We start from the raw sequence: 95,919 nt of genomic DNA, 5'->3' as shown, positions 1-95,919 counted from the left end.
GAACTGATAAGCGCTGAAAGCATCTAAGCGCGAAGCAGGCCTCGAGATGAGTTCTCACTAGACTTTTAAAGTCTCTGAAGGGCCGTTGAAGACTACAACGTTGATAGGCAGGATGTGGAAGTGGTGCGAGCCATTAAGCTAACCTGTACTAATTACCCGTGAGGCTTAACCATACAACGCCAAACGCGTTTTATGACAGCGTAACAGACAGAAGTTAAGTTACTAAAGTAGATTTTACTTGATATCAGAATTCCAGATTTATGTAGGGTGAACCGCAACGCTTAACGCGAAATCAGTTCACCTTGCGCAAAGGACTCGTAAGCGCTACGCGCTTTGTCGAGAATCCTTTCCACGCCTTTTGCTTGGTGACAATAGCGTTTTGGACCCACCTGACCCCATGCCGAACTCAGTAGTGAAACGAAACAGCGCCGATGATAGTGTAGCAGCTGCTATGTGAAAGTAGGTCATCGCCAGGCTCCAAATTAAAGAAAGCCCGATTCGAAAGAGTCGGGCTTTTTTGCGTTTTAGCTGTCAGCTGTCAGCCGTCAGTTGAACTGTGGGGTTGTTTAGTGCAGATACTCCCTCAGCAACAAACCCCGTAGGAGGCACTTCAGTGCCGAATTTAGACCAGAACAAACACATTCATGGCTAAAGCCATTCCTACGTGATGAGAAGGTTAGACGTTAGATATTAGATGTCAGTTGATCTACCGGGTTGTTAGGTAACTGAGTCACCCTCAGCAACAAACCCTGTAGGAGGTACTTCAGTGCCGAATTCAGACCTTTACAAACACATTCATGGCTAAAGCCATTCCAACAAGTACACTTTGCCTAGAACTTAGAACCTAGAACCTAGAACCTAGAACCTAGAACCTAGAACCTAGAACCTAGAACCTCCACCTATCGGCTGATCGCTGACGGCTGAAAGCTGATAGCTCTGGCGTAGGTTGGGTTTCGCTTCGCTCTAGCCAACCTACGCCAGACCTCAAAACTTTACTCTTTCAACTTTCCCCTCGCTAACTCGCAACTCACGTTTATAACACTCATTCCCCTTGTCTTTGCTCTGCTTTGGCAAGCTGAATGTATTTTGTTTCGACTAGTTGTGAGAGGGGAACAAGTTCGAAGCCTTGTTGTTGTAGTTCAGGGAGGGCTTGTTGTAGAAAAGCAACGGTTTCTGGGTAGGGGTGGGCAATGGCGATTGCGTAGTTGAAGTGTTCAGCTTTGCTTTTTAGCTCTTCTAGTTGATGTTGTAGCTGACTTTGGGTGACATTGTTATCAAGAAAAACATGACGAGATACATTAGCCACACCATAGAGGTTAGCAACGTTTTGTGCTTCACTTCGACTCGTTGTACGGCTATCTAAGAAGTATAAACCGCGTTTCTTTAATATTTCCATCGTCCATTTCATTGGCTCTGTAAGTTGTGTTAACTCAGAGCCCATGTGGTTATTGACCCCTTTTACTTGTGGTAGAGAGGCTAATGCATGGCCAAGGGTTGTTTGTAACTCTGACTTACTCATAGTATCAGTGAGTGCACCCGGACCAAGTGCTTTAGTTTTATCAAGCGCTTGCATTGGTACATGTAAAAGTAGTTCTTTATGAGTTCTACTGGCGCGTTCAGCAAATATTTGCGAATAGGGTGTATGGGGCAAGATTGAGAAGGTCACTTGCCCTGGTAAGTTTAATATTTCAAGATCTCGCTGATGATTGCCTATATCATCAATTACTATGGCTATTTGCTTTGCTTGGCAGAATAGCGGTAGGCAACATACGGCGAGTAATAAGCCTGTTTTTAAGTTCACTTTTTGTAATTATTATATCCATTGTGAGCATTTACTTACTGCATAATAACGAGCTGCTTTGCTGTAAGTTGCTTTTTGTCTTGTCTATCTAGAAGTGAGCTAAAAAGCGCCAATTCTTGGATGTTTTTTATTATAACGCCTTGGTCAATTTCTGAAAGCATTGTTTGATTAATACTCACATCTGGGGTGATCCCTTTACCATCGATAGATTGACCCGCAGGTGTGTAATAACGTGCTGTAGTCAGTTTTAATGCGGTATTACCGTTACCTAAAGGTATCAGCGATTGCACTGAGCCCTTACCAAAAGAATTTTCGCCAATTAGCACTGCTCGTTGATTATCTCTTAATGCTGCTGCAAGTATTTCAGCCGCAGAGGCTGAGTTTTCGTTAATCAGTACAGCAATGGGAGCGCCACTGAGTATGTCGCCTTTATGGGCTTTATACTTCTGATTAGCTTCATTAAAGCGGCCTTTGGTTGACACTATGGTGCCGTTATCTAAAAACAGATCTGCAACTTCAATGGCCCCTTGTAATGTACCGCCTGGGTTATCGCGTAAATCAATAATTAAACCTGAAAGAGGGAAGCTATTGGTGACCTGCATTTTTGCAAGCTCCCGAGCAACATCGTGTAATGTGTGGTTATTGAATGAGTTGATACTGATAAGCGCAACGCCTGTATCTGCTAAATGGCCATGAACGCTTTGTAAGTTGATTTGTTGGCGCTTAATCGAGAAGTTTAGCTCAGTATCTTTCTCTCTTTTAACAGCGACATCGACAGCACTTTGACCGCTTTGGCGAATTAATTTAGCCACTTCTTCGATGCTTTTGTCTAAAATAGGTTGTTGATTAATCGCTATAACTTCATCATTTACCTGAAGACCCGCAAGCGCCGCAGGTGAGTTATTAATAGTGTTAACAATATAAACCCGACCATCTTCAACTTTTACTTCTATACCGAGTCCTGTGTATCTACCATTAGTGCTACTGAAGATAGCATCGAGCTCAGTTTCGTCGAGATATTTTGAATATGGATCAAGGCGTTCGAATAACGCTTCGACTTGTAAGTTATCAGGCTGGGTTACAAATGTGTTTTGTAGTTTCAGATCATCAACATAATATGTATGGATATTAAATAGGATTTCGTTTAGTTGCTGATGCTGTAGTGACTGTAACGAGGGTTTTGCAACAGCCTGAAACGATTGCAGTATCAGGCATAGCAAGCTGACAAGTAATAAAAAAGACAGCTGAGTAAAAAGCTTAGCTGGGGAAAAATGAGCTTTGTAAGAGTAAGTTGTGTTTAGCATCAGCTGCTCCTCATAGAGTGCAGCTATTTAATCAATTAAATGCGTCTGCACCATTTTACAGGATTTACTGCGCGTCCTTTGTGGCGTATTTCAAAGTATAGACCAGGATCCGGTTGTCCGCCGCTTTGACCGACTAATGCAATTGTTTCGCCTTCTCTAACAAGGTCGCCAACATCGCGAAGTAGAGTTTGAGCGTGACCATATAAGCTCATAAAGCCATCGCCATGATCAATAGCGATAACCCAGCCAAAGCCATTTAGCCAGTCTGCGTAAACAACTTGGCCGTTCTGTACGCTTTTAACATTACTGCCTTCTTTAGCGCTGATAAGTACGCCTTTCCAATCTATGTTGCCGTGCTTGCGTTGCCCAAAGCGGTGGCGTAATGCCCCTTTAGTTGGCCAGTCGAGTTTGCCCTTACTACTTTGTAAGCCTAGTAATTCAACCTTTTCACTTCGCTCTTGTTCAAGCTCTTCAATGGCGGTGATCAGGGTTTGCTCATTTTCTTTTAAGTAATCAATAGAGCTTTTCGTTTCTTTTAACGCTGACTGGAGTTTATTGAGGTTAGTTTTACGCTCTTGTTGTGCATTGACTAGAGCTTGCTGGCGTCTTTTTTGCTCATCATATAAGGCAACTAGACGTTGTTTGGTTTTTTCAAGCTGAGCTTGGTTGTCTGCAATTTCTTGCTGTAGTGCTTTGAGCTCTTCAATTTGCTCAATACGTGCTTTATTTAAATAATTATAATAACTTAGTGTGCGCTCAATTTTGGCTGTGTCTTGTTGGTTAAGCAACATTTTTGAGTAGTCATGGCTACCCGCCATGTAGGCGCTTTTTAGTTGTGCAGCTAATAAGGTTTGGCGCTGTGCTTGCTGGGCTTTAAGTTGCTCGGCTTTAGCTTGTTGTTCTCGTTGTTGTTGCTCATTTTCTTTAACAGATTGGGCGGCAAGGTTTAATGCTTTTGCATTTTGAGCTATGTCGAGTTCATGGGCGCGTAGATCTTTGCGCATTTGGGCAATGGACTTGCGTTGACCTTTAAGCTCAGCCTCTGTTTTTTGTAAAGCTGATTGAATGTCTGATAAGTCTTTTTTGGTTTGATCTTCATTAGCAACAACCGAAGTTGCTACTAATGAAGTCAGTATTAAACCAGTTTTAAGGAAGTGGTTAATACATTTACTCATAGCTTATTTCAGCGTCATGATTGGTTTACCAGTCATTTCACTTGGCTGCTCTAAGCCGAGTAGGTGAAGCATGGTTGGAGCCACGTCACTCAATGTTTTACCATCATGTGGTGTTGCATCACGGCCAACATAGATAAATGGCACTGGCTCACTGGTGTGTGCGGTATGTGCTTGGCCCGTTGCTGGGTTAGCCATTTGTTCAGCATTACCATGATCGGCTGTAATAAGCGCTTCACCACCATGTTCTTCAAGTGCTGCAACTACACGACCAATACAATGATCAACTGCTTCACATGCTTTCACTGCTGCTTCGAATACGCCTGAGTGACCTACCATGTCTCCGTTAGGGTAGTTACAGATGATGGCATCGTATTTACCGCTAGCGATTGCTTCAACCAATTTATCGGTCAGCATTTCAGAGTTCATTTCTGGTTGCAGATCGTATGTTGCTACTTGTGGTGATGGAATTAGTTCGCGAGTCTCACCAACAAATTCATCTTCACGGCCACCGCTGAAGAAAAAGGTCACGTGTGCGTATTTTTCTGTTTCAGAAATACGTAGCTGTGTTTTACCTTGCTTCTCTAACCATTCGCCTAATACATTTGTTAAAGGCTCTGGGGCAAACGCAATTGGCGCTTTAATGTCTGCTGCGTACTCTGTCATCATCACAAAAGCGCTTAACTGTGGTGATTTTTTCTTATCAAAACCACTGAAGTCAGCATCAACAAAGGCACGAGTCATTTCACGTGCTCGGTCTGCTCTGAAGTTAGCAAAGATAACTGTGTCGCCGTCATTGATCTCAGCAGCTGCTTGGCCTTCTGGCACAACAGTTGTTGCTGCTACGAACTCGTCGTTCTCGTCACGTGCGTATGCGGCTTCTAGTGCGGTTACACCGTCAGTGTAGCTGTATTCAGCAATGCCACTAACCATGACATCATATGCAAGCTCGACACGATTCCAACGGTTATCGCGGTCCATTGCATAGTAACGACCAACAAGCGTCGCTAAACGGCCACAGCCAAGTTCTGCAAATAAGGCTTCGATGCGCTCAATTGATGCTTTTGCACTACGTGGCGGTGTGTCACGGCCGTCTAAGAAACCGTGGAAGTAAACTTCTTTTGCACCGCGCTTAGCAGCAAGTTCAATCGTTGCCACAATGTGGTCTTCATGACTATGAACACCACCTGGGCTTAAAAGCCCCATAATATGCACAGCTTTGCCTGCATTTACAGCTTTGTCGATATTATCAACTAGTGCTGGATTGCTATCGAACTCACCATCATCAATGGCTTTAGTGATGCGAGTAAAATCTTGATAAACAATACGGCCAGCACCTAAATTTACGTGACCTACTTCAGAGTTACCCATTTGTCCTGCAGGTAAACCAACATCAAGTCCCGAACCTGAAATTAATGTATGTGGGCGGGTTGCCCAAAGGTTGTCGAGTACTGGGGTATTAGCAGCAAGTATGGCGTTACTTTCTGTGTCTTCACGGTATCCCCAACCGTCTAAGATCATTAATACCAATGGTTTTTTATGCTCTGTCATTATAGCTCCTGAAGATTGGCACTTATATATCACTAGCATACCGTGTTTTATGGTTTTGATCAGCTATCAATATGTCATATTAAAATATTTCACGCCCTAGCATTTTCAATTCAAGCACGTATACTTGCGTGGCAAATTTTAATTAACCCATGGCTATGCGCTGTGGTATCTAAATTTCTTAGTGGAAAACGCATGGATCAATATATTGAATTTATCTCAAATCATCCGGTTTTGAGCATTATCTGGTTAGCATTAGTCGCTATGCTGATCAGCAGTTGGTTTAAAAGTAAATTTTCGGCTATCCGTCAAATCAACCCACAGCAACTTACCTTGCTAATTAACCGTGATGATGGTCAAGTGATTGATATACGTGCACAAAAAGAGTTTAACTCTGGCCGTATTGCAGGCGCAACTCACTTAAATCCAGAAAAAGCAAAGCAATCTGATTTTTCAAGCCTTGAAAAGTTTAAGACTAAACCCATTATACTAGTATGTACCACGGGCATGACTGCCTCAGGTATCGCAACTGCAATGCATAAAGCAGGTTTTGAGCGTGTTTATGTATTAGCGGGCGGTATGGGCGCTTGGCAATCAGCTAGCTTACCTACAACGACCGGTCGTTAATAAGGCTCACTGCCCGATAGAGGAATTATTATGAGTAATGTTGTTCTTTACACAAAAGCATACTGTCCATTCTGCCAACGTGCTTTGGCGTTATTAGACAGTAAAGGTGTAGACTACACGAATATCGATATTGGTGTTCACCCTGAGCGTCGTGATGAAATGATCGACAAAGCAAATGGTGGTTACACAGTTCCGCAAATTTTCATTAATGATGAACATATCGGCGGTTGTGACGACATGATGGCAATTGAAGCGCAAGGCCTTTTAGACGCAAAGCTTAACGCTTAATAAACTTTAAATATAAAAACGAATACAAGTTAGGAATTACAATGAACGAAGAAAATCAAAACGCAGCAGCAGAACAAGCCGGCGCTCAATTCTCAATCCAACGCATCTATACTAAAGATGTTTCATTTGAGACGCCTAACTCACCTGCTATTTTCCAAAAAGAGTGGACTCCTGAAGTTAAGCTTGACTTAGATACTCGTTCTAACAAATTAGAAGAAGGCGTGTTTGAAGTTGTTCTTGCTTTAACAGTAACAGCTTCAATCGGTGAAGAAACTGCATTCCTATGTGAAATCCAACAAGCGGGTATTTTCACAATTGGCGAAGTTGAAGAAGTTCAACTTGCACACATGTTAGGTGCTTTCTGCCCGAACGTACTTTTCCCTTACGCACGTGAAGCAGTATCAAACCTAGTTAACCGTGGTACTTTCCCACAATTAAACTTAGCGCCAGTTAACTTTGACGCACTATTTGCTCAATACATGCAACAACGTGCTGCTCAAGACCAACAGGCAACTGCAGACGCATAAGCTATGAGTACAGCACAATCAGCTGTTACAGTATTAGGGGCGGGGTCTTATGGCACCGCCCTTGCTATTTGCTTTGCCAGAAATGGCCACCCAGTGACTTTGTGGGGCCGCAATAGCGATGACGTTGCTACGCTTGCAGCTGAGCGAAAGAATCAACGTTATGTTCCGGATGTTAGCTTTCCTGACACCCTCCAACTAGAAGCAGATTTAGAAACGGCAGTTAAAGCAAGCAAGATCATTTTGGTTGTTGTGCCGAGTCATGCTTTTGCTGGCACGCTGCAAAAAATCAAACCTTGGTTGTCAGAAGGTGCTGAAGTTGCATGGGCTACCAAAGGTTTAGAGCCAAATACTGGGCGTTTACTGCAAGAAGTAGCGGTACAAGAGCTAGGCGATGATGTTCCTCTGGCTGTGCTTTCAGGACCTACTTTTGCAAAAGAAATGGCAATGGGCTTACCAACCGCTATTTCGGTGTCGTCGACCTCTAAAGACTTCGCTAAGCAATTAGCTGACCTTTTACACTGTGGCCGCTCATTTAGGGTTTATAACAATGATGACTTCATTGGTATACAGCTTGGTGGCGCAGTTAAAAATGTGATTGCGATTGGCGCAGGTATGTCTGATGGTTTTGGCTTTGGTGCCAACGCACGTACTGCCTTAATCACTCGCGGTTTAGCTGAGCTGTGCCGTTTAGGGTGTGCATTAGGTGCTCGTTCAGATACCTTTATGGGGATGGCTGGCCTCGGTGACTTAATCTTAACCTGTACAGATAACCAATCTCGTAACCGTCGTTTTGGTCTTGCTCTTGGCAAGGGTGAAGGCGTAGAAGCTGCAATTGAATCTATTGGTCAGGTTGTTGAAGGCTATAGAAATACCAAAGAAGTGTATTTACTTGCTGAGCGCACAGGTATTGAAATGCCAATAACGGAGCAAATTTACCAAGTACTTTATGAAAATAAAGATGTAAAAGAAGCTGCGATGGCACTACTTGGCCGTGAGCAAAAATCTGAATAATTTAGATTGTGCATTGTTAAATAAAAAACGCGATTTATTAATCGCGTTTTTTATTTGATGTACCGTTGCAACCACTAGCTAGATTGCTGCTTTTCTAGCGTGTCATTAATAAATTCGCTGACTTGATTGGCTTTTAATGGCTTGCAGTAATAGTAACCTTGTTGAAAATGACAACCCATAATATGCAGCATGTAGGCTTGCTCTTCAGTTTCTACTCCTTCAGCAACCACATTTATGTCCAAATACTTAGCTAGACGCACTATGGTGGCGGTGATATTACGATCTTGGTCGTTTTTATCGATATCTTTAACGAATGACTTGTCGATTTTGAGCGTATCGATTGGAAAACGCTTTAAGTAACTGAGTGATGAATGACCTGTTCCAAAGTCATCCAGCGCGATGTGCACACCAATCGATTTAATACGTTTCATTTGCTGCTCTGCAAATTCAGGATTATCCATCATGGCGCTTTCTGTGATCTCGAGTTCTAAGCAATGTGCTGGAACGTCAAATTTAGCCAAGTTGTCGATGAGTGTTTCAATAAGGCTACTTTGCTGAAAGTGTAAGGCTGAAATATTAATAGCGACATTACCAAACGAAATGTTTTGTTTTCGCCACTGGGCTAGTTGATTAAGCAGCTGCTCCATCAGTAATTGGGTGAGCGGAATAATGGCACCATTTTGTTCGGCAAGCGGAATGAACTCATCGGGGTTAATAACACTGCCATCTTCTTGAGGCCAGCGAACTAATGCTTCAAAGCCGTATAACTGATTATGCTGGGCATCAAACTTAGGCTGAAAATAAAGCTCAAACTCATTGTTGGTGATTGCTTTGAATAAAGCACTCTCTTTGGTTAATTCGGTTGGGTCGAGGGTATGACGGTCTTTATCAAAAAATTGATACGTATTACGGCCCATTTTTTTTGCATGATTCAAAGCACTATTTGCGCTGCGCATTAAGTATTCACAGTTGTAGGCGTTGTCTGGGTAGATAGCAAGACCACAACAGGCAGATAGTGAAGTCTCAAAACCATCTAACATAAATGGGGTTTTAAACTGCTGAAGCACGATGTCTGCGGTTTTTTTAGCAAAAAATACGGTTTGACCAGAATAAAGGTAGGGCGGCACGAGTACCGCAAATTCATCTGCACCGAGTCTTGCAATGGTAAAGCCTGAATTTAGAGAGTCAGTTAAACGACAGGCTACTTCTTTTAGTAGTACATCGCCAATTGTGTGACCAAGGGAGTCGTTAATCTTTTTGAAATTGTCTATGTCGATAAAGATGATTAGTAGACTAGGGTAAGTGTCGTTACAAGCATTGATTGCTTTTTCAAGGGACTCTATAAAAATGGCACGGTTTGATAAGCCTGTGACACTGTCTTTGGTAGTGAGCTTGAGCATAGTTCGCTCGTTATTCTTACGAGCTGTGACATCAGAAAACATGCCAACGTAACGTACAGAGCTTTTTGCAAAGCGTGGTGTGGTCACTTTTGTTATACATAAATCAATGGCGTAGGGTTGCCCATCTTTGCGTAAATTCCAAATTTCGCCAGACCAATAACCGTCATTTCTTAGTTCTTGTTGGATGATTTCTTCGAGTTGTGTATCACGGCCGGCTTGCGTTAATGCTTTGAATTTTTTACCAAGTACATCAGCTTTCTTATAACCCGATATTTCACTAAATGCGTTATTGATTTCTATGATCCTAAACTGTTCATCGGTGACCCAAATGCCATCTTTAGACTGTGAAAGTAGGGCATCCATCAGCGTCATCTTTTGGTTTCTTTGATAGTAAATGACTGCACCAATGAGGATGACAATCGCTAAAAGGATCAGTAGTAACAGGGGCGTTGTATTAGGGGCTTGCGAGATAGAGGGATTAGACACAGCAGCAGAAGCAGCACTATAAAAGTGCTGCATCAGCAAAATGATACTGCATACTCTGGCGAAAAAGCGCATTAAAATCCATCTTTAGGAACAAACTAACCTATTTAGGTTAGTCCATAAAAAATGGTCGTGCTAAACAATTAGTAAATATTTATTACAAGCGCTTTTTCAATGAGTTATTGACCGTTCACAAACCCCAGCTGACGCCAAGATTCATAAACAAATACAGCAACTGAGTTAGATAAGTTCATACTACGGCTATCTTTTTGCATTGGAATGCGTACACGTTGCTCTTTCGGCAACGATTGAATGAGTTCATCAGGTAAGCCACGCGTTTCAGGGCCAAACACTAAACAATCACCAGGTTGGTATTGTGCTTGATGGTGAAATTGACTGCCCTTTGTGGTGCAAGCATAGACTTTTTTCGGTTGGCATTTTTCTAGATATGCTTCAAACGAGGCATGGCGCTGTACATGGCTAAACTCATGATAATCAAGACCTGCACGTTTTACGCGTTTATCATCCCACTCAAAACCAAGGGGTTCAATTAGGTGTAACGCATAACCTGTGTTTGCGCATAAGCGAATGATATTACCCGTGTTTGGTGGAATTTCTGGTTGGTACAACACAATATCAAGCATGTGAATCTCATTTATAAGGATTTGATCTGCTGCTGAGTATACACGAACTAGAATTAAAAGATGATATACTCAACACAGTTACTCACTAAAGGTAAGTTGTTGTGCAGCATCGTAGTTATGAGTTTTGGGTTAAAACAGCCAGTATAGTCACCATTGTTATGGTGAGTTTAATGATCGCTGCAAAAAGCTGGGCTTGGCTTGCATCTGGCTCGGCGTCAATGCTGGGTTCATTGACCGATTCGTTAATGGATATCACAGCCTCACTGATGAGTTTTTTAGTGCTAGGTTATGCACTACGCCCTGCTGATGACGACCATCGCTTTGGTCACGGAAAAGCCGAAGCATTAGCCGGGCTTGCACAGGCCGCTTTTATAGCTGGCTCAGGTTGCTTTTTAGCGTTTCATGGCATTGAGCGCTTATTTAATCCGGTAACCTTAAAGCATTCAGACCTTGGTATTTGGGTTAGTATTTTCGCTATTGTTTGTACGCTCGTGGTGGTGTTTGTACAAACTAAGGTGATTAATCACACCGAATCAATCGCCATTAAAGCAGACTCAATTCACTATAAAGGCGATTTAATCTTAAACTTGGCGGTATTACTGGCAATTGTGTTAGCTAAGTACGGCGTCGCTTATGCCGATCCATTATTTGCTATTGGGGTGGCTGTTTATTTACTTTATAACAGCTGGGATATTGCTCGCGAAAGTGCTGATCACTTAATGGATAAAGAGCTCCCAGATGAAGAAAAACAACAAATACTGGCCATTGTGAATAGCCATCAAGACGTATTTGGCGCCCATGATATTCGCACCCGCCAAGGTGGTAAAATTAAGTTTATTCAGATGCATTTAGAGCTGGAAGACTCATTATCATTGATAAGAGCGCATCAAGTTGCTGATGAAGTAGAAGCGTTAATTCAAACGCATTTTGATTGTGAAATGGATATTTTGATGCACCTAGACCCACTTTCTGTGGTTAACAAAACACGTCAAAGCTCAGCACAAAATTGATAAAAATCGCTGAGTATTGTTTGTCTGATCTCGTCGCGTTCACACAATAGTTCGTGGCGAGCGCCCGCATAGCTTTTTAGTTGTGCTTGCTTTTGCCTATGGGTAAGTGCAAATTGCGCAGCGTTATCGACCACAGTATCTTGCTCGGCGCTTGCGATAAACAAAGGAATATCGACTTTTTTATCGACTAAAGAAGCAATAAAATCAAACGATGCATTGAGCCAGCCATAGGTTACGCCACCTAGTTGTAAATCACCTTCTGCTGCATAAAGCTCTCTGAACAGTTTATATCGAATTTCACTACTGGTTAGTTCATTAGCTGCAAAGTCGACGGGTAAATAATCGCTTTGGCCAAATGCGTAGCTGCGGCCAAGACCAAGTAAGGATGCAATTTTAGCAGCCAGTTTTGCTACAGGCTTTGGTGTGCCTTTGGTATAGATATCAAACATCGGCGCTGATAAGAAAGCACCCGCAAATTGATGCTGATAGCGCGATAGGTAATCATAGGCAATGGCACTGCCCATAGAGTGGCCAAGCAAAACCTGCTTTCCTTGCCAGTGTTGATGCACCACTTTTTCTATAAATACAGCAAAGTCATCTGCGTAGTCAGTAAAGCGGTTTACAAAACCCTTATGAGTGTTTTTTAAATGACGATAAGAGCGACCTTGCCCCTGGTGATCAACACTAAAAACTGCAAAGCCATTTTGATATAGCTCCCACAGCAACTCTTTGTACTTAATTAAAGACTCTATTCGGCCAGTACTGATAACGATGGCCGTTTTTGCTTGTTGGGGAATTGCATAGCCGTAATAAAGCTTGCCATGAGCGGTGCTCAGAAAGTCTTGCTGTAATTGCTCAGAAAAAAACTGATTAATATTAGGTAGGTTATTAACAAGACTTGCTTCGCTACTATAAAACATTTACTCACTCTTATAAGGTAGGCGGATGTTTACGCAAAGTCCGCCATGTTCTTGGTTTTCAAGTGTTAGTGTACCATCATGTGCTGAGATAGCATTCTTTGCAATAGCAAGACCTAAGCCCGTGCCGCCAGTGTTTCTATCACGTGCATGTTCCTGACGGAAGAAAGGTTCACACAGCCTTGCTAGGTTTGCTTCATCAACCCCTTTACCGTCATCACAAATAGTGATGTAGATAGAATCTGATTCAACTAAGCCTATTGAGATTGAATGTTCTGCGTATTTAATGGCATTGCGAAGTACATTCTCAAGCGCGCTGGCTATTAAGGTTTCATCGCATTTTAAATCGGCTGTTAGTGTACCATTTACGATAAGCTCTTTATTACTTTGCTTGGCCTCAAATTGAGCATCGTTGAGTACATGATCAACAATCACTTGTAAGGATTGTGTACTCAACGCCAGAGTCTGGCTTTTGGCTTCTAAGCGTGAAACTTGAAGTACATCGGCAATCATCTTATCGAGCTGATTGGCCTCTTTTTCAATGCGCTCTAAATAAGCGTGTTGAGCATCGTCGGCTTGCATTTGTGCAAGGCCTGTAGCCATTTTTAAGCGCGTTAATGGTGAACGTAGTTCATGAGAAATATCTGCTAGCAGTCGTTTTTGAGCGCTAATAAGCTGCTCAAGTTGTACTGCCATGGTATTAAAGTCACGACCAAGTACACCTAACTCATCTTGACGAGTAGGAGATACATCGGCACGGGCAGTTAAATCGCCATGAGCAAGCTTTTTTGCGGTTTCTTTTAAACTATTAATAGGTGCAATTAAGTTACGGCTAAAGAAGAAACTCAACATCAATGAGGCGATTAAAGCAATAAGCAGCTTGAGCCAAACTGGCATTAGCCATAGGCTGACAAAAAACGGTTTCTTGCGTTTTTCATCGATTTCATAAAGATAAAATTTACCTTCGGGTACATTCAAAGCTACCGGCCCATAAGCTTGGTATTCATCGGTAAAAATAATTTGCGGACGCATATATTTGGTAAAGTTCAGCAAGCTTAAATCAATGTCTTTGGATACAGGTTCGCTAAGCATTTCAACACCATGAACCTCACCATTTAAGTACAGTAATTTATGCTTTGATAAGCGCGGATGAGATAAAACCTCTTGAGTTGATTTTCCGTGTTTAGCAACAATGCGTTCAATACTTTTAGCAGTGTACTCAAGATTTTTCAGCATGGGTCCACGCAGGTCGTCATTGCCGACATTGCTCGTTAACTGGCTTAAAAACACCAGTATTGTGATAGTCGCTATGACAGTAACCCAAAACCAAGCAAATATTTTTAAAAACAAATAATGGCGGGGATGCTTTAGCCAGCTTGGAGTTTGCATATTATTCGCCTTGTATTAATACATAACCACTGCCACGCATGGTTTTGATCCGTTCATTACTAACATGCTCTGCAATTTTTTTACGGATGTTGCTGACATGCATATCGATTGAGCGGTCAAAAGGAGCAAGGCGTCTACCTAATACTTGCTCACTTATTTGCTCTTTGCTGATCACTTCACCGGCATGTTGCACTAGCATGGCAAGGATCTCATACTCAGTGCCGGTTAGGCTCAGTACATTATCTTTAACAGAAGCTTCTCGTGTTGCGAAATTAACATTGATGCTGTTAACACTCAATGAGCTGGTCTGTTGGCTCGATAAGCTATTGATATGTTCTATGCGACGGGTAATTGCTTTAACGCGAGCTAGCAGTTCTCTGTGGTTAAATGGCTTAGGAATATAATCATCTGCGCCTAGCTCTAAACCAAAGATACGATCAAAGTCTTCGCCTTTCGCGGTTAGCATGATCACCGGAGTAAGCTTATGTTGTCTTAACTGCTTTAGCACTTCAAAGCCATCCATAGAGGGTAGCATCACATCAAGCAATATTAGCTCATAGTTATGCTTAATAGCTTGCTTTAGGCCTTCAGCGCCATCATGAACACACTCTACTGTAAAACCTTGTGCTGATAAGTACTCGCTAAGTAATTCGCACAATCCTGTATCGTCGTCGATCATTAATAGTTTCATTCTGACACCTAGCTATTTATTTCTTTAAGGTTATTTTACTCAGTAAATTGTGTAAAAGTGAATCTTTACACAACCTTTACACTGGTTTGCGTTCCTTTGCATTGAATTAGTTATAGTTAACCCATCAGTCGGAAACGACAACAGAGCACAACCCAACAAAAGGTAATGATTATGACTATTTCAAATAAGCTTTCTAAATTCGTACTTGTTTGTGGTTTAGCAGCAGCCAGTGTAGGTGCTACTTCAGCAATGGCGAAAGGAGACTTTAACCGTGGTATGAACCCACAGGCTCGTTTTTTACTTTCTGAGCGTGGTATTGATAAATTACAACTTACTGAAGAGCAGCAAACGCAACTTAAAGCAATTTTTGCCGAGCAGAAAACACAATTTGCAGCACTGCGTGGCGATAAAGATGCAATGAAAGCCGCTCGTGCAGCACACAAAGAGAAAATGGATGCGTTATTAGCAACAAAAGCATTTGACGAAAATGCAGCATTAGAGCTGATTAAAGCGCGCCAAGAAAAAGGCCAGCAGTTTGCCATGCTAAAAATGAAATCTGACCATGCGATTTGGCAGGTTTTAAATGCAGAACAGCGCGAAAGCTATCAAGAGATTAAAAAGCACCTGCGTAAAAAAGGTCACAAAAAGGGCCACCATGGTCATCGAGGCGAACGCAAAGCTGAGAGTTCTGAAGGTTAAAAGTGATAGGTTATATTAAAAAATGCGGCAAATGCCGCATTTTTTGTATTTGACGCTTTATTCTTTAAAGAATGAATCATCGTTTTTAGCCAGCATTGCTTCGATATCTTCAATCATATCTTGGCTCAAATCATTAGCATTGCTAATTGGGCTAGAAATTTTATTGTTTTCAAACGACCACTCGCCTAAATCAATTAGCTGGCAGCGTTTTGAGCAAAATGGACGATGCGGGCTTTGCTCTGACCATTCAACTTTGGCTTTGCATGTTGGGCAGTTTACAACTGTTGGCATGGAATAACTCTCAAATAAGCACTTTTGTCAGATCTTACTGAACAGTTAGCTGATAATCCAGTAACGAATTTGTTTAGAAACTCGTTACTCGGTTTATTTCTGCTAAAGAGGTAACACCATCGGCGGCTTTTTTCAGGCCAGATAAACGCAGATCATTAAAGCCTGAGCGCAGAGATACTTCAGCGATTTCGAGTGAGTTACCACCACGCATAATAATTTGTGCTATTTCAGGGGTAATTTGCATTACCTCATAAATACCAACTCGACCTTTATAGCCTTCAGTACAGCTATCGCATCCTTTTGGTGCGAATAACTGAACCTCATTGAGCTTGTCTTTATCAAAACCTTGGCGAATCAATTCTTCATCAGGTAGTTTTTCTGGTGTTTTACACTTAGGGCAAAGTCGTCTTGCTAGACGCTGCGCAATAATAAGGCTGATAGAGCTTGCTACGTTATAAGCAGGAACACCCATATTTAAAAGACGAGTAAGGGTCTCTGGCGCAGAGTTTGTATGCAGAGTTGATAATACCAAGTGACCTGTTTGCGCCGCTTTAATTGCTATTTCAGCGGTTTCAAGGTCACGGATCTCACCAACCATAACCACATCGGGATCTTGTCGTAAGAAAGCCTTTAATGCATTGGCAAAGGTCATATCTGCCTTTGGATTAATTTGAACCTGGTTAATCCCTTCAAGGTTGATTTCTACTGGATCCTCTGCAGTACTGATATTACGTTCTGGCTGGTTAAGAATATTTAAACCCGTATAAAGTGATACCGTTTTACCAGAGCCCGTTGGACCGGTTACTAAGATCATGCCTTGCGGTTGATCAAGTGCATCCATGTAAAGCTTTTTCTGCTCTGGCTCATAGCCAAGCACATCGATACCTAGCATAGCACTTGATGAGTCGAGAATACGCATTACGATTTTCTCGCCCCAAAGGGTAGGCAAGGTACTGACACGGAAGTCGATACTTTTACGTTCAGTAATTTTAAGCTTAATACGGCCGTCTTGAGGTTTACGTTTTTCTGCTATATCAAGTCGTGACATAACCTTGATACGCGCTGATAAGCGGCTCGCTAAGCTATTCGGTGGACTTGCCATTTCATGCAAAATACCATCGATACGAAAACGTACACGGTAACGATGTTCATAAGGCTCAAAGTGTAGATCTGATGCACCTTTTTTTATCGCATCCATCAAAATTTTATTGATGTAAACGATAATAGGGGCATCGTCTTTGTCTTCATCTTTGCTGGCTAAATCGCGAGGGGCTTCTGTTTCAAGCTCACCCAGTTCTTTAAACTCATCTTCACTTAAATGTAAGCCACCTGCGGCATCAAGTAATTGCTCAATTTTGTTTTCAAGTTGCGTGTAATCAACAACGACCACTTCGCATGAAAGGCCAGTACTAAATTCAAAGTTTTCAAAGGCACCGTAGTCGGTTGGATCTGAGGCTGCAATGTAGAGCTTACGGCCCTTTTTAACTAGAGGTAAAATGTGGTGCTCACGAATTAGTTTATCTTTAACTAGTTCTTCGCTAATGTTCGCAACATCAAAGTCTTTGATGTCAAAATAAGGCACACGAAAAAGGTCTGTACATTGCTCTGCGAGCTCATGGCCAGCCATTCCACATGTTTTAGAAATAAGCTCTGCAGTAGAGTTATATTCGCGCTGCTTTGATTTTACGGTCTCTGCATCAATGCGACCGAGTGTAATAAATTTTCGAAGTAGCGGTGAGTTTATATTCATTGCGCACCTAGATTGATCCTTTATTGCCACAATCTAACAGAAAAAGTAAGGCTATTACATCAGTCTTGTCTGATTTTAGGAAAATTGCAAAAAAAATTAACCTAAAACTCAGTTGTTTAGAATGTGTTTTGGTACTTTTGTATTGGTTTTTATGGGTTCAAATTCATGAGAATCTATAAATAAAATCAATACCCTAGTGAGAGTGCATTAGGTACTTTTTGTGCAGTTTTTGCACATCAGCTTTTACTTCTTCAAGAGGGCGGTTGTTATCTAAAATATCTCCCGCTTTTTGTTGTTTATCAGCTCTGCTCATTTGTGAGGCTATGATTTGCTCGGCTAATTCAACAGAGACATTATCACGGGCTGTTGTTCTTGTTATTTGTACATCAACCGGAACATCAATTAGTAAGGTATGATTGCAATATTTTTCTAAGCTATTTTCAAAAAGTAAGGGAGCAACTAAGATGACATAGTGGCTGGTGGCCTGCTTTAACTGGCTCAGCATTGTTTCTCTAATAAGCGGGTGCAATAAGTTATTTAGCCATTGTTTTTGTGATTCATTGGCAAAGATAATTGCTCTTAGTTTTGCGCGATCAAGCGTGCCGTTATTCGTGAGTATTTCATCACCAAAATGTGCTGTAATTTTTGTAAGGCCAACAGAGCCAGGCTCGACGACTTCTCTGGCAACTATGTCGGCATCAACCACCTGAATACCAAGCTCTTCAAATATGGCGCTTACTGCACTTTTTCCTGAGCCAATACCACCGGTTAGCCCTAAAACCCAGTTTGCCATAATTAGTAACCTAAATAGTTAAAGTAATAACTTTTAATTTGCTCACCCCAAAGTAAGGTGACCCATCCTGCTATGGCAAGATAAGGCCCAAATGGGATTGGCATAGTTTTGTCTTTACCTTGAATAATGATTTGCGCAATGCCGATGATGGCACCGACGACACTTGATAGCAGCACGATAGTTAAAATATCTTGCCAGCCAAGTAGCGCACCAAACACGGCTAACAGCTTAAAGTCGCCATAACCCATGCCTTCTTTACCTGTAGCAAGCTTAAACAACCAATAGACACTCCATAAGCTTAGGTAGCCAACTGCTGCGCCGATAATGGCATCGCTCGGTGCAATGGTAATATCCATAGTGGCAGCAATCAGCGCTAACCAAACGAGTGGCAGGGTGAGTTGGTCGGGCAATAACATATGATCTATATCGATAAAGGTTAAAGCGACTAATACCCAAGTAATCAATATATATAGAAGAGCTAGTTTTGTCGGGCCAAAAACAACGGCGACAACTAAACTTAGAACCGCAGTAAGCATTTCAACAATAGGGTAGCGCACAGAAATCGGTGTTTGACAATTTGCACAGCGACCTTTTAGCAATAGCCAACTTAAGACAGGGATATTTTGCCAAGCTTTAATCGGTGCTTTGCATTTAGGGCAGGTCGAATTAGGTTTTACTAAATTAAAGGGAGCTTGTTCTGTTTGCTGTTTTGAGTTGAGCTCATCGGCCAATACAATACGGCACTCAGTTTGCCATTCTCTTTTCATCATCAGTGGTAAACGGTAAATCACCACATTTAAAAAGCTACCAATGCACAGGCTTACTAAGCCCACCGTCAAAAAATAAAACCACTGCTGACTTTGCATCGCAGTGGTTATATCAAGAAAAAAGTTTTCCATTAAAATACCTAACTTCTGGCCATTTAAAGGCCAATTTTATTTCGCTGTGTTGAAACGTTTTTTATTATTTTATAATGCAATCGAATAGTGTTTAGAATCTTGCTTACAGCTTACAGCTTACAGCTTACAGCTTACAGCTTACAGCTTACAGCTTACAGCTTACAGCTTACAGCTTACAGCTTACAGCTTACAGCTTACAGCTTACAGCTTACAGCTTACAGCTTACAGCTTACAGCTTACAGCTTACAGCTTACAGCTATGTTTAAATCACCGAACCTAATTGGAATATAGGCAAGTACATAGCAACAATTAACCCACCAACAAGCACACCTAAAACCGCCATGATAAGGGGCTCAAGTAAGCTTGATAAACCATCTACGGCATCATCGACTTCTTGCTCATATATCGTTGCCACTTTAGCAAGCATACCATCAAGTGAACCCGACTCTTCACCAATAGCAACCATTTGAACGACCATATCAGGGAAGATTTTAGCGTTTTTCATCGCCCAGTTCATTAAGTTACCTGAACTGACCTCGGCTTTGATTTCTAAAATTGCATAACGATACACCGCATTGCCGGAGGCACCAGCAGCAGAATCAAGCGCATCAACGAGGGGGACACCGGCAGCAAAAGTAGTTGATAGAGTTCGAGCATAGCGAGCAACCGCCGCTTTATTCAAAATCATACCAATGACAGGTAGTTTTAATATGGCTCTATCGTTGGCATCTCTAAGTTTTTTACTTCTAAGTAAAGCTTCTTTGTAAGCATAGCCTGCAGCGATAATCGCAATCAGCATCATCCACCAGTATTCTTGCATAAAATCAGAAATACCAATCACCATCAAAGTAAATGCAGGTAACTCAGCACCAAAGCCATTAAAAATATCTTGGAATTGTGGTACTACAAATATAAGAAGAATAGAGGTCACAATGACAGCAACAACCAAAACAGCAATAGGGTAAAACATAGCTTTTTTAATTTTCGATTTTAATGCTTCTGCTTTTTCTTTATATAGGGCTACGCGGTCAAAAATTTTATCAAGGGCACCCGACTGCTCACCTGATGCCACTAAGTCGCAATATAAATCATCAAAATAGCGAGGGTGCTTTCTTAGGCTTTGTGATAAAGGCATACCTGATTTAACATCATCACCAATACTCTCCATCAGTTTAGCGACACTTTTATTTTTTGCACCTGAGCCGATCATTTCTATTGATTGAATTAGTGGCACACCAGCCAATAGCATAGTTGCTATTTGACGGGTTATTAAAGCAATATCTTTAGGTGTTATTTTTTGAACTTTTGAGCCAAATAAGGGTTTCGCTTTACGTTTTACTTTAGAGGGAGTAATACCTTGCTTTCTGAGTTGTGCTTTGACTAAAGCAATGCTTTGACCTGACAGTTCACCTTCAAGCTTTTTACCTCGAGAGTTAACACCTATCCACTGAAAGGTATCTAAGCTTGGATTGTTTTGTTGTTTAGTCATTAGAAGTCCTGAAAAGAAAAATTGCAATACTCTATAGAAAACTGACCATGCGCCCAATAATTTGGCCCCAAGAAGCTATCGTCTTTACATTTATAGGTTATAAAAGCAGAAGCTAAGTATATTATCAGTGTTAATGTAAGTATAACCTTCAAAAAACAATTGCCGATAAAAAAAGTATCATTTCTAGAACCTGTATTTTCTGAGTTACTAATCAGTACGCCAAGAAATATTAACACAAATGTTTGTGGGATAGGCATAACAATCACGCCCGAAAAAAAAGAAAGTACGAGCATGCTTATAAGTGCAAGTAGGCAAGTTTGGTGTTCTTCCGAAACTTCACCATCTCTAATTTTTTTTATATTTTTGTAGATTACTCTTAACACAAATCCCACAATGATAAGTGCAGGAATGGCACCAAATTCATATACCAATTGAAGAAAGCTATTGTGAGGGTGTCTAACACCAAAGTTATAATTTATATAGCTACCAATGCCATTACCTAAAAAAAGTTCATTTATACTCAAGCTCCTTATTAAATCTAACCAAATTTCGATACGAGAAGAGCTTGATGCTCTAAATGTATAACCTATTGTTTTATTTGATTCAATAAAAAAGCTATATAGACAGAATAATATTATAGCTGATAGCGTGGCTTTTAATATGGTTTTAACTTTTTCTTGGTTAATAGCTCTTAAGTTAACGCTTAATAAAGTTATTGTCGTGAAAGATATAATAGCGCCCCTTGCACCCGTTATGAATAGGAGTGTGATATTTAACAGTAAAATGATAAAAGCTATTCTCGAAAGTCTATTGTTGTTTAAAAAGTATATTAGTACAGGAAAAGATAGGACCTGGAATTGGTTAAAAAATCTAATGTTATTAAATCCATATATAATATCATCGGCTTTAACTGTACTTTCAAAAAATGCGTATATGGATAAATTTAGAATAGAGCAGGAAACTAATGCTAAGTTTAAAAAAAATATACTTAAGAAGGTTGTTTTTAATTCTTTTTCTATCTTAGTTCCTAAAGCTATAAAGCTAAATAGAAAAATGTAATGAAATAAATATAAAAGAGTTTCAATGTTAAAGTTGTTAATTGATAGAGTGGCGCATGTTAATAGAAATATTATAAAATAAAATTTATATATAGAAAGCTTTAAAGGGCTAAAAATAAAGGTTGTAGTTATGGTGAGTAAAAAAAATATTTGAATAATTCGTTTAGAGTCGTACAAATTTGGAGAGTGTACGGAAAATAAAAATATACTTATAGTGAATAATGCAGGGGTTAAACTTAACAGCTTAATGAGGTTGTTAGGGGCTTCGTTAAAGCCCCTAGATTTAAAACTAGCTACCACGGCAGTTAGATGGTAGGTACTTAGCATCTACAGTACCGGCGTTACAGGTCCATTTGATAGAGCCTGTGCCCGCAACACTTGGTGTAAATACAACAGTTTTTCCACTTTCAACTTTATCGTTGTAAGTTACAGTGATTACTCCGTCGTCAACTTCTACACTTGTAACAGCGTTACCTGTGATTGTGGTAGAAACAGGCATTCCTGCTGCAGTATTATCTGCAGGCCAATCTGCTTCAGAAACATAGTACTCAGTTACAGCAGCTTTTGCTGAAGCACCAAGTGTAATACCTTCACTAACGTGTGCGCGTTTAGTGTAATCTTGATAAGCAGGCAGTGCTACCGCTGCCAAAATACCGATGATTGCAACTACAATCATTAATTCAATTAGGGTGAAACCCTGTTGCTTTTGTTGTGTCATTTGTTCCTCTCCTAAAGGATATGATGATTTAGTAAGTTTAGCTGTAACTTCAGCGTTGTAAAACCATTGCTTAATTTACAGGATAAATCTTACAGTTTTACTTAAAACAACTTTTATTAACGCTTAAATGTTAACAAAGTAGTAAAAACCTTACTGGTTAAGCGTGTATAAATTTACTTTAGCATCAATAAATGTTTTTGGAAGCTATTTTCCTGTTCAGTAAGCAGTTTTTCAGAACTTTCCTACCTTTGTTTGATGTAAAATAAGCTTAGTTACACATATTTGTACTATTTATAGACACCGCATCCTTGCAGGAACTTATTGAATTGATTGCAATCTTGTGTAGGTTCAGGACGTGCGTATACAAAATAGTCAAAAGCGCTAAAAAGATATTGATTTTTTGTTATCTGTTCAGGCTTTTTGCGTATTTAATGCTTTTTTTATTTTCTTGTCAATGAATTAGGTAAAACATTAAATACGCATATGGGAAATTTTAGCCGTTAAATCGCATTGAAAGATCGATTGATTGTAAATTTTTTGTAAGTGCGCCACTTGAAATAAAGTCAACACCGGCCTGTGAATAGGCTTTTAAAGTTTCAAGTGTCATGTTGCCTGATACTTCAAGCTTTGCTCGCTTATCTGTAAGCACAACTGCTTGTTGAATTTGCTCTACAGTAAAGTTATCGAGCATGATGATATCAGCTCCCGCAGTGATCGCTTGTTCAAGTTCATCTAGTGATTCTACTTCCACTTCGACTGGCTTGGTAGGGTGGTTGATTTTTGCTTGAGCGACGGCTTTATCAATACCCCCGCAGGCTGCAATGTGGTTTTCTTTAATTAAAAAGGCATCAAAAAGGCCGATACGATGATTCGCGCCACCACCACATTTCACAGCGTATTTTTGTAGCGCACGTAAACCTGGAATTGTTTTACGCGTGTCGAGTAGCTGCGTAGTCGTGCCCTCAAGCTCTTTTACATAATGAGCTGTTGTTGTTGCTGTACCTGAGAGTGTTTGTACAAAGTTAAGGGCAGTGCGCTCTGCGGTTAAAATTGCGCGAGCTGAGCCTGATGCTGTAAATAGTGTACTATTTGCTGCTACTTTGTCGCCGTCATTTACGAGTACTTCAACGTTTACTGTAGAGTCAACTTGCTTAAATACTTCTAAAATAATGTCTTTACCACAAAATACACAGTCTTCACGAGTAATTACTTTGGCATTGGCTGGCTCGTTTTCTGGAATTAGTTGCGCGGTAATATCACCGTCATTTGCGCTTTGGTAATCTAAATCTTCATCAAGGGTGAGTTTTACCAGCTGGCTAATTAAAGTGTGAGGGACTGACATGTCGAAAGCTCATTGTTTATTAATAAATTGGCGAAATTTTACTATGTTTAACCCCTTAATAGAAGACAAAGATCGGCCACAGTAAAGTATCCTTACTCTTACTTTAAGTGATTGAATCAAAGCAACTAGACCCTGAGATTTTAACCCTTTACACTATTTAACTTTATTGTCATCGTTAGTTTTTAATATGCATATAAATGAATTGGGCCAATTAAACAATGTGTTACAAAGGCCCTGTACACATTACGATGAGCGCCCTGAGGGCGAGGTGTCATTACTTGTTATTCATAATATTTCATTGCCTGCTGGGCAGTTCGCAACGCCTTATGTTGATGATTTGTTCATGGGGGCAATTGATTGTACGGCGCACGAAAGCTTTACTGATTTAAAAGGCTTAAGAGTGTCTGCGCATTGCTTTATTCGTCGTACCGGTGAAATTATTCAGTACGTGCCTTTTGAGAAAAGGGCTTGGCACGCCGGTATCTCGACGTTTGAAGGACGAGAGCGCTGTAATGATTTTAGCGTGGGCATTGAGCTTGAAGGTACCGACAACCAAGCGTATACCCAAGCCCAGTATAATGCATTACACTTAGTGACTATGGCGTTGATGGCAAAGTACCCTGAGATAAACCGTTCACGCATTGTTGGCCACTGTGATATTGCACCGGGCAGAAAAACTGACCCTGGTGCGAGTTTTGATTGGCAATACTATTTTGATTTAGTGTTTTAGTTAAAGGATATAGGTAAAAGCATGATCTTAATTTCAATAATTATTGCTTTGGTAATTGAGCGTTTAGGGGCTCGAGCTAACTACTGGCAAATCGGTTTTTATGCCAATACCTACCTTAAGCACTCGCAAAAACAACTCTCAGAAAAAGGCTTATTTAATTCGCCAATTGGTTTTTTGATTTGGTTAATGCTGCCTGTCGTTGCCGCAGGTTTAGTTTATCAACTCTCTGATTTTATTATTTGGCAACTGGCTGTTAATGTTGCTGTACTTTTGGTTTGTTTTGGCTGTGCTAAGCAACGTGCTTTATATAAGTCTTACTTAAATGCGTTAACCCGCAACGATCAAGAAGCGGCAACCCTATTTGCGTTACAAATGGGCCAAAAGAAGACAGAAGATGACCCTCATGGTGAGACTTTTGGCCAAACTTTAGCTTGGTTAAATTTTCGCTTTTATTGTGCAGTTATTTTTTGGTTTGTGGTTTTAGGTGTGCCTGGCGCGGTGCTTTACGCATTAGTTCGTACTTTTGCTGACAAAGTAAGGGATGATCACAGTGTTGCCTATGCTAAGCGTTTTAAACTAGTACATAGCTTACTGTTTTGGCTCGATTGGTTACCAGCTCGGGTTGCAAGCTTTGGTTATTTAGTTATTGGTAACTTTAATAAAGGTACCAGTTGTTGGCTCAAGTATGTGCTCGACTTTTCAGTGAGTAACCGAAAAGTAGTTACGCAAACTGCACTTGCCGCTGAGCAAATTGAGCAGCAACATTTTGGCTGTACTTATGAAGCCACCTGTATGATGAAACTTGTAAAAAGAAATGTATTATTCTTTTTAGTGATCATCGCAGCACTTACTTTATTTGGTGGTTTGGCGTAGCGTGTAAAGTTAGCAAGTTACGAGATGTAGGACTGGCTTTAGCCGGGAATGTGTTTGAGTTAGCAAGTTTCAAGAGTAAAGCTTGTAGGAAAGTTACTAGTCATGAATCTCTGCGGTTGCACTTTGATTGAGTTTTAATTTTTCAGCACTGAAGTGCATCCTACTTCGAATATTTTTCAGCATTCAATTCAACGATGCGGGGTAAACCCGCTGCTACAAAGCTACTCAATTCATCTAACATCTAATACCTGACCACTAATCTAATACCTGACCACTAAAAGTTCTGCCGTTTAATCTGGTCTGACCATTTATTTTTTATTGTTTTTTCCTTCAGAAAAAGCCACTTTAATCCATACTGTTTAATCTTTAGACGAATTACGTTAGGGTGTAACTAGGCGCTGAACGTAGTGAAATTGACAGAAATACGGGTTTTTGATAACGTATGCGACAAATTTGGTATGACCAATTTACCTTTTTGGTCAAAGCACAAGGCTAAATACCCGATATTTATGGGGTTAGCGCATAACAATGCGGACGTTAATAAATGTCTTTAAAGATTAAAGCAGCAAAATTATCTGATGTAATTTTACAACAACTTGAGAATATGATTCTTGAGGGGTCGTTGGCGCCAGGCGAAAAGCTGCCTCCTGAGCGTGAGTTAGCGAAACAATTTGAAGTATCGCGACCTTCACTGCGTGAGGCAATTCAAAAGCTAGAAGCTAAGGGGTTAGTAACGCGTCGCCAAGGTGGTGGAACGTTCGTAAAAAATCAGCTTGAAGAGGGGCTCACTGATCCGCTTTTTGATTTGATTAGTAAGCATCCAGAGTCACAATTTGATTTACTCGAATTTCGTCATGCCCTTGAAGGAATTGCAGCATATTATGCAGCTATGCGCGGCACAACGAATGACTTCAAAAAAGTAAAACAAAGCTTTGACAACATTGCGCTCGTTAATGACGACATTGTGCAAAAAGCAAAAGCAATTAATGCATTTCATTTTAGTGTGGCAGAAGCGTCTCATAACGTTGTACTGCTACATTTAGTACGTGGTATGCAGGCCTTGCTAGAGCAAAATGTATTACAGAATTTAACTGTACTGTTAAAAAAACCACAGATCAGCCAGCAGCTCGCAGAACATAGACGGCTGTTGATGGATGCGGTTATTGAAGGAAACCCAGAGCAAGCACGTCTTGCTAGTAATGCTCACTTAGCCTTTATCGAAGAAGCCTTACTTGAGGCTGGCAAAGAGCATTCGCGGATTGAACGTAGTTTAAGACGCACCAAACAACATTAAGCAAGTGATTAGCTAAGTTTAGTTAACTACTTAATTTAAGATTTATTAAAATAATTAGTATTTTAAACATAAGGAAACCTCCATATGTCTGAAGTCAATAAAATTGACGTAGACGCGCTAGAAACACAAGAGTGGTTACAAGCCCTTGAGTCTGTTGTGCGCGAAGAAGGTGTTGAACGTGCTCAATTCTTACTTGAGCAAGTGTTAGAGCAAGCCCGTTTAGACGGTGTTGATATGCCTACTGGCACAACCACTAACTACGTTAATACCATTCCGGTAGATCAAGAACCTGCTTACCCAGGTGACGTAAACATTGAGCGTCGTATCCGTTCAATCATTCGTTGGAATGCGATCATGATCGTATTACGCGCGTCGAAAAAAGATCTAGACTTAGGCGGCCATATGGCTTCTTACCAGTCTTCAGCTGCATTCTATGAAGTATGTTTTAACCACTTCTTCAAAGCACCAAACGATGTAGATGGTGGTGATTTAGTTTATTACCAAGGTCACATTTCTCCAGGTATCTATGCACGTGCATTTGTTGAAGGTCGTTTAACAGCTGAGCAGCTTGACAACTTCCGTCAAGAAGTTGATGGTAAAGGTCTTCCTTCATACCCACACCCTAAGTTAATGCCTGAATTCTGGCAGTTCCCTACGGTATCAATGGGTCTTGGTCCAATTGCATCAATCTACCAAGCTCGTTTCTTAAAATACCTAGACGGTCGTGGCTTAAAAGACACTAAAAACCAACGTGTATACGCTTTCTTAGGCGATGGTGAAATGGATGAGCCAGAATCACGTGGTGCAATCTCATTCGCTGCACGTGAGAAGCTAGATAACTTATGTTACCTAATCAACTGTAACTTACAGCGTTTAGATGGCCCAGTAATGGGTAACGGTAAGATCATTCAAGAGCTTGAAGGCCTATTCAAAGGTGCAGGCTGGAACGTGATTAAAGTTGTATGGGGTAGTGGTTGGGATATCCTACTTGCTAAAGATACATCAGGTAAATTACTGCAGTTAATGAACGAAACGATTGACGGTGATTACCAAACATATAAAGCAAAAGACGGTGCATATGTTCGTGAGCACTTCTTCGGTCGTTACCCAGAAACAGCAGCACTTGTTGCTGATATGACTGATGAAGAAATCTTCGCACTTAAGCGTGGTGGCCATGAGCCTTCAAAACTTTACGCTGCATTCAAAAAAGCGGAAGAAACCAAAGATCGTCCTACTGTGATCCTAGCTAAAACTGTAAAAGGTTACGGCATGGGTGAAGCGGCTGAAGGTAAAAACATCGCGCACCAAGTTAAGAAAATGGACATGACTCATGTTGAGCACCTACGTTCACGTTTAGGTCTACAAGATTTAGTTTCTGATGAAGAAATTAAAGACTTACCATATCTTACTCTTGAAGAGGGTTCTGAAGAGTACAAGTATCTTCACGCTCGCCGTGAAGCGCTTCAAGGTTACACACCTAAGCGTATTCCTAAGTTTTCTGAAAGCTTAACATTGCCAGAAGTTGACGCGTTTAAGCCACTACTTGAAGAGCAAAAACGTGACATCTCTACAACAATGGGCTTTGTACGTGCACTTAACGTGTTACTAAAAGACAAAGGCATTGGTAAAAACATCGTTCCTATCATCGCTGATGAAGCGCGTACATTTGGTATGGAAGGTTTATTCCGTCAAATCGGTATTTATAACCCACATGGCCAAAACTACACGCCGCAAGACCGTGACATTGTTTCTTACTATAAAGAAGCAACATCAGGTCAGGTACTACAAGAAGGTATCAACGAGTTAGGTGCAATGTCATCATGGGTTGCTGCTGCAACATCATACAGCACTAACGATTTACCAATGATCCCATTCTACATCTACTACTCAATGTTTGGTTTCCAACGTGTAGGTGATATGGCGTGGATGGCCGGTGACCAACAAGCACGTGGTTTCTTACTAGGTGCTACGGCAGGTCGTACTACACTAAACGGTGAAGGTTTACAGCACGAAGATGGTCACAGCCACATTCTTGCTAACACGGTTCCTAACTGTATTTCTTATGATCCGACATTCGCATACGAAGTAGCGGTAATCATGCAAGACGGTATCCGTCGCATGTACGGTGAAGACCAAGAAAACGTGTTCTATTACCTAACGCTAATGAACGAAAACTACCATCAACCGGCAATGCCAGAAGGCGCTGAAGAAGGTATTCGTAAAGGTATCTATAAGCTTGAAACTGTGGCTGGCGATAAAGCGAAAGTACAGTTACTAGGTTCAGGTACTATCATGATTGAAGTGCGTAAAGCGGCACAAATCCTGAGCGAAGAGTATGGTATTGGTTCAGATGTATTCTCTGTAACGTCATTCAATGAGTTAACTCGTGACGGTCAAGACGCTGAGCGTTTCAACATGCTTAATCCAGAAGCAGAGCAAAAGACTGCTTACATCACGGACGCATTAACTGATGCCGTGACTGTTGCAGCAACAGACTACATGAAGAACTACGCAGAACAAGTTCGTTCATTCGTACCAAGCAGCAACTACAAAGTGTTAGGTACTGATGGTTACGGTCGTTCTGATAGCCGTGAAAACTTACGTCGTCACTTCGAAGTGAATGCTGGTTATGTTGTGGTTGCAACACTATCTGAGCTTGCTAAACGTGGTGAAGTTGAGAAGTCAGTAGTTGTTGAAGCAATCAAGAAATTCGACATCGACACAAACAAAGTTAACCCGCTATACGCATAAGAGGTTCCAATGAGTATTGAAATTAATGTACCAGATATCGGTGGCGATGAAGTTGAAGTAACCGAAATCCTTGTTAGCGTTGGTGATAAGGTTGAGGTTGACCAATCGTTATTAACGGTTGAAGGCGACAAAGCATCAATGGAAGTACCTGCTGCACAAGCAGGTACGGTTAAAGAAATTAAAGTAGCTGAAGGTGATACGGTAACGACGGGTTCACTTATCATGATCTTCGAAGGTGAAGAACAAGCTGCCGCTCCTGCAGAGGCTAAAGAAGATGCGCCAGCTCCAGCAGCTGCGCCTGCAGCTTCTGCTGTGCAGGAAGTAACTGTGCCAGATATCGGCGATGATGAAGTTGAAGTAACTGAAATCATGGTTGCGGTAGGTGACTCGGTTGAAGAAGAGCAATCTTTATTAAGCGTTGAAGGCGATAAAGCATCAATGGAAGTACCTGCTCCAATGGCGGGTACGGTTAAAGAGATCAAAATCGCGACTGGCGATAAAGTGAAAACGGGCTCTCTAATCTTCGTTTTTGAAACAGCTTCAAGCGGTTCAGAAGCGCCTGCTGCAGAATCAGCACCAGCTGAAGCAGCGCCGGCAGCAGCGGCATCAAGCACTAAAGAAGTTAACGTGCCTGATATCGGTGGTGACGAAGTTGAAGTAACCGAAGTGATGGTTGCTGTAGGCGACAAGGTTGAAGAAGATCAGTCAATCTTAAACGTTGAAGGCGATAAAGCATCAATGGAAGTACCAGCACCATTTTCTGGTACTGTTAAAGAAATCAAAGTAGCTGCTGGGGATAAAGTATCAACTGGCTCACTTGTCTTTGTATTTGAAGTAGCGGGTAGTGCACCAGCAGCAGCGGCACCTGCTCCTGCAAAAGCTGAAGCAGCGCCTGCACCTGCAGCAAAAGCGCCTGCGGCTGAAAAGCCAGCATCAGCACCTGCAAGCAACGAAGGTTTTGCAGATAACAAAGCGTATGCACATGCATCGCCTGTTGTTCGTCGTTTAGCGCGTGAGTTTGGTATTAACCTAGCAAACGTAAAAGGCACGGGTCGTAAGAATCGTGTTGTGAAAGAAGACGTACAAAACTACGTGAAAGACCTTGTGAAGAAAGTTGAGTCAGGTCAGCTGTCTTCAGGTAAAGGTAATGCTGGTGGCGGTGAGTTAGGTCTTATCCCTTGGCCTAAGGTTGATTTTGCTAAGTTTGGTGAAATCGAAGAGAAGAAACTTTCTCGTATCCAGAAGTTATCAGGTGCTAACTTACATCGTAACTGGGTGCAAATCCCGCATGTTACACAGTTTGACGAAGCTGATATCACAAGCCTTGAAGCATTCCGTAAAGAGCAAAATGCGCTTGCTGAGAAGAAAAAGCTGGGTGTTAAAATCACACCTCTTGTATTTGTGATGAAAGCAGCGGCGAAAGCATTAGCTGAATTCCCAACGTTTAACTCTTCACTGTCTGAAGACGGCGAAAGCTTAATCTTGAAGAAATACATCAATATCGGTGTTGCAGTTGATACGCCAAATGGCTTAGTTGTTCCAGTGTTCAAAGATGTTGATAAGAAAGGCATCATTGAACTTTCTCGTGAGTTAATGGATATTTCTAAGAAAGCACGTGACGGCAAACTAACTTCATCTGATATGCAAGGCGGTTGTTTCACAATCTCAAGCCTTGGTGGTATCGGTGGTACAGCGTTCACGCCAATTGTGAATGCACCAGAAGTTGCTATCTTGGGTGTATCTAAGTCAGAAATGAAACCTAAGTGGAATGGCAAAGAGTTTGAACCTAAATTAATGGTTCCATTATCAATGTCATACGACCATAGGGTTATTGACGGTGCACTAGCAGCACGCTTTACTGTGACGCTAGCAAGCTACATGAGCGATATTCGTCAATTGGTGATGTAATCGTCTCATAATTTATAAGAATCAAATCCCAGCAAGTTGTTTTTTGCTGGGATTTTTACCATTGGCAATGATACAATCTTTGCCATAGAACAATCTTGGTATAGATATCTGCTCTCCCTTTCTGCCTTGCAGAAACATGGCAGTTAAACTTAGGGGCAGTGTCCCGTTCAAACATTTAAGGTAATAGCATGAGCAACGAATTAAAAACTCAAGTTGTTGTACTAGGCGGTGGTCCTGGTGGTTATTCTGCGGCTTTCCGTGCTGCTGACTTGGGCTTAGAAGTTACACTGGTAGAATCTCGCAACACATTAGGCGGTGTATGTCTAAATGTGGGTTGTATTCCTTCAAAAGCACTTTTACACGTAGCTAAAGTGATTGATGACGCAGCTGAAATGTCATCTCACGGCGTTACTTTTGGCAAGCCTGAAATCGACCTAGACAAAATCCGTGATTGGAAAGAGTCTGTAATCGGTCAACTAACTGGCGGCCTAGACGGCATGGCTAAAATGCGTAAAGTGAAAGTAGTTAGCGGCTACGGTAAATTCACTGGCAGCAACACACTTGCTGTTGAAGGTGAAGACGGTACAACAACAATCACTTTTGACAATGCTATTATTGCAGCGGGTTCTCAACCTGTTAACTTACCTTTCATCCCTGAAGATGACCGTGTAATTGACTCAACTGGTGCGCTAGAGCTTAAAGACGTTCCTGAGAAGCTACTAGTTTTAGGTGGTGGTATCATCGGTCTTGAAATGGGTACTGTATACCGTGCACTAGGTTCTGAAATCGACGTAGTTGAGTTTGCTGATCAATTAGTACCAGCAGCTGATAAAGACGTTATCAAGATCTACCAAAAATACGTTAAGAACAAGTTCAACGTAATGCTTTCTACTAAAGTTGTTGGCGTTGAAGCGAAAGAAGACGGTCTATACGTTTCATTCGAAGGCAAAAACGCACCAGCTGACGCAGTACGTTACGACAAAGTACTTGTTGCTGTTGGTCGTACACCTAACGGTAAATTACTTGACGCTGATAAAGCAGGCGTTAACGTTGATGAGCGCGGTTTCATCAATGTTGATAAGCAGCTTAAAACAAACGTTGATCACATCTTCGCTATCGGTGATATCGTTGGTCAACCAATGCTTGCGCACAAAGCGGTTCACGAAGCTCACGTTGCTGCAGAAGTTATCTCTGGTCAGAAACACTTCTTCGATCCTAAGTGCATTCCTTCAATCGCATACACAGATCCAGAAATCGCATGGGTTGGTGTAACTGAGAAAGAAGCAAAAGAGCAAGGCTTAAGCATCGAAACTGCTGTATTCCCTTGGGCTGCTTCTGGCCGTGCAATTGCTTCAGCACGTACTGAAGGTCAAACTAAGCTAATCTTCGATAAAGACTCTGGTCGTGTTATCGGTGGTGCTATGGTTGGTATCAACGCAGGTGAAATGCTAGGTGAAATCGGCTTAGCAGTTGAAATGGGCGCAGACGGTGAAGACCTAGCGTTAACTATTCACGCTCACCCAACATTAAACGAATCAATCGGTCTAGCTGCTGAAATCTTCGAAGGTTCAATCACTGACCTTCCAAACAAAAAAGCAGTTAAAAAGAAGTAAGTTCTTTTGACTAATCTTTTTAAAAACCCAGCCCCGGCTGGGTTTTTTGTTTTTAACAATAAGCTTTTTAGAGGTTAGATATCAGATGTCAGACGTTAGTTGATCGAGAGAGTGGTTTTATTTTTTGTAATTGAACAAAAGCGTGTCATACATGAAATGAATTATACTTGTTTAACCACTAACCACTAACCACTAACCACTAACCACTAACCACTAACCACTAACCACTTTGATTAATATCTATTCCCCATATTTTTAGCTACAATACGCGCCGTTTAATTTTCTGGTAAATACGCAGTGGCTACTATCTCAAATAATTCAGTGTTAATGCTTCGTGCTCAGCAAATGACTGAGTCTCGTCGTGAATTTAAAGCGCGAGGAGCAAAGCTAACGCGTTGTGAGCGTTGTTTATTAGCGGAACACTATTGTATTTGTGAAGGCGTTGAGCAAGCTCAGTGTGATGCCGCGGTCTGTTTACTTATGTACCATAATGAGAGTTTTAAGCCGTCAAATACTGGCCGTTTAATTGCTGAAATCGTGCCAGATAACCATGCCTTTAAGTGGGATAGAACAAATCCAGATGAAGTCTTATTAAGCTTGTTGGCAAATCCTCAGTATCAGCCTATGGTTATTTTTCCTGCCAGCGATGTTGACGACGAAGAGCGCGTGATCACCGAAGTAACTCCTGTTGAAGGTAAGCGTCCTTTGTTTATCTTTTTAGATGGGACTTGGCGCGAAGCAAAGAAAATGATCCGTAAAAGCCCTTATCTAGATAATTTTCCTGTGCTTTCAATTACGCCTGAAAAGCTATCTGATTATCGATTACGTGTTGCTCCGCATGAGCATCAGTTAGGCACCGCTGAGGTGGCTATTATGGTACTTGCCCTTGCGGGTGAAGACGAGGCTACACAAAAGCTTGAGCAACATTTTATTAAGTTTAGAGATGCTTATCTGCTAGGTAAGCGTAATAAGGGACGCCCAGAGCAATAACTCTTTACTAAATTTTAGGCAAAAGAAAAGCGCGTACTATCTCTAGTCGCGCTTGCGGAATCTTCTTAATTTTTTGCATCCTGCAATTGAATCTAATCAACTCCCTAAACTTTGCCAATCCATGCGATTACACTTTACTTATTGGTTCTGTGCAATATAAGGCAATCCCGCCTTGTTTCCTTGTTAGTCCTTTACATCCATGCTGGTAATTACTTTACCACTCCCTTACGTGCCATCCTGACACTATCCCTCTGTTTGCAAATCCATTGCGATGCCCTAACGGCCTGTCCTTTATTCCACTTTTTGAACTTCCTGTATAACAACGTCCTGTTGTCATGCCATTCCACATCATCCTGATGTTGTCCGTAGGTTGTCACTCCATTGCGTTACTCTTCCTGAGCCTGTCCTTGATTCCTTATTCTCCTAATGAACCTTATTCCGCGGTATTATGAGTAATGCTTCCTTATCCATCTACTCATTAAGATTCTTGCTTAGTTGATGTAAGTAATTATAGAGAAATGGGCGAAGCTGAGTAGGTCAAAATCTTACTTAATCTGCTGGTTATTTTATTGTCATTTAAAAGATGTTTTTGTATTTCAAGTACTTATGTTATTTTGTGCAGTGTTTGCTGGTGGTTTTTACTCAATAACTGCCATGTGGGTGAGATATGTCTTACATGCAAATTCCTAAATGGCAGTTAGGTTGATTGAAATATAAGTTTAAACGGGTGCACTTTGCCCTAACTCTAGGTAAAATATTTTGATAATTGTTACTATTTAGGTGCTATAAAATGAAGAAAACAGCCTTAGTATTACTTAGCGCATTATTAAGCGCGCCTACATTCGCTGCAGATGTAGTAAATATTTACTCGTTTCGTCAACCATTCTTAATTCAGCCTATTTTGGATGATTTCACTAAGCAAACAGGTATTAAAACTAATGTGGTTTTTGCCAAAAAAGGTTTGATTGAGCGTGTAAAGCGTGAAGGTAAGCACAGTAAGGCTGATTTAGTATTAACCTCAAATTTTAGTGCGCTGATTCAATTAGAAGATTTAGGCTTAACGCAATCAATTAATAGTGATGTGGTTAATGCGAATGTGCCAAGCACTTTTCGTGATGCCGACGGTCAATGGATAGCACTTACTAAACGTGTACGTAATGTTTACTCTGCAAAAGAGCGTGTTGGTGCACTTGCTGAATTAACTTACGAGGATTTAGCCGATCCAAAATACAAAGGTAAGATCTGCACTCGATCTGGTAAACACCCTTACAATTTAGGTTTAGTTGCTTCTATGGTTGCTCACCATGGCGAAGCAAAAACTAAGCAATGGCTTGAGGGCGTAAAAGCCAATTTAGCACGTAAGCCGCAAGGTAATGACAGAGCGCAAGTCAAAGCCGTAAAAGAAGGTTTATGCGATCTGGCGTTAGGCAACAGCTATTATTTTGGCAAAATGATGCAAGATGATCAGCAAAAATCATGGGCTGAAGCGGTTTATATTAACTTCCCTAACCAAACAAACCGTGGCTCTCATATCAATGTATCGGGCGTTGTTATGACCCGTTATGCTAAAAACCCTGAAAATGCCTTGAAACTGGTTGAGTATATGACCGACAATAAGGCGCAAAATATTTATGCTTCAGTTAATATGGAATACCCTGTAAAGCAAGGGGTTGCATTATCTGAGATGGTTGCATCATGGGGTGAGTTTAAAGAAGATAGCCTTCCTCTTGATGAGATCAGCAAATATCGCCCTGTGGCACTGAAGCTGATTGACGAAGTAAAGTTTGATTTATAACGAGGATATTTCTCGTAACACATTTTTATAAAAGCTGTTTTTTAACAGCTTTTATTTTATCTGGTATTAATCCACTTATGCATGTGAAGTTTTCGCTGTCGCGTTGGCAGCTTATAGCCTGGCTTATTGGCCTGTTGCTTGTTACGCCATTAGGCTTTTTACTATTTGAATCTCTGCAAGGAGATTCAGATGTATTTCAGCACCTTTTCGATACTGTGCTGTGGGATTATACCCGTAATACTCTCATACTCATTGCAGGGGTAGGGCTGCTGAGCTGTGTAATAGCATTGCCGTTAGCTTGGTTAACTGCATATTGTGAGTTTCCTGGGCGTAAGCAATTTGAATGGGCATTAATGCTGCCATTAGCAATGCCAACTTATCTAATCGCCTATGTGTATACTGACTTACTAGATTACGCTGGGCCAGTACAAATCGCCCTTCGAGACTGGTTTGGTTGGCAGTCACCAGACGATTACTGGTTTTTTGATATTCGTACATTATCTGGGGCTATTATTATGATTGCCTTGGTACTCTATCCTTACTTATTCCTTATTTTTAAAACGGCACTCAGAGAGCAGTCTTTTAAACTAGTACAAGCTAGTCAGCTGATGGGTCTATCACCATTACAAAGCTTTTTACGCGTTAGTTTGCCTCTTGGTCGTGGGGCGATTGTGGCAGGGGTTACATTAATCAGTATGGAGGCCATGGCTGATTTTGCTACCGTTAATTACTTTGCTGTAAGTACGCTCACTACCGCTGTATACGATACGTGGCTTGGCTATTACTCATTAACGGCAGCGGCGAAAATTTCAGGTATCATGTTATTGATTTTGTTTTTAACCATCATGGTTGAACGTTTTAGTCGTCGTAATCAAGCTGTGTATGAACGTCAGTCAAGCGTTAACAGTGCAACCTTGTATCGCTTAAAAGGCAGTGCCGCATGGGCTGCAAGCTTGGCTTGCACAGTTGTGCTGGTATTGGCTTTTATCCTACCGGTTGGGGTGTTAGTTAAATACGCCATTGTCTATGCAGATGAAGCATGGAATGGGGCATTTTTTAATTACGCTTGGCAAAGTTTTAAAGTGGCTGTTGTGGTGAGCATTGCAACTATCCTATTGAGCTTATTGGTATTGTTTTATCAGCGCATTGCGAAACAAGCTTACCCTTTGATCCCAGGACGTTTAGCAAGTACTGGCTACGCCTTACCTGGTACTGTGTTAGCTATTGCCGTATTACTACCATTAACTCAGCTGGATGATGCGTTAAACAATTGGCTTGAGCCTTTTGGTTTATCACCAGGATTACTTTTGAGCGGCACTTTATTTGCGATGATTTTTGCTTATGTTGTACGTTTTTATGCGATTGCGCATGGCGCGCTTGAAAGCAGTTTTTTACGTATTAGCCCATCGCTAGATATGGCCAGTCAATCAATGGGCAAAGGGCCCTTACAAACCCTTTGGCGAGTACATTTACCGCTATTAAAACGCGGCATTTTAACAGCTGGCTTGTTAGTGTTTATTGAATGCATGAAAGAGTTACCTGCGGCTTTATTACTCAGACCTTTTAATTTTGAAACCCTGGCAACTCATGTTTTTCAATATGTTAGTGATGAGCAATTGGAGCTTGCGTCAATTTCAGCCTTGTTTATCGTGTTAGTTGGGTTAATCCCTTTGTATTTCGTTAATCGTTCGATGGAGCAAAATCACTCATGAGTCATTTGATAATTAAAGACTTAGCTTATCAGTACAATGCGACTCAAGTGTTGAGTGAACTAAACCTCAATGTTGAACAAGATGAAATCGTCTGTTTGCTTGGCGCAAGTGGCTGCGGCAAAACTACTACCTTAAAGGCAATTGCCGGGATTTTACAACCTGAGCAAGGCTATATGAGTATTGATTCAAAAGTGGTTAACGATAGTGGGCTGTTTGTTGCACCGGAAAAACGTAATATTGGCATGATGTTCCAAGACTATGCGTTGTTTCCTCATTTAACTGTAAGCGACAACATTGCGTTTGGCCTAAGCAATATGAGTAAAGCGCAAAAGCGCGAGCGTGTAGATGAAATGCTTAGCCTTGTTAAACTCGATGGTTGTGCACAGCGATATCCGCATCAGCTTTCTGGTGGACAGCAGCAACGAGTGGCAATAGCCCGTGCACTTGCTTACAAACCAAGTTTATTACTACTTGATGAGCCATTTTCGAATATTGATACACAAGTGCGTTTTGAGCTTATTGCCGATATACGTCGCATTATTAAAGATCAGCAGGTTTCTGCGGTATTTGTTACCCACTCGAAGGAAGAAGCTTTCGCGTTTGCCGACACGCTTGCGGTTATGCATGGTGGAAAAATCGCCCAACAAGGCTCTCCTGAGCAGTTATTTAGCCAACCTAACTCAAAGGTGGTTGCAGAGTTTCTTGGTACGGGCATATACTTAACGGCAAAAGTATTAACGCCAACTGAATATGAGACGGCGTTTGGTGTGGTTCACTCTTTGACGGCGAACAATGCAGATTGTCAGCAAGGCCAAGTGTATATAAGGCCGCATCATATTCAGTTGTGTGAAGCTGCGCACAGTGACGCAAACAGTTTAACTATCTTGCACAGGCGCTTTATCGGTACGCGTTATGTTTATCGTATCAATATTGCAGGGCAAGAGTGTGAAGTTGCTGCAGAGCAAGACCGCGTGTTAGCTGTTGAGCAGCCTGTAAAAATAAAAATAATGCCGCACACAGTCAATTTTTTTCATGATTAGTAATAAATAACAATCTTGAATCCTTGGCTTTGTGCAAATAACGAGAAGCTAAGGATTCACTATGGCGCAAGCGCAATCTGGGATTTGTGCTGAAGCAAACTTACATGGTTTGCACCTGTTTTTTAATGTTTACGATGGCCATGATGAGTCATTACGTAAAAAACTAAAACGCGTTAGCGTCATTCAAGATGAGTTTGCTGATCAATTCTCAGAAGCCATGCTATCGTGTGTGGTTGCCCTTGGCGCTCAGTATTGGCCGCATATTCTGCCCGAGTTTATCCCTAGCCAATTGCAAAGCTTTCCGAATGTGACTCATAGTGAGCATGTGATTAGTGCGCAGCCATTTGACTTGTTTGTGCAAATTCGTTCAGACCGTGAAGATGTAAACCATCTATTTGCTCTGCAAATTCTAAAATTATTAACACCGGATGTTGAGCTGGTGGAGCAGGTCCGTAATTTTCGGTTTTTAGATGGACGTGATTTTAACGGCTTCATTTATGCAGGCGATACACCCCATGGCCGTCAAAAACGTAGTACAGCACTTATCGATAAACCGGGTCACTTTGAAGACCAAGGCAGTTATATTCATGTTCAGCGCTTTGTGCATGATTTGAGTGTCTGGCAGCATTTATCGTTGTCTGAGCAAGAGCAAATCATGGGGCGCACGCGTCTAGATAATACCTTGATTGTGCCTGCTGTAGAAACCAGTCATGCGGTTCGTAGTGAATTAAAAGATGAGCATGGCCAGCCACTTTTGCTAAACCAAAGCATGCCATTTGGTGATGTGCATAAGCAGGGAATTTTAATGGTTTCGTGTGCTGCGCAAGGGGATGCGTTTGAGCAGGTATTAAAGAGTCGCTTGGGGCAGGGCGATTGCTATGATCATTGGCTCGATTTTACTCAAGCCGATATGGGATCTGCGTTTTTCGCCCCGTCTGTAAACTTCTTAAAGCAACTTTAAACGGTATCGAATAAAGTGCGCACGCGATCGAGCGTTACATCGATTTCAGAAATCTTCGCAGGGGCGATAAAAATAGTGTCGTCGCCTGCAATGGTACCTAGTACGCCATCTGCTTTACCGAGTGAATCAAGTAAACGAGCAATTAATTGTGCTGCGCCTGGACTGGTGCGAATAATAATCATCATTTCGTTATGCATAATATCAATAACAAGCTGACGCAGTGGGCTTTTCGCTGTTGGCACACCCATTTCAGCCGGTAAACAATAGACCATTTCTTGTTTTGCATTACGAGTACGTACTGCACCGAACTTGCTTAACATGCGAGAGACTTTACTTTGACTAATATTATCAAAGCCTTGCTCTTTTAATGCTTCGACAATCTCACCTTGTGAGCCGAAGTTTTCTTCTTTTAATAGCGCTTTAAACGCTTTGATCAGTGCTTCTTGTTTGTCTTGTGGTTGCATGTTGTCGTTTCTTTATTCATAAAATGTAGGGTAATTCTACACAACTCTGCATATTTATGCAGTATTAGTTTACAAAGTCGTCCAAAATGCTGTGTCTTTACAGCTAAGTTTACAACTATGGTCGAAATTATACGCGAAATAAGCAGGATAAATTTGTTTTTAGTCGCTAATTTCATTATCTTTAGGGCCACAAATATTTCCTACCTCAAATTACGGAGAATTCCAATGAAAGTTGCTGTTTTAGGCGCAGCTGGCGGTATCGGCCAAGCATTGTCTTTATTATTAAAAACAAGTTTACCTGCAGGTTCTGAATTATCGTTATACGATGTTGCCCCTGTTGTTCCTGGTGTAGCGGTTGATCTTTCTCACATCCCAACAGACGTTAAAGTTGAAGGCTTTGGTGCTGACAGCCTAGACGCAGCATTAGCTGGTTGTGATATCGTTCTTATCCCAGCGGGTATGCCACGTAAGCCAGGCATGGACCGTGCGGACCTTTTCAACGTAAACGCAGGTATCATCAAAACATTAGCTGAAGGCATCGTTAAAAACTGTCCTAAAGCGTTAGTAGGTATCATCACTAACCCAGTAAACGGCACTGTGCCAATCGTTGCTGAAGTATTCAAAAAAGCGGGTACTTACGATGCTAACCGTGTATTCGGTATCACAACGCTTGACGTGATCCGTTCAGAAGCATTTGTTGCTGAACTTAAAGGTTTAAGCGCAACTGACGTTAAAGTTCCAGTGATCGGCGGTCACTCAGGTACTACAATCCTTCCTCTTCTTTCTCAAGTTGAAGGTGTTACTTTCACTGACGAAGAAGTTGCAGCATTAACTCCACGTATCCAAAACGCAGGTACTGAAGTTGTTAACGCTAAAGCGGGTGGCGGCTCAGCAACTCTTTCTATGGGTGCTGCAGCAGCACGCTTCTGTATGTCTTTAGTTAAAGGCTTACAAGGTGAAGAAGTAGTTGATTACGCATACGTTGCAGTTGAAAACGGTGACGCAGCATACTTCGCACACCCAGTTCGTCTAGGTAAGAACGGCGTTGAAGAAATCCTTTCTTACGGTGAGTTAAGTGCATTCGAAGAGCAAGCTAAAAACGACATGCTAGCTACACTTAACAAAGACATCCAGGAAGGTGTTGATTTCATCAACGGTTAATTCCGACAGATGATAGGCGATTTTTTAAATCGCCGAAAACAAAAAAGCCTGCAAATGCAGGCTTTTTTAATGGCTCGAATAAATAGCGTTTAGTGATCGCGGGCAACGGCGATACGGGCCAAACTCTCTAAGGCTTGTTTGTACGGTGTGTCTGGTAAGAACGCAATACAAGCAATTGCTTTGTCAGCTTCTTGCTCAGCTTTTTGCATTGCAAACTCAAGGGCCTTAGTGTCAGCTAATGCCGCTAGAATGCTCTCTAAGTGGTCCATACCATTACCAAGCTCAATTGCTTCGCGTACTAGCTTAACTTGCTCTGGTGTGCCTTTTTGCATTGCGTAGATAAGCGGTAGGGTAGGTTTACCTTCAGCTAAATCATCGCCAATGTTTTTACCAAGTTGCTCGGCATCAGCATTGTAATCTAGAACATCATCCACTAATTGGAATGCAGTGCCAAGATGCATACCGTATAAGTTTAATGCTTCAAGGGTTTGTTCGTCTTGCTCGGTAATAATTGCAGCAAGGCCGGTTGCAGCTTCGAACAATTTTGCCGTTTTGCTGTAAATAACCTGCATATAGCTTTGTTCTGTGGTGTCAGGGTCATTACAATTCATTAGCTGTAATACTTCACCTTCAGCGATGACATTGGTTGCATCAGCTAAAATTTGCATGATTGGCATTTTACCTAGGCCAACCATAAGCTGAAATGAACGTGTATAGATAAAGTCACCCACCAAAACGCTCGCTGCATTACCAAACTCTGCGTTGGCTGTAGGCGTACCACGGCGCAAATGTGACTCGTCGACAACGTCGTCATGCAATAAGGTTGCGGTATGAATAAATTCGATGATAGTGGCAAGCGTAATATGGTCTTTGCCCTCATAACCAAGTGCTTTTGCCGCTAAAATGGCCAACATAGGACGAACGCGTTTACCGCCACTGTTTACTATGTATAAACCGAGTTGGTTAACCAATGCGACATCTGAGCGCATTTGGGCATGTATAAGTTGATTGACGTCATCCATTTCATTTTCGATTAACGTCTGGATAGCTTTTATATCCATTGATCTCCGAGCCAATATTTATGGGTATACGGGGCTGATTGTACAACAAAAAAAGCGCTTGCTCGATATTTTGTGATGATTCAGTAAAAAAACACTGTAAAGTTTTTTATTTGAGATCAATTTAGCCAAGATAAATTTATAGTCTTGATTAATAAGTGATCAGCTTTTTGAATTTTCAAGGTGCGTATTATTAGCGTAATTTAATTGTCATGAGATCGTAAAAACCGCTTGGCATGTGGTGTTTTTAGGATAGAATAGGGGAAAATATTGAATTGCTCTCAATGCAGCTATTTTTTATTCATTTTATCGAAAAAGAGGCTTGCTAGTTTTTGCACATTAGCGTAAACTTCGCGCCCTATTGAAGAATATTTTAGTTGCGTCGATTTGAGGGCGCACAGACGGAGTTAATTATGTACGCGGTTTTCCAAAGTGGTGGTAAACAGCACCGTGTGACTGAAGGTCAAACAATTCGTCTTGAGAAATTAGACGTTGAAACTGGTGCAGCAGTTGAATTTGATTCAGTACTTTTAGTTGCTGATGGTGAGAAAATCGAGATCGGTGTACCGTTCGTAAACGGTGGTAAAGTAACAGCTGAGGTTGTTTCACACGGTCGCGGTGAGAAAGTTAAGATTGTTAAATTTAGACGTCGTAAGCATTCTCGTAAGCAAATGGGCCATCGTCAATGGTTCACTGAAGTTAAAATCACTGGCATTAGCGCTTAATTAGAGGTACTGAGAAATGGCACATAAAAAAGCAGCTGGTAGTACTCGTAACGGTCGCGATTCAGAAAGCAAACGCCTAGGTGTTAAGCGTTTTGGTGGCGAATCAGTTCTAGCGGGTAGCATCATTGTTCGTCAACGTGGTACTCGTTTCCACGCTGGCGCAAACGTAGGTATCGGTAAAGACCACACTATCTTCGCAAAAGCAGATGGTAAAGTTCAATTCGAACAGAAAGGTCCTTTAAACCGTAAATACGTAAATATCGTAGCTGAGTAATCATCTCGATATTTGAAAAACCCCGCCTTTGCGGGGTTTTTTGTTTTAAGGCTCATAAATATATACCTAAGCGCCTTGGCATTGGGTGCTGAATAAGGCACTTAGGTATATAATAGAGTTATTAACAAGCCAATCTTAAAGTGAGTAATCATGAAGTTTGTAGATGAAGTAGAAATTCGTTGTGACGCGGGTGATGGCGGCAGCGGTGTCGTATCTTTCCGACGTGAAAAATATGTACCAGATGGCGGTCCTGATGGCGGCGACGGCGGCGATGGCGGCAGCGTTTATCTACAAGCCGATGAAAACTTAAATACGTTAATTGATTACCAATTTGAGCGTTTTCATAAAGCAGAGCGCGGCACAAATGGCCAAAGCCGTAACATGACTGGTAAAAAAGGCGCTGATTTAACGCTTAAGGTGCCTGTTGGTACACGTATCATTGATGTTGATACTGAAGAGTCATTAGGTGATTTAACCCAGCATGGTCAAAAGGTTGTTGTTGCAAAAGGTGGTTTCCATGGCTTGGGGAACGCACGTTTTAAATCAAGTACAAACCGTGCGCCACGTCAAAAAACACTAGGTACACCTGGTGAAGTTCGCAGCTTACGCTTAGAGCTAATGCTACTTGCTGATGTTGGCTTACTTGGTTTACCAAATGCTGGTAAATCAACGTTTATCCGCAGTGTTTCGGCAGCTAAACCAAAAGTGGCAGATTACCCGTTTACGACGCTTATTCCTAATCTTGGTGTAGTACGCCCAGATGCGAATAAGTCATTTGTAATTGCTGATATTCCAGGTCTAATCGAAGGGGCTTCAGATGGTGCAGGCCTTGGTATTCGCTTCTTAAAGCACTTAGAGCGTTGTCGTGTATTACTGCATATCATTGATGTTATGCCTGTTGATGGCACAAATCCGGTTGATAATGCCTTTGCGATTATTAATGAGCTACACCAATATAGTCCTAAGCTTGCTGAAAAGCCGCGCTGGTTAGTATTTAACAAAATTGACCTATTACCAGAAGATGAAGCTGAAGCGCTGTGTAATGAAATTGCCGAAGAGCTAGGTGAAGAGGTTAATGTTTACCGTATCTCTGCTGCAAATAAGCAAAATACTCAAGCACTATGTCATGACATTATGGCGCTACTTGATAGTATGCCGAAAGAGAAATTCGCTGAAGAAGAGAAAGAAGAAGTTGAATTTAAGTGGGATACTTATCATCAGAAAGCAACATCTCAAGACGATGATGATTGGGATGACGACTGGGATGATGATGACTACGATGTAGAAGTTATCTACCAACGATAAAATTTTAAAACTGAAAAGGAGCCATGCGCTCCTTTTTTATTAATAAGAAAAAAGTATTAAGGTTTAGTGTGAAAATTTCAATGATTGCTGCTATGGCAAATAACCGAGTAATTGGCCAAGACAACCAAATGCCATGGCATTTACCCGCCGATCTGCAACACTTTAAAAAAGTAACCATGGCAAAGCCTGTGATCATGGGCCGTAAAACATTTGAATCAATAGGTCGGCCTTTACCAGGTCGTCAAAATATTATTATCACGCGTAATGCTGATTACACAGCTGAAGGTATTGAGGTGGTTACTTCACCAGAGGCTGCGCTGGAATTGGTTGCTGATGTTGAAGAAGTAATGATTATAGGTGGCGGAAATATATACGAACAATTTCTATCTCAAGCAGATCGTCTATACTTAACATTCATCGACCTTGAAGTGGCCGGTGATACGCAGTTTCCAGATTACGAAAGTGTTGCTAATTGGACAGTTGCCGAGCAAGAAAAGCATCAGCCTGATAACAAAAACCCTTACTCGTATACTTTTGTAACCCTGTACAAAAACTCGTAACATTATTGCGGTAAAATTAATTAGTTGGTACAATATTACACAATCTTGGTAAGAAGAAAGTATTACATAAGGGCAAAATATGATGAAGTTACCAAATATGTTACTTGCAGCGGCTGTTGTTTCAGCGTCAGTTGCGTATACAGCACCAGCAAAAGCTGATGATCAATTAGCGGTTTCTATCTGTGAGTACATCGCAGCTGATGATAAAAACCGTTTACGTAGTAAGCTTAAAAGCTCACGTGTGAAAATTCGTAACATCTTTGATGCTGTAAAATGTAACGGCAACAATATGCTTCGTCATGCAATTGAAAGCGGCGCTGCAGATGCTGGTGAATACATCGTTAAGAACTTATCTAAAAGCTCTTTAGCAGACGGTGCAGACATCGCATGGGCAGAATCAAACGGCCACGGTGGTTCTCCACTAATCGCTGTTATTAAAGACCGCGCAGGCCTTTAATTGAAACGCCAATAGAATTTAAGAAACCGCACTCGTTGCGGTTTTTTTGTGCCTGAATAACACACTTATAAAGTGAATACATACAAAAAACCGTGTTTGTTTTCACAAACACGGCTTCTATCTTTGTTAACTCGTAACTCGTTTACAGCTTCTTAAACTTTAAACGCGTCTACCGATAAACGTAGTTCTTCGGCTAACTTAGCAACTTCTGAACTTGAAATATTGGTTTGGTTTGCGCCCTCAGCTGTTTGCTCTGCAATTGCCACAATTGACTCTAAGCGTTCGCTAATTTCTTGCGATACTTGTTGCTGTTCGTGAGCGGCTGTCGAGATCTCTTCACTTACATTATGCGCTTGTGCAACGGCTGCTGTGATTGAGTCAAGGGCTGTGTTGGCAAGGTCTGATTGCTCAACACAAGACTCAGCCTGTTGCTTACCTTTCGACATTGCCGATACAGCAGCCTCTGCACCAACCTGAAGCGATTCAATCATAGCTTGGATCTCTTGCGTCGATTCTTGAGTTTTACTCGCTAGAGAGCGTACTTCGTCAGCTACAACAGCGAAGCCTCGACCTTGTTCGCCAGCACGTGCAGCTTCAATTGCAGCATTCAGTGCAAGTAGGTTAGTTTGCTCTGCAATGCCACGAATAACATCTAAGATGCCACCAATTGATGCGCTATCTTTGTGTAGCTTATTGATAACTTGTGAAGCATCATCAACTTCACGGGCAAGTTGTTCAATAGTCGCTTTGTTTTGCGAAGAAATACCTTTAACACGGTCAGCTTCTTTATCTGCGTTCTTGATTTCACTAAGTGCCTGTTGAGCACTGCTGCTTACCGCTTGTGATGTGCTGCTCATTTCCGTGGTTGCTGTAGCAGCTTGTTCTACTTGCGCTTGTTGATTACGAATAGCTTGGCTTGATTCTTCAGTGATTGCTGAAGTTTCTTCAGATGCAGCTGCAAGCTGTGTAGAGCGAGAGATAATGCCTTGAATAAGCGTACGTAAACTTTCGATTAGCGTATTACAACTACGTGATAGCTCACCAAACTCGTCTTTAGCAGAGTCGTCTAGGCGTTGAGTCATATCGCCGCTAGCAACAATATCAAGAATACGGTTTACTTCAGAAAGTGGTTTAGTAATACGGCTAACAGTAATTGCTGCAACAGCAATTGCAATTAAAGTGGCGATAACCATGGCAATCCAAGTCCAGATGGTTGCTGTAGATACGTTACCACTTACATCTTGCTGTAAGTCAAAAGCAAGTACAGTTGCTTGGTCAACAAGCTCTTTAAGTTGTTTTAGGGCTTCAGTCGTTGATTTCTCTGCATTTGCAAGTTCAGCTTGAGTTTGTGCAATTGCATCAATTAAACGCTTTTTATTTGCTGATAGGCTGTTGTTGCCACGTACGTTATTTACAAGGTTTTCAACATAACTGTTTAGGTCATTATATAAATCAGCATTACTTTCAATGATAGCTGGGCGAATAAGGCCAAGGCTGCGCTCAACTTCTTCTAAGTAATAAACTTGTTCGTTTTTCACGATATCTAACGTGTTAAGAGTTTTAACCGTTAGCATATCGGTACTGTTAGTCACTACCGACTGGAAGTTGTTTTCCATGTTGTTAGCAGCTTGGTAGGCACGTGAATGGTTCTCTTCAAGACCATCAATATCAATGATGTCAAGCACAACAGAGTTAGCATCTTCTGCGCTGATCTCAATATCTTCAAGCTGGGTGCGCAGCGTATTGTTAAGTTCAAGTTGAGTTTGTTTATCCTTAAAAAGGTTATCGACAGACTTGGCAAAGCGCTTATAAGTTTGCTCAACTTCTTGACTGCTTTGTTTTAATTTAGGGTCGTTACTCACTATTTGTTGTAGGTCTTGATAAGAGCTATCGTAACGCTTTTTCTGTTCGGTAAAGTTCTTGCGAATAGTTGCTAATTCATCTTGTGATGTAGTGTAAAAACTAGCTTGCGCTGATTTACTCATCAGGATGAATTCAACCTGCAACTCATAACTTTTGTCGAGGGCCGGTAATGACAGCTGATTAACTCGCTGTGTCGATTGATCAATGTTGGTAATTCTGATCAACGAGTTACCACCAATAAATAGCAGGAGTAACGTAATAACAATAAAGCCACCCCAAATACGCTGTCTAACGGTCAAGTTCATATGTAATTCCAGAAAATAGTACTAATCAACACTTATCGGCAAGGTTGCCAATTAGTTAAGTATTTAAATTTAATTAGCTTAAAATTAAATTAACTTTAATTGTTATAAATCTAACAGATGTTCAGCTATTTTTCAGTTTATTTAGATAAAAGAGTGGGATTTTTCGACAAAACAGTCTTTTTTGCTGAGTTCCATGAGGGTCATCGCGCCTCCCCATACACAGGCAGTGTCGAGGGCATGAATATTTTCGGCTTTAACTTTACCTTCTAAAGCAGCCCAATGACCAAATGTGATCTGTTGCTTGAGCTTACTTATACTCGGATGCTCAAACCAAGGGATTATTGAGCTATCTTCACTAATGCTGGTTTTATTGCTGAAATCGAGTTCACCAAGCAAATTAACGAAGCGCATGCGCGTGAAGTAATTAACGATATAACGAAATTTAGCCTCGTTAGGTAGCGTTGATTGCCATTCTAATGGGTGGGGTTCATACATATTGGCAAAGTAATGATAGGCATCACTACCTTGGTAGCAACTTTCGGCAAAGCGAGCGCGTTTTAATGCTTTTTTTATTGACCAATTTGGATTTAAGCCAGCATGGCTTATCAGCATGTCATAGCGTTCAAGCCAAATCGCTAATGGTTGTTGTTGCAAAAAGTGAATATATTCAGGGAGCTTTGGGCTGTCAAAAACACCAGCAAGCTTATCTTTTGGATTTGCTGGTTTATTTAGATAATGACAAGCAATTAGGTGTAAATCATGATTACCAAGAGTAATAGTTACACTGCCTTGCATAGTATGAAGGCGCTCGAGGCAAGCGAGTGAATCTGGACCTCGAGCAACAATATCGCCAACTAAGTAAAGGTGATCTTGGCTTGGGTTGAAGTTGACACGTTTTAGTAACGCATCAAATTCACTATAACAGCCTTGTAAGTCACCAATTGCGTAGTTAGCCATTATTACCTAATGCAATATGTTTGGACGAGCTAAACGAAACACCTCGATTGGCGCTTCAAACTCAGTCCCAAATTCGTTACGCATGGTGTAATGGCCTTGCATCGTCCCAACAGGAGTATCAAGCACTGCACCACTGGTGTATTTGTAGCTTTCACCTGGGGCAATGGTAGGTGTTTCACCCACAACCCCTTCACCTTGTACTTCCACTTCTTTGCCGTTGGCATCGGTAATTAACCAGTAACGACTCAATAGCTTAGCACTGCATAAACTGTGGTTTTTAATGGTGATTGAGTAAGCAAAAACGTATTTATCTTGTTCAGGCTCTGATTGACCTTCTACATAGAAGGTTTCAACCGACACCTTAATTGGAGAACCTAAATTACTGCTTGTTGTCATAAATCCAATTAGCTATATCAATAAATTGTTGTAAAGATAGGCTTTCAGCACGCAGAGTGATATCAATGCCTATGCTTGTTAGTTCTTCAGCTGTCAGTAAGTTAGATAAACTATTACGTAAAGTCTTACGGCGTTGATTAAAGGCTTCTAAACATACCGTGTTTAGTAACTTAGTGCTTTTAGCTGAACGTTGCTCAGGCTTTTTAGGGATCAAGCGAATAACTGCTGAATCTACTTTAGGTGCAGGCTTAAAGCACTCTGGCGGCACATCAATCACTGGCATTGCGTGACAGTAATATTGTGTCATCACGCTTAAGCGACCAAAGGCTTTACTGCCCGGGCCTGCGACCATACGTTTGACCACTTCTTTTTGCAGCATAAAATGCATGTGCTCTACGTTATCCGCGAACTCAAATAAATGGAAGAGCAGTGGGGTCGAAACGTTGTATGGTAAGTTACCAAAAATCTTTAACTTTTCGTCAGACTTGATCAAAGAGCTAAAATCGAATTTCATTGCATCGCCTTGATGCACTGTTAACTTTGGCCCTAAGAATGGGTGGCTCGTTAAACGTTCAGCTAAGTCTTTATCTAGCTCAACAACCGTTAGGTGGCCACTTAAATCAGCGACTGGCTCAGTGATTGCACCAAGACCCGGGCCGATTTCTACTAAATTGTCTTCAGGTTTAGGATCGATAGCCGTGACGATTTTGTCGATGATCATGTCATCGTTTAAAAAGTTTTGACCAAAACGCTTACGAGCGCGGTGTCCTAAATGTACTTTATCTGTCATTGATTCTGTGCTTTTTCATGGGCGAGCTTAATTGCTTCGCGGATCGCTAATTCAAAACTACCTACATCAGCAGTACCTGTGCCGGCTAAATCGAGAGCCGTACCGTGATCTACAGAGGTGCGAATAAATGGCAGGCCAAGGGTGATGTTGACCGAATTGCCGAAACCTTTGTATTTTAGCACAGGTAATCCCTGATCGTGATACATTGCAAGCACGGCATCTGCTTGCGAGAGGTATTTATCTTGGAACAAGGTGTCAGCAGGCAAAGGTCCAATTAAGTTCATGCCTTGATTATTTAACAGCTCTAAAGTTGGCGCTATGGTATCAATTTCTTCAGTGCCTAAATGACCATCTTCGCCAGCATGTGGATTTAGACCACAGACGAGGATACGCGGTTTTTCAATACCAAACTTAGTTTGTAAGTCATGGTTTAAAATAGTGGCAACTTTACTTAAACGTTCAACGGTGATTGCGCGCGATACATAAGCAAGCGGTATATGCGTCGTAACAAGCGCTACACGTAAGCCTTCTGTAGCTAACAACATCACTACATCGGCAGTATTCGATTGCTGCGCAAAGTACTCAGTGTGACCGCTGAATGAGATACCTGCTTTGTTGATAATCCCTTTATGCACAGGACCTGTTACAACAGCGGCAAAGGTACCATCCATATTTTTTTCACTGGCAATGCGCAGTGTATCCAGCACGTATTGACCATTGGCGTCATTAAGTACGCCCACTTCAACGTCAGAGCCTAAATCTACTTGATGTAAGTAAACGCTGCCTGCAGGGGCAATGCTTGGGGCTTGGCTGTCATCGAAGTCAATTAAATTAATATCTAAACCAAGCAATTTAGCGCGCTGTTTTAACAGCGCGCCATCAGCAATCACCACCAGTTGGGCATCCCACTGGTGCTGGGCTAACTTGATAAGTAAATCAGGGCCAATACCGGCTGGCTCACCTGGGGTAATTGCAATTCTAATGGTCATAATTTTTATTCTGTTGGGAAAATATCAACGTGCGCTTGTTCACGCATTTCTTGCTGCCAGTTGAAACTTTCTTCTTTAAATTTACGATTAAACAGTAGTTGGTGAGCGCGGTTACGCTTAGCTTGCTCTGTTTTATCAGCTACACGCTTATCAAGTAGCTGTACAATGTGCCAACCAAACTGTGTTCTGAATGGCTCGCTGATTTCATTTTTATCTAGAGAAAGCAGGGTATTTTTAAATTCTGGTACATAGGTGCTTGGATCAGTCCAATCGTACTCACCACCTTTTAATGCTGAACCCGGATCTTCAGAGTATTCTTTAGCAAGTTCACCAAAGTCAGCTTTACCTTCACGTAGCTCTTTTGCAAAACCTTTTAGCATGTCACGCGCTTTTTCTTCGCTTAAGATGATAGAAGGCTTAATTAAGATGTGACGTGAACGAACCTCTGTTGTTTCAACAACTTGGCGACCACGAACATCTTGCACTTTAATGATGTGGAAACCAGCACCTGAACGAAGCGGGCCAACGATATCGTCTTTTTTATGGCCTTTTACCGCTTCTGCAAATAGTGATGGCATTTCGTTGATGCTCATCCAACCTAGCTGACCACCTTCAAGGGCTTTTGAACCGCTAGAAGATGAAATAGCGATACGCTTGAACTCTTTGCCTTCTTTTAAAAACTCGATAACTTTATCTGCACGTGTTTTAGCACTGGTGATTTCATCAGCTGTTGCATCACTTGGGATATCAATCAAGATATGACCAATATCATACTCTTCGGCATTCTTGCCTTGAGTTTCCATGATTTTAAGAAGGTTATCGATTTCTTGTGGGCTAATGTAAATACGGCGGTCAACGTTCGCACGCATTACTTGTTGCGTGGTGATTTCTTTACGAATTTCTTCACGGTATGCTGGGTAGCTCTCGCCTGCTGCCTCTATAGTGCGACGTAAATCAGCGATTGTACCGCCTTGCTCACGAGCCATATTTTCAAGTGTTTGGTCTAACTGAGAGTCAGAGATTTCTAAACCCATGCGCTCAGCAAGTTGCATCATCAGAGTTTGGTTTACTAAACGCTCGATTGCTTGAATGCGAAGCGTATCATCAGAAGGTAATTGCTGACCTTGCTCTTGCGCTTGAGTTTTTACGCGATTGATAATGGTGTCTACTTCACTTTGTAAAATAACACCTTGGTTAACTACACCAACGACTTTGTCAATTTCGACAGGTTTTGCGAAAACGCTTTGGCAAAGGCCAACTGTTAATAATGCAGATGCAAATAATTTTTTTAAATTCATACTTTTTCTAATACTCTTGCTAATAGTACTGCGGTACTAGTTATTAAGAAAATACGGTCTACGATAGCCAAAAATACCTTGTTGTAATAATTTTTGTGCATCATAACGGCTTTTACTTCCAAGCCCTTTTAATACGATATTGAAGCCAATACTGGTATCAAAGGTTGCTTGCTCTTGACCAATCGCCTGGTTTAAATCAGTTTCGATTTGACGACGGCCTGTGATTTGAAACGCCCAACAGCACGATTCATACTGAAGACCGCTGAAAACCTCAATGCTACGACCACTTTCTAAATCGCGGTGATAGCTGCCAACAAACTGCCAATCTTGCGATAGCGGAATGCTGGTAAATAGACCAACTTGCTCGATTGTATTGCCTGAGACATCATTTGCATAGCGATGGTTCAATTGCACGAGCTGTTTATCGTCACCTTTATAATCTAAGGTGATATTTGATTGAATAATTTCTTTACCATCAGTGTCGTATTGAATACCACCTGATAGATACCAGCGACGGTGCCAATGTAACATGGTTTGCGCTGCGAACAAGGCATTGTAGTTAGTATCAACATTAATACCTTGTGATGTAGGCTTGGCATCATCACTTAAATAGAAGATTTGGCCTGCGCTGAAATTAAATACTTCTTCGTTTTCATTGCTAAATAAGCGAGTAGTCGCACCTAACGTAAATTGGTTCGCAGTAGCAATACGGTCGATACTTGAGAAACGACGGTCTCTAAATAAACCAAAAAAGTCATCTTGTAATTTTGCCGTATCGTAAAGGCCAATATTTGATTGGTCTTTATTAGGCGTATACAAGTACTGAATTTGTGGCTCAAGAGTTTGAATACCATCTTTGAAGAAAAACGCAGTATCACGTTCAAAATTTAATTGGCTGTATAAACGCACTTTTGGCAGGGTACGGGTGACTTTTTCGTCGTAGTCTGTCCCTGCTAAATCACCATGCTGGTTATATTCAGTATGTAATACGCTGAACTCAGATAAAAATGACCATGCGTATTCTTGATAACCAAAGCTTGCTTTAGGTTCTATGTGAACACGGCTTGCTTCATCAATAACTGCGTCATCATTCGTGAAATAACTAAGCTCACCATCAAGGGTTAAATCAACGCCATAAAAATCATACGCATCAGTTTGCGAAAAACTAATTTGTGGCAGCGCCGCATATGACTCGCGGTGATCACCAAGTACTTCAAAACTCTGTAGCTTAATATTGGTGCGCCAAGTGTCACCTAAGTGGGTGAGTGAACCTGTACGGTATAACTGAGTGTCTGTGCGAGTCGCATAGCCAGAATTTAAATCGGTTAAGTAGTTATCATCACTAACGTTAGTAATATCGATATTACCGCGCCAGTTTTCACCAAAGTAACTTTGCTGTTGCCAATGGAATAGATAACGCGAGTCAACATTTGGCTCTTCATCATCTTTATCTAGATACTCAACGGCAATGAGACCGTTGTTTTGCTCAGTTAAATAACGAAACTCACCAATCATTTGCAAACCGCGTTTAGACATATAGCGCGGCGTAATGGTGGCGTCGTAATTTGGAGCAATATTCCAGTAATACGGAGTGATAGTTTCAATACCGTAGCGGCCTGAACTTGAGAAGTTAGGCGTTAATAAACCTGATTTACGACGGTCATCTAACGGAAACGTAAAATAAGGAACATAAAGAACTGGCGTATCAAATACCCGTAATACGGTATTGTGGGTCTCGCCCCAGCCATCTTCGCTTGATAAGTCAATTTCGTCGGCTTCAATTGCCCACACCGGTGTTTCGCCCGGACAGGTAGTAAAGCTTGCGTTCATCAGGTTTAGGCCAGACTCGTTGACTGTTAGTTTTTCTGCACCACCATGACCAAGTTGGTCGGTGAGCTTATAATCAGCACCAAGCAAGCTTAATTCAGAATTATTTAAATCCGCATTGAGCCCAGAACTATTAATTTGGCTTACTTTATCGCGATAAACGATAGGGCCGGTTGCATTAAGTAACCCACGTTGTTTGTCAATCAGTGCACTTTGTGCGGACAAATTCATCGTTAGGGTGTTAATATCTACATTACCGGTAAATTCTGCGCTTTGGGTACCCAATAGTTCAATATCATCGGATTTGATATCGATCATATTAAGTTCAAGGCCAGGGAGCGGTTGCCAAGCTCTGGTTTGCATTGAAGTGCCACAAAAATTGTGTGTCAGTTCAGTTTCGGCGAACGATGGTGCGCTAAGTACGCTTAGCATCATTATGCCCCAGGTTTTGCTCATTTAATGACCTTAATGCTCTTTGGTTGGATATAAGCTAGACATAATAAAGGAAAACAATGGCAAATACAGTAATTGACTTAGTGAAAAATAGATATCTTACTAAATGAATCGTTATAAAAGTTTACAGCAGTTTTTGAATCCTCATTTTAAAGAGGATGAATATCAATTAGCCGCCATCACAGGGGATGCGAGTTTTCGCCGTTATTTCCGCGTAAATACAAGTGATCAGAGCTATATTGTCATGGACTCAGATCCAGATAAATTAGATAACACGCCTTATATAGAACTCAATAAAGTGTTTTCTCAGCATGGCTTTAAATTACCAAAAATTCTTCAAGCAGATGAAAAGCAAGGCTTCTTCTTGCTGAGTGATTTAGGCAATACTCATTTGGCTGATTTACTGGGCGACGAAGACCGCACTTTACACTACAAACATCTAATAAAGTTAAGTGCACAATGGGCGCAAATCCCGCCAGCCCAATACATGAAAGTATTTGATGGCGAGTTTTTACAATTTGAACTGAGCATTTTTAGAGATTGGTTAGTCGATAACTTTATTGGTGAGCAACTTTCTGCTGATGAGCAGCAAATGTGGCAACAGGCTTGTGAGTTATTAGTTAACAATGCCCTTGAACAACCAATTGTTACAGTGCACCGAGACTTCCATAGCCGCAATATTATGCGCACGGGGCAGCAATGGGCAATTATCGATTATCAAGATGCGGTACAAGGGCCAGTGTGTTATGACCTTGTGTCGTTATTAAGGGATTGCTATTTCAAGTTACCAGAGCAAGAGCTAGATTACCTTTTACATTACGCTTATGACGAATTCAGCGAGCAACAGCTATTGCAAGACACCTCATTTGCGATGTTTAAGCGCTGGTTTGACTTAACCGGCGTGCAGCGTCATTTAAAAGCTGCAGGTATATTTTGCCGCTTAAAATTACGTGACGGTAAGTCTGGTTATTTGAATAATGTGCTGCCAACCCTTACATACATTAGTAATGTCAGTAAAGAATACCCAGAGTTAACAGCCCTTGGCCAGTGGATAGAGCAGACTATTATTCCACAGACTAAGCAGCGATTAACGAAAGAGTCCAAATGAAAGCAATGATCCTAGCGGCGGGCCGTGGTAAACGCATGATGCCGCTAACAGAAACGATGCCAAAGCCGATGCTAAAGATTAACGGCAAGCCATTATTAGAGCATCATATTAATAACTTACGCCAAGCAGGCATTACCGATATTGTCATTAACCTTGCCTGGCAAGGTGACAAAATAACAGAGTATTTTGCTGATGGTTCGCAGTTTGGTGTATCGATCACTTATAGCCAAGAGCAGGCTGGGGGGCTTGAAACCGCCGGGGGCATCATTCAAGCATTGCCGTTATTGGGTGAGCAATTTATTGTCATCAATGGTGATGTGTTTACTGATTATGATGTGACTTCGTTGATGCAGCTTCATCTGCAAGCAGGGGAGGCGCATATTGTACTTGTTGAAAATCCCGCGCATAACCCTGATGGTGATTTTGCACTGAGTCACCTAAGCCCAGATAGTCAAAAGTATACTTTTTCCGGTATAAGTCGCTATCATGCTGATTTCTTTAAAGGTCTCAGCGCAGGTATTCGTCCACTTGGGCCCATTTTGCGAGAAAAGCTCAGTGAACATCAAGTTTCGACTGAGCTTTATTTGGGGCAATGGGATGACATTGGCACACCAGCCAGGCTCGACGAAATCAATCAGCGTTTCGCTTTGTAATAACAACAGAGGTTTGCCAAATTATGTGGGGAAAAGTACTCGGTTTTTGTTTTGGCTTTATGTTTGGCAAATTTATAGGAGCCTTACTGGGCCTATACCTAGGCCATATGTTCGATCGCAGCTTAAAACAAGACTTTGATAAAGCAGGTGGTTTTTCTGGTTTGTTTAAAGGCGATGATATTAACGAGCGCCAAGCACTTTTCTTTTCTAGCTGTTTTGCGGTGATGGGGCATATCGCCAAATCGAATGGTCGCGTTAGTGAAACGCATATTCGTGCTGCAAGTTTGTTTATGGACGAAATGGGCTTATCGGGTGATGAGCGAAGAGAAGCACAAGATGCCTTTCGTAGTGGTAAAGAAAGCGACTTTTCATTAAAAGAAACCGTTCATGACTTTAAAGAGCGCTTTGCTCGACGCCATGATTTATTGCAACTGTTCCTCGAAATACAAATTCAAATGGCCTTTTCAGATGGCCACCTTGCAGAGCAAGAAAAGCAGCTATTGCAAGAGGTGAGCAAGCAGTTAGGTATTTCACGTACTCAGTTCGCATTTTTATTAAAACGCTACCAAGCCGAATTTGCATTTCGTCAGCAACAGCAGCGTTTTTATGAACAGCAACGTCAACAAAGCCAGCAAAATCGCAGTAGTCATAGTGAACAGAGAGGGCACAGTGTGCCACCGAATAATGGTATGAATCGCGCCCAAGCGTTGGCTCTTTTAGGCTTAAACAATGATGCTTCAGCGAGAGATATTAAAGTTGCTTATCGAAAGCTTATGGCTCAGCATCACCCCGATAAGCTGGTATCGCAAGGTTTACCAAAACATATGATGGAAGTTGCGGTAAAGAAAAGCCAAGATATTCAAGCGGCTTATGAGTATTTAAAAAAGGCGGCGTAAAAAGCCGTCTACCTCTTTAAGCAGCCGCTGGTGCTGCTCAGGCTCTGAAGGCACACCAAATAACTCTCTTTGTCGGTAGTCATATTTAGCGTGTTTTCTTACCCAGCGTTTTCTGTCTTTAACACTTTGCAGGGTGTCAGGGTTACCCTCGCTGTAAAAAATATCCAGTAACGGTGGGCTGATAGTCGAAAGCGTGGCATTGAGATGCTGGTTACGAACACTGTTAGGTAAATAACTACCTAGGCTAATAAAAGCGTTTAGTTCGTTATTTGGAAAGCTAGCATAATGCTCTATCAATAGCCCCGCACTGGCACCTTGTGCCACCACAACAATATTGCCGCCTTCATCCATTGCACTGTTATACAAGGCATTGAATCTGGCAATTAGCTTTAATTTGTAATCATCAAGTACGGCTTCACTGATATTAGGTTCACCTGTAACAAAGTGAGGCGCTTGTTGTGTTTGTGCTGGTGGAGCAGAAGCTGCTTGCTCATCGCCTTGTTCATTACTTTGTGTTGTTGACTCAGATTCAGAGCTCTCAGGTGACTCGGGCGTTGCCATATCGACAGGATGCCAATCAATGTCAGGCATGGTCATGGCAAGGGTTGCATAGCCAATTTCGTTTAACTGCTTGCGCAAAAAGTTAATACCAGCATTATTAGTGGGTAAGTGTTGCCAATCAGGAATGATTAGCACAATGCCGCGTTGGCTCGCTGCCATCGATTGGCGATATAAGCTAATGAACTCATCTTCACCAGCAAGCAGAGTGCGTACTTCATCGCTAGGTAAAAAGCGTTGTATATCGTTAGTGACCAAACTTGACCAAGGGGTAGGTTTAATAAAATCGGCAGCGTTCACATTGCCCATCAACGCAAAACAAGCTGCGTAAAGTAAGCGATGTGCGGGTTTTAAATTCATGCCGATATTACCTGAGTCTTTAATTAAATCAGTTATTGATTAACTATCGGCAGTATTTATTAAATATTTAGCGAATTGTCTTAAAACTCAGGAGCGGCTTCAAAAATCAATGTTTCACCGCTGGCTGGGTGAGCTAAGGTTAGCATTTCAGCATGCAGTTGTAAGCGAGGGGCCATGGCGAATGCCTCGGGGTGAGCATACAACTTATCGCCTAAAATAGGGTGACCCAATGACAGCATATGCACACGTAGTTGGTGAGAACGCCCAGTAATAGGGGTAAGCTCAACACGAGTTGCATTCTGTTCATATTCAAGCACTTTAAAATGGGTTAATGACGGTTTGCCATTATCGTGATCAACCATTTGCTTTGGTCGGTTCGGCCAATCACAAATAAGTGGTAAATCTACCGATCCAGTTTCTTGCTCAAGCTTACCAAATACACGAGCAATGTAGCGTTTTGCAGTTTTTCTATCTTGAAACTGAATGCTTAAATTACGATGCGCTTCTTTGTGCATAGCTAAACAAATAATGCCAGAGGTCGCCATATCAAGGCGATGAACAATTTTTGCCGTTGGAAAAACGCGATTAATGCGAGCAATAAGGCAGTCGGCGTGTTTTGGATCTTTTCCCGGCACAGTAAGTAAACCACTTGGTTTATTCACAATAAGCAAGTCATCGTCTTGATAAACAATACTTAAATAAGGTGTCATTGGGGGATTATAATTGAGTAACACAGCCAGCCTCGATGATATGCAAGTGCGCTATTTTAAAGGAGTATGAGCGCATACACAATGCCAGTGCTGGTTTTCGAGTAGCAGCTAAGATACAGTAAATTCAGCTATGGAGTTTAAATAAAAGGACAAGTGAATGTTTCGCCTTGGTTTAATTCGCAGTAAACCTTGTACACGTTGTGGCTTAGAAGTTAATGACCTTGAGCCAGAGTGTCCGCATTGTAAAGGCTTTTCAGACCTACAAGCAGTATATTTGAAGCAAGCTTACAAAGACGATTTAATAAAAAGAAACAAAAGCTTAGCTAAGTTATTTTGCTAGCTAGCGGCATTGGCCGTAATTATTACCCTTGTGGTGTTTTTTGTATAAAAAACGCGATGTGAAAGCACATCGCGTTTGTGGTTTTGAGTTTAGCGCTTCAACGTTAGTGTGAAACGACAATTAAACGAATTGCATCCAGTTTAACTTGGGCTTTTTCGATGTAAGTCGTGAGTTCGCTACGCTGTTTATCAAAGAAGCTAAGCTCTTCATCACGAATATTCGGGTTGATCTGCTTAAGTGCCGTTAAACGAGCTTGCTCTTCACCAAGGGCAGTTTGCATTTTCTCTAGTGATTCAGCACGCAGTGCTTCTAGCTTGGTTTGTGCCATGCCTTGTGCGCTGGTGATCATTGGGTGAATGGCACTTTGTAGCGCGCTGGCTAATTTACTTGCCGTTTGGCGACCAACCGCAGACAACTGCTGATTGAAAGCATCAAAAGCAACATTATCAGCCAGATTGTTACTACCCTTATCTAATAAGATACGAATAGGCGTTGGTGGCAAGAAGCGGCCAACCTGAAGTGCTTTAGGCGCCATCGCCTCCGCAATGAAAATAAGCTCAACAAAGAAGGTACCAGCAGGTAGCTTTTTGTTTTTCAGTAACGCCACAGAGGCAGTACCAAAGTCATCATCACAAATCATGTCTAAGCTGCCTTGCACCATAGGGTGGTCCCAGCTGATGAAATGGGCGTCTTCTTGCGAAAGCGAGGTGCTGCGATCAAACGTTACTGTGATGCCATCATCTTTTAAGCATGGGAAAGATGGATTTAGCATGTGCTCAGTTGGTTTCAAGATAATGGTATTTTCACCTTTATCTTCTTGGCTTACACCAAAGGTGTCGAACACATTGATCATATAACTTGGTAGCGTGAATTGATCGTCTAACTCTTCGATATCAGCAACAAGACTTTCTGCTCGGCCTTGGCCACTAGAATGCAGCTCTAGTAAGCGGTCACGACCACTTTCCATTTGCTTACGAAGCTTGGCATTTTGACCTGCCACTTGTTCTAGTAGTGGGTCTAGCTCTTCTTCGTCGCAATTGTGTGCACCAATAAACTCAAGTAGTTCTTCGCCATACTCTTTATACAGCATTTGCCCTGTTGTCGAGGTTGTTTCAAACGCATCTAAGCCTTCGTTGTACCAACGTAATAACACTTCTTGTGCGGTGTTTTCAAAATACGGCACATGAATGTTTACGTCTTGAGTTTGACCAATACGGTCAAGACGACCTATACGTTGCTCAAGTAAGTCTGGATTAAGTGGTAAATCAAACAATACTAAGTGATGCGAGAATTGGAAGTTACGACCTTCAGAACCAATTTCAGAACAAAGTAGAATTTGCGCGCTGTCGTACTCGTCGGCAAAGTAAGCCGCTGCACGGTCACGTTCAACAATCGACATGCCTTCGTGAAAAACAGAGGCTTTAATTGCTTCACGCTCACGTAAAATCTGTTCTAGGCTAAGTGCGGTTTCTGCTTTAGCACAGATAAGCAGTACTTTTTCGTGTTTAAGGGTTTTTAAAGTTTCGATTAACCAATCAACACGTGGGTCAAATGCGCCCCAGCTTGCATTTTCACCTTCAAACTCTTGGAAGATCTTTTCAGGGAATAGAGCGCGAAGTGCCGTTAGTTCAGCATTTTGAATGCCGCCCATGTTACCCAGTACCGACATCGCCGTTTTATATTGTTTAGGCATTGCCATAGGGTATGCATGAAGCTTGCGGCTTGGGTAGCCATCAATACCGCTGCGGCTATTTCTAAATAAAATACGACCCGTACCATGGCGGTCCAGCAGCATTGATAAAATTTCGTTGCGCGCCGTTTCATCACCTTGCTCCGCTTTCGCTAAAAGGTCAGTAATGTCGGTTTCTTTTAATAGCTCTTTTAATGTTGCACGAGATGCATCATCAAGGCCTTGTTCACCCAGTAATTGATTAGCAGCTTCAGCAACTTCTTTGTAGTTACTTTCTTCTTCAACAAACGCATCGTAGTCGTAGAAACGATCTGGGTCGAGTAATTGTAAGCGGGCAAAGTGACTGCGGTGACCAAGTTGATCTGGCGTTGCAGTTAATAAGATAAGGCCCGGAATGTCTTGGCTTAACTCTGCCATGCGTTGGTATTCAGTGCTTGGCTTACCATTATTGATACTTAAATGGTGCGCTTCATCAACAACCAATAAATCCCAATCAGCCAGAGTTGCTTGCTCAAACCAGCGTTTTTTCTTGCTTAAGAACTCAAGGCTAGTAAGTACTAACTGTTCTGTTTCGAATACGTTTGGAGAGTCTGCGAATGCTTCATCACAACGTTCTTCATCAAAGATTGAAAAACGTAAGTTAAAGCGGCGTAGCATTTCTACTAACCACTGATGCTGTAAGTTTTCAGGCACAACAATCAATACGCGGCTAGCACGGCCACTGATGATTTGTTGATGTAAAATCATACCTGCTTCAATGGTTTTACCTAAACCCACTTCGTCAGAAAGTAAAACGCGTGGTGCAAAACGTTTACCCACTTCTTGTGCAATGTAAAGCTGATGCGGAATAAGGTTTGCGCGCTGACCAATTAAACCTTTTAAAGGAGATTGTTGGCGCTCAAACTGGTGCTGCCAAGTTTGGTAGCGAAGCGTGTAGCGGTCAAAGCGGTCCACTTGACCTGCAAATAAACGGTCTTGTGGTTTATTGAATTTGATAAAGTGATCTAAAAAGGTTTCTTTTAACTGCGCTTTTTCACCATTATCAATACGAATGCCGTGATAGCATAGTAACTCGCCTTGCTCTTCAACAGACTCGACTTCTAATTCCCACTCTTCAACGCTGCGAATAATATCACCTGGATTAAATGCGACACGAGTAACAGGTGCTTCTGTTAAAGAATAAACTCTGTTTTCTCCACTGGCTGGAAATAAAATGCTGACCTGACGGCCTTCAAGGGCAACAACGGTGCCTAATCCTAAATCTGACTCAGTATCACTGATCCAACGCTGACCTAAGGAAAAATTCATGTATGTCTCGTCTATGAAGAAAAAAGGCGGCTATGTTACCTGTAACGCCATGCTACTTCAAGGCAGTAAACTCGCCGCACTCAATTAAATTTAGTCAACCTTTTTAAGCCATTATTAACGGTAAAAATTGTATGTATTTTAACCAGTTAAATAATTGTATATTTGTTTGTCATAAAAAGGACTTTTGTCGTAAATAGACTAAACTGAGTATATACCTGACGAATAAACCATAGCTTCATCCGCCGCTTGTTTAGTTTATTGGGTATAGCATAAAAATCATAAAACGTAAGGAAAGTGCTATGGAAAAAGCTTCGAACCTTGATAGTAAAATGTATGTGCTCGATACCAATGTATTACTCCACGAACCCCTCGCTTATTTATCTTTCCAAGAACATGATGTTGTTATCCCCATGACAGTATTAGAAGAGCTCGACCACATTAAAGATAGGAAACATGACGTTAGCCGTGACGCCCGTGTTGCTATTCGTGGTTTAGATGAAGTGTTAAAGGACGCTTCGCCAGAGCAAATGTTGCAGGGTGTCGCGCTTCCTAGTAACAAAAAGGCTAAAACAGGATCTCGTGGCCGCTTAATTATCGTTAATGACCATTTATTTGCAGACAGTATTTCGGGGTTACCGGGCAACGAAAACGACCACCGCATCATCAATTGTGCTGTTCATTTACAGAAGCAACACAGCGATAGCAAAGTGGTGCTTGTCACTAAAGACATCAATATGCGCCTAAAAGCGAAAGGGGCAGGGCTTAAATTTGTTGAAGACTACAGAACTGACCAATTAATTGACGACATAGCATTGCTTACAAGCGGCTATAAAAAAATTGAAGGTGATTTTTGGCAACAGGTTGGAGAATGCGAAACAGAGCAGCAAGGCCGAGATACCTATCATCATGTGGCTAAAAGCACGATTAGCGATGTGTTCTGTAATGAATATATTTTAGATGAAAGCGACCACTTTGCGGCTCGAGTAACAAGCTACGATGATAAACACATTACTTTAAAGGATATTAGTGTTGAGCGCTTGATGAGCCATACCGCTTGGGGGGTTAAGCCAAAAAATGTTTATCAAGGGATGGCACTTGATGCGCTACTTGACCCAAGTATTGAATTGGTGATTTTAACTGGTCCTGCCGGCTGTGGTAAAACCTTGCTCGCTCTTGCTAGTGCCCTCGAAATGATTATAGAAAAAGGTATTTACGATAAAGTGATTGTTACTCGCAATACCCCAGAAATTGCTGAATCAATTGGCTTTTTACCTGGCACTGAAGAAGAGAAAATGGCGCCGTGGTTAGCTGCTATTACCGATACCTTAGAAGTGCTGCATAAAGGAGATGAAAATCCAATTTCGAGTCGTAATTACATTATGGAAAAAGCCAACGTACAGTTTAAATCAGTAAACTTTATGCGCGGCCGTAGTATTCAAAACGCGGTTGTTATTTTGGATGAAAGTCAAAACTTAACCGCTTCACAGCTGAAAACCATTATTACTCGCTGCGGTGAAGGCACTAAACTCATTTGCTCAGGTAACTTGGCGCAAATTGATAGTAACTACCTCACGCCAGTTACCTCAGGCTTAACCTATATTGTTGAACGTTTTAAAGATTTTCAGGGCAGTGCTACCGTTAATTTAAACGGTGTGGTACGTAGCCGCTTAGCCAGCTTTGCTGAAGAAAATTTATAACTTGCCAGTATTCCTATGCCTCGTTAACCTAGCTGTTATCGAGGTAAGGTACTTATAAGCCAGTGAATTTTTTACCGTTAAAGCATTATTATCGCTCTTTGGCAGTGGCACTTATTGTGCCGCTGCTGGTGGCGTTTTTTTTGTGTTTACACTTATATAATTTAAAACTTGAGCGGGCGATAGAAAGCAGGCAAAACGGTTTTAATAATATTTCAGCTCAGCTTAGCCATGCTATGCGTGCCGCAGATGGCCTTATAGACACCATGTTCAAGCTATATGAGCAGCCACTTTCTTATGATTTTGATCCTAGTTGGGCACGCAATGTGAATCAATACGATCACTATTACTACCAAAGTGTGGGCGATGGAGTGGGGGAGATAGTCGGGCAAGGAAAGTTTGCCTCAACCGCTTACGCAATTAATCAATGGCGACGAGTTATTGCCCTCGGTCCCTCGTTTAATACCACGCTGTCGCTTATTCAATCTTTAGAAGCGGTTGCTTATGTTAATGAGCAAGGCTTTGTTTATATTAAGCGCCGTAACACAGCAAAAAGTGAATTTCTGACCAGTGTGTTAGATAACAAATTTCGACCTTTATCAATCAATAGCAACAAGCTTGCTTCGAGCTCTGTGTTGACCATAAATGGCCATGCCTACTTTGCTATTGGCAAGCAACGAGCCGCTAATAGTCGTGATTACATTGTGTTGATTTATGACCTTAAAGCAATTTCTAACTGGTTAAAAAAAATAGCGCCTAACTATGGTGAGTATATTTTTATAAACCAAGATAACCAAGTCATTGCCAGCTCAAAGACAGAGCCTAATACAGCCATAAGTGCCAGCGAGCATTGGCCGAATGTCGCGATAGATATGAGCAAGAATAACCACAGTCATTTAGTGCAAGAAGCAACAAACTTACCTATTTACACTCGTTTCTATGAATCAAAGCAAGCCCTGAGTGAACCTGTAGGCTACGACATTTTTTTAGAATTCGCATTTTTGAGTGTGTTTTTAGTGATGATGTTCAGCGCTGTTTTTTGGTTGAGTCAGCGCATTTTTGTAAAACCAATGACGCACTTAATGAATTATCTTGAGCAGCATGATGAAGGCAAACAAGCGTTAGTTCATTATCGTATTCCTGTTGATTGGCAGCCTTGGTTCAGCCGTGTGAAAAAGGTGTTTAGCCGTAATGAAGAGCTCGTTCAGTCGTTACAAGAGGCAAATAAAGCGCTTGATTCGCAAGTACAGGTAAAGTCAAAACAATTGCGTCGTAGTATTGATGCGAAAGAGCGTCATTTAGCGCTATTAAATACCATGCTCAATAACGTACCTGACCTAATTTATTTTAAGAATATTGATGGCTCGTTTTTAGGCTGTAATAAGGCGTATGAGCGCTATATCGGCTTGCCACAAGAGAAGTTAGTAGGGCAGCAAATATGTGATATTAGTGATGATAACGGTGAGTTAAACGAGCTTGAAAAGCAAGTACTCAAAGACCGCCAAGCTTATCAAAAAAGATTGACCACAGAAGATAACAGTTATCTATTTAGCATCGTGCCATTTTATAACGAGCATCAGCAATTTCTTGGCACTATGGCAATTGGTCGTGATATTACGGAGCAGCATAATGCGCTCAATGCATTACAAAGCTCCGAAGCAAAATTACGCAGTGCCATGGAATATGCTGCTAATGGGGTGCTGTTGGTATCGCTTGACGATCAGGTGCTGCAAGCAAATAAAGCGGCACGTAAAATCTTTGCAATTGAAAACGCCAATGACCTCAAATTAATAGACTTATTTGCTGAGACGTCTTATCAGACATTAAAAAATACCCTGACAGAGCTGTTGCATGAGAAGAAAAAAGTTTATCACTTTAGTCTTGAGCAGCAAGATCTACAACGCTGGCTACAAATTAGTGTGTCATTAGTTTGGAATGCTGAGCAAACACCTGATTATTATGTTGTTCATGTACAGGATGTGACGGACTTAGTAAAAGCAAAAGATGACGCTGAACGGGCAACATTAGCTAAGAGTCGCTTCATTGCAAACCTTAGTCATGAAATACGCACACCACTCAATGCTGTACTAGGCTTAATTGACGTGATTGCATTGCAAGGTTTAACACAGCCGCAGCGTAATCATGCCGAACAAGCAAAATCAGCAGCCAATAGCTTGCTTACTTTACTAAATCGTATGCTTGACTTTGCCCGCGCTGAAAGCTCGCAAGTACAACTTAATAAAGCCCCTTTTAGTGTGCCTGATTTAATCGACTACTGTCAGGGAATAACAGCCCCTTTATGCGCAAATAAAGATATCGAGTTTAAAGTCGAATGCGATAAAAGCATTAGCGATAACTTAGTGGGTGATCAAATTTGCTTGCAGCAAGTACTGGCTAATTTACTGACCAACGCTGCCAAATTCACCGAACAAGGCACAGTGACATTAAACTTAATGCTGGTGGAAGAGTCAGCTGAGCAGCAACTCATTTGCTTTACTGTTAAAGACACGGGCATTGGTATTAGCAAGGCAGATCAAAGCCGCTTATTTGATGCATTTACTCAAGGTGATGAATCATTAACGCGCTCTCATCAGGGCGTTGGTTTAGGCTTAGCGATTGTTAAGTACGAAGTTGCGCTAATGGGAGGCGAAATTAAGCTGGAAAGCGAAAAAGGTAAAGGCAGTGAATTTTGCTTTTGCTTACAGCTAGATAAAGCCGCGGAGCCTGTGAAAAAAGAACTGGTTTCATTGCCTTCTAGTACTGATTTATCTGGCATGTTAGTGCTGGCTGTGGATGATAACCCGCTTAATTTAAGCATTATTAAAAGTATTTTAGAGCAAATTGATGTCACCGTTGTGTGTGCACACAGTGGTGAAAAAGGCATTGAACTGGCAAATAGCTTAAGGCCCGATCTCATTTTTATGGATATTCAGATGCCAGAAATGGATGGTTGTCAGGCAACGCGTATTATTCGTCAGTCATTCACCAAAGAACAAATGCCGATTTACGCACTCACTGCACACAGTGAAAGCGAAGATATTGAGCATTCAATCGCGGCGGGTATGAATAAGCATTTAACTAAACCGATTGTTGCTAGTAAGTTGTTTTTAGCAATGAGTGAACTTGATAACACAAAAGAAGTCTTTTTTGATCAAGCTTTTATACTGTCTCAGTTTGCAAACAATACTAAGTTAGTATTAACTATGTTGTCGAAGTTTGCGACTATGGCAGCAGAGCAGTTATTACAAATCTCTACATTAAAAACTACCGATGAGTTGGTCCGTGTGGTTCATAATGTAAAAGGGTCAGCCGGAAATCTCGGTTTTAAGCGATTGTCAGCGTGCGCTCAGCAATGTGAAGCTAGGCTTAAAGCAGATGGCGAACTGCCCGAACAATTAAATGATGAGTTGCAATGGCAAATAAAACAGGTCATCGCATTTATCATAGAACAAGGATCTACTGATGTTGAAAAGAGCCAAGGTACTGATTGTTGATGACGATCCGTTAAACCGCTTGGTATTAGAGAAAACATTGCAGCAAGACTATGATGTTTTTTGTGTTGAGAGTGGCGAAAAAGCACTGACGTTTTTAAAAACGCAAACTGTTGATTTGTTGATCTTGGATATTGTAATGCCCGGTATTGACGGCTACGAAGTGCTTACTAAGCTAAAAGAAAGCGCGACTACCAGTATGTTGCCTGTAATATTCATTTCTGCCAATACCAGTCACGATGATGAAGCGAAGGGCCTTGAATTAGGCGCGATGGACTACATCACTAAACCATTTAGTGCTGCTATTGTGCGTGCTCGAGTGCGTAATCAGCTGCTGATCAAACAAAAAAATGACTTACTAGAAATGCTCGCCTCAATTGATGGCCTAACCGAGATCCCAAACCGACGTTATTTAGATGAAAATTTAGCGCGAGAGTGGCGTCGTTGCCGTCGAGATCAAACCCCGCTATCGGTGTTATTGATGGATGTTGATCACTTCAAGCGTTACAACGATTGCTATGGTCACCGAGCAGGTGATGATTGCTTAAAACAAATTGCTCATGCCTTAGTTGGAGCGTGTGAACGAGGCAGTGACTTTGTTGCTCGTTATGGTGGTGAAGAGTTTGCTGCGGTGTTACCCAATACTTCAGCTAAAGAAGCTATGTCGTTTGCAAATAAACTGCGCAATGCGGTGAATGATTTAAACATCCCACACAAAGCGTCGCTAAATGCCGACCATGTCACAATTAGTATCGGTATTGCGACCACAGAAAATGGTCAGGTTTATGCAGAACAAACCTTACTTGAAGAAGCTGATTTAGGTCTTTATCAGGCTAAAGACGCCGGACGAGATCAGATAGTATCGAGAATGATCGCAGTAAATGAACATGAGTAGGCAAAGCCTACTCACCCGTTTCAAATTATTTATTAACCATTGCTAAGTGATTTATAAATCGTATCACCCACGCCAATTAACTTATCATTTTTAAATACGAGTGGCGTACACTCGTCTTTAGTCATCTTGCCATCAGAGTGAATACTATGCGTTGCATAGAATAATACTTGGTAAACATCATCACCTTGCTTTAATAACTCGGTAAAGTTAGGTGTATTTAGTTTGTTTAATACAGTTTGGTAGCTCGTATCTAATGCAAGATTAGAAATCACTTCACGGTTATTTTTATGCTGTTTTTGCCAGCTAGAAGAGTTACCAGCCCAATGTGTGTCGGCTTCACCGTCAGAAACAGCAATGACACAACCAGTTAAAAATGGAGCTGTTAGCGCGGCAATAAGAAGTGCTTTTTTCATGTTATTTTATCCCGAAGAAATTGTTTTATAGTTATTCACTTAATAGCAAACTGCTTGCCAAACTTGTAAATCACAACTAAATCAATTGCTTAGGTTGTGTTTGGTCAATGAGCTAAGTAATAAATTACTAATTACTTAGCTCTATTGACTAATAAATTGCGGTTTAGACCAACCTGTTACGTGTTTCGCCTTGATTAAATGCTTGGATATTTAACGCAATTTCGTTAACTAAGCGCACAATAGATTCTTGGCTCGCCCATGCAATGTGTGGAGTAAGTAATAAGTTTGCACCTTTGTATAGTGCCAGCGGGTTTTCTTGCTCTGCGGGTTCTTTACTGAGTACATCAACACCGGCTCCGGCAATAATATTATTAGCTAATGCATCAGCTAAATCGGCTTCATTGATGATCCCACCACGAGCAGTGTTAATGATGATAGCTGACGGTTTCATCATGCTTAATTCTGCCGCAGCGATTTGGTTGCGCGTTTCATCAGTAAGCGGGCAGTGAACACTAATGATATCGGCTGTGGTTAGGGCGTCATTGAAACTAACACGACCTTCACGAGGCGTTTGGCCTTTTCGTTCACTAATGATGACATTGGCACCAAAGGCGCGTGCTACATCGGCAACGGCTTTACCCAGTGAGCCATAGCCAACAATAGCCAGTGTTTTGCCGGCAATTTCATTAAAGCTGTAATCTAAACGGCAAAACATAGGGCTTTGCTGCCATAAGCCTTGCTGGCAATCATTAATGTATCTGTGAGTATTGCCCAGTAAATTAGTGATGAGAGTAAAGGTATGTTGCACCACACTCGGTGTTGAATAGCCCGCTACATTTGTCACTGCGATGTTATGTTCTTTGGCTGCACTTAAATCAATGTTGTTAGTCCCTGTCGCTGCAACACATATTAATTTTAAATTAGTTAATTTGCTCATGGCGTTCTGATCAATCACCACTTTATTACTGATAACGATATCGGCATCTTGGCAGCGCTCAACAACCTGTTCTTTAGCGGTTAAATCGTAACAGGTTAATTTACCTAATTGCGCTAAGGCATCTAACGAAGTGTTGGCTAATGTCGCTGCATCAAGGACAGTAATATTCATGTGCTTTCCTTTTTTAATTTATTGCTTGACCTTGGGGTGTACTCCAAGGTTTATAGTGAGCATAATAAATAAACGCTTCACAATGGAGACGGTGATGAAAATAGGTGAGTTTGCCCGTCAGTTGGGTGTCTCAACAGATACGCTACGGTACTACGAAAAGCATGGTTTGTTAACGCCTAGTTCGCGTTCAGACGTGGGATATCGTTTTTATTCTGAGAATGACTATAAACAAATGGCGTTTATTCTCAGAGCAAAGAATGTTGGCTTTAGTCTGGCTGAGATCAAAGAGCTACTGCAAATTAAGTTTCATAAAGATCAGCATTCTTGTCATGAAGTTAAAGAGATGACGATACAAAAACGTGATCTCGTTGCACAACGAATTGCAGAGCTTACTCGCTTTTATGACTCACTATCATTATTAGCAGATAAATGCTGTGGCGGAGAAGAGCCTGCTGAAAACTGTTCAATACTAACGACGCTGGAGGATATCGATGGACTTACTCAATAATTTTTGGCATCTGTTTTTACTTTCAGCGCCTTGGTTAATGTTGGGCTTATTCATAGCTGGTCTTCTCAATGTGTATTTGCCTGCTAACTTTCTTAACCGGCATTTAGGCAAAGAAGGGTTATGGACCACAGTTAAAGCAGCCTTTATTGGTGCCCCAATGCCCTTGTGCTCATGTGGTGTGATCCCTGCGGCCATTGGTTTGAGAAGGGCAGGGGCGTCAAAAAGTGCTACCACAGCATTTTTAGTTTCAACCCCTGAAACTGGGGTCGATTCAGTTTCGGTATCTTATGTGTTACTAGGTCCATTTATGGCGGTGATACGTCCTATTGCCGCCGTGTGCAGTGCCACTGTGGCCGGTGTATTAGTGGGGAAAGACAGTGAACTTCATCAGCATCAAAATACAGCATCAGATGAAAAAGACTCAGAATCAACATCTTGTTGTAGCAGTAAACAGCCTGAGCCTGTGACTACAGCGAGTTGTTGTAGCAAAGAGGCATCTACTAAGCCCGCACAAAGTTGTTGTAGTAAGCAATCACCTCAAGAACTTGAGCCTGCTAAAACAACAAGTTGTTGTAGTAGCAAGGAATCGCAACCAACACAGGAGCCCCAACACAGTTGCGCAACTGAAAAAGCAGCACCTTCGCAGAAAAGCTGTTGCAGCACTGAGCAGTCAACTAAAGCCGTTGAAAGTCGTTTTAACAAACTGAAACGCGCGGTGAGCTTTAGTTGCAACAAGCTGCTTGAAGACACCATGATTTGGCTAATGATCGGTTTATTTTTTGCTGCTCTAGTTCAAACTTATGTACCAGAATCTTATTTAAGCCAATGGGGTAATGGCATTCTGGCGATGCTGGTGGTTATTTTAATCAGTATTCCTATGTATATTTGTGCTACTGCATCGACACCTATTGCGGCAGGCTTATTACTCAGTGGTGTGTCTCCAGGGGCGGTGCTAGTGTTTATGTTGGCAGGGCCGGCAACTAATATTGCAACACTTGGTGTGGTTGGTAAAGAGCTTGGCAAGCGTGCGGTATTTGCCTACTTAATAGGGGTGATTGGCACGGCGCTAGCATTTGGCTTTTTAACCGATTATTTAGTGGCGCAATATGGTTTTGTGGTGGCGCCGATGATGGGCGAAGAACATGAAGTTCTACCACATTGGTTAAGCCTTGGGGCAGGTATTGTGTTGGCAATTTTAATGCTTAGATTACTGCTAAAAATGGTATTAAAAAAGGCGTCGCAAACTGGTAAGAGCATTGCTTAATTATTTGTTATAGATATATATTTTCTACATTAATTGGCATTTAATTTGGTTAACTATCGCGACTCGGTTCGCATTTAAAATTGCCTGAGTTATAATCCGCCAATTATTTTTAACGGCACGCTCAGCGTGCCGTTTTTTAACTTAAGTAGTTTTTAATGAGTGAAAGTGTGGATAAATACGCCGACATAAGACCTTACAATGATGATGAAGTAGCTGATTCAGTAGCGCGTTTGATTGCTGATAATGCCTTTGTAGATGTAATCGCTAAGTATAACCTACCGCGCTTTTTATCGAACTTCCCATTTATTACTCGCCCATTAGTGCGCAGTCAGCTGCGTAAAAAGTGGGGCAACACCGCATCGGTTGAGCAAGTTCAGCACGAAGTGGCTGATTATTTAAATAAACTAATCACCCGTACGACTTCAGAAGTAACGTTTTCGGGCATCGATAAACTAGACCCAAAACAAGCCTACTTATTTATTTCGAATCACCGCGATATTGTGCTTGATCCTGCACTTGTGAACTGGGGCTTGTTCAAACACAACATGCCGACAGTTCGTATCGCAATTGGTGATAACTTGCTGCAAATTCCTTATATCACTGAGTTAATGCGTTTAAACAAGAGCTTTATTGTAAAGCGCTCAGCGAAAGCTCCAAAAGAGATGCTTAAAGCATTGTCGCAGCTGTCTGCTTATATCTATGACTCACTTGCTGAAGGCCACTCAATTTGGATAGCGCAAAAAGAAGGCCGAGCAAAAGACGGTTTTGATCAAACAGATCCAGCCTTACTTAAAATGTTGCAGTTACAAGGTCGTAAGCAGAAAAAAGAGTTTGCTGAATACGTACGCGAATTAAAAATTGTGCCAGTGTCTATCTCTTATCAATACGAGCCATGCGCGATTGCAAAAGCGAAAGAGCTTTATCATAAACAGCAACATGGTCAGTATGTGAAACAGCAAGGTGAAGATATTGCTAGTATTGTTGAAGGTTTTAGTACAGCTAAAGGGCATGTACATTTAGCGTTTGGCGAACCAATTGAATCGGGCTGCGAATCACCTGAAGAGCTGGCAAAAACCATTGATCAGCAAATTGTTGATTCGTTTTTCTTACACCCAGGTAACTATATAGCGGGTGGTTGTACGCAAGCTGTGATTGACGAAAAAGATGCTGCTGCATTTAACGAGCGACTAGCAAAAGTGCCAGAGGAGCTAAAACCTTTGGTATTAGCTATGTATGCTAAACCTTTTCATCGTAAAGCAGAACTTGCCACAAGCGAATCTGAGTAAGCGATACAATTATACCAATCCGCAATAATACTTAATCATTTTGAGGGATTAAACCTGTCGCTACCTGCGTTAAAAATTTCTCATTTAGAACAACTAAATAACGAAATTTTTTCCTTGTTATCAACAAGATTTTCTTGCCTCAAAATAAACTACTTAATTAAGCGAATTGGTATTAGTTTAAGAAGCCACTTTTTAAAGTGGCTTTTTTTATGGTTAATTTTCAGGCTATACTTTTAATATTCTTTATTAACCGGCATTTGTGATGCAACAAATTGAAATATTTGAAATTCCAAGCCCTTGCAAAGGGATATGCCAAGTTAATAACCGAGGCTATTGTAAAGGTTGCTACCGCAGTCGTGATGAGCGTTTTTATTGGAATAAGTTTACCAATGCAGAAAAACGTAAAGTCATTAGCTTATGCCAACAGCGTTATAAACGTTATCTTCAGAAAAAACAGCAGGCAGAGCAGCAACAAACAAATCCTGAGCAAGACGGTTTTGATTTTTAAAATTTACTGAGGTTGTATTTCGATTTTAAAAATTGCACCGTGCCGTTTTCATCAAGCTTTTTAAGTACTTTAGTCAGTTGCGGAATTATCGCTTTATGCCGTTTATGCACAAAGTGAAAGCTCTGCATCGGCATTAAAACCTGTTTATGAAAGGCTGTTTGATCAAACCCCGGATGCTTAGTCGACAATAAAAAGTCTAGTAATATTGTCCCTTCAACACGTTTTTGCGTGAGTAAATTAAGCTGCGCAGTGACATTTCTAACCTTGATCACATCGCCTGCAAATGGGTGGTTATCGATATAACTCTGAGCCGCTGGGTAGCTTGACTGAATTGCTAACGATTTAAGCTGTTCATATTGGCATTGTCGGCAGTTTTTCAGTAGCACTAGATTAAAATCAAAAAGCGCATAGTCTACTTTCAATAAATTAGGATAATCGTCTTTAACATCGGCAATGCGCCCTAGTTGCCCATCGAGCACACCTTGGTTTGCAGCAACCAGCGCATTTTGATGATTAAAATCGATTATATGGATCTCATAGCCAATTTCTTTGTATGCCATTTTCATTAAATCAATAACATAGCGAGCTTGTGGTGTATCAGCGGGGCGATTAAAGATCAGTAAATTAGTGCTGGCACTACTTGAGAAGCAAAAAAACAGCAAAAATAAGGCAAATCTGTGACTCAGATACTTCGACAACGTGCGTTCCTTGCGTACATAAATTGCTCGTTAATTTACTGATATGTGTTTCCAAAATCAAGCTTATCCGTGGGCTTTTTAAGCTAATAAAAGGGATTAAAGCCTGTTAATTTTGTTATACTTGTGAAATCAAAAATTTATTGCTGAGAAAGTATGAGTTTCAATCTATGTAAATTGCCACGAGAGCAAAAATATCAAATTCAATTGGATTACGAAGCGTCTTTTTGGGCTTATCAAATAAAGCGTGGTAAGAACACCCGCGAAGGTGTTTACACTGCAATAAATAGTCGTCCAATATCTGAGCAAGCGTTCTTAAAGCAGCAGTTTGAGCATTACCTTTCGCTAATGAGCTAACCATGGCTGCGTTTAGATTTTGTTTACTTGAGCCAATTAAAACGCCGTTAGTAAACAAATTTTATGATAAACACAAGGCTCGCGGCCGAGCGAGCAAAGCTGACCAAGTATGGGTTGCTTACAAAGAAACAGAAATAATTGCCGCTTGCCGAGTTCAAAACCAAGCTGGGCTGTTATTTTTGTCTACCCTTTATGTTGATGAAGTATGGCGGGGTCAAAAAATTGCTTCACAATTACTTGCGGCTGTCACCGCCGCACAAAAAGGGACAGTTTTTACCTTCGTGTACCAAAATCTGATTGATTTTTATCTACAAAATGGGTTTAACTATGCATTAACATTACCCAATTCTTTGCAATCGTTGTTTGAGGTATATGCGCATCGAAACGTAGTTGCGATGCACTTTACGCGTGACACAGTGCCAAGTTAGCAATTTGGAACGTCAATGACTAAGTTCTTCTCCAGTATAGCGTTATTTTTTATTTTGACCTGTGGCTTGTTTAGCCATCCCGCTATCTCTCAGGTAAAACGTTTATCAACCAGTGAAGGCTTATCGCAAAGTTATGTAAACACTATGCTTATCGATAACAGTGGCTACTTGTGGTTATCGACTGAAGGTGGCCTCAATCGCTACGATGGTTATCAGGTGGTTCATATCAAAGGCCCTAATGGTGAGCTTGAAGATGCCATCATTGACCGTATTTACCAAGATCCACAAGGCTATATCTGGATAGCTTCACTACAAGCGGGTTTATTCCGCTATGATCCCACTTCGGATACTTATCAGCAGTTTATTGCTAAACCAACCACTGAAGAGCAAATTTTTATTGAGTCGGTGTTTAGCATGGTAGCTGTTGATGACAAAACACTTTGGCTAGGGCGAGGCTGGGATTTTGCCAAACTAGACTTAGAAACGAAAAAAATCACCTCTATTTTTGAAATTCCTGAGCGGGTTAAAAGCAGCGTTATTCGAGAGCTTTTCGCGTACCAAGGTTATATTTTTATGGGCACTAGTAATGGTGCTTATGTGTATGAGTTGGCATCAGGAAAAGTCCGTAAACTTGAACATCTCCAAAATGAGCCAAGTCATATTTATCAAAATTATGTGAAATCGTTCGCTATTATCAATGAACAAACATTGCTAGTGGGGGCTGTTAGAGGCCTTTATCAGGTTGATATTAGCAATTTAAAAGCAATGTTTGATACCCCTGATATCGCCTTCAAAAATAAAACACTCATCAGTGAATTAAATATTTGGAAAATTATTCCAGAGGCTAACTCTATTACGCTTGGCACTGACAAAGGGTTATTTGAATATAACCTTGACACGGGTGAGTTAGCTAAGAATATGCGCCTAAAGGAAAGTGGTTACACACTAGCTGACACCAGCATTATTGATATTGTGAAAGACCGCTCAGGTGGAATGTGGCTGGCAACCAAAAATGATGGGGCGTTTTATCAGTCATACGACAATTACAATTTTATCAATGTAACAGCCAACTCATTAACAGGCGATGGGCTATCTCATCATTCAATTTGGAGTATCACTGAGTTTCAAAATCGTCTCTGGCTTGCCACCCATAATGGTTTAACAGCGGTTGATTTAGAAACCTACGAAAGTGAAGTGTTTTTAAAAGATTATCAGGTTGACCTTATAACTACTGAATTCAGTATTTACCAAATCATGCCCTACAAAGATAAGTTATGGCTGCACACTAATCGCGGTATTTTAAGCTTTGATCCGAAAACCGGGCAGGCCTCCTCAGTCAAAGCCGCAAATCCCGAGAACCAGGTTTTAATTAACGATTGGGTGCATGGCATATTGTTGATGCCATCGGGGGATCTTTACTATGTTCACCCTGATTACGGCATGTTTGTTTATAATATCGATAGCCAAAAAGTGACCCGACTAGGCGGCAAGTTTGATGAGTTTGAGCCGTTTTTAGCCTACGGATTTTTACCTGCGTTGTCGTCAAATCCAGAAGCGCCATTATTTTATAATGCGGGTATTCTGTATCAAGTTGACCCTGATACATACGAGCTCTCGACGATATATAAAGTGCCTGAACAACATGAAAATGTTGCTGTGAATGTGATGTCTTACATCATAGATAATAACAATGTGTTGTGGTTATCGCTTTCAAACTTTGGCTTAATCGGCTTAGACGCCAGCACTTACGAGCATATTTATACCATCGACCTTGAAAAGAATAAGTTAGGTACTTTGTTATACGACATGGTGCTTGATGAAGCGGGCATGATATGGATGAGTAGCCACAAAGGACTTTGGCGACTGAACCCAGATAATTTACATTTTCAGCAATTTACTGGCTCAGAAGGGTTATTCTCAACCGAGTTTAATAGTGGTGCATTTACTAAGCTTGAGTCAGGGCAAATTGTCTATGGTACGCTAAAAGGCTTTACCTACTTTTACCCTATGGATAACCACTATCAGCAAGCTTTAATTGATCACGTAAATATTACTAACCTTGATTTGATGTCGCGCGATTTACCCGCTGAGCTAAAACAGCCTATCGATAGTGTCGTTCTTGAGCATGATGATATAGGCCTTGAAGTTGCCTTTTCTGCGATGGCATTTAACTATCAAGAACGTATCATTTATGAATACCAGCTAGGTGATGGTCAAAAAACTTATACCCGCAATAACAACCGAGTACTCTTCCCAAAACTCAGTGCAGGAAAATACCACCTTAAGGTATGGGCAAAAGATCCATTAACCGGAGAGTTAACGCCGCCCGCTATTTTGAATATCGAAGTGAAATACCCACCTTGGCGTGCACCTCACTTTATTGTTTTATATGTGATTTTGGTTGCACTGTTTGTTGCTGCTTGGGTGTTTAGGCGTAACCGTATGCAACAAATATTACTAGCCGCCCATAAAGAGAGTAAAGAGAGTGAAGCACGATTGAAGCTTGCTCTTGAAGGCAGCCATTCTGGAGTATGGGATTGGTCATCGCAAAGCCCGATTATTTATCAACCGCGTCTTAAAAATGAGTTAGGTTATGAAACTGATAGCGTAAATTTAGATGATTATTTAGCAAAGATTCACCCTCATGATAAGCAAACTTTCCGGTTAGAGTGGTTAGAGTTTTTATCTACACAAAAAGGCTATTTCAATTGCACTTACAGACTACGTCATGCTGATGGTAATTGGCGTTGGTATAAAGACTTTGGCAAAGTGGTTGAGTGGCAAGACAGCGCCCCTGAAAAAGTAGCGGGCACCTACACAAATATGACCCGAGAGCTGGTATTTGAAGAAAATGCCCGTTTGTTTGGTGCGGCATTTGAACAAACTCGCGACTGGGTGTTTATCTTAGATAAGAATCTGCGTATTCGCGCTACCAATAAGTCATTCCAAGATGCCTTTGGCTTTCCTGCAGAGCCTCGGTCTAGCCGTTCGCTCACACTGGGTATGCCTATATCAACTCGTATCCATTACTTACGCATTATGCAAAAGCTTGAATCGGGTGAGCACTTTTCAGCCGAAGATGTTGTTGAAGTTGCTGGCGGTGAAAAGCGCCAAGTATTAATAAAAATAAGTGCGGTTGCAGGCAATAATCGCCAACTTGATAGCTATGTGATTATAGTTACTGATATTAGCGCGCAAAAGCTGGCTGAAAACGAGCTGCATCTACTGGCCAACTACGATGCTTTGACGGGACTGCCAAATAAAACCTTGTTCAACGACCGAGTCGTTCACGCTATTGAACAAGCTGATTACCATCAAACAAAAGTGGCGTTATTAAACGTTAATATTAAGCGCTTTAAGCACTTTAATGATTCGCTAGGCCGTGAAGAGTCTGATGAATTAATTAAGCGTGTTGCTAAGCGTTTAAAACACGTGTTGCGTCCACAAGATAGCGTGGCTCGTTTCGATGGTGACGAGTTTGTGATCCTTGCCGAAGATTTTAAACAGCTTGATGAGTTACTGCTGTTATGTGCAAAAGTGATGGATTGTGTCGATACCCATATTGAACTTAGCCAGCAAGCTGTAAAAGTGAACCTTAGTGTTGGTGTTGCTGTTTACCCTGATGATGCAAAGGACACCAAAGCCTTATTAAAAGCCTCTAATGTGGCACTGTACCACGCGAAAAGTCATGTCGAAGGCTGTTATCAGTTCTATAAGCAAGAAATGAACTTACAAGTGCAGCGTACTTTGCATCTTGAATCACAGTTAAGTAAAGCTTACCAAGAACATGAGTTTTGTAATTTTTATCAGCCAATCGTGAGCGCAGAGACTCGCCAAGTGGCGGGGCTTGAAGTGTTGTTACGTTGGCCGAGTAATGATGAATATAAACCAGAAGACTTTGCAAATGCAGCAGAAAGCTCCGGGCTAATTACCAAAATTATGCTGCAGACTTTATCAAGAGCATTGATTGAGCTGCGCCAATGGCGTACCACGCATCCTGATTTATATATTTCTATTAATCTCTCAGCCCTAGATTTTGAAAGCGAAAATCTGGTTGAGAAAATACATCAATCAATAAGCGCAATTAAAGTTCCTGCGAGCGCGCTAGTGTTTGAGATCACCGAATCAGTGATGATGCACGATTCAGATAAAGCGCAGCAAAGTATGGAAAAACTCAAAGCCTTAGGCTGTCGTATTTATATGGATGACTTTGGAACGGGTTATGCGTCACTGACCTATTTGAAACGTTTTCCGGTTGATGTGCTGAAAATAGACAAAAGCTTTGTTAATGACATTGGTATTGATAAAGGTGATGAAGCGATTATCAATTCAACGCTTACTCTTGCAAAAAGCTTGGGTAAAGAGTGTGTAGCAGAAGGGGTTGAGAACCGCACGCAATTGCAGTTCTTACGCTCTTTAGGCTGTGAGTATTTCCAAGGTTACCTGTTTAGCAAACCTGTGGCAGGTGATGAGGTGAAAGCGCTTTTAGATACCCAGTGGGATGATGAATTTTAGGGTAAAGCGAAAACTTTACCCTTTTCGTTAATCTTGGCGTTTACCACAGTGGCGGCAATACAGATTGCGATTGCGGTTTTTAAGCTCGTTATGAATCGCTTTATTCGCCTCTTGCTGACTTAAACCCAGTTTATACCGTAAGTTTTCTAAGTGCTCTTCTTCAACAGGCGATAAGTGCCCATCTTCAACGGCTTCATGCACTGCATCGGTAAACACTTGTCTGCGTTTACGTAACTGCTCAGAAAAGCTTGAGGCCAACAAACCAGTTGGAATAGCCACCATGCCCATACTTACCAGTGTAATAGCACCACCAAATAAGCGACCAAGGGGAGTCACAGGCACGACATCGCCATAACCAACGGTTGTTAATGTCACCATTGCCCACCACATTGCAGCAGGGATAGAGCCAAATTTATCTGGCTGTACATCGTGTTCAATTAAGTAAATACCGCATGAAGCAATGATCAGCACTACGGCCATAATAAAAAAAGCCGCAAGCAGTGAGCTGCTTTCTTCTTTGAACGAGTTTAATAGCAGCTGCATTGCCCTTGAATAGCGCGTCAGCTTAAAGATACGCATTAACCTAAGCACTCGTAAGAAGCGTAAATCAACACTCACAAAGACCATCAGAATGGTGGGTAAAATCGCTATAAGATCAATCAGCGCCATGGGCGAAAAGAAATACTTAATGCGAATTTTTGAATTTGTTAGTGTACTTTCTTTATGCACGCTTTTATCAACACAGCACCAAAGCCTGAGCACATATTCTAAGGTAAAGATACCGACAGAAATCAGCTCAATCATTAAAAATTCGTGATGATATTGCTTTGCTAAAGGGCCGACTGACTCCAACACAATCGCCACCACATTAATCATGATCAACGACATTAAAAACACGTCGAGAGCGCGCCCTATACGTCGATATTTACCGTTACCTTCAAAAACTCGTGCAGTGTAATTTCTTAAACGATGCAAAATAATGATCCAGTTTTTAGTTAAGTTTTAGCACCATATTAATGCTGCCTTCTTCAAAGTCGCGGGTGATCTTAAACCCGAGTTTTCGTGCCAGTTCAATCATGCCGGTGTTTTCTGGCAAGGTAATACCAGCAATTTGTTTTACGCCTTGGTTTTTACAATGCTCAATTGCCGCATTCATTAATATTGTGCCAAGTCCTAAACCTTGGCAATCAGAGCGCACCACAATTGCAAACTCAGCATCGAGTTTGTCTGGATCCATAAGTACACGAGACACCCCTAATGTACAGGCTGAACCATTTTGCTCTTGGCTGACAATAAACGCCATTTCTCGGTCATAATCAATTTGCGTCATTTTCGCGAGCTGATCATGGTTAAATTGCGGTAATTCACCGAAGAAGCGTTTATATCTGTCTTCTTTACTTAATGATTGATCAAACTCTAAGTGAGCTTGCTCATCTTCCGGTTTAATTGGTCTTAGCTGTGCTTGGGTATTGTTTTTAAGGGTTACCTCTTTAACCAATTCAATCGGGTAGGGGCGAATACACAAGCGTTTACGATTCGCTTTTGCTTTGTAACGGCTAAGGCCGATAGTCGCATCAAGGACTAAAAACTGCCCGTTGCTGGCTAAAATAGGGTTTAGCTCAACACTGGTAATGTCAGGTTGGTCGATAACAAGCTGCGAGATGCGGGTGAGTAGGGCGCATAAACGGTATTTATCGACCTTTTCTGGTAGTACGCGGTCTTTAAGTACGCCTTTATCGTGCGCCGCAGCAATCAGGTATTTTGCCAAGTTCATATTCAGTGGTGGTAATGCCACTGCAGCTTGAGCGAATTCAAGTCCGGTGCCTGCTTCACCCAGTAAGATCACTGGGCCAAAGTTCGGCTCTGTTTTAATAGCGATTCGTAGCTCATTAGCACCTGCTCGCGGCGCCATCTTTTGCAATGAAAAGCCTTCAATATGGGCGTCAGGGTAGGTGTTTTTGATTCGTAGCAGCATGGCAAAGGCTGTTTGCTCAACTTCTTGTGCATCATTTAAATTAAGGACCACACCACCGACTTCTGATTTAGAAGGAATACTTGGGCTTATTAGTTTTAACGCTACAGGAAAACCTAGCTCAATGGCTTGCTCTTTGGCTTCTGTTGGTGTGTAAGCAACTTCAGTTTGAATACAATCAATACCATAATGAGTGAGTATTTGGCTTGCTTCATGGGTTGATAAATAGCTTTGCTCTTCGGCTAAAAACTCATTTACTACAATGCGTGCTGCGTCTTTATTTATTTTTGCATCATCGGTGTTTGATTCTGGCGTTTGCGTTAAATGCTTTTGGTTACGGCGATAACTTACCAAGTGCATAAACGCACCAACCGCACCTTCAGGTGTACGGTAGGTCGGAATGGCATTATTAGCGCAGACTTTTCGCGCAGCATACGCGGCATCTTCACCCATAAAGTTTGTCATAACATAAGGGCGAGCCATCTTCGGGATTTTCTCTAAGGTTTCGACAATGATCTCAGCATAGTCTTCACTCGGTGCAAGCGCAGAAGGGGTATGAATGATCAGCAGGTTTTTAACTTCTTTGGCTTGCAGTAAAATTTCTAAGGCTTGTTGATAGCGCCTTGGTGCTGAGTCACCAAAAATATCCACCGGATTCGAGGTCATCTCTGATTGCGGGATCACTTTATTCAGCGCTGCTCTGGTCTCGTCGCTAAGCTCTGCTAGTTTTCCTGAGCTTTGCAAGAGCGTATCCACAGCCATGACACCAGGGCCGCCGCCATTGGTTAAAATAGTCAGTTGTTCGACTTTAAGTAGTTTGGGGTGCATTGCCAGCGTTTGTGTTGCTGCAAAAAGCTCTCGTAAGTCGTTTACCCTTAGCATACCCGCTCGCTGAAACAACGCATCATAGACCGCATCAGAGCTTTGTTTGCCACCAGTGTGTATTTCTGCAGCAAGGGCTCCGGCGCTGGTTTTACCGGTTTTAATGGCAATGACAGGTTTGCTAAACGCAGCAGCTCGCGCTGCAGAAATAAAGCTACGAATATCTTCAATATTATCGATATACAACAAGATAGCCTTGGTTTTAGCATCGCGACCTAAAAAGTCGAGTAACTCATCAAAGTCGATATCAAGGCAATCACCTACAGACACAAAATATGAAAAGCCAATCTCTTTGTTCTTCGCCCAATCAAGAATGGTTGAGCAAACAGCCGCTGATTGCGATACAAAGGCGAGCTTTCCGGGGCTTGCAACTGTATGCGAAAAACTAGCATTTAAGCCAATATGAGGAATAAGTAAGCCCAAACAATTAGGCCCAAGTAAAGAGACATTTGCCTCAGCAGCTGCTTCTTTTAATGCGTACTTTTGGTCGGCGTTTAAGCCGGCTGCAATCACCACTGCATGTTTACAGCCAAGCTCCCCAAGCTCGTTAATGATGTTGATTAAGGTGTTTTTATTAGTACAAATAACCGCAAGATCAGGCACTTTGGGTAGTGCAGCAATGCTCGGGTAGGCTAGTACGCCGTGTACAGCGCTGTGATTTAAACTAACAGGCATGATTGGGCCTTTAAAGCCCCCTTGTAAAAGGTTGCGCATAACCACAAACCCCGCTCGGTTAGGGGAATTTGAGGCGCCAATGACCGCGACTGATTTAGGGTTAAAAAATTGGCTAATACGTTTAACGCTCATGCTGTTTCCTTCGCTTGCGCTGTTTGTTAAAACTTCAGGGTCTGTTAAGTTTAATACACCCAAACTAGAACCGACACGCTTCTAAAGTATTAAAAGTTATACTCATAAGATAACCTGTTTATAACTACTTTTCGAGTCAAAAACAGTGACCTACATCAAGGAGAAAAGCATGAATAAAGCGCAACCATTTAATATCGTTATTGCAGCGTGTGCATTGGCGGTTGGTTTGCTCGGATTAGGTTTTATTTTGAAAAGTGCAGCCCTTGATGTGAAAGGCATGGAGCGCACTGTTCACGTTAAAGGGTTAGCTGAAATGGAAGTGCCTGCCGACACCGTAATTTGGCCATTGCAGTTTTCTGATGCCGATAACAACCTTGAAAAATTAGTGGGTCGGGTTGAAGAGAAAAGCGATGCAGTCGTCGCCTTTTTAAAGCTACATGGCTTTAGTGATGAAGAAATTAGTCTTGGTAGTCAGTCAATTATTGATAAACAAGCCCGCGAATATGGCGGCGAAAATCAACAGTTTCGTTATATTGCCCGTAATAATGTCATTGTTTATTCAAATGACATCGAAAAAGTGCAACATGCCTTAGGCGCAGTAAGCCAATTAGCCAAGCAAGGCATTGCGATAGTACAAGACAATTACGAAACGCGTATTCAATATTTATTTAATGGCTTAAATGAAATTAAGCCAAATATGATTCAAGAAGCAACCGAAAAAGCCCGTGAAGTGGCAATGAAATTTGCCAAAGATTCACAATCTAAATTAGGTAAAATTAAAACTGCGCGTCAGGGGCAGTTTTCAATTTCTGATAGAGATTCAAACACACCTCAGCTGAAAAAAGTGCGTGTTGTTACCAGTGTTGAATATTATCTATCTGACTAAACCCAATACCACAGATAAAGGCAGCCGCATGCGTGTGCATACAATTACCATGCGGCAAAGCGCACCGAGCATAAAGCCGCCACTAAATGCCACAGCCACCCCCAATAAGCCAAACTGATCTTTTAACAGTACTGCCATTAAAACCGTGACACTGGTTGCGCCAAGTAATACGTACAAATTAATAAGCGGGTTCCCTTTTAACTTGATCATGCTACTGGCTAAAATCCTTGCTGGTAATAACAGTTGCCCGAGTAACAGCAGCATTAAAATCCAAAACCCTTCCTGCAATTGGCTTTCGCCATAGAGAGTGAGTAGTGGCTTTGCGAGCAGGGCAAGTAGCAAAATAGCGGCAAAGTTAAAACGCCATACCACTTTCATTAATTCGCTAAGTTGCTGCTCGGTCGTTTCATCTGCCATTAAAATGGGTTTTAAATATTGGTTGGCGGCATTGCCTAAAATAGTCAGTAAGCCAGCAATCACTACCGCAGGAAAGAAGATACTCACGCCTTGTGCACCAAACCAGTGATGCACCAGTAATACATCGAGTTTTGCTACTAATACGGTGCCTGCGCCACTGGCGAGCATGATCAAGGAGTCTTTACACCATTGCTTGGTTTGGTAGCGGGCAGTGCTTGCGACGATCATTTTTTTGATTAACCAATATTGATAAATGACTACGCACAAGATGCTACAAAACAACAAGATACAAATCTCGACTAAAGATAAATCGCCACGTATCAAGTACACGAAAAAGCAAAACCCCGCGGTTAGCAATTCAAAAATACACTGCTGCGTTATCAGGCCAATTTTTGGTTTATTCAAAGCCACTAAAAAAGCCGATTGGCTTTGCATAATGGCGCCAATCGGCACCAGTAACAGTAAATAGACCACATGCTCTTGAGCACTTTGGTGTGGTGAAATAGCCTGAAAGCTAATCACCACAGCTGCGACAAAAATCACCCCAAATAAACATGATGCAGCTAAATAAACATGTTTTAAGCCACGTAGTAACTCATGTTGCTGGGCTTTGTAGAGTGGGTAGCTAATACGCATTAAAGACGATGCAAAACCCATACTCGCGGGTAATAACAGAATTTCACACAGTGCGAGTAACGCGGCGAAAGTACCAAACTCATCAGTACTTAATATCCTTGCAAGGCATAAGGTAAGCACAATACGGCTACCGTGATTAAGGGCTGTAAAACTGCTGAGCGATAAAAACGCTTTAACAACATCCTTATTCATGGAGCTATTGATTGAGCGCGTTTAATAACTGCGCTGTTGGCACTTGCAAATAGGCCGCGCAAAGCAGCACTTTGCTGTCGCTACTCGCTGGTTGATTGGCACCATAAAATTGCTTAAAGGTATTTATTAAGGCGCTGACTGCGCGAGGGTTGTGGCTTTGGTCGACTTCCATCATGGCTAATAGCGCAGAGAACTCATGTTTGGCTAGCATTTGGGTCGTGCTGTTTTGCGCTATAAAGCAACCAATAGGAGTGAGCTGCTGTTTATTTAATGTTTTTAACGCTATGCCTAAGCTTTCGTTGCTTTCAAATAACATTAACGAACGCAAGTAATTAAAGGGTAGGTTATCAGCCTGACACTGCGTAAATAAATGATGAAGTAAGGTATTGCCCTGACTGTCTGTTACACAAAAAGCATTTTGAAACTTAAGACCAGGCGTGAAAAAGCTCAGTTTATCGATATCATCAATTAAGGCTACAGCTTCACTTGGCAGCGGGCTTGCTTCGAGTAAATGCGCTGCCACATTTTGTAAAAACAAGTATTTAACTTCACTACTGCAAGCTAATTGATAAATGTGCTGTAATTGTGCCGCTTGCAACACTCCCGATAAACTTTGGTAATCGGCAATGAGTTCTTTTAACTGATGATGTTGAAGCCGGCTGTTCAATTGCTCAATCGCGCTTTGCATGGAGATACTCGTTTTTTATTATTTATACATTTATAGCTCAACTAGTTGTTTAAATAAATAAAAAAGGCCGCTGAGCGGCCTTTTTCAAGTCTTTATAGGTTAAGCTGCTTGTTTTTTAGCAACCCATTGGTCAACAAACTTCTCTAGTACATTTAATGGTACTGCACCATTTTTAAGTACTACATCGTGGAATTCACGAATATCGAATTTATCGCCTAGTTTTTCTTTAGCCGCTTCACGAAGCTCTAAAATTTTCAGCATGCCCACTTTGTATGCCGTTGCTTGTGAAGGCATTACAATGTGACGCTCAACCATTTTAACGCCATCAGACGTCGCATTTGGTGTGTTATTTACGTAGTAGTCGATACCTTCTTGACGTGTCCACTTCATAGCGTGGATACCTGTATCTACTACTAGGCGACATGCACGCCATAATTCCATCGCAAGACGACCAAAATCTGAATATGGGTCTTCGTATAAGCCCATTTCTTTTGGTACTAGCTCTGAGTATAAACCCCAGCCTTCAACATACGCTGTGTAGCCGCCAAACTTACGGAACTTAGGTACATCTTCAAGCTCTTGCGCGATAGCAATTTGCATGTGGTGACCAGGAATACCTTCGTGGTACGCAAGTGCTTCCATTTGGTATGTTGGCATTGCTTCCATGTCGTAAAGGTTTGCGTAATAAATGCCTGGGCGTGAGCCATCTGGTGCAGGTTGTTGGTAGAACGCTTTACCTGCAGCTTTTTCACGGAATGCTTCAACAGCTTTAACTTTAAGGTCAGCTTTTGGCTTAACAATGAATAGCTCGTCTAGACGAGATTTCATGTTATCGATAAGCGCTGTTGCCTCATCAAGGTAACGTTGTTTACCTTCAGCTGTGTTAGGGTAGTAGAACTGCTTATCAGTTTTCATGAATTGCATGAATGCTTTAAGGTCACCTTTAAAGCCTACTTTGTCCTTAATCTCACGCATTTCGTCGTGAATACGCGCGACTTCAGCTAAACCGATTGTGTGGATTTCTTTTGCTGTTAAATCAGTCGTTGTGGTACGTGCTAAAGCATTATTGTAGAACGCTTCACCGTCAGGGAATTTCCAAGCACCATCACGGTCATCAGCGCGTTTTTCTAACTGAGCTAAGAAGTTAATTAGCTTAGTGTAAGAAGGTTTTACTGCTGCTTTTAGGGCTTTTTCAGCGTCGCTGATAAGTGCAGATTTTTCGCTGTCAGCAATCTCTAATGCATTAACTTTACGTTTAAAGTCAGCTAGTAACGTTGAGTCTTCACCATCATGGAAGGGTGCGCCGCGTAAGATATTATTGCTTGAATCAATCACGTGTGGGAAAACAAACTTAGGCGCGATAATGCCTTTATCTGCTCGTACTTCAAGGTCTTTGATTAGCTGATCAATAACCGTTGTAACACCATTTAAACGTGAGATATACGCTTTAGCATCAGATACATCGGCAATTTGATGTTGGTTGATTAAAAACGCAGGGATCATCGAGTGAACACCAAACATTTGGTTCACAGGGTAGTTGTAATGACGCCATTTGAAATCAGCAATTTCGTTTTCTAAATCTTGCTTTTTAAGGTCGTAGCTTACTTTTGTTGCGTCATCTAATAGGTCACGGTTAATTGCGTTAAGCGCAACTAGGTCAGCTTTAGTTTGTTCAAAGTCTTCTAAAACGCGCTCTTCGCTGCCATCGTCCCATTTGTCGTAATCTTTTTTGATGCCCATGTATGTTTGATAGATAGGGCTTTTCATTACATCACGGTTAAAAGTATCTTCGAAGAAGGCATTAGCTTTATCGATTTCACTTTGTACAGGTTGGCTTTGTACACTTGGTGCAGGCTTCGGTTGCTCTTGCATTTGTTGGCAGCCGCCAAGTAATGCAACACTTACCGCCGCAGCGATGAAGGTCAGTTTACGCATTATCGTTCCTTTGTAGTTGTTAGAAATTTAATTATAATTCTTAAACGAATAATTCTAGCAGGTCATTTAAAAAGCGGTGGCCTTTTGGGCTTACCTGCCAGTTATCTTTATCATCAATTAGTAAGCCTTTTGCAATTGCATCAGTCAAGGCTTGTTCCTGACTTTGCAGTGACAAACTTGTAAGCAAAGGTAAATCAGCTTTGGGGCAGGGTTCGACTAAACGAAAACGATTCATAAAGAATTCAAAAGCTAAGTCGTCTTCTGCTACTTGCCATTGTTCGTATAAATACGGTTTGGCAAGATCCATATATCCTCGAGGGTGTTTTACTTTCACCGTACGGGTGATGAGTTTATTTTCATCAGTAATTTTACCATGGGCACCGCAGCCGATACCGAGATAATCGCCAAATCGCCAATAATTCAAGTTATGACGGCATTGGTAGCCGGGCTTCGCGTAGCCTGAGATCTCGTATTGCTCATAACCTGCTGCTGCGAGTAACGCTTGACCTTGTTCTTGAATATCCCAAAGGGTGTCGTCATGAGGTAAGGTCGGTGGCTTAGAAGCAAACTGAGTATTTGGCTCAATTGTTAGCTGATACCACGAGATATGAGGTGGATTAAGGGCGATAATTTTTTCAAGGTCACCCAAGGCGTCTGCAACAGATTGCCCTGGTAAGCCATGCATTAAATCAAGGTTAAAGCTGTTTAGCCCTGCTTGATGCGCCTGTTTAGCCGCATAACTTGCTTCATCAGCACCATGAATACGGCCAAGGGTTTTTAGCTTGTCGTTTTGCATGCTTTGCACACCAATCGAAATACGATTGATGCCAGCGGCAACATATTCTTTAAAGCGACCTGTTTCGACGGTACCTGGGTTTGCCTCTAGGGTAATTTCACAGTCATCAGTTAGGCCAATTAATTTGTCGACTTCACCAAGTAGGCGAGTATATGCGTCACCGGTTAATAAGCTTGGCGTGCCGCCGCCAATAAAAATGCTGTGGATTTTACGCCCTTGCACTAAGTGCAAATCGGCCTTGAGATCATCAATAAGATGTTGAACGTATTCTTTTTCGGGGATCGTGCCTTTTTGGCCATGGCTATTAAAGTCACAGTATGGGCACTTTTGCACGCACCAAGGCACGTGCACATATAAACTTAAAGGCGGTAAACTCACAGGCCGCCTTTTTGCTGCAATTGCGCAAGTAGTTGTTTTAAAGCTTGGCCGCGATGGCTAAGGGCATTTTTTTGCTCTTTAGTTAACTGAGCGCTAGTGCATTGCTCAGACGGTACGTAAAAAACAGGATCATAACCAAAACCACCTTGACCATCTTGGCTATGAGTGATTTCGCCTTCCCAGCTAGCACTACAAATAAGTGGTGTAGGGTCGTCAGCATGGCGCATTAATACTAACACACACCAAAAACGCGCACTGCGAACTGGGTTATCAGCAAGCTCTTTCAGTAGCTTATCGATATTATCTTGATCGCTGGCACCAGCTCCGGCAAAACGTGCAGAGTACACTCCTGGTGCACCATTTAGACCGTCTACTTCAAGACCTGAGTCATCAGCAATCGCAGGCAAGCCTGTGATCTTTGCTGCATGGCGCGCTTTAATAATGGCGTTTTCAACAAATGTGGTGCCTGTTTCTGGCACGTCTGGCACTTGAAAATCGCTTTGTGGAACCACGTTAATATTAAGTGGGCTGAGCATACTTGCCAGCTCTTTTACTTTGCCAGGGTTACCCGTGGCTAAAACCAAGGTGTTGTTCATAGGTCTATTAATCTACGTAAAATTTTTGCTGAAACTTCAGCGTTTGTACTTTGCCATTTTGATTAATTTCGATATCAAAACGGTAAATTTCTTCGTTGCTGTAATCGATTTGCGCGAGGTAATAAATCGCATCGCCTTCAACAACTTCTTTAAATGTAAGCTGTTTTTTATTACCAAGTAGGTTACGTGCAGTGCCAGTTAAAGTTGCAGTCTGCGCTGTTTTATCGCTGTTTTTTAATACCGAAATATTAATAATCCCTTTGCTAGGGCTACGCTCTAAATCATAGTTTTTAGCAATGTTTGGCTGAATAAAAGTCGATGGAAATGCAATGTAATGAACTTCCCAAGGGCCAAGAACCTTGTACTGGGCGCCTGCTTGTTCATCAGCTTTGGCAAAGGTTGTAAATAAACTCAATACAATCAAAGAAAAATAAATAAATTGCTTCATGGTATATCTCACTTAACAAAAGAGGCCTTTCGGCCCCTTACTGCTTAACGTTAAACGCTTAGCCAATTAAATCCATTACTAAAAACTGTAAAAACTGTAGACCAATAATCAACACTAAGATTGATAGGTCTAGACCACCTAGTGGTGGGATAACCTTACGAATGGGACGTAACATCGGCTCAGTTAGCTGGTGGAATACAGCCTCAATTGGGTTGTAGCCTTGGCTTACCCAACTTAGTAAAGCACGAATAATTAATACCCAAAATAGTAAGTTTAGGCCTTCTTTAACTACCGTAATTAACGCTTGAATAAATACCGGACCTGGCGCCCAAGCGTTATAAAACATCAGAAAAATAACACTGAGTTTTGCTACAGCAACTAAATAAGCAAGCACTAACGAAGCAATATCAAAGCCACCCACTCCTGGGATGATTTTACGAAGTGGGTTCACTGCGAACGAAGTGGCTTTCACCACAAACTGGCTCATAGGGTTGTAAAAGTCAGCTTTTGCCGCTTGTAACCAAAAGCGTAAAAGGACCACCATTAAAAAGAGATCAAAAATAATCCCAACTAAAAAGTGCATGGCTTGCATAGTTTTACCTTCAAAAAGTAAGCTTAAAGTTCTTTTTCCATCGCTTCAGCGCGAGCAATACAGGCGTCCATTGCATCTGCAACTGTGCCGACTAAACCTTGTGATTTAAGATGCTCAACAGCTTCGTGAGTCGTACCCCCTTTAGAGGTTACGTTTGCACGTAGCTGAGAAATACTGATGTCTGGTTGCGAAAGAGCCATTTCGGCAGCACCCAGTGCGGTTTGTTGCACTAAACGGCGCGCATCTTCATCACTAAAGCCAAGTGCTTTCGCTTTTTCTTCAATAGCTTCCATAAATAAGAAGAAGTAAGCAGGTGATGAGCCTGTAACAGCAATGATGTCGTTGATTTGTGACTCTTGCTCAACCCAAACAACAATGCCTGTACACTCAAAAACTTGTTGTACAAACTCGTGCTCTTCAGCGGTTTCATCCGCGCCGTATAGACCTGAAACACCACGGCCTAGTAATGATGGTGTATTTGGCATACAACGCACCATTTTCACATCTTGACCTAGCATTTCACGTAAACGGCTAACGGTAAGGCCAGCGGCCACTGAAATAAATAGCTTGTCGCTAAAATCAACGCCTGAATCTTGGAATGATTGGCAAAGATCGCCCATCATTTGTGGTTTAACAGATAAGACAATCACATCTGCATCGCGAAGTGCCGCGTTGTTATCCGCGGTAGTTTGCACCCCGAAATCAGCAGCAACCTTAGCTAATTTTTCTTGGTTGCGATTGGTTGCAATGATGTTTTTTGCTGCAAAACCGTTCTTTACCATGCCGCCAATGATGGCGTAGCTCATGTTACCCGTGCCTATAAATGCGATTTTTTTGTCTGACATATGTCTGTTATCACCTTCTAATTTCGTTGGCCAAATATATCCGTGCCAATGCGTACCATGGTTGAACCTGCTGCAATCGCCGCTTCAACATCATTACTCATACCCATCGACAAGGTGTCTACTTGGGGATATTGGGCCTTTAGTTTATCAAAGCAAGCGCTTAATTGCTCAAAATATTGTAATTGTAGCTGGGCATCATCGGTTTTGGCAGGAATCGCCATCACACCGCGCAGGCATAAATTAGGACATTGATTGACGAATTCGGCCAATGCCATTAGCTCGTCTGGGTGGCAGCCTGACTTAGCCTCTTCTAAACTAATATTAACTTGAATTAATACATTGAGCGGAGCTTTGTCGGCTGGTCGTTGCTCATTAAGACGTTTTGCAATTTTAGTGCGGTCAACACTTTGTACCCAATCAAAATGCGTGGCTACTTGGGCACTTTTATTTGATTGAATAGGGCCGATAAAGTGCCAAACAATGTCTTTATAATCAGCCAATGCTGTGACTTTTGTTACCGCTTCTTGAACGTATGATTCGCCAAACTGGCGTTGGCCATGCTTATAGGCAGCAATAATATCGTCGGCAGGTTTTGTTTTTGAAACAGCCAATAGGTTGATTGATTGCTCATCGCGGTGATTATTTTTTGCAGCTTGAGCAATTCTTGCGTAGGCGGATGTAAGTCGTTCTGCTATTGTAACCATATAATTATCAGTTGGTTGTGGAGTCATAAATGGATATTACCGAATTATTGGCCTTTAGTGTGCAACACAAAGCCTCGGATTTACACTTGTCATCAGGCGTATCACCTATGATACGTGTTGATGGTGATGTGCGTCGTATTAATATTCCAGCATTAGAACAAAAAGATGTAAATAGTCTGGTATACGATATTATGAACGATAATCAGCGTAAGGACTACGAACAAAATCTCGAAGTGGATTTTTCTTTCGAAGTACCAAACCTTGCGCGTTTTCGTGTTAACGCATTTAACTCAAACCGTGGCCCTGCGGCGGTGTTTCGTACTATCCCAAGTGATGTTTTAACACTGGATGATTTAGGTGCGCCTGATATTTTTAAAACCATTTCCGATAATCCTCGTGGTTTGGTGCTAGTCACCGGGCCAACGGGGTCGGGTAAATCAACCACATTAGCGGCGATGGTTGATTATATTAACCAAAATAAGCATCACCATATTTTAACTATTGAAGATCCAATCGAATTCGTACATGAGAATAAGCTGAGCCTTATTAACCAGCGTGAAGTTCACCGTGATACGCATAGCTTCTCTAATGCACTTAGAAGTGCACTACGTGAAGATCCGGATGTAATCTTAGTGGGTGAGCTGCGTGACCTTGAAACGATTCGCTTAGCGATGACCGCAGCAGAAACAGGTCACTTGGTGTTTGGTACCTTGCATACCACATCAGCACCAAAAACCATTGACCGTATCATTGACGTATTCCCAGGTGAAGAAAAAGACATGGTACGTTCAATGTTGTCAGAATCATTACGTGCCGTAATCTCGCAAACTTTACTAAAAAAAGTGGGCGGTGGCCGAGTTGCAGCTCACGAGATCATGATAGGTATTCCTGCAATTCGAAATCTGATCCGTGAAGATAAAATTGCACAAATGTATTCATCAATTCAAACCGGTGCATCGCATGGTATGCAGACCATGGATCAATGTTTAGCAAACTTAGTTAACTACGGCATTATTACAACCAATGATGCGCGAGCTAAAGCGCAAGATAAAACCCAATTTGGTGGTTAACGGAGCTATTTAAAATGTCTTTACCTTTAAATCATTTTTTACAAGTTATGATCGACAAAAAAGGCTCAGACTTGTTTGTTTCGAGCCAGCTGCCTGTCAGTGCAAAAGTAAACGGTGAATTAATACCTTTAAGCGATGAGAAGCTCTCTGATGAGGATTCACTCGCTTTGGTCGAGTCAGCAATGAACGACAAACAGCGCAAAGAATTTCATGACAGTAAAGAGTGTAACTTTGCAATTGCGACTGATGAAGGCCGTTTCCGTGTTTCTGCCTTTTGGCAGCGTGATAGAGCGGGTATGGTTATTCGCCGTATCGTGACGCAAATCCCAGATGTCAACGAACTAGGTTTGCCATCAACATTAACCGACGTGATTATGGCAAAACGTGGTTTAGTGCTGTTTGTAGGTGGTACAGGCACGGGTAAATCAACCTCGCTCGCTGCGCTTTTAGGTTATCGTAACCGCAATCAACGTGGTCATATTCTTACTATTGAAGATCCTATAGAGTTTGTTCACGAACATCGTAAAAGTATCATTACCCAACGTGAAGTAGGCTTAGATACAGAAAGCTTTGAATCAGCTCTAAAAAGCTCGTTACGTCAAGCACCTGATGTGATCTTAATTGGTGAGATCCGTTCACAAGAAACCATGGAATACGCACTCAGCTTTGCCGAGACGGGTCACTTGTGTGTGGCGACACTGCATGCGAATAATGCCAACCAAGCCATTGACCGTATCATGCACTTAGTACCAAAAGAAAAGCACGATAAGTTAAAGTACGACTTAGCACTTAACCTTCGCGCCATTGTTGCTCAGCAGTTGGTGCCAACTTCCGATGGGGAAGGGCGTGTTGCTGCTATCGAGATTTTGCTTAATTCACCTATGGTGGCAGAGCTCATCAAGCGTGGTGATATTGGCTCTATCAAAGAAACCATGGCTAAATCGAAAGAAATGGGCATGCAGACCTTTGACCAAGCCTTATTTGAGCTTTATAAACAGCGCCGTATTAACTACGCTGATGCGTTACACCATGCTGACTCGCCAAATGACTTACGCCTAATGATTAAGCTGCAAAACAATGAACAAAGTGGTGCGGGCTTCTTACAAGGCGTGACTATCGATGGTCTTGATGGAAAGAGTGACGAATAAATGTGTTTGCGAGTAAATTTAATCGGTTGGTTATTTTTATTGCTGAGTACCTTTCAGGTATATGGCAATGATAATAAAAGTGTGGTTATTTTTATTCGCGATGATGTTTATGACGATTACAGTCGCTTTTTGAATGGTCGCAAACCTCTTGAAGTTAAAGACTTCAGTGGTGCTTACATTCGCCGTGATGTGGTCGATATGATCATAGCTCAACAAGCATTGAGTTTAGGCGGTTTTACCAAGCCATTTCGTTATCACAAAGGCAATGTTAATTATCGCAATACCAAGCTGTTAGAAGATGGCCAGCTACTATTAAGCTTCGATAGTGTTTGGTCTGTTGATGCAAAGCAGCTAGTTGAGTCGGTATATATCTCTGATCCTGTGATTAGAGATGGTGAGTATTTTGCGGGTATATTCACTTCACCGAACAATAAGAAAGTGCAGCAAGTAAAACAGCTTGCTGACTTTAAACAATTAACCGCAGTGTCAACGCCACGCTGGCAAACCGATTGGCAAACGTTATCTGCTCTGCCCTTAAAAGAGTTGCTCAGAGAAGATGAGTGGCTTGGGCAAGTCCGCACTGTATCGATGCAGTGGGTTGATTTTATGATGATGCCCTTAATGCCTAGCCTCAATAATCGCTACACATTAGAAAACATTGAACTGGTAGCTGTGCCAAACCTAGTGCTCCAGCTTAATGATAGCCGTCATTTTATTATTTCGAAGAGTCACCCCGATGGAAAAGCGGCCTTTGTTGCAATTCAAAAAGGGCTTGCGCAGCTTCGTAAAACAGGCGCAATTGAAAAAGCCTACCGAGAGGCAGGCTTCATTCCAGATTTAAACAACTATACGGTGATTAATAAAGCGCCTTAGTCGCCATAAAACTGCTCAAAAAAGCTTTCTAAGATGATCACCGCTGACATATTATCCACATTACCTTTACCAAGGTTTCGGTAGCCACCTTGTTCAAATAAACGGGCTTTGGCATCTGCTGTTGTTAGTCGTTCATCCTGCGTTTCAACCGGTATAGCAAAGTGGTTGTGTAAGCGGTTTGCGAACTTCTTAGCTTTAAAAGTAACTTCTTGATTGGTGCCATCCATATTAAGCGGTAAACCAACCACCATTAAATCAGGTTGCCACTCATCCACTTGTTTTTTAATAAGTTGCCAATCAGGGATCCCATCTCTCGCTTTTACAGCTTGTAAGCTTGATGCTGTTCCTGTGAGCTCTTGACCAATGGCAATACCAATACTTTTGGTGCCAAAGTCAAAACCCATTACGGTGCGTTCACCGAGTGGCTTAAAAGTTCGTTTTGTCATAGTCTTAAAATTTATAAATGTTAGGCGTGGCCAGCTTCAGAGCTTAATTGCCCGATATCAAAACCCAGCATAGAAACGGCTTTTTCCCAGCGTTTTTCAACGGGTGTGTTAAAGATGATCTCAGGATCTGCTTTGATAATTAACCATGAATTCTCTAGCAGTTCTTGCTCTAGCTGCCCTTGATCCCAACCAGCATAACCCAGTGTGATAATAAATTGTTCAGGTGCTTCACTCGTGGTTAGGCTTGCTAACACATCTTTTGAAGTGGTGATCATAATATCACTACTAAGTTTTTGACTCGCTGCATAACCTGGCTTTGGTGAGTGCAAAACAAATCCGCGATCGGTTTTTACAGGTCCGCCTGCGTACACAGCTAAACCTGCAGCTTGCTTGCTTTTGTCGTTATCAATTTCGATTTTATCG

General features: G+C 41.6%; 86 protein-coding genes and 2 rRNA genes (1 of these 88 running past the window's edge). 43 read left to right on the top strand and 45 right to left on the bottom strand.

All coding sequences use genetic code 11. The annotated features are described in order from the left end of the window. Together AOG26_RS12570 and rrf are read left to right on the top strand one after the other, a co-directional pair. Positions 1–173 (top strand): 23S ribosomal RNA (locus AOG26_RS12570); the annotation flags it as partial. A gap of 188 nt (positions 174–361) precedes the next feature. Continuing rightward, positions 362–476 (top strand): 5S ribosomal RNA (gene rrf, locus AOG26_RS12565). A gap of 566 nt (positions 477–1,042) precedes the next feature. On the opposite strand, the gene AOG26_RS12560 is transcribed toward rrf, so the two are convergent. The 4 genes from AOG26_RS12560 to gpmM are packed head-to-tail and all read right to left on the bottom strand — an operon-like array spanning position 1,043 to position 5,828. Continuing rightward, positions 1,043–1,801 carry a divergent polysaccharide deacetylase family protein gene (locus AOG26_RS12560; protein WP_054562806.1) on the bottom strand — a complete coding sequence of 253 codons (759 nt, stop codon included), beginning with the start codon at positions 1,799–1,801 and terminating at the stop codon, positions 1,043–1,045. A 35-nt stretch (positions 1,802–1,836) separates the two neighbouring features. Next, positions 1,837–3,105: a S41 family peptidase gene (locus tag AOG26_RS12555; protein WP_054562805.1), complete on the bottom strand. Its 1,269-nt coding sequence runs from the start codon at positions 3,103–3,105 to the stop codon at positions 1,837–1,839. Positions 3,106–3,140: 35 nt separating this feature from the next. Further along, complete coding sequence (locus tag AOG26_RS12550; protein ID WP_054562804.1) at positions 3,141–4,280, bottom strand: murein hydrolase activator EnvC family protein; 1,140 nt, start codon at positions 4,278–4,280, stop codon at positions 3,141–3,143. A 3-nt stretch (positions 4,281–4,283) separates the two neighbouring features. Continuing rightward, positions 4,284–5,828, bottom strand: coding sequence for a 2,3-bisphosphoglycerate-independent phosphoglycerate mutase (gpmM, locus tag AOG26_RS12545; RefSeq protein ID WP_054562803.1), 1,545 nt, complete (start codon positions 5,826–5,828; stop codon positions 4,284–4,286). 192 nt (positions 5,829–6,020) lie between these two features. Between gpmM and AOG26_RS12540 the strand changes: the two genes are divergently transcribed. From AOG26_RS12540 to gpsA, 4 genes are read left to right on the top strand one after another with little or no spacing between them, the layout of a single operon-like run. Then, entirely contained in the window at positions 6,021–6,452 is a 432-nt protein-coding gene (locus AOG26_RS12540; RefSeq protein WP_054562817.1) for a rhodanese-like domain-containing protein, read from the top strand. Positions 6,453–6,482: 30 nt separating this feature from the next. Continuing rightward, positions 6,483–6,740 (top strand): glutaredoxin 3, encoded by a 258-nt coding sequence (grxC, locus tag AOG26_RS12535; RefSeq protein ID WP_054550973.1) that lies wholly within the window; start codon positions 6,483–6,485, stop codon positions 6,738–6,740. A gap of 41 nt (positions 6,741–6,781) precedes the next feature. After that, positions 6,782–7,267, top strand: coding sequence for a protein-export chaperone SecB (gene secB / locus AOG26_RS12530; RefSeq protein ID WP_054550974.1), 486 nt, complete (start codon positions 6,782–6,784; stop codon positions 7,265–7,267). 3 nt (positions 7,268–7,270) lie between these two features. Beyond that, positions 7,271–8,278: an NAD(P)H-dependent glycerol-3-phosphate dehydrogenase gene (gpsA, locus tag AOG26_RS12525; RefSeq protein ID WP_054562802.1), complete on the top strand. Its 1,008-nt coding sequence runs from the start codon at positions 7,271–7,273 to the stop codon at positions 8,276–8,278. A 74-nt stretch (positions 8,279–8,352) separates the two neighbouring features. Here the strand turns inward: gpsA and AOG26_RS12520 are convergent, their stop codons facing one another. After that, a complete protein-coding gene (locus AOG26_RS12520) occupies positions 8,353–10,236 on the bottom strand; it encodes a putative bifunctional diguanylate cyclase/phosphodiesterase (RefSeq protein ID WP_054562801.1) in 1,884 nt (627 codons plus the stop codon). 104 nt (positions 10,237–10,340) lie between these two features. Beyond that, the gene (gene trmL / locus AOG26_RS12515; protein WP_054550977.1) at positions 10,341–10,805 is read right to left on the bottom strand and encodes a tRNA (uridine(34)/cytosine(34)/5-carboxymethylaminomethyluridine(34)-2'-O)-methyltransferase TrmL; all 465 of its coding nucleotides are present in this window, start codon (positions 10,803–10,805) and stop codon (positions 10,341–10,343) included. 101 nt (positions 10,806–10,906) lie between these two features. Here trmL and AOG26_RS12510 point away from each other — a divergent pair, with 101 nt between their 5' ends. Beyond that, the gene (locus AOG26_RS12510) at positions 10,907–11,815 is read left to right on the top strand and encodes a cation diffusion facilitator family transporter (RefSeq protein ID WP_082401648.1); all 909 of its coding nucleotides are present in this window, start codon (positions 10,907–10,909) and stop codon (positions 11,813–11,815) included. On the opposite strand, the gene AOG26_RS12505 is transcribed toward AOG26_RS12510, so the two are convergent. Genes AOG26_RS12505 through AOG26_RS12495 form a run of 3 tightly spaced genes read right to left on the bottom strand, consistent with a single transcriptional unit; the run spans position 11,794 to position 14,812 of the window. Next, positions 11,794–12,735: an alpha/beta fold hydrolase gene (locus AOG26_RS12505; RefSeq protein ID WP_054562800.1), complete on the bottom strand. Its 942-nt coding sequence runs from the start codon at positions 12,733–12,735 to the stop codon at positions 11,794–11,796. The two genes, AOG26_RS12510 and AOG26_RS12505, sit on opposite strands and share 22 nt — an antisense overlap. Then, positions 12,736–14,121: an ATP-binding protein gene (locus AOG26_RS12500; RefSeq protein ID WP_082401646.1), complete on the bottom strand. Its 1,386-nt coding sequence runs from the start codon at positions 14,119–14,121 to the stop codon at positions 12,736–12,738. A 1-nt stretch (position 14,122) separates the two neighbouring features. Beyond that, a complete protein-coding gene (locus tag AOG26_RS12495) occupies positions 14,123–14,812 on the bottom strand; it encodes a response regulator (protein WP_054562799.1) in 690 nt (229 codons plus the stop codon). Positions 14,813–14,983: 171 nt separating this feature from the next. Between AOG26_RS12495 and AOG26_RS12490 the strand changes: the two genes are divergently transcribed. Next, entirely contained in the window at positions 14,984–15,511 is a 528-nt protein-coding gene (locus AOG26_RS12490; RefSeq protein ID WP_054562798.1) for a Spy/CpxP family protein refolding chaperone, read from the top strand. 57 nt (positions 15,512–15,568) lie between these two features. On the opposite strand, the gene yacG is transcribed toward AOG26_RS12490, so the two are convergent. The 8 genes from yacG to nadC form a co-directional block, all read right to left on the bottom strand. Continuing rightward, positions 15,569–15,802: a DNA gyrase inhibitor YacG gene (yacG, locus tag AOG26_RS12485; RefSeq protein WP_054562797.1), complete on the bottom strand. Its 234-nt coding sequence runs from the start codon at positions 15,800–15,802 to the stop codon at positions 15,569–15,571. A gap of 73 nt (positions 15,803–15,875) precedes the next feature. After that, complete coding sequence (gene pilB / locus AOG26_RS12480; protein ID WP_054562796.1) at positions 15,876–17,552, bottom strand: type IV-A pilus assembly ATPase PilB; 1,677 nt, start codon at positions 17,550–17,552, stop codon at positions 15,876–15,878. Positions 17,553–17,745: 193 nt separating this feature from the next. Beyond that, positions 17,746–18,345, bottom strand: a complete 600-nt coding sequence (gene coaE, locus AOG26_RS12475; protein WP_054562795.1) for a dephospho-CoA kinase — start codon at positions 18,343–18,345, stop codon at positions 17,746–17,748. Positions 18,346–18,347: 2 nt separating this feature from the next. Next, complete coding sequence (locus AOG26_RS12470; RefSeq protein WP_054562794.1) at positions 18,348–19,244, bottom strand: prepilin peptidase; 897 nt, start codon at positions 19,242–19,244, stop codon at positions 18,348–18,350. A 262-nt stretch (positions 19,245–19,506) separates the two neighbouring features. Continuing rightward, positions 19,507–20,733 carry a type II secretion system F family protein gene (locus AOG26_RS12460; protein WP_054562792.1) on the bottom strand — a complete coding sequence of 409 codons (1,227 nt, stop codon included), beginning with the start codon at positions 20,731–20,733 and terminating at the stop codon, positions 19,507–19,509. After that, a complete protein-coding gene (locus tag AOG26_RS20550) occupies positions 20,733–22,118 on the bottom strand; it encodes an O-antigen ligase family protein (protein ID WP_082401644.1) in 1,386 nt (461 codons plus the stop codon). The genes AOG26_RS12460 and AOG26_RS20550 overlap by 1 nt, the downstream gene beginning before the upstream one ends. After that, the gene (locus AOG26_RS12445) at positions 22,081–22,509 is read right to left on the bottom strand and encodes a pilin (protein WP_054562789.1); all 429 of its coding nucleotides are present in this window, start codon (positions 22,507–22,509) and stop codon (positions 22,081–22,083) included. The genes AOG26_RS20550 and AOG26_RS12445 overlap by 38 nt, the downstream gene beginning before the upstream one ends. A 493-nt stretch (positions 22,510–23,002) precedes the next feature. Beyond that, on the bottom strand, positions 23,003–23,851 hold the full coding sequence (gene nadC, locus AOG26_RS12440; protein WP_054562788.1) for a carboxylating nicotinate-nucleotide diphosphorylase: 849 nt from the start codon (positions 23,849–23,851) through the stop codon (positions 23,003–23,005). Positions 23,852–24,038: 187 nt separating this feature from the next. Here nadC and ampD point away from each other — a divergent pair, with 187 nt between their 5' ends. The 11 genes from ampD to AOG26_RS12385 all read left to right on the top strand — a co-directional run bounded on the left by ampD (position 24,039) and on the right by AOG26_RS12385 (position 39,518). Then, positions 24,039–24,581, top strand: coding sequence for a 1,6-anhydro-N-acetylmuramyl-L-alanine amidase AmpD (gene ampD, locus AOG26_RS12435; RefSeq protein ID WP_054562787.1), 543 nt, complete (start codon positions 24,039–24,041; stop codon positions 24,579–24,581). 21 nt (positions 24,582–24,602) lie between these two features. Then, on the top strand, positions 24,603–25,454 hold the full coding sequence (gene ampE, locus AOG26_RS12430) for a beta-lactamase regulator AmpE (RefSeq protein ID WP_054562786.1): 852 nt from the start codon (positions 24,603–24,605) through the stop codon (positions 25,452–25,454). 544 nt (positions 25,455–25,998) lie between these two features. Beyond that, positions 25,999–26,748: a pyruvate dehydrogenase complex transcriptional repressor PdhR gene (gene pdhR, locus AOG26_RS12425; protein ID WP_036965924.1), complete on the top strand. Its 750-nt coding sequence runs from the start codon at positions 25,999–26,001 to the stop codon at positions 26,746–26,748. Between the two features lie 84 nt (positions 26,749–26,832). Further along, positions 26,833–29,499, top strand: a complete 2,667-nt coding sequence (gene aceE, locus AOG26_RS12420; RefSeq protein ID WP_054562785.1) for a pyruvate dehydrogenase (acetyl-transferring), homodimeric type — start codon at positions 26,833–26,835, stop codon at positions 29,497–29,499. 9 nt (positions 29,500–29,508) lie between these two features. Further along, positions 29,509–31,407, top strand: coding sequence for a pyruvate dehydrogenase complex dihydrolipoyllysine-residue acetyltransferase (gene aceF, locus AOG26_RS12415; RefSeq protein WP_054562784.1), 1,899 nt, complete (start codon positions 29,509–29,511; stop codon positions 31,405–31,407). Positions 31,408–31,595: 188 nt separating this feature from the next. Continuing rightward, positions 31,596–33,020, top strand: a complete 1,425-nt coding sequence (gene lpdA / locus AOG26_RS12410) for a dihydrolipoyl dehydrogenase (protein WP_054562783.1) — start codon at positions 31,596–31,598, stop codon at positions 33,018–33,020. A gap of 327 nt (positions 33,021–33,347) precedes the next feature. Further along, entirely contained in the window at positions 33,348–34,010 is a 663-nt protein-coding gene (locus tag AOG26_RS12405; RefSeq protein WP_054562814.1) for a tRNA-uridine aminocarboxypropyltransferase, read from the top strand. A 790-nt stretch (positions 34,011–34,800) separates the two neighbouring features. Beyond that, positions 34,801–35,805 carry a Fe(3+) ABC transporter substrate-binding protein gene (locus AOG26_RS12400; protein ID WP_054562782.1) on the top strand — a complete coding sequence of 335 codons (1,005 nt, stop codon included), beginning with the start codon at positions 34,801–34,803 and terminating at the stop codon, positions 35,803–35,805. Positions 35,806–35,882: 77 nt separating this feature from the next. After that, on the top strand, positions 35,883–37,517 hold the full coding sequence (locus AOG26_RS12395) for an ABC transporter permease (protein ID WP_054562781.1): 1,635 nt from the start codon (positions 35,883–35,885) through the stop codon (positions 37,515–37,517). Continuing rightward, on the top strand, positions 37,514–38,557 hold the full coding sequence (locus AOG26_RS12390; protein WP_054562780.1) for an ABC transporter ATP-binding protein: 1,044 nt from the start codon (positions 37,514–37,516) through the stop codon (positions 38,555–38,557). The genes AOG26_RS12395 and AOG26_RS12390 overlap by 4 nt, the downstream gene beginning before the upstream one ends. Before the next feature lie 61 nt (positions 38,558–38,618). Further along, positions 38,619–39,518, top strand: a complete 900-nt coding sequence (locus AOG26_RS12385) for a Dyp-type peroxidase (RefSeq protein ID WP_054562779.1) — start codon at positions 38,619–38,621, stop codon at positions 39,516–39,518. Here the strand turns inward: AOG26_RS12385 and argR are convergent. After that, entirely contained in the window at positions 39,515–39,982 is a 468-nt protein-coding gene (gene argR, locus AOG26_RS12380) for a transcriptional regulator ArgR (protein ID WP_054551012.1), read from the bottom strand. The genes AOG26_RS12385 and argR overlap by 4 nt on opposite strands. A 225-nt stretch (positions 39,983–40,207) precedes the next feature. Between argR and mdh the strand changes: the two genes are divergently transcribed. Further along, complete coding sequence (gene mdh, locus AOG26_RS12375) at positions 40,208–41,143, top strand: malate dehydrogenase (protein WP_054562778.1); 936 nt, start codon at positions 40,208–40,210, stop codon at positions 41,141–41,143. Between the two features lie 89 nt (positions 41,144–41,232). On the opposite strand, the gene ispB is transcribed toward mdh, so the two are convergent. Then, on the bottom strand, positions 41,233–42,204 hold the full coding sequence (gene ispB / locus AOG26_RS12370) for an octaprenyl diphosphate synthase (RefSeq protein ID WP_054562777.1): 972 nt from the start codon (positions 42,202–42,204) through the stop codon (positions 41,233–41,235). Positions 42,205–42,614: 410 nt separating this feature from the next. On the opposite strand from ispB, the gene rplU reads away from it, so the two are divergent. The 5 genes from rplU (at position 42,615) to AOG26_RS12345 (ending at position 45,522) form a co-directional block, all read left to right on the top strand. Continuing rightward, positions 42,615–42,926: a 50S ribosomal protein L21 gene (gene rplU, locus AOG26_RS12365; RefSeq protein ID WP_036965957.1), complete on the top strand. Its 312-nt coding sequence runs from the start codon at positions 42,615–42,617 to the stop codon at positions 42,924–42,926. A 16-nt stretch (positions 42,927–42,942) separates the two neighbouring features. Beyond that, the gene (gene rpmA / locus AOG26_RS12360; RefSeq protein ID WP_054551015.1) at positions 42,943–43,200 is read left to right on the top strand and encodes a 50S ribosomal protein L27; all 258 of its coding nucleotides are present in this window, start codon (positions 42,943–42,945) and stop codon (positions 43,198–43,200) included. A 150-nt stretch (positions 43,201–43,350) separates the two neighbouring features. Beyond that, positions 43,351–44,505 carry an Obg family GTPase CgtA gene (gene cgtA / locus AOG26_RS12355; RefSeq protein WP_054562776.1) on the top strand — a complete coding sequence of 385 codons (1,155 nt, stop codon included), beginning with the start codon at positions 43,351–43,353 and terminating at the stop codon, positions 44,503–44,505. A gap of 80 nt (positions 44,506–44,585) precedes the next feature. Then, positions 44,586–45,065 (top strand): type 3 dihydrofolate reductase, encoded by a 480-nt coding sequence (gene folA, locus AOG26_RS12350; RefSeq protein ID WP_082401652.1) that lies wholly within the window; start codon positions 44,586–44,588, stop codon positions 45,063–45,065. A 79-nt stretch (positions 45,066–45,144) separates the two neighbouring features. Then, positions 45,145–45,522, top strand: a complete 378-nt coding sequence (locus tag AOG26_RS12345) for a DUF3718 domain-containing protein (RefSeq protein WP_054562775.1) — start codon at positions 45,145–45,147, stop codon at positions 45,520–45,522. Positions 45,523–45,674: 152 nt separating this feature from the next. Here AOG26_RS12345 and AOG26_RS12340 read toward each other — a convergent pair whose 3' ends face one another. The 7 genes from AOG26_RS12340 to lptD all read right to left on the bottom strand — a co-directional run bounded on the left by AOG26_RS12340 (position 45,675) and on the right by lptD (position 54,403). After that, entirely contained in the window at positions 45,675–47,690 is a 2,016-nt protein-coding gene (locus AOG26_RS12340) for a methyl-accepting chemotaxis protein (protein WP_054562774.1), read from the bottom strand. Between the two features lie 141 nt (positions 47,691–47,831). Further along, on the bottom strand, positions 47,832–48,647 hold the full coding sequence (locus AOG26_RS12335; protein WP_054562773.1) for a symmetrical bis(5'-nucleosyl)-tetraphosphatase: 816 nt from the start codon (positions 48,645–48,647) through the stop codon (positions 47,832–47,834). Positions 48,648–48,653: 6 nt separating this feature from the next. After that, positions 48,654–49,043 carry a Co2+/Mg2+ efflux protein ApaG gene (gene apaG, locus AOG26_RS12330; RefSeq protein WP_054550996.1) on the bottom strand — a complete coding sequence of 130 codons (390 nt, stop codon included), beginning with the start codon at positions 49,041–49,043 and terminating at the stop codon, positions 48,654–48,656. After that, the gene (rsmA, locus tag AOG26_RS12325) at positions 49,027–49,833 is read right to left on the bottom strand and encodes a 16S rRNA (adenine(1518)-N(6)/adenine(1519)-N(6))-dimethyltransferase RsmA (protein WP_054550997.1); all 807 of its coding nucleotides are present in this window, start codon (positions 49,831–49,833) and stop codon (positions 49,027–49,029) included. Before rsmA ends, apaG begins: the two co-directional genes overlap by 17 nt. Next, on the bottom strand, positions 49,830–50,822 hold the full coding sequence (gene pdxA / locus AOG26_RS12320; protein WP_054562772.1) for a 4-hydroxythreonine-4-phosphate dehydrogenase PdxA: 993 nt from the start codon (positions 50,820–50,822) through the stop codon (positions 49,830–49,832). Before pdxA ends, rsmA begins: the two co-directional genes overlap by 4 nt. Positions 50,823–50,827: 5 nt before the next feature. Next, entirely contained in the window at positions 50,828–52,120 is a 1,293-nt protein-coding gene (gene surA / locus AOG26_RS12315; RefSeq protein WP_054562771.1) for a peptidylprolyl isomerase SurA, read from the bottom strand. 36 nt (positions 52,121–52,156) lie between these two features. Further along, a complete protein-coding gene (lptD, locus tag AOG26_RS12310) occupies positions 52,157–54,403 on the bottom strand; it encodes an LPS assembly protein LptD (RefSeq protein WP_054562770.1) in 2,247 nt (748 codons plus the stop codon). A gap of 103 nt (positions 54,404–54,506) precedes the next feature. Between lptD and AOG26_RS12305 the strand changes: the two genes are divergently transcribed. From AOG26_RS12305 to djlA, 3 genes are read left to right on the top strand one after another with little or no spacing between them, the layout of a single operon-like run. After that, the gene (locus AOG26_RS12305) at positions 54,507–55,508 is read left to right on the top strand and encodes an aminoglycoside phosphotransferase family protein (RefSeq protein WP_054562769.1); all 1,002 of its coding nucleotides are present in this window, start codon (positions 54,507–54,509) and stop codon (positions 55,506–55,508) included. Next, positions 55,505–56,161, top strand: coding sequence for an N-acetylmuramate alpha-1-phosphate uridylyltransferase MurU (murU, locus tag AOG26_RS12300; protein ID WP_054562768.1), 657 nt, complete (start codon positions 55,505–55,507; stop codon positions 56,159–56,161). The genes AOG26_RS12305 and murU overlap by 4 nt, the downstream gene beginning before the upstream one ends. A gap of 23 nt (positions 56,162–56,184) precedes the next feature. Further along, entirely contained in the window at positions 56,185–57,057 is an 873-nt protein-coding gene (djlA, locus tag AOG26_RS12295) for a co-chaperone DjlA (protein ID WP_054562767.1), read from the top strand. On the opposite strand, the gene AOG26_RS12290 is transcribed toward djlA, so the two are convergent. Further along, positions 57,040–57,975 (bottom strand): DUF3530 family protein, encoded by a 936-nt coding sequence (locus AOG26_RS12290; protein WP_054562766.1) that lies wholly within the window; start codon positions 57,973–57,975, stop codon positions 57,040–57,042. The genes djlA and AOG26_RS12290 overlap by 18 nt on opposite strands. An 80-nt stretch (positions 57,976–58,055) precedes the next feature. After that, positions 58,056–58,709, bottom strand: a complete 654-nt coding sequence (rluA, locus tag AOG26_RS12285; protein WP_082401641.1) for a bifunctional tRNA pseudouridine(32) synthase/23S rRNA pseudouridine(746) synthase RluA — start codon at positions 58,707–58,709, stop codon at positions 58,056–58,058. 133 nt (positions 58,710–58,842) lie between these two features. On the opposite strand from rluA, the gene AOG26_RS12280 reads away from it, so the two are divergent. Beyond that, the gene (locus tag AOG26_RS12280; RefSeq protein ID WP_054562764.1) at positions 58,843–59,025 is read left to right on the top strand and encodes a hypothetical protein; all 183 of its coding nucleotides are present in this window, start codon (positions 58,843–58,845) and stop codon (positions 59,023–59,025) included. 103 nt (positions 59,026–59,128) lie between these two features. On the opposite strand, the gene rapA is transcribed toward AOG26_RS12280, so the two are convergent. Continuing rightward, entirely contained in the window at positions 59,129–62,023 is a 2,895-nt protein-coding gene (gene rapA / locus AOG26_RS12275) for an RNA polymerase-associated protein RapA (protein ID WP_054562763.1), read from the bottom strand. Between the two features lie 299 nt (positions 62,024–62,322). On the opposite strand from rapA, the gene AOG26_RS12270 reads away from it, so the two are divergent. From AOG26_RS12270 to AOG26_RS12260, 3 genes are all read left to right on the top strand, one after another. Further along, positions 62,323–63,720: a PhoH family protein gene (locus tag AOG26_RS12270; protein WP_054562762.1), complete on the top strand. Its 1,398-nt coding sequence runs from the start codon at positions 62,323–62,325 to the stop codon at positions 63,718–63,720. Between the two features lie 62 nt (positions 63,721–63,782). Further along, the gene (locus AOG26_RS12265; protein ID WP_054562761.1) at positions 63,783–67,211 is read left to right on the top strand and encodes a response regulator; all 3,429 of its coding nucleotides are present in this window, start codon (positions 63,783–63,785) and stop codon (positions 67,209–67,211) included. Next, positions 67,180–68,103 (top strand): GGDEF domain-containing response regulator, encoded by a 924-nt coding sequence (locus tag AOG26_RS12260; protein WP_054562760.1) that lies wholly within the window; start codon positions 67,180–67,182, stop codon positions 68,101–68,103. Before AOG26_RS12265 ends, AOG26_RS12260 begins: the two co-directional genes overlap by 32 nt. Before the next feature lie 32 nt (positions 68,104–68,135). Here the strand turns inward: AOG26_RS12260 and AOG26_RS12255 are convergent, their stop codons facing one another. Both AOG26_RS12255 and AOG26_RS12250 read right to left on the bottom strand, forming a co-directional pair. Then, entirely contained in the window at positions 68,136–68,516 is a 381-nt protein-coding gene (locus AOG26_RS12255) for a DUF3192 domain-containing protein (protein ID WP_054562759.1), read from the bottom strand. A gap of 163 nt (positions 68,517–68,679) precedes the next feature. Beyond that, positions 68,680–69,624 (bottom strand): D-2-hydroxyacid dehydrogenase, encoded by a 945-nt coding sequence (locus AOG26_RS12250; protein ID WP_054562758.1) that lies wholly within the window; start codon positions 69,622–69,624, stop codon positions 68,680–68,682. Positions 69,625–69,718: 94 nt separating this feature from the next. Here AOG26_RS12250 and zntR point away from each other — a divergent pair, with 94 nt between their 5' ends. The 4 genes from zntR to AOG26_RS12230 all read left to right on the top strand — a co-directional run bounded on the left by zntR (position 69,719) and on the right by AOG26_RS12230 (position 73,190). After that, positions 69,719–70,132 (top strand): Zn(2+)-responsive transcriptional regulator, encoded by a 414-nt coding sequence (gene zntR / locus AOG26_RS12245; RefSeq protein ID WP_082401639.1) that lies wholly within the window; start codon positions 69,719–69,721, stop codon positions 70,130–70,132. Further along, positions 70,116–71,396, top strand: a complete 1,281-nt coding sequence (locus AOG26_RS12240) for an SO_0444 family Cu/Zn efflux transporter (protein ID WP_054562757.1) — start codon at positions 70,116–70,118, stop codon at positions 71,394–71,396. Before zntR ends, AOG26_RS12240 begins: the two co-directional genes overlap by 17 nt. 155 nt (positions 71,397–71,551) lie before the next feature. Then, positions 71,552–72,682 carry a 1-acyl-sn-glycerol-3-phosphate acyltransferase gene (locus AOG26_RS12235; protein WP_054562756.1) on the top strand — a complete coding sequence of 377 codons (1,131 nt, stop codon included), beginning with the start codon at positions 71,552–71,554 and terminating at the stop codon, positions 72,680–72,682. Positions 72,683–72,944: 262 nt separating this feature from the next. Further along, complete coding sequence (locus AOG26_RS12230; RefSeq protein WP_054562755.1) at positions 72,945–73,190, top strand: DUF1289 domain-containing protein; 246 nt, start codon at positions 72,945–72,947, stop codon at positions 73,188–73,190. Here the strand turns inward: AOG26_RS12230 and AOG26_RS12225 are convergent. After that, the gene (locus AOG26_RS12225; protein WP_235575491.1) at positions 73,187–73,888 is read right to left on the bottom strand and encodes a transporter substrate-binding domain-containing protein; all 702 of its coding nucleotides are present in this window, start codon (positions 73,886–73,888) and stop codon (positions 73,187–73,189) included. The genes AOG26_RS12230 and AOG26_RS12225 overlap by 4 nt on opposite strands. A gap of 153 nt (positions 73,889–74,041) precedes the next feature. Here AOG26_RS12225 and AOG26_RS12220 point away from each other — a divergent pair, with 153 nt between their 5' ends. From AOG26_RS12220 to AOG26_RS12210, 3 genes are read left to right on the top strand one after another with little or no spacing between them, the layout of a single operon-like run. Beyond that, entirely contained in the window at positions 74,042–74,242 is a 201-nt protein-coding gene (locus AOG26_RS12220) for a DUF3283 family protein (protein ID WP_054562754.1), read from the top strand. A 2-nt stretch (positions 74,243–74,244) separates the two neighbouring features. Further along, on the top strand, positions 74,245–74,670 hold the full coding sequence (locus AOG26_RS12215; RefSeq protein ID WP_054562753.1) for a GNAT family N-acetyltransferase: 426 nt from the start codon (positions 74,245–74,247) through the stop codon (positions 74,668–74,670). A 15-nt stretch (positions 74,671–74,685) separates the two neighbouring features. After that, complete coding sequence (locus tag AOG26_RS12210) at positions 74,686–79,185, top strand: EAL domain-containing protein (protein WP_054562752.1); 4,500 nt, start codon at positions 74,686–74,688, stop codon at positions 79,183–79,185. Positions 79,186–79,212: 27 nt separating this feature from the next. Here the strand turns inward: AOG26_RS12210 and AOG26_RS12205 are convergent, their stop codons facing one another. Both AOG26_RS12205 and AOG26_RS12200 read right to left on the bottom strand, forming a co-directional pair. Further along, entirely contained in the window at positions 79,213–80,166 is a 954-nt protein-coding gene (locus AOG26_RS12205; RefSeq protein ID WP_054562751.1) for an ion transporter, read from the bottom strand. A 10-nt stretch (positions 80,167–80,176) separates the two neighbouring features. Beyond that, complete coding sequence (locus AOG26_RS12200; RefSeq protein WP_054562810.1) at positions 80,177–82,846, bottom strand: bifunctional acetate--CoA ligase family protein/GNAT family N-acetyltransferase; 2,670 nt, start codon at positions 82,844–82,846, stop codon at positions 80,177–80,179. Between the two features lie 169 nt (positions 82,847–83,015). Here AOG26_RS12200 and AOG26_RS12195 point away from each other — a divergent pair, with 169 nt between their 5' ends. Further along, on the top strand, positions 83,016–83,732 hold the full coding sequence (locus AOG26_RS12195) for an SIMPL domain-containing protein (RefSeq protein ID WP_054562750.1): 717 nt from the start codon (positions 83,016–83,018) through the stop codon (positions 83,730–83,732). On the opposite strand, the gene AOG26_RS12190 is transcribed toward AOG26_RS12195, so the two are convergent. The 9 genes from AOG26_RS12190 to AOG26_RS12150 form a co-directional block, all read right to left on the bottom strand. Further along, the gene (locus AOG26_RS12190) at positions 83,721–84,977 is read right to left on the bottom strand and encodes a lipopolysaccharide biosynthesis protein (RefSeq protein WP_054562749.1); all 1,257 of its coding nucleotides are present in this window, start codon (positions 84,975–84,977) and stop codon (positions 83,721–83,723) included. The two genes, AOG26_RS12195 and AOG26_RS12190, sit on opposite strands and share 12 nt — an antisense overlap. Positions 84,978–84,981: 4 nt before the next feature. Next, on the bottom strand, positions 84,982–85,665 hold the full coding sequence (locus tag AOG26_RS12185) for a hypothetical protein (protein ID WP_054562748.1): 684 nt from the start codon (positions 85,663–85,665) through the stop codon (positions 84,982–84,984). 99 nt (positions 85,666–85,764) lie between these two features. After that, the gene (locus AOG26_RS12180) at positions 85,765–87,600 is read right to left on the bottom strand and encodes a DUF885 domain-containing protein (RefSeq protein ID WP_054562747.1); all 1,836 of its coding nucleotides are present in this window, start codon (positions 87,598–87,600) and stop codon (positions 85,765–85,767) included. 40 nt (positions 87,601–87,640) lie between these two features. Next, positions 87,641–88,774 (bottom strand): radical SAM family heme chaperone HemW, encoded by a 1,134-nt coding sequence (gene hemW / locus AOG26_RS12175; protein ID WP_054562746.1) that lies wholly within the window; start codon positions 88,772–88,774, stop codon positions 87,641–87,643. After that, positions 88,771–89,370: an XTP/dITP diphosphatase gene (locus AOG26_RS12170; protein WP_054562745.1), complete on the bottom strand. Its 600-nt coding sequence runs from the start codon at positions 89,368–89,370 to the stop codon at positions 88,771–88,773. The genes hemW and AOG26_RS12170 overlap by 4 nt, the downstream gene beginning before the upstream one ends. Before the next feature lie 7 nt (positions 89,371–89,377). After that, positions 89,378–89,818 (bottom strand): DUF4426 domain-containing protein, encoded by a 441-nt coding sequence (locus AOG26_RS12165; protein WP_054562744.1) that lies wholly within the window; start codon positions 89,816–89,818, stop codon positions 89,378–89,380. A gap of 58 nt (positions 89,819–89,876) precedes the next feature. Next, on the bottom strand, positions 89,877–90,410 hold the full coding sequence (locus AOG26_RS12160) for a YggT family protein (protein ID WP_054562743.1): 534 nt from the start codon (positions 90,408–90,410) through the stop codon (positions 89,877–89,879). 23 nt (positions 90,411–90,433) lie between these two features. Beyond that, positions 90,434–91,255, bottom strand: coding sequence for a pyrroline-5-carboxylate reductase (proC, locus tag AOG26_RS12155; protein ID WP_054562742.1), 822 nt, complete (start codon positions 91,253–91,255; stop codon positions 90,434–90,436). A 17-nt stretch (positions 91,256–91,272) separates the two neighbouring features. Beyond that, on the bottom strand, positions 91,273–91,986 hold the full coding sequence (locus AOG26_RS12150) for a YggS family pyridoxal phosphate-dependent enzyme (RefSeq protein WP_054562741.1): 714 nt from the start codon (positions 91,984–91,986) through the stop codon (positions 91,273–91,275). 2 nt (positions 91,987–91,988) lie between these two features. Between AOG26_RS12150 and AOG26_RS12145 the strand changes: the two genes are divergently transcribed. The 3 genes from AOG26_RS12145 to AOG26_RS12135 are packed head-to-tail and all read left to right on the top strand — an operon-like array spanning position 91,989 to position 95,050. Next, complete coding sequence (locus AOG26_RS12145; protein ID WP_054562740.1) at positions 91,989–93,029, top strand: type IV pilus twitching motility protein PilT; 1,041 nt, start codon at positions 91,989–91,991, stop codon at positions 93,027–93,029. Positions 93,030–93,043: 14 nt separating this feature from the next. Further along, a complete protein-coding gene (locus AOG26_RS12140) occupies positions 93,044–94,177 on the top strand; it encodes a PilT/PilU family type 4a pilus ATPase (protein ID WP_054562739.1) in 1,134 nt (377 codons plus the stop codon). Then, entirely contained in the window at positions 94,178–95,050 is an 873-nt protein-coding gene (locus AOG26_RS12135) for a hypothetical protein (protein WP_235575490.1), read from the top strand. Here the strand turns inward: AOG26_RS12135 and ruvX are convergent. Further along, positions 95,047–95,496, bottom strand: coding sequence for a Holliday junction resolvase RuvX (gene ruvX / locus AOG26_RS12130; protein WP_054562738.1), 450 nt, complete (start codon positions 95,494–95,496; stop codon positions 95,047–95,049). The genes AOG26_RS12135 and ruvX overlap by 4 nt on opposite strands. A 20-nt stretch (positions 95,497–95,516) precedes the next feature. Beyond that, positions 95,517–95,919, bottom strand: the 3' portion of a protein-coding gene (locus AOG26_RS12125) for a YqgE/AlgH family protein (protein WP_054562737.1). 155 nt of this gene lie beyond the right edge of the window; the window shows 403 of its 558 coding nt (coding positions 156–558); its start codon lies off the right edge, out of view — the gene reads right to left on this strand; its stop codon occupies positions 95,517–95,519.

Origin of the sequence: Pseudoalteromonas sp. UCD-33C, assembly GCF_001306895.1 — a bacterium.
Classification (GTDB): Bacteria; Pseudomonadota; Gammaproteobacteria; order Enterobacterales; family Alteromonadaceae; genus Pseudoalteromonas.
The sequence above is the reverse complement of the archived record's forward strand: the minus strand, read 5'-3'. Positions and strand labels throughout refer to the sequence as shown.

Excerpts from the sequence above, each read along its gene's own strand:
- pilB (WP_054562796.1), bottom strand. The coding sequence starts at position 17,552 with ATGAATATAAACTCACCGCTACTTCGAAAATTTATTACACTCGGTCGC.
- AOG26_RS12260 (WP_054562760.1), top strand. The coding sequence starts at position 67,180 with ATGTTGAAAAGAGCCAAGGTACTGATTGTTGATGACGATCCGTTAAAC.
- AOG26_RS12210 (WP_054562752.1), top strand. The coding sequence starts at position 74,686 with ATGACTAAGTTCTTCTCCAGTATAGCGTTATTTTTTATTTTGACCTGT.
- AOG26_RS12445 (WP_054562789.1), bottom strand. The coding sequence starts at position 22,509 with ATGACACAACAAAAGCAACAGGGTTTCACCCTAATTGAATTAATGATT.
- djlA (WP_054562767.1), top strand. The coding sequence starts at position 56,185 with ATGTGGGGAAAAGTACTCGGTTTTTGTTTTGGCTTTATGTTTGGCAAA.
- AOG26_RS12185 (WP_054562748.1), bottom strand. The coding sequence starts at position 85,665 with ATGCAAAGCGCGATTGAGCAATTGAACAGCCGGCTTCAACATCATCAG.
- gpsA (WP_054562802.1), top strand. The coding sequence starts at position 7,271 with ATGAGTACAGCACAATCAGCTGTTACAGTATTAGGGGCGGGGTCTTAT.
- pdhR (WP_036965924.1), top strand. The coding sequence starts at position 25,999 with ATGTCTTTAAAGATTAAAGCAGCAAAATTATCTGATGTAATTTTACAA.
- AOG26_RS12270 (WP_054562762.1), top strand. The coding sequence starts at position 62,323 with ATGGAAAAAGCTTCGAACCTTGATAGTAAAATGTATGTGCTCGATACC.
- rpmA (WP_054551015.1), top strand. The coding sequence starts at position 42,943 with ATGGCACATAAAAAAGCAGCTGGTAGTACTCGTAACGGTCGCGATTCA.
- coaE (WP_054562795.1), bottom strand. The coding sequence starts at position 18,345 with ATGGCAAACTGGGTTTTAGGGCTAACCGGTGGTATTGGCTCAGGAAAA.
- AOG26_RS12215 (WP_054562753.1), top strand. The coding sequence starts at position 74,245 with ATGGCTGCGTTTAGATTTTGTTTACTTGAGCCAATTAAAACGCCGTTA.
- AOG26_RS12135 (WP_235575490.1), top strand. The coding sequence starts at position 94,178 with ATGTGTTTGCGAGTAAATTTAATCGGTTGGTTATTTTTATTGCTGAGT.
- AOG26_RS12345 (WP_054562775.1), top strand. The coding sequence starts at position 45,145 with ATGATGAAGTTACCAAATATGTTACTTGCAGCGGCTGTTGTTTCAGCG.
- AOG26_RS12140 (WP_054562739.1), top strand. The coding sequence starts at position 93,044 with ATGTCTTTACCTTTAAATCATTTTTTACAAGTTATGATCGACAAAAAA.
- lpdA (WP_054562783.1), top strand. The coding sequence starts at position 31,596 with ATGAGCAACGAATTAAAAACTCAAGTTGTTGTACTAGGCGGTGGTCCT.
- AOG26_RS12305 (WP_054562769.1), top strand. The coding sequence starts at position 54,507 with ATGAATCGTTATAAAAGTTTACAGCAGTTTTTGAATCCTCATTTTAAA.
- AOG26_RS12470 (WP_054562794.1), bottom strand. The coding sequence starts at position 19,244 with ATGGAAAACTTTTTTCTTGATATAACCACTGCGATGCAAAGTCAGCAG.
- AOG26_RS12195 (WP_054562750.1), top strand. The coding sequence starts at position 83,016 with ATGAATAAAGCGCAACCATTTAATATCGTTATTGCAGCGTGTGCATTG.
- AOG26_RS12250 (WP_054562758.1), bottom strand. The coding sequence starts at position 69,624 with ATGAATATTACTGTCCTTGATGCAGCGACATTAGCCAACACTTCGTTA.
- AOG26_RS12505 (WP_054562800.1), bottom strand. The coding sequence starts at position 12,735 with ATGTTTTATAGTAGCGAAGCAAGTCTTGTTAATAACCTACCTAATATT.
- yacG (WP_054562797.1), bottom strand. The coding sequence starts at position 15,802 with ATGCCAACAGTTGTAAACTGCCCAACATGCAAAGCCAAAGTTGAATGG.
- AOG26_RS12200 (WP_054562810.1), bottom strand. The coding sequence starts at position 82,846 with ATGAGCGTTAAACGTATTAGCCAATTTTTTAACCCTAAATCAGTCGCG.
- AOG26_RS12170 (WP_054562745.1), bottom strand. The coding sequence starts at position 89,370 with ATGAACAACACCTTGGTTTTAGCCACGGGTAACCCTGGCAAAGTAAAA.
- AOG26_RS12220 (WP_054562754.1), top strand. The coding sequence starts at position 74,042 with ATGAGTTTCAATCTATGTAAATTGCCACGAGAGCAAAAATATCAAATT.
- AOG26_RS12405 (WP_054562814.1), top strand. The coding sequence starts at position 33,348 with ATGCTTCGTGCTCAGCAAATGACTGAGTCTCGTCGTGAATTTAAAGCG.
- aceE (WP_054562785.1), top strand. The coding sequence starts at position 26,833 with ATGTCTGAAGTCAATAAAATTGACGTAGACGCGCTAGAAACACAAGAG.
- zntR (WP_082401639.1), top strand. The coding sequence starts at position 69,719 with ATGAAAATAGGTGAGTTTGCCCGTCAGTTGGGTGTCTCAACAGATACG.
- rplU (WP_036965957.1), top strand. The coding sequence starts at position 42,615 with ATGTACGCGGTTTTCCAAAGTGGTGGTAAACAGCACCGTGTGACTGAA.
- folA (WP_082401652.1), top strand. The coding sequence starts at position 44,586 with ATGATTGCTGCTATGGCAAATAACCGAGTAATTGGCCAAGACAACCAA.
- AOG26_RS12230 (WP_054562755.1), top strand. The coding sequence starts at position 72,945 with ATGCAACAAATTGAAATATTTGAAATTCCAAGCCCTTGCAAAGGGATA.
- AOG26_RS12235 (WP_054562756.1), top strand. The coding sequence starts at position 71,552 with ATGAGTGAAAGTGTGGATAAATACGCCGACATAAGACCTTACAATGAT.
- AOG26_RS12555 (WP_054562805.1), bottom strand. The coding sequence starts at position 3,105 with ATGCTAAACACAACTTACTCTTACAAAGCTCATTTTTCCCCAGCTAAG.
- AOG26_RS12145 (WP_054562740.1), top strand. The coding sequence starts at position 91,989 with ATGGATATTACCGAATTATTGGCCTTTAGTGTGCAACACAAAGCCTCG.
- AOG26_RS12390 (WP_054562780.1), top strand. The coding sequence starts at position 37,514 with ATGAGTCATTTGATAATTAAAGACTTAGCTTATCAGTACAATGCGACT.
- apaG (WP_054550996.1), bottom strand. The coding sequence starts at position 49,043 with ATGACAACAAGCAGTAATTTAGGTTCTCCAATTAAGGTGTCGGTTGAA.
- aceF (WP_054562784.1), top strand. The coding sequence starts at position 29,509 with ATGAGTATTGAAATTAATGTACCAGATATCGGTGGCGATGAAGTTGAA.
- murU (WP_054562768.1), top strand. The coding sequence starts at position 55,505 with ATGAAAGCAATGATCCTAGCGGCGGGCCGTGGTAAACGCATGATGCCG.
- proC (WP_054562742.1), bottom strand. The coding sequence starts at position 91,255 with ATGTCAGACAAAAAAATCGCATTTATAGGCACGGGTAACATGAGCTAC.
- AOG26_RS12160 (WP_054562743.1), bottom strand. The coding sequence starts at position 90,410 with ATGCAAGCCATGCACTTTTTAGTTGGGATTATTTTTGATCTCTTTTTA.
- AOG26_RS20550 (WP_082401644.1), bottom strand. The coding sequence starts at position 22,118 with ATGCTAAGTACCTACCATCTAACTGCCGTGGTAGCTAGTTTTAAATCT.
- argR (WP_054551012.1), bottom strand. The coding sequence starts at position 39,982 with ATGCAACCACAAGACAAACAAGAAGCACTGATCAAAGCGTTTAAAGCG.
- AOG26_RS12340 (WP_054562774.1), bottom strand. The coding sequence starts at position 47,690 with ATGAACTTGACCGTTAGACAGCGTATTTGGGGTGGCTTTATTGTTATT.
- AOG26_RS12150 (WP_054562741.1), bottom strand. The coding sequence starts at position 91,986 with ATGACTCCACAACCAACTGATAATTATATGGTTACAATAGCAGAACGA.
- AOG26_RS12385 (WP_054562779.1), top strand. The coding sequence starts at position 38,619 with ATGGCGCAAGCGCAATCTGGGATTTGTGCTGAAGCAAACTTACATGGT.
- AOG26_RS12550 (WP_054562804.1), bottom strand. The coding sequence starts at position 4,280 with ATGAGTAAATGTATTAACCACTTCCTTAAAACTGGTTTAATACTGACT.
- AOG26_RS12280 (WP_054562764.1), top strand. The coding sequence starts at position 58,843 with ATGTTTCGCCTTGGTTTAATTCGCAGTAAACCTTGTACACGTTGTGGC.
- nadC (WP_054562788.1), bottom strand. The coding sequence starts at position 23,851 with ATGTCAGTCCCTCACACTTTAATTAGCCAGCTGGTAAAACTCACCCTT.
- AOG26_RS12335 (WP_054562773.1), bottom strand. The coding sequence starts at position 48,647 with ATGGCTAACTACGCAATTGGTGACTTACAAGGCTGTTATAGTGAATTT.
- gpmM (WP_054562803.1), bottom strand. The coding sequence starts at position 5,828 with ATGACAGAGCATAAAAAACCATTGGTATTAATGATCTTAGACGGTTGG.
- surA (WP_054562771.1), bottom strand. The coding sequence starts at position 52,120 with ATGAATTTAAAAAAATTATTTGCATCTGCATTATTAACAGTTGGCCTT.
- AOG26_RS12290 (WP_054562766.1), bottom strand. The coding sequence starts at position 57,975 with ATGAATTTAAAACCCGCACATCGCTTACTTTACGCAGCTTGTTTTGCG.
- ruvX (WP_054562738.1), bottom strand. The coding sequence starts at position 95,496 with ATGACAAAACGAACTTTTAAGCCACTCGGTGAACGCACCGTAATGGGT.
- ispB (WP_054562777.1), bottom strand. The coding sequence starts at position 42,204 with ATGGATATAAAAGCTATCCAGACGTTAATCGAAAATGAAATGGATGAC.
- AOG26_RS12240 (WP_054562757.1), top strand. The coding sequence starts at position 70,116 with ATGGACTTACTCAATAATTTTTGGCATCTGTTTTTACTTTCAGCGCCT.
- rsmA (WP_054550997.1), bottom strand. The coding sequence starts at position 49,833 with ATGACAGATAAAGTACATTTAGGACACCGCGCTCGTAAGCGTTTTGGT.
- trmL (WP_054550977.1), bottom strand. The coding sequence starts at position 10,805 with ATGCTTGATATTGTGTTGTACCAACCAGAAATTCCACCAAACACGGGT.
- AOG26_RS12255 (WP_054562759.1), bottom strand. The coding sequence starts at position 68,516 with ATGAAAAAAGCACTTCTTATTGCCGCGCTAACAGCTCCATTTTTAACT.
- secB (WP_054550974.1), top strand. The coding sequence starts at position 6,782 with ATGAACGAAGAAAATCAAAACGCAGCAGCAGAACAAGCCGGCGCTCAA.
- lptD (WP_054562770.1), bottom strand. The coding sequence starts at position 54,403 with ATGAGCAAAACCTGGGGCATAATGATGCTAAGCGTACTTAGCGCACCA.
- ampE (WP_054562786.1), top strand. The coding sequence starts at position 24,603 with ATGATCTTAATTTCAATAATTATTGCTTTGGTAATTGAGCGTTTAGGG.
- AOG26_RS12495 (WP_054562799.1), bottom strand. The coding sequence starts at position 14,812 with ATGAAACTATTAATGATCGACGACGATACAGGATTGTGCGAATTACTT.
- AOG26_RS12400 (WP_054562782.1), top strand. The coding sequence starts at position 34,801 with ATGAAGAAAACAGCCTTAGTATTACTTAGCGCATTATTAAGCGCGCCT.
- rapA (WP_054562763.1), bottom strand. The coding sequence starts at position 62,023 with ATGAATTTTTCCTTAGGTCAGCGTTGGATCAGTGATACTGAGTCAGAT.
- AOG26_RS12460 (WP_054562792.1), bottom strand. The coding sequence starts at position 20,733 with ATGACTAAACAACAAAACAATCCAAGCTTAGATACCTTTCAGTGGATA.
- AOG26_RS12180 (WP_054562747.1), bottom strand. The coding sequence starts at position 87,600 with ATGCGTAAACTGACCTTCATCGCTGCGGCGGTAAGTGTTGCATTACTT.
- AOG26_RS12520 (WP_054562801.1), bottom strand. The coding sequence starts at position 10,236 with ATGCGCTTTTTCGCCAGAGTATGCAGTATCATTTTGCTGATGCAGCAC.
- cgtA (WP_054562776.1), top strand. The coding sequence starts at position 43,351 with ATGAAGTTTGTAGATGAAGTAGAAATTCGTTGTGACGCGGGTGATGGC.
- ampD (WP_054562787.1), top strand. The coding sequence starts at position 24,039 with ATGCATATAAATGAATTGGGCCAATTAAACAATGTGTTACAAAGGCCC.
- AOG26_RS12500 (WP_082401646.1), bottom strand. The coding sequence starts at position 14,121 with ATGCAAACTCCAAGCTGGCTAAAGCATCCCCGCCATTATTTGTTTTTA.
- AOG26_RS12490 (WP_054562798.1), top strand. The coding sequence starts at position 14,984 with ATGACTATTTCAAATAAGCTTTCTAAATTCGTACTTGTTTGTGGTTTA.
- AOG26_RS12190 (WP_054562749.1), bottom strand. The coding sequence starts at position 84,977 with ATGAATAAGGATGTTGTTAAAGCGTTTTTATCGCTCAGCAGTTTTACA.
- grxC (WP_054550973.1), top strand. The coding sequence starts at position 6,483 with ATGAGTAATGTTGTTCTTTACACAAAAGCATACTGTCCATTCTGCCAA.
- AOG26_RS12540 (WP_054562817.1), top strand. The coding sequence starts at position 6,021 with ATGGATCAATATATTGAATTTATCTCAAATCATCCGGTTTTGAGCATT.
- pdxA (WP_054562772.1), bottom strand. The coding sequence starts at position 50,822 with ATGACCATTAGAATTGCAATTACCCCAGGTGAGCCAGCCGGTATTGGC.
- AOG26_RS12395 (WP_054562781.1), top strand. The coding sequence starts at position 35,883 with ATGCATGTGAAGTTTTCGCTGTCGCGTTGGCAGCTTATAGCCTGGCTT.
- AOG26_RS12165 (WP_054562744.1), bottom strand. The coding sequence starts at position 89,818 with ATGAAGCAATTTATTTATTTTTCTTTGATTGTATTGAGTTTATTTACA.
- mdh (WP_054562778.1), top strand. The coding sequence starts at position 40,208 with ATGAAAGTTGCTGTTTTAGGCGCAGCTGGCGGTATCGGCCAAGCATTG.